Consider the following 88,290-nt stretch of genomic DNA (forward strand, 5'->3'; position numbering starts at 1 on the left):
TCTGTGCGTTGATCCATGACAGAAATCTCCCGCCAAGCCATCCCGACACTCCTCCGCCAAGCAGAAAAAGTGTCAGGGATGTCTCCGAACATCTGTCAACTATGTCTCCGGGCTGTACATCAAGCCCAGGGATGAGTGCGGAGGAAGGAGCGCATCAACAAAAACGCCGCGCATCCAGAGACACGCGGCGTCAAACCTAAAAATCGCGAAATGCCTTAAAGCGCGATATCCGGCACCTTCTTCACCGGCGCCCCCGCAGGCGCCGCACCGGCGCCCTTCAGCGCCTCAAGGTCGATCTGCGGCGGGGTCGGCAGCTGCAGGTGTTCGGCGGTGTAGGCCCATTCCTGCTGCACCTTTTCCGGATCGTCATTGAGCTTCGTGCCGTAGCTCGGCACGATCTGGCGAATCTTGGCCTGCCATTCAGGCGTCGCCACCTTGTCCTTGAACACCTTTTCCAGAACATTGAGCATGATCGGTGCTGCGGTGGAGGCGCCCGGCGAAGCGCCGAGCAGGCCGGCGATGCTGCCGTCCTTGGCGGCGACGACTTCGGTGCCGAGCCGCAGAACGCCGCCCTTTTCTTCGTCGCGCTTGATGATCTGCACGCGCTGGCCGGCCTGCCACAGGCGCCATTCGCCCTGCTTGGCATTCGGGAAATATTCCTTCAGCGCGGCAAAGCGGTCGTCATCCGACATCATCAGCTGGCCGGCGAGATATTCCACCAGCGGATATTCATCGATGCCCACCCGCACCATCGGCCAGGCATTGCTGGTGGTGACGGAGGAGACGAGATCGAAATAGGAGCCTTCCTTCAGGAACTTGGTGGAGAAGGTGGCGAAAGGTCCGAACAGGATGACACGCTTGCCGCCCAGCACGCGTGTATCGAGATGGGGAACCGACATGGGCGGCGAGCCGACCGAGGCCTTGCCATAGGCCTTGGCAAGATGCTGCATCGTCACGTCGGGGTTCTCGTTGATGAGGAACGAGCCGCCCACCGGGAAGCCGGCATAATCGTCCGCTTCCGGAATACTGGACATCTGCAACAGATGCAGCGCGCCGCCGCCAGCGCCGATGAACACGAATTTCGCATCCACCACCTGTTCGGCATCGGTCTTGGTGTTGGTATAGGTCACGCGCCAGCTGCCATCGGCATTGCGCTGGATGTCGGAGACTTCGCTATTGACCTGCAGGTCGAAATTCTGGTCGCCCTGCAAATGCGATACGAATTGCCGGGTGATTTCGCCGAATTCCATGTCGGTGCCGAGCGGCGACCATGTCGCGCCGATCTTCTGGGAAGGATCGCGGCCTTCCATCATCAACGGCACCCACTTCTTGATCTGCTCAGGATCGGTGGAATATTCCATGCCGGCGAAAAGCGGGCTGGCTTTGAGCGCCCGATAGCGCTTTTCCAGATAGGCGACGTTTTCATCACCCCAGACGAAGCTCATATGCGGCGTATGGTTGATGAAGGAGCGCGGGTTCTTCAAAACGCCGTTGCGCACCTGCCATGCCCAGAACTGCCGGGAAATCTGGAAGGATTCGTTGATGTTGACGGCCTGGCTGATCTTGATGTTGCCGTTGTCGTCTTCCGGCGTGTAGTTGAGCTCGGCAAGAGCGGAATGGCCGGTGCCGGCGTTGTTCCAGCCGTTCGAGCTTTCAAGCGCCACGCCATCCAGCCGCTCCAGCATCTGCATCGACCAGGTGGGCTCGAGTTCGCGCAGCCACACACCGAGCGTCGCGCTCATGATGCCGCCGCCGATCAAAAGCACGTCGACCTTCTTGGCAGCCGTATTGGCGAGAAGCGGGGAGGAGGGCAGCGCCGCTGCGGCAATGCCGGCGAGCGCACCGCCCAGAACCTGTCGGCGGTTCATCGGAAGCGCGCCGGGGGCAAATGCGTGGGAAAGGGTGGTTTCCTGGGAGAGATCAGTGAGCTGGGATTTGTCTTGATCGATGGGAGTCACGGCCATACCTGATTCTTGTTTTGTGTTAAAAACATTCCTCCCGTTCGCCCCGTTACAGCAAAGCGCAAACCGGCACAACCCGGACTCTTTCACTCCAGTTCAAGCGTTTTTGCAGGGATTTTGCAGGGACATATGGTCGCAACGGCCAATTTTGCGGTTTTGCCGATCGTCATTTTTATGACGGCGAAGATTAGCCGACGCTTTCAAACGGTTGAAAGGGTTCTGTGAGCGGGATATCGCGGAAAGGCGGATATGACGCTGTTTCCGGCGCGTCACGGGTCGCAGGGTGCGGCTATAGGCAAAATTTTTTTCAGCAAAATGACAATAATCCCGAAAAAGTGAAAAGGCCCGCCGGTTCGAGCGGGCCTTGCTGCGTCTGGTCTGTGACCGAAGATCAGTCTGCGGCGAGGAATTCCGCGCAATAGCTCGGGCCGTTGATGCCGGGGCGGTCGGAAACCGTGCGCACGGCGGTAATCTTGTAATCGCTGGAAACGACGAGCTGCACCGTGCAGGAGAGCGAGGCGGTGCGGGCGGGCGAGATCTGGCGACCCTTCTTGCCATCCTTGCCTTCTTCGAACCTGGCCGGAATGGTGGCCTTTCTGTAGCCGCCGCGCCAGTTATAGACGGTGGAGCTGCCGGTTTCCGTATCGCTGAGCGGCGGGCCGAATTTTGCGAAGAAAATACCTGCGGACTGGCCGACCCAGCGGGTCTCAACGGGGCTCTTCTGGGTGAAAGAGGGAGTGGAGCCGCCCGTGGAAGTGGTGCAGGCTGAGAGCGCAATGGCAAACGCTGCAAGCGTTACGCTGCGAGATAGCATGGTGAAATGTCCTTTGTGCCGTGTCCGGCTTCCCGCCGGTCATTCCGTTCCCCTAGCAGATTTGGAGACGGCGGGCAGGGGAGGTATGCGGCTCGATGAAAATTTCCTGCCACAATTGCTTTTTTGTAACGTTTTGAGGCCTTCCAGCCGGTGCCACAGGCTCCTGGCAGGGCTGTTTCAACAGATGGGAAAAACTTGTCACAAAAAATGCAATAAGCCGCTTGTCGAATGCCGGAGGCTGGTCTATAGAAGCGCCGCTGGTCACGGAGTGTAGCGCAGTCTGGTAGCGCACCACGTTCGGGACGTGGGGGTCGGAGGTTCGAATCCTCTCACTCCGACCAGCTTGAAGCCCAATAGTTACAGCGGCTTGCGACTCATCCCGAAAATTCCAATATCGAAATCTCGCACCGAAACCGGACCTGTGAAAACCTGTTCCGGCTGGACTGCATTCGCCGCTCGCGTCTGAAAATCAGGGCGCAGGTGCGAATAAGTGCGTTCAAATTGCCGTTCTTCAACCGGTATGCGCTTTGGGAGGGAGTGCTTCTTTCCACATCCGCTCACGAATGCGAATCGTCACCATCAACGCTTCGGCGGGCTTTTGTTGTCGCCACCCGGCGTCCCAGCAAAAGAGGCCCGTCGCTCCGCCAAGCGCCAGGCCTCAATGTCGCGGCCTGTTTCAGGGGACGCGCGACAGGAATCGTCTTAGAAGCCTCAATTCTTCTTCACAATCCAAGAAGTTATCCATCACCGTCATGGGCCCTGAATTTCAGGGGCATCGCCGCGATCAACTTATCGCGATCAAAAAAGAGGCCCGCTGCTTTTTCAAACAACGAGCCTCTGTTGGGCCGCTTGGCGGAGCGACCGCATGCAAATTCGCCTTTCGTGCATGAACGTCGAATGAACAAACAGCTTTTTATGCCGCCGAGAAACAACCCGTAAAAATCAGGAGAGCGGCATGGATCGGAAAGCCGCCTCAGCCGTTATTCAACCATACAACAATGGAGGATAGCATGCTGAAGGGTATCGCATTGTGGGCTATGGGTGTTCCGATCTTCGTGATCATTCTGCTTTATATGTTCGTGTTTTAGGCCATCCGCAGTCTCTGAGACGGAAAAGGCTCTGAAACGAAAAAGGCGACCGGTTTGACGGTCGCCTTTTGTTTGTTTGAGGGGGCGTGTCAGCCCAGATCGCCGATCAGCCGCGCGGCCGTTGCGCCGTCCGTGCGGCGGATGTCGATCTCGTCGCGGTGTTTGGCGAGCAGCTCGCCGGCCAGCAGCTTTTCCGCAAGATCGGCGGGCAGCGAGAGAATGACCCGGTCGCCCTTTTCTTCCGTCGCACCGACGCTGCGCTTGCCGGCGATCATGCCGCCCGCAACCGTGTTGTTGGTGTCGGGATCGATCAGGATGAAGGAACCGGTCGAGCGGTTCTGTTCATAGGGATCGAAGATCGCCGTCTCGTCGAAGGAAAGCCGCACCTTGCCGATGGCGTTCATTGGCAGCGAGGTTTCATGCGCCTGCCATTCGCCTTCCTTCAGGTTCAGCTGGCTGACGGGCTGCACGCTGACGCGCTGGCGGCGGCTGCCGCTTTTCAGCCAGTAGCGCTTGCCTGCCTCGATGCCGCCCGGCTGCAGCGCCACGATCTGGGCGTCGAAGGCAAGGCCCGTCTGCGGCTGCGCCTCGATGGAGACGATCATGTCGCCGCGCGACACATCCACCTGACGGTCGAGGACGAGCGTGACCGCATCGCCCGCGACGGCGGCGTTGCGCACCAGATCGAAGGTGACGATCTGCTTGACATTCGCGACCATGCCGGAAGGCAGGACAACGACGCTGTCGCCCGGCTTTACCGAACCGCCGGCAACCGTGCCCTGATAGCCACGGAAGCTTTCACCCGGCCGCGAGACGCGCTGCACCGGCAGGCGGAAGCCGCCGGATTGGGCGGAGCGCACTGTGGCAAGCTCCAGCGTTTCCACCAGCGTCGGGCCTTCATACCAGGGCATGGAGGCCTTGCCGGAGAGAACAACGTTTTCACCCTTCAGCGCCGACATCGGAATGGCAGTGATCTGCTTGATGCCGAGATTGGACGCGAAATCGCGGAATTCATGGGCGATCAGTTCGAAACCGGCCTTGTCGTAGTGCGTCAGGTCGATCTTGTTGACGGCCAGCACGAATTGCCGGATGCCCATCAGCGCCGCAATGGTGGCGTGGCGGCGTGTCTGTTCCAGAATGCCGGTGCGCGCATCGACGAGCAGCACGGCGAGATCGGCGGTGGAAGCGCCGGTCGCCATGTTGCGGGTATATTGCTCATGGCCGGGCGTGTCGGCCACGATGAAGGCGCGCCGGTCGGTGGCGAAATAACGATAGGCGACATCGATGGTGATGCCCTGTTCGCGCTCGGCCTGAAGACCGTCGAGCAGCAACGCGAAATCGGGCAGGCCGAGATCGTTCTGCTTGCCGCTGTCGCGGTGCAGGGTTGCGGCCTGGTCTTCCTTGACGGCCTTGGTGTCCCAGAGAAGACGGCCGATCAGGGTCGATTTGCCGTCATCCACGCTGCCGCAGGTGATGAGACGCAGCGGGCGCGTATCGCGCGCCGCCTTCGAATGCTCGGCAAAGGGCAGAATGGTTGCGGAAGAGGAGGGGGTATTGGCGGCGGCAGTGCTCATCAGAAATACCCCTCGCGCTTCTTCTTCTCCATCGAGCCGGACTGGTCGCGGTCAATCGCGCGGCCCTGCCGTTCGGAAACGGTGGCGATTTCGAGTTCCGCGATGACTTCCTGAAGCGTCGCCGCCTCGGACCGGATCGCGCCCGTCAGCGGGAAGCAGCCGAGCGTGCGGAAGCGGATCGAGCCATGCTTGATCTCTTCGCCGGGCAATAGCTCCAGCCGCTCGTCTTCGGCCAGAATCATCATGCCGTCGCGTTCGACATAGGGGCGCTCGGCGGCGTAATAGAGCGGCACCAGCGGAATGTTTTCCGCCTCGATGTAACGCCAGATATCCACTTCGGTCCAGTTGGAGAGCGGGAAGGCGCGCACGCTTTCGCCCTTGCGGACCATGCCGTTATAGATGTTCCACAGTTCCGGGCGCTGGTTGCGCGGGTCCCATTTATGATCGGGCGTGCGGAAGGAATAGATGCGTTCCTTGGCGCGGCTCGCCTCCTCGTCACGGCGCGCGCCGCCGAAGGCCGCATCGAACTGGCCGGCATCGAGCGCCTGGCGCAGCGCTTCGGTCTTCATGATGTCGGTGTAAAGCGCCGAACCGTGGGTGAAGGGCGTTACGTTTTCGCTCGCACCGCGCGGGTTGGTGTAGGAAATCAGGTCGAGATCGTATTCCTTGACGATATTGTCGCGGAATTCGATCATTTCCTTGAACTTCCAGCCGGTATTGACGTGCAGCAGCGGGAAGGGAATGCGGCCGGGGAAAAACGCCTTGCGTGCGAGATGCAGCAGCACGGACGAATCCTTGCCGATGGAATAGAGCATCACGGGCTTGTCGAATTCGGCGGCGACTTCGCGGAAGATGTGAATGGCTTCGTTTTCAAGCGCCTTCAGATGGGGATCGAGCGGCGGCTTGGATGCGACAGTATTCTTGCTGTCCGTCTCGTGGACTGCGTTGGACATTGTGAACTCCGGGAATGTACTGAATGATTATCGTTGCGGGATGGCGGAAACGGCGGATGTTTGCTCCGCACCGGCGACGTGAAGACCGCATTCGCGCTTCTCGTCGTTTTCCCACCACCATCGTCCGGCGCGCTCAGGCTCGCCGGGCTTGATGGCGCGCGTACACGGCTCGCAGCCGATGGAGGGGTAACCGCGCTGATGCAACGGATTGACGGGAATGTTCTCCTGGGCGACATGCGCCCGGATGAGGTCGATATCCCAGTCAGCCAGGGGATTGATCTTGATGAGATTGCGCTCGGCGTCGAACTCGGCGAAAGGCGTCGTGGCGCGATTGCCCGACTGGCCGCGTCTGAGGCCGGTGATCCAGAAGGCGGCGCCTTCCAGCGCCTTGCCGAGCGGGATCAGCTTTCTGACATGACAGCAGGCGTGACGGGCTTCGACGCTTTCGTAAAAACCGTTCAGGCCGTATTTTTCGGCATAGGCGTCGATATCGTCCTGCTCCGGGCGGAAGCGGCGGATTTCGATGCCGAAACGCTCTTCGGTTTCATCGATGAGATCGACGGTTTCCTTGAACAGGCGGCCGGTTTCAAGCGTCACGACGTCGATCGGCAGGCGATGCGTACCGATGGCGGCCGTAATGACCTGATCCTCGATGCCGAGGCTGGTGGTGAAGACCGCCCGCCCGCCGAGGCCGGCGATAAACGAAAGCCGACCCGCCAGATCGAGCCCGGCAAGCGTGGCGTCGAGGGAAGCGGCATCGGCAGAGGCATTTGCTGAATTGATCGTCATTGTCACGTCCGGGATTTCCATGGCCGATTATTGTTGAAATCCTTATCCGCGAACAGAAATGACAGTCTTTGTGCGCTGCACTTAAGAGCAAAAATGCCTCACGCGCGCAGGGTATGAGCAAAAGATACCCGTTCACCTTCTTCGCAGCTTGGATTTGAATTGTGACAACTTCTGCGCTAAGCCGGAATTGCCGGGTTTCCGGGCTTGTGGTCTACTGGTTTTACGATGATTTCGCAGAAGGCAAAATATGCGCTGAGGGCGCTCCTTTCGCTGGCCAAGGCCGACGGGGCCTGTCCTGTGCAGATTTCCGACATCGCCCGCGAACAGGCCATTCCGAAAAAGTTTCTGGAGCAGATCCTTCTCGAAATGAAGAAGGAACGCCTCGTCGAAAGCCGACGCGGCAAGCAGGGCGGTTATCTCTTGGCGCGCCCGGCTGCGGATATCACCTTCGGCGAGGTGCTGCGCCTCATCGACGGGCCGCTTGCTCCCTTGCCCTGCCTGTCGCAGACCGCCTATCGCCGCTGCGAGGATTGCGACGGCGAGAAGCAGTGCGAGATCCGCCACGTCTTTGCCCGCGTGGCCGATGCCACCCGCAACATCCTTTTCAACACCACCATCGCCGACGCCGTGGCCGGTGTCGAAGTGCCCGAGCTTTTGACAGCCTGACGAAAAAATCGTCTAAAACCCCGTAATATTTTTCGCCGCCAGCGCAAAAAATCGTCAAAAATGTGAAACGGTTTTGCATTCAGCAAAGTTTTACACGACGCTTGTTGCGCCTTTCGCTTATGCTGCGCTGTATTTGTTGCCCGGGAAAACGCTCTCGGGAAACACTTTTTCGATCGTATTCGGCCTCATTGACCAACTCTACTCAACCGGTAGAGTTAAGCCATCGCAATCAGGAGGGAATACCGATGTCCAAGCTTCTGTCCGGTTTGAGCGTTGTTGCGCTTAGCCTCTCACTGGCACTTGGCGGCGCTGGCTCGGCCGCCGCGCAGACCAAGCTGCTCAACGTGTCCTACGATCCGACCCGTGAACTCTACAAGGACTTCAACGAAGCCTTCGCCAAGAAGTGGAAGGCCGACACCGGCGAGGACGTCACGATCCAGCAGTCGCATGGCGGCTCCGGCAAGCAGGCGCGTTCGGTCATCGACGGTCTGGAAGCGGACGTCGTGACGCTGGCGCTGCAGAGCGATATCGATGCCATCGTCCAGAACTCCGGCAAGATCAACAACGACTGGCGCACCCGCCTGCCGCATAATTCCTCGCCTTACACCTCCACCATCGTCTTCCTGGTCCGCAAGGGTAACCCCAAGGGCATCCATAATTGGGGCGATCTGGTGAAGGGCGACGTGCAGATCGTGACGCCGAACCCGAAGACGTCTGGCGGCGCGCGCTGGAACTATCTCGCTGCCTGGGCCTGGGCGAATGAAGAATTCAAGGGCGATCAGGACAAGATCAAGGCCTATGTCGGCGAGCTCTACAAGCGCGCCCCGGTTCTCGACACCGGTGCCCGTGGTTCCACGGTGACCTTCGCCCAGCGCCAGATCGGCGATGTGCTGCTCGCCTGGGAAAACGAAGCCTATCTCGCCGGCCAGGAATTCGGCGCTGACGCCTTCGATATCGTCGTGCCGCCGATCTCGATCCTTGCCGAACCGCCGGTCGCCGTGGTTGACGCCAATGTCGACGCCAAGGGCACCCGCAAGGCGGCGGAAGCCTATCTGCAATATCTCTATTCCGACGAGGGCCAGAATATTGCGGCGAAGCACTTTTACCGCCCGTCGAACCCCGCCGTGGTCTCCAAGGATCTGCTCAAGCAGCTGCCGGACATCAAGCTCGTCACCATCGACGACCCGCAGTTTGGCGGTTGGGCCAAGGCGCAGCCTGAACATTTTGGTGACGGCGGCATCTTCGACCAGATTTACAAGCCCGCAAAGTAAGCGGATGATGGGCTGAAAAGAGATCGCCCGCGTCCGCACGGACAACAGAAAACAAAACCTGATCGACCGGACACCGTGCCGGTCGATACTTTATAATAAACGCCGGGGAACACCGGCTCCCAGAGAGCATTTCCAGGAAAAGCGGACCCCGGTTTCCTGTCCGGAAATGCGCCAAACTAAAGATTATCCGGAGCCTTGATGAGCAATAATACTTCCGGAAACAGGTGGAAATGGCGGCAGTCGAGCGTCATACCGGGCTTCGGCCTGACGCTTGGTTACACAGTGACCTATCTGTTTCTCATCATTCTTATTCCGCTTGGCGGCCTTGTCTGGTCCACGGCGAAACTGGGTTTTTCAGATTTCATTGCGATTGCCACGGATAGCCGCACGCTGAATGCGCTGCGTGTCAGTTTCGGAACGGCATTTCTTGCCGCGCTGGTCAATGCGGTCTTCGGCGTCATCGTCGCCTGGGTGCTGACGCGTTACCGTTTTCCCGGTCGCCGCTTCGTCGATGCCATCGTCGATCTGCCTTTTGCCCTGCCAACGGCGGTCGCCGGTATCGCGCTGACCACGCTTTACGCCAATCGCGGTTGGGTCGGTTCGCTGTTCGAACCCTTCGGCATCAAGATCGCCTTTACGCCGACCGGCATCGTCATCGCGCTGATCTTCATCGGCCTCCCGTTCGTGGTGCGCACCGTGCAGCCGGTCATGGAAGAAATCGACCGGCAGGTGGAGGAGGTGGCCGCCACGCTTGGCGCCAACCGTTTCCAGACCATCACCCGCGTTCTGCTGCCGAGCCTGACACCCGCGATCCTTACGGGTTTCGCGCTCGCCTTCGCACGCGGTGTCGGCGAATATGGTTCGGTCATCTTCATCGCCGGCAATATTCCTTACGTCTCGGAAATCGCGCCGCTTCTCATCGTCATCCGGCTGGAAGAATTCAATTATGCGGCCGCGACCGGCATCGCCACCATCATGCTGATCATCTCGTTCGCCATGCTGTTCCTCATCAATCTCATTCAGGCCTGGAGCCGCAAGAGGTACGGTTATGTCTGAGACCGCTTCCCGCACGTCCCCCCGGCCGTTCCGCGACCCCGCCAGCGAGAGCTTTCCCGCCCGGCTGGCGTTGATCGCGATTGCCTTCGTGTTCCTCGCTGCATTTCTGGTTCTGCCGCTGATATCGGTCTTCTTCGAAGCCTTCCGTAAGGGCACGGAAAGCTTCTGGGAGGCGATTGTCGAACCCGACGCGCTCTCCGCCATTCGCCTGACGCTGCTCGTCGCCGCCATTTCGGTGCCGCTCAATCTGGTCTTCGGGGTGATGGCCGCCTGGGCGATTGCGAAATTCGAGTTCAAGGGCAAGGCCTTCCTGATCACGCTCATCGACCTGCCGTTCTCGATCTCGCCGGTCATATCGGGCCTCGTCTATGTCATCCTGTTCTCATCCCATAGCGTTCTGGGGCCATGGCTGAAGAGCTACGGCATCGAAATCCTCTTTGCGGTTCCGGGCATCGTTCTGGCCACCATCTTCGTCACCTTTCCCTTCGTCGCGCGCGAGCTGATTCCGCTGATGCAGGATCAGGGCAATGGCGACGAGGAGGCGGCGATTTCGCTCGGTGCTTCCGGCTGGCAAACCTTCTGGTATGTCACGCTGCCGAATATCAAATGGGGCCTGCTTTACGGGGTGCTGCTCTGCAACGCCCGCGCCATGGGCGAGTTCGGCGCCGTCTCGGTTGTCTCGGGCCATATTCGCGGTGAGACCAACACCATGCCGCTGCATGTCGAGATACTCTATAATGAGTACAATATGGGCGCGGCCTTTGCGGTGGCGACGCTGCTCGCCGGTCTGGCGCTCGTGACGCTCATTCTCAAAACCATTCTCGAAATACGCTTTGGCGCGGGCAACGCAGCCGGCAAGCATTGAAAGGCATCTTCATGGAAGTGAAAGTTTCCGGCATCACCAAGCAGTTCGACCGCTTTCCGGCGCTGAACGATGTGTCGCTCGACATTCGTTCCGGCGAGCTGATCGCGCTGCTCGGTCCTTCCGGTTCCGGCAAGACGACGCTGCTGCGTCTCATCGCCGGTCTCGAGCAGCCGACAACCGGCCAGATTTTCTTCGGCAACGAGGACGCCTCGCACCGCACGGTGCAGGAGCGCAATGTCGGCTTCGTGTTTCAGCATTACGCCCTGTTCCGCCATATGACGGTGGCCGACAATATCGCTTTCGGCCTCAAGGTGCGCCCCTCCGCCAAGCGTCCGCCGAAGGCCGAAATCCGCAGGCGGGTCTCCGAGCTTCTCGACATGGTGCATCTCTCCGGTCTTGAGAAGCGTTACCCCTCGCAGCTTTCCGGCGGCCAGCGCCAGCGCGTGGCGCTTGCCCGCGCTGTCGCCATCGAGCCGAAGGTGCTGCTTCTCGATGAGCCCTTCGGCGCGCTGGACGCCAAGGTGCGCAAGGAGCTGCGCCGCTGGCTGCGCGAATTCCACGACCGCACCGGCCACACTACCGTCTTCGTTACCCACGATCAGGAAGAGGCGCTGGAACTGGCCGACCGCGTCGTCGTCATGAGCCAGGGCAAGATCGAACAGGTCGGCACGGCGGACGATGTCTACGACACGCCCAACTCGCCCTTCGTTTTCTCCTTCATCGGCGAATCCTCCAGCCTGCCGGTAACCATCCGCGACGGCCACGTGCTGTTCCAGGGCGAAAGCATCGGCATCGACGAGAACGGCTCTGGCGAGGGCGAGCTTTTCTTTCGCCCGGAAGATGTGGTGTTGACTGGGGAGAAGGACGCGCTTTACGGCAAGGTCACCACCTGTCGCCGCCTCGCAGGCACCCGCATCGCCGAAATCGACATCGCCAATAACGGCCATGAACCCTATCACCTCGAAATCGAGGTGCCGCTCAACGCCGCCGTGGCCGTGGGCGCGGAGCTGCGCTTCCGGCCGACACGGTGGAAGGTTTTCGGGAAGAAATAGGGAGAGGTGAGCGCAGTTGACGGTCGATGATTTGTCGCTCTCTAACGAGCGTCACGTTTAATCTGATTCCACAGTTCACCACAGTTGAAAATCATCGAGTGTGCTGGGTGTCGTTACCCCCCTCTGTCCTGCCGGACATCTCCCCCTCAAGGGGGGAGATCGTTCCGTGGCGAGGTCTCGCACCTCTCGACGGTCGAGGATGAAGTGGCGAGAAAGCCTCTTGCCGATCTCCCCCCTTGAGGGGGAGATGTCCGGCAGGACAGAGGGGGGTAACGACACCCAGCACACTCGATGATTTTCAACTGTGGTGAACTGTGATCTGATTCATGCGACGCGCTTCAGTTCTCCGTCATACCGACCTCGAGCCGGTATCCAGCCAGCCCAAGTCCTTGGGCTGAAAGGAGTTCTTTCCATCGTGGGAGAGCCGCCCCGGCATTCGAGGCGCAGATTTCCCCAATCGTCGAAGCAATAAGCAAAAACGGAAAAGGGCCGCCGAAGCGACCCTTCCATGAGTTTGGTCCTGTTTACAGACCCGGGACTGTTTCTCAACGTTCCGAAGGCAGGAGGTTTACAACGAGGGCTGCCCCGTCGAAAACACACCCTTTCCATTGCCTGCATCAGAGACCGAAATCTCACTAGACATTGGATCACCTCCTTCCGATACGTTGAACATAACTAGAAGGTAGTACGATTCGTCAGTAATGCAAGAGGGATTACTTCCAGGGGGCACGCCGGGCGTCACGACACCCGCATCACGATCTTGCCGATATGATTGCTGCTTTCCATCAGCCGGTGCGCTTCCACGACCTCATCCAGCGTGAAGACCCGGTTGATGACCGGTGCCAGCTGACCGCTTTCGATGAGCGGCCAGACCTCTGCGACAAGGTCGTCGCGGATGGCGCGTTTTTCGTCGGCCGTGCGGGGGCGCATGGTGGAGCCGGTGACGGTGAGGCGTTTGACCATGATGGGGGTAAGGTTGACCTTCTCGGCCACGGCGCCGCCCAGAAAGGCGATGATGGACAGGCAGCCGTCCTTGGCAAGTGCCGAAAGGTTCTTTTCGAAATAGGCCGCACCGATCATGTCGAGAACGACATCGACGCCCTTGCCGTCGGTTTCAGCCTTGATGACGGCGGCGAAATCCTCCTCGCGGTAGTTGATCGCCCGTCTGGCGCCGAGCTTCACGCAGGCTTCGCATTTTTCCGCTGAGCCTGCCGTGGCATAGACTTCCGCGCCGAAAGCCCTGGCGAGCTGGATCGCCGTCGTGCCGATGCCGCTGGTGCCGCCATGGATGAGGACGCTTTCCCCCTCGGTGAGGCCTGCCATCTGGAAGAGGTTGGCCCAGACGGTGAAGAAGGTTTCCGGCAATGCGGCCGCTTTGACGGCGTCGTAACCCTTGGGGAAGGGAAGGGCCTGCCCGGCCGGCACGGTGCAATATTGCGCATAACCGCCGCCATTGGCGAGCGCGCAGACCTTGTCGCCCAGCTTGAATTCGGTAACGCCTTCACCCAGCGCAACCACCTCGCCGGCGATTTCAAGGCCGAGGATCGGGCTTGCATCCTTCGGCGGTGGATAGATGCCCTGCCGCTGCGCCACATCCGGCCGGTTGACGCCCGCCGCCTCGACCTTCACCAGAACCTCGCCTTTTGCGGGCTTCGGCAAAGGCGTTTGCGAAAGCCGCATCACCTCCGGGCCGCCATGGGAGGGAAGGTCGATGAAGCGCATTGTTTCGGGCAGGGTTTTGGTGTCGGGCATGGCCAGGAGCAACTCCTCACGTGTCGGCGTCGCCTGAAGATGTAGGTCAGATGCACCGCTTAGGGAAGGAGGCCGTTTGTCACGAGTGTCAATTTGTCTCGCCGAAGACCCGGACGACGAGACCGCCTTCGTTTTCCTTCGCAGCCGCCTTCACGCCAGCGATCTCGCTGCCGATCCGCTCGGGATTGGCGATGATCAGCCCCTTCGGCAAAGTCAGCACGCCAATGGAGCAGCGCAGCAGCGCGAAGTCCCGCTCATTGCCGTGGCGGTCCTGGCCTTTCATGCAGCCGGCGGCGCGGTCCTCGTCCGAATAGAGTTCGGCGACGTCGTCGTGAAAATCGCTGAGCAGCCGCTCGAGGATTTCCGTCAGCTCCTCCACCGTCCAGTCGCGCACGCCGATGAAGAAATCGTCGCCGCCAATATGGCCGAGGAAACAATCGCCGGCAAAAAAGTAACGACGCATCAGCGCCGAAAACAGGGTGATGGCGTGGTCGCCGGCGTTGAAGCCGTATTTGTCGTTGAAGGGTTTGAAATTATCGAAGTCGCAATAGCAGAAGAAGCGCGCCTCGTCGCCGTCGCTGCAACGGTCGGCAATGAAGCCGCCAATCGCCCGGTTGCCGGGCAGCGCCGTCAGCGGGTTCTGGTCCTGCGCCATCTTCAGCTGTTTTTCGTTGATGACCTTGATGAGCGAAGCGGCGGAAACGATGCCGGCGTAACGCATGTTTTCGGTGAGGATGATGCAGGCGCTGCCGCCCATGCTGGCGAACATGTTCATCAATTGGTCGGCATCGGCATCGAGGCCGACAATCGGCGCGGGATCGACGAAATGGGAAATGGTGCGCTCGTAAATCTTGTTCTTGAGCAGGTCGCGGCCGAAGGGCCGGTAGATATATTCCTTGAGGTGATACTCGTTGATGACGCCGCGCGGCTCGCCATTGGCGTTGAGAACCGGGAAAAACGCCTGCTGCGGATTTCTGCGGAACAGTTCGAAGACGCTGTCGACGCTGTCATGCTCGAAGACGGTGGGAAGACGCTCTATTTCGCGGCGGATGAGAATCTCATCCAGCGTCTGGCTGCTGCGCCGCGCCACGCCGATGCGGTTGATGTGGGGAAAGCTCTCCGGCAGTTCGCTGGTGAAGACCGTGGGCCTCGCGATCAGCCAGCCCTGCACCAGATCGACGCCGAATTCGCGGCAGGTCAGAAATTCCGCTTCCGTTTCGATGCCTTCCGCAATAACCCTGACGCCAAGAACATGGGCGATGTTGACGATGTTGCGCACAAGGTGCTGCTTGCGCGGCAATTGGTCGACGCCGGTGATGAAATGCCGGTCGATCTTCAGGTAATCCAGCGGGAAGTCGCAGAGCAGCTTCATCTCGCCATGGCCGGCGCCGAAATCGTCGATGGCCAGCTTGAAGCCTTCCTTGCGCATGCGGGCGATCAGCGCCGTGAATTCCGGCACGCTGGTATTGTCGAAACGTTCGGAAAGCTCGAAGCAGATGGAGGAGGCGGGAATGCCCGCCCGCGCCAGATGGCCGACGAGCTTGTCGAGAATGGCGTCGCCATGCGGGATCAGCCGCACATCGAGATTGAGGAACAGGGTGGCGGAGGAAAAATCGGGCAGGGTGGAAAATTTCGCCAGCGCCCGGCTCGCCAGCATCTGCTCGAAGGCCTTCAGCTCGCCATCCGCGGCAGCCTGGTCGAGAAGCGCCAGCGGATTGGAAAACCCGAGCCGGTCATGGCCGCGCATCAGCGATTCATAACCGAAGATCGTGCCTGTCGTCGCCTCGACAATCGGCTGAAACGCCGTTTCAAGCACCAGTTTCGCCATGGGAAACATGTGCCCGGAGGCAAAACGCCTTATGACATCGTTCTCCAGCGTGACGGCCTGCATTTCTATTCTCCGCTATTGCCGGTCCCTTTGGTGGCGCGCCGTGTGGAATGCGCCATCGGGAACCCGTCTCTTTTGCGGCGAACAATCGCAGATTACAGGTCAACAAAAGCTTTCACGACTGTGAAGCTTTGATGAACGTTTTGTTACAACCCTTTCAATATGGAGGGTTGTTACGCCGGGCCTTATGCCCGGCGGATATGCCCGCTGTGTGCGGCATAAAGTTCCGCAACGTTCATGCGTTCCCGGTCCGCTTCGACAGGCTCCGTGGACTTTGCGCCCACGCCATGTTCGGCGGAGGCCGACCATAGTCTCAGCGCTGCCCTGACGACCTCGCTGCCGGATGCGTAAGCGCCGCAATTCACGGCCTCGCGCATTCTTGCTGCCTGTTCCGGGGAAATCGATACTGTCACCATTGGCATGATATCACTCCCTTCTTTCCATGGCCGCCACGCGAACCCTATAAATGCCCGTTTCACGGACGGGGCGGGGGCGGTCTTTTATGGGCGGTCGTTTTTAAGAGCTTTCGTCTGGACGCCGCATCCAGCGAAATTGGTATCATTGCTTATCTTACCACGAAACGCGTTCCATACCCAATTTGCAGTATATTGGGGTTTAGTTTTTCCCTGATCGGCATGGATCCGATACGGGGCCGCATACTACCTTAGTAACGCATGGCCATGGCCAGAGCGATGGTTGCAAAACCCTGCATGATAAGGTCTATCGCCAGAAACAGGCCCAGCACCCAGAGGCTGTTGACCGGCCAGCCGGCGGCGATCACCAGGCCCGCCAGCGCCGTCACCGCGCCCGCCGTGGCAACCCAGCCCCAGCCCGTCGCCGGTTTCAGCCGGAAGCCGACGACGAGGCGGAAAATGCCGGCGACAATGAGCGAAATCGCCATCAGCAAGGTCAGCACCGCCGCCGTCAGATCGGGGTTCTGGAAAGCGATGACGCCGGCAATGGCGTAGAGCAGGCCGCTCAGCGTCCAGAACAGCACGCTTTCCCATCCCTTCACCTGAAAGGCATGAAAAAGCTGCAGCACGCCGCCCATCAGCATCATGACCCCGACATAAAAGACGGAGGCGACTGTGGCGACCAGAAGATTGCCGAGCGCGATGATGCCGAAGGCCAGAAGAACGAGGCCAAGCGCCAGCAACCAGCCCCACTTTGCTTTCAGCGGTGAAAATCCAGATGCATTGAGACTCTGCGTCATGTCGCTGTCTCCCTGAATGGTCGGGGGTAACGCTATCACGATTGCACCGTAGCGCAATGCGCCTGTCGAAGATTTGATCCAGATCATGAGCCGGAAGACGGGAAAACCGCTTCGGTTTTCTCCCCTGCCGCGCAGACGCCAATCCGCGACATGAAATGGCGCGTTTTTTATTGATTGATCGATCAATCAAGAATATTTTGCCGCCATCAAGGAGACGCTTATGCCCAAGATCGGAATGGAGCCTCTGCGCCGCAAGGCGCTGGTGGACGCGGCGCTTCGCACCATAGGCCATCACGGTTCGCTGAATGTGACGATGTCGGATATCGCCCGGGAAGCGGGTGTGTCGGCGGCGCTCGCGCATCACTATTTCGGCAGCAAGCAGCAGCTTCTGCTGGAAACCATTCGCAGCCTGCTGCGCGATCTCCGGCGCGATGCGGTGGCGGCTTTGACCCGCGCTTCCGGCCCGCGCGAAAGGCTGAGCGCCATCGTGCATGTCTCCTTCCAGAGCGACCAGTTCACGCCCGAAACGGTTGCGGCGTGGCTTGCCTTCTATGTCGAGGCGCAGCGCTCGGAAGAAACCCGCCGCCTGCTGGCGCTTTATTCCCGCCGCCTCAGGTCCAACCTCATGGCGAGCCTCAACCGGCTCTGCCCGCCGGACGATGCCGCGCGCATCGCGGAAGGGGCGGCTGCTCTGATCGACGGGCTTTATATTCGCCACAGCCTGCGCTCGGCGCCACTCGGCCTTGCCTCCGCACCGGCGCTTGTCGAGGATTATTTCGACATGCAGCTCAAATCATTTCCCGATGGACAGCGCCAAAAGCCGTCCATCCGCGTTCTTTAAGGAGACTTCGACATGACCACGCTCAAGGCGCAGCCGAAAGCCTCGCATTTCATCGACGGGGTGTATGTCGAGGACACGGCCGGCACGCCGTTCGAGAGCATCTTCCCGGCCACCGGCGAGGTGATCGCGAAGCTGCATGCGGCAACGCCCGCCATCGTCGAGCGAGCCATCGCCTCGGCCAAACGTGCGCAGAAGGAATGGGCGGCGATGAGCCCGATGGCCCGCGGCCGCATCCTCAAACGCGCCGCCGATATCATGCGCGAGCGCAACGATGCGCTGTCGACGCTGGAGACGCTGGATACCGGCAAGCCCATTCAGGAAACCATCGTCGCCGACCCGACCTCCGGCGCGGATGCCTTCGAATTTTTTGGCGGCATTGCCCCTTCGGCGCTGAACGGCGATTACATCCCGCTCGGCGGCGATTTCGCCTATACCAAGCGTGTGCCGCTCGGCGTCTGCGTCGGCATCGGCGCGTGGAATTATCCGCAGCAGATCGCCTGCTGGAAGGCGTCACCTGCGCTGGTCGCCGGCAATGCCATGGTCTTCAAGCCCTCGGAAAATACCCCGCTCGGCGCCTTGAAGATCGCCGAAATCCTGATCGAAGCCGGTCTGCCAAAGGGCCTGTTCAACGTCATTCAGGGTGATCGCGATACCGGCCCGCTGCTGGTCAATCACCCGGATGTGGCGAAGGTCTCGCTTACCGGCTCAGTCCCGACCGGCCGCAAGGTGGCCGCTGCCGCTGCCGGGCATCTGAAGCACGTGACCATGGAACTCGGCGGCAAGTCGCCGCTGATCGTCTTCGACGACGCCGATATCGAAAGCGCTGTCGGCGGGGCCATGCTCGGCAATTTCTATTCCTCCGGCCAGGTCTGCTCCAACGGCACCCGCGTCTTCGTGCAGAAAAAGGCGAAGGAGCGTTTCCTCGACAATCTGAAGCGCCGCACCGAGGCGATGATCCTCGGCGATCCGCTCGATTATGCCACCCATCTCGGCCCACTGGTCTCCAAGGCCCAGCAGGAGAAGGTCCTTTCCTATATCGAAAAGGGCAGGGCGGAGGGCGCGACGCTCATTACCGGCGGCGGCATTCCGAACAATGTTTCAGGCGAGGGCGCCTATGTGCAGCCGACTGTCTTCGCCAATGTGACCGACGACATGACCATCGCCCGCGAGGAAATCTTCGGGCCCGTCATGTGCGTTCTGGATTTCGACGATGAGGACGAGGTTCTTACCCGCGCCAACGCCACCGAATTCGGCCTCGCCGGCGGCGTCTTCACCGCCGATCTCGCCCGCGCCCATCGCGTGGTCGACCGGCTGGAGGCGGGCACGCTTTGGATCAATACCTATAATCTCTGCCCGGTCGAAATCCCCTTCGGCGGCTCGAAACAATCCGGGTTTGGTCGCGAGAATTCGGCCGCCGCGCTGGAGCATTATAGTGAGCTGAAGACGGTTTATGTGAGCACTGGGAAGGTAGACGCGCCTTATTGAAGCGTGGCGGGTGGGGCTTACCCCCCTCTGTCCTGCCGGACATCTCCCCCTCAAGGGGGGAGATCGGCAAGCGGCGCCACCATCACTTCATTCGCTGACGTTGAGATGGGCGCGACCTCGCCGCAGATCGATCTCCCCCCTTGAGGGGGAGATGTCCGGCAGGGCAGAGGGGGGGGAGCCACAGGCGCAGATGTTCATTCTGGAGATATTTCGCAAATGCAAGCAGACTACGTCATCGTCGGTTCGGGTTCCGCAGGCTCCGCCATCGCCTATCGCCTGTCGGAAGACGGTCGTTATTCGGTGATCGTCATCGAGGCCGGCGGGTCGGATTTCGGCCCCTTCATCCAGATGCCGGCCGCACTCGCATGGCCGATGAGCATGAAGCGCTATAATTGGGGCTATCTCTCCGAGCCCGAGCCGAACCTCGACAACCGCAGGATTACGGCCCCGCGCGGAAAAGTCATCGGCGGTTCGTCCTCCATCAACGGCCTCGTTTACGTGCGCGGCCATGCGGAGGATTTCAACCGCTGGGAAGAGCTTGGCGCGCATGGCTGGGCCTATGCGGATGTGCTGCCTTACTTCAAGCGCATGGAACACAGCCATGGCGGCGAGGAGGGCTGGCGCGGCACGGATGGGCCGCTGCATGTGCAGCGCGGCCCGGTCAACAATCCGCTGTTCCACGCCTTCATTCAGGCCGGCGCACAGGCCGGTTTTGAACTGACCGACGATTATAACGGCTCCAAGCAGGAGGGTTTCGGCCTGATGGAGCAGACCATCCATAATGGCCGCCGCTGGTCCGCCGCCAATGCCTATCTGAAACCGGCGCTGAAGCGCGGCAATGTCACGCTGGTCAACGGTTTCGCCCGCAAGGTCGTCATCGAGAACGGTCGCGCGATCGGTGTCGAGATCGAGCGCAAGGGCGTGGTGGAAACCATCGCGGCCAATCGCGAGGTCATCGTCTCGGCATCCTCCTTCAATTCGCCGAAACTGTTGATGCTCTCAGGCATCGGCCCCGCCGCGCACCTGAAAGACATGGGTATCGAGGTGAAGGCGGATCGTCCGGGCGTGGGCGCAAATCTTCAGGACCATATGGAGTTTTATTTCCAGCAGGTCTCCACCAAGCCGGTCTCGCTTTATTCCTGGCTGCCATGGTTCTGGCAGGGCGTGGCTGGCGCGCAATGGCTGCTGTCGAAAGGCGGGCTTGGCGCTTCCAACCAGTTCGAGGCCTGCGCCTTCCTGCGCTCCGCGCCCGGTCTGAAACAGCCTGACATCCAGTATCATTTCCTGCCCGTCGCCATTTCCTATGATGGCAAGGCGGCGGCGAAAAGCCATGGTTTTCAGGTGCATGTGGGTTACAACCTGTCGAAATCGCGCGGCAATGTCACATTGCGCTCGGCCGATCCGCATGACGACCCGGTCATCCGCTTCAACTATATGAGCCACCCGGAAGACTGGGAAAAATTCCGCCATTGTGTGCGCCTGACGCGCGACATCTTCAGCCAGAAAGCCTTTGACGATTTTCGCGGGCCGGAAATCCAGCCCGGCGAAAGCGTGGAGACTGATGAGGAGATCGACGCCTTTTTGCGCGAGCATCTGGAAAGCGCCTATCACCCCTGCGGCACCTGCCGCATGGGCGACAGGGACGACCCGATGGCCGTCGTCGATCCCGAATGCCGAGTGATCGGGGTGGAGGGCTTAAGGGTGGCGGACAGCTCGATCTTCCCGCATGTGACCTATGGCAACCTCAACGGCCCGTCGATCATGACCGGCGAAAAAGCGGCGGACCACATTCTCGGCAAAACCCCGCTGCCACGTTCCAATCAGGAACCATGGGTAAACCCGCGCGCGGCCGTCAGCGACCGGTGAGGGTCAATGGTAATCGTCCTCGCGCTGGTGGCGGACGGCGGCAATGGTGACGGTTTCCGGGCCATCAATGCGGAACAGCACGATATAGCCGGAGGAACCGAAGGGCACGAGGAGCTCGCGTATGAGGCTGTTTTCGGCAGATGCCTTGCGGCAACTGAAGGGAAAATCGCCGAGAATCTCCAGTCCTGCTCTTATGGCGCGGATCGCTTTCTCAGCCACATCGATGTCGTAGGCGATCAGAAAATCATAGATGCGATCAAAATCGGCCAAGGCTTCTTCGGTATAGCGAAGCTCATACGTCATTTCCGCTTCGCGGCTTTCGCAGCATCAAGTTTTCTTTGCATCATCGAAAGAACATCGTCGGTGCTATAATAAATGCCGGTGCGCTCCGCTTGTTCGAGTGACGCCAGCCCGCGCGCAATGAATTCCGCCTGCGATTTACGGATTTGCACCTGCCTGCGCACGGACTCTTCAACGAAGGAAGAAAGCGTCTCGCCTTCCTTCAGCACGCTTTCAGCAGCCTCGCGAAAATCCGCCGTCACTCGCAGTGAAGGGATCGTTGCCGTTTTCATATTGGGTCTCCGTGCGTTGCAATTGCGATGCAGAGAATGCACCCATGGGATCAGCCTGTCAAATGCAAAACCTTGCAATCCCCGCCCGAGAGGCGGATAAACGGGCTTCCCGCCTGATGACGACCATCAAAATCACCGATCTGGACCGCCATGCCCGTCGACTACAAAAAGCTGAAGATGCTCCGCCGTTCCCGTGTCGTGTGGGGTTCGTGGCGGGTGTGGAGGCCGAGGGCGGTTTTCTGGATTGGCGCGATTGCGGTTGGCCTTATCAGCGTCGGCTTTGCATGGCTTGCGGATAAGGCCCAGCACCTTTTCTTTGCGGCAACCTCATCGGGCGAATGGGCCTTTTTGCTGCCGCTCATCATCACGCCGCTCGGCTTCACGCTCTGCGCCTGGCTCGCGATCACGGTTTTCCCCAATGCCGGCGGCAGCGGCATTCCGCAGGCGATTGCCGCGCGGCACCTGCGGGAAGATGCGGACCGTTCGCGGCTTCTGTCGCTGAAACTCGCCTTCGGCAAGGTGGTGCTGACGGTCGCCGGGCTTTTATCCGGTGCCTCCATCGGCCGTGAAGGCCCGACCGTTCAGGTTGGCGCCTCGATCATGCTGCAGGCCGCCCGCTGGGGCGGCATGGCGCAGGCGAAGGGCCTCATTCTCGCTGGCTCGGCGGCGGGCATCGCGGCTGCTTTCAACACGCCGCTCGCCGGCATCGTCTTCGCCATCGAAGAAATGAGCAAGACCTATGAATCCCGCGCCAATGGCCTCGTCCTCACTGCCGTCATCCTGTCGGGCCTCGCTTCGCTGGCGCTGGTCGGCAGCTATACCTATTTCGGCGCCAGTTCGGTGATGGCGAAAACGACCATGGACTGGCTGCTGGTTCTGGTCTGCGGCATTGGTGGCGGCGCGTTCGGTGCGCTGTTCAGCGCAGGCGCCTTGCGTCTTTCCGCCCGCATCCGGCGCTTCGCGCAGGCCATGCCGCTGAAGCGGATGCTGGCGATCGCCGCCGCCTGCGGCCTTGCTTCCGCCGTCCTCGGCATCGCAACGGGCGGCGCGACCTTCGGAACGGGTTACGAACAGGCGCGCGCGGCAATCGAGGGCGAGGCCGCGCCGGCATTCTTCTTCATCGAAAAACTGGCGGCGACGTTCCTTGCCATGATGTCGGGTATTCCGGGCGGCATTTTCGCACCGTCTTTGTCGGTGGGCGCGGGTTTCGGCAGTACCATGGCCGCCTTGCTTGGCACCAGCATCGGCCTTGGCGCCATCGTCGGCATGGCGGGTTATTTTGCCGGCGTGGTGCAGGCGCCGATGACAGCCTTTGTCATCATCCTTGAAATGACCGGAAATCATGAAGGCGTCATGCCCATCATGGCCGCATCGATGCTGGGATATCTGACGTCGCGGCTTTTCTCCCGCGAGCCGCTTTATCATGGGCTGTCGCGGGTCTTCATCGCCCAGAGCATCCGCGCCCGGCGCGCCGCTCAGGCCAGCGAAACGTAACCGCTTACGCGCGGATGCCCGCCACGCCGAAATAACCGAGCCCCGGTATCTTCACGCCGGGCCGGCTGAAATCGATGCCGGCGACAAGACCGAGAAAATTGATCTCGAAACCGCTGCGCGCACCCGCCGAAATGCCGAACAGGCCGCCGAGCGAAAAGCTTACATCCTTCCAGTCATCGGCGATGTGATAAAACGCGCCGTCCGGCAGATAATCGCGGCCCACGGCATCCGGCGGCAGCACGACGCCGAGTTCCGGCACGCTGCGCAGCACATGGGCGACGAAGGTGTTGGAGTTGGGGCCGGGATAGATGCGATAGCCGCCCGGCCGGCCATAGGGGTAATCGGCAATCGCCTTTTCGATCTTCGGGATCAGCTTTTCCGCCTCTGCGCCATGAATGGCCACCACCTGGCGCGGTGTGTTGGAATACCAGAAGGCATCCGCCGCATAGCCATTGCGGCGGATCGGCGTGCCCCAACCCACCTTGTCATAGCGGTCATAGGCTTTCGCGCCCGGCTTTTTCAGCACGATCCAGGCATGACTGGCGACAGAGCCCTTGAAGCCGCCCGTCATGGCGGAAAACACGTAGACCGCAGCCTGTTCATCGGCGTCCGCCTGGGGAAGGACGCCGGACGAAGACCAGCGGGCATCGCGCCAGCCCTGCGGATGGTCCCGCATGGCCCACAGCCCGGCCGATGCCAGTGCGGGAAGCAGATAGATAACGGCAATCGCCAGCAGCAGACGTTTTGCAAATTTCACTGATAGCCCCGTGCATCGAAAAATCAATTGCGGTATCAACCACATGAAATCAGAATTTTTTGAGGCTGCGAAAATGAACAATTCCGTTACCGTCGAAGTCACCCGCGGCAACCTCGTGGAAAGCCGCCATCAGGGCCTTGCCGTGGTGGTGGATGGCGATGGCGGCGTGCTGTTTTCGGCTGGCGATATCGAGCGCGGCATCTTCCCGCGTTCCGCCTGCAAGGCCATGCAGGCGCTGCCGCTGGTGGAAAGCGGTGCTGCGGATGCCTACGGCTTCGGCAACCGCGAACTGGCGCTTGCCTGTTCCTCGCATTCCGGTGAGGACGCGCATGTGGAGCTCGCCGCTTCGATGCTGGCGAAAGCGGGCAGGGATGTGGATACGCTGGAATGCGGCGCGCATTGGTCTTCCGACCAGAAAACCATCATCCATCAGGCCCGCACGCTGGAAAAGCCGACGGCGCTTCACAATAATTGCTCCGGCAAACATTCGGGCTTCATCTGCGCCTGCTGCCACACCGGCACCGACCCCAAGGGCTATGTCGGTTACGATCATCCGTTGCAGCAGGAAATCCGCGCCACGATGGCAAGCCTGACGGGTGCGACGCTCGGCCATGACAATTGCGGTGTGGATGGCTGCTCCATCCCCACCTATGCCGTCCCGCTCAAAGGGCTTGCGCATGGTTTCGCGAAGATGGCGACGGGCAGGGGGCTGGAAGCGGGCCGCGCGAAAGCCTCACAGCGTCTCATCGAGGCCTGCATGGCGGAGCCCTTTTACGTGGCGGGCACCGGCCGCGCCTGCACGAAACTGATGCAGATCGCGCCGGGAAAAATCTTCGCAAAGACCGGCGCGGAGGGCGTCTTCGTCGCCGCCCTGCCGGAAAAGGGCATTGCCATGGCGGTGAAATGCGAAGACGGCACGACGCGTGCGGCGGAAGCCATGGTTTCGGCACTGCTTGCGCGCTATTTCGATGAAGGCAGCGAAGAGCAGCAGGCTTTGCTTGGCATGGCGAACCGGCAGATGCGCAACTGGAACGGCATCCATGTCGGCGATGTCCGCGTCGTCGGGCTTTAAATAACCTTTGACGCGGCCGGTTGCGGGCACGATGATGACGTGCCCTGCGTGTGACGGCCATCCCATGGCCGCCGAGGGGCGGCGTCCGCATGAGGAAGAAACGGGCGCTTCATTGCTTTGGAGGTCGCATATCCATGTTCACACTGTTCTTCTCCCCCGGTTCCTGCTCCCGCGCCAGCCATATCGTGCTTGAGGAATCCGGCCTGCCTTACAAGGCCCACCGCGTCAATTTCGCGGAGGGCGAGCAACGCTCCGAGGCATTTTTAAAGATCAATCCGAAGGGCCGCGTGCCCGCGCTGGCCACGGCAAGCGGCGTGCTGACGGAGACGCCCGCCATCCTCGCCTTCATCGCGCAGATGGCGCCTGAAAAGAAGCTCACGCCGCTCGACGATCCCTTCGAATTCGCGCTGATGCAGTCCTTCAACGCCTTCATTTCCTCCACCGTGCATGTCGCCCACGCGCATGGCCGGCGCGGCAGCCGCTGGGCGAATGAGGATAGTTCGCTGGCCGATATGAAGGCGAAAGTGCCGCAGACCATGGGCGAGTGCTTCGAACTGATCGAGCACGGCATGCTGCACGGTCCCTGGGTTCTTGGTACGGCCTATTCGGTTGCCGATCCCTATCTCTTCGTCATGTCCGGCTGGCTGGAAAGCGATGGGGTGGATATTGCCCGCTTCCCGAAGGTGCACGACCACTTCCGCCGCATGAACGACCGCCCGGCGGTGCAGCGGGCGCTGGCGGGCGAGAGGGGCTGAGAGGCTCCAACTCGGTCTTGTGCTCCTCCCTCATCCCTGTGCTTGTCACAGGGATCCAGCCAGCCCAAGTCCTTGGGCTGAAAGAACTCTCCCCGCCGCGCAGACGCGCGTCGGCTGGATTCCTGTGACAAGCACAGGAATGAGGGTGGAGAAAGAAGGAGCGCGGAATGTTCTCCCGCTCAGGCCGCCTCGGCGGCCCGGCTGTCCCACATGGTCTTGAACGCCGTGCGGGCCTGGCAACGATCCAGCCAGGCCTTCAACGCCGGATGGGCATCGAACAGCGGCTTGTGGCCCTGCGCGTAACGAACGATTTCCGCCGCGTTGAGATCGGCCACGGTGAAACGGTCGCCCACCAGATAATCATGGCTGGAAAGATGCTGCTCCAGCACCCGGAAGGGGCGTTTCAGCAGGCGGGCGGCAACATCGATCACGGCCTTGCCGCTATCGCTTTCCGACAGGCCTTCGGCGATGGCGGAGGAAATCTTCAGCGAATTGGTCTCGATTTCAGTGGCGGCAAAGAAAGACCATTGCAGCATCGCCGCATCTTCCTTCAGGTCGATGGGGGCGAGCGGTCCGCCATATTTGCGGGCAAGGTAGAGATTGATGGCCATGGATTCGTAAAGCACCATGCCGTCATCCTCTATGCAGGGAATGGTGCCCATCGGGTTGACGGCGAGAAATGCGGGAGACAGCGTGTTGAGCGGCGCATCCGCAGCCAGCGGATCGGCAAGGCGGCGGGCCTGTATGACAGGCACATGCTTGAATTCTATGCCCAGTTCACCCGCAAGCCACAGCGTGCGCGTGGCACGGGAACGGTAGACACCGTAAATCGTCAACATCGAAATTACCCCTTGACCAGTTCGATGCGCGGCACGTTACGGTTTCGTCGTTTTAAAGTGAAGTTGCAGATCGTCGGGGCAGCTATGATTTTTTCTGATCCGTGAAGAAGTCCGTATCCGGCGACAGGCGATATTCGAAACGGTCGATGAAACGTTCGAACAGGCGTGCGAATGTCTCCACATCCTCCGCCGGCCATCCATCCATCACGTCCTCGATGACGCTCATCTTGGTCCGGCGCATTTCCTGCAAAAGACTGGTGCCGAGCGGCGTGATCTCGACAATGCTGCGGCGGCCGTCCTCCTGGGAAACGCCGCGTTTCAGCAGGCCGCGCCCGACCATGTCCGCCACCACCCGGCTGCCGCGGGAAGGGTCGATGCGCATGCCCTCGGCAATCGCACCCACGGTAACATCGCCTTCCGCGCGGCGCAGAATATCGAGAACGTCGATATGGGAGAGTTCGAGACCCGGAGCGAGCTTGGCAAGCGCCATGCGGCCGATGATGCGGCGGCCGATCATGATGCGCATGCGCGTCATCGTATTTCCGATCCGCTTGATGTCCTCGGGCAGATCCTCGTTCCAGTTTTCCTCAGTCGCCACGCTTCATCGTCCCTTTCGATGCTGTTTTCCGATCACATTTAGCGGCATTAACACAGATGTCAAAAACTTGCCATTGACATATATATGCTAATAGCACACAAATTGTCGCAGCAAAACTGCCGGAAGCCAACGAGATTTTTCATGGATATGTCCACCGCCCCCGTGGCGCCGCTTGTGTCGGATCATCGGCGCAGGCTCATCGTCTTTCTGTTCCTGATGCTGGCCATGTTCATGGCGACCCTCGATAACCAGATCGTATCGACAGCGTTGCCAACCATCGTCGGCGAATTCGGCGCGCTGGAACGTTTCGGCTGGATCGGCTCGGCCTATCTTCTGGCGACCAGCGCGGTCATGCCGGTTTATGGCAAGCTCGGCGATCTGTTCGGCCGCAAATATGTGATGATCGCGGCGGTCGTCATCTTCACGCTCGGCTCGCTCGCCTGCGGGCTGGCATGGTCGATGGATTCGCTGATTGCCGCCCGCGTTCTGCAGGGGCTTGGTGGCGGCGGCATCATGGTGTCGATCTTCTCCGTCAATGCGGATCTGTTCGAACCGCGCGAGCGCGCCCGCTACCAGAGCTATTCCAGCCTCACCATCATGGCATCCGGCAGCGTCGGCCCGATCCTCGGCGGCACGATGAGCGACCTGTTCGGCTGGCGGTCGATCTTCCTCATCAACCTGCCGCTTGGCATTATCGTCATTGCAGGGCTGGCGCTGATGCTGCCCTACCGTCGTCCGGCCCGCCAGCCGAAGATCGATTATCTCGGCGCGGTCCTCTTGGCAGCCACCATTGCCAGCGTGGTCTTCTGGGCAGACAGCAGCGAATTGTTCGGCTCGCTGATCGCAGGCCCCAGCCTCGGCATCATCGCTTTCGCCGTCATCGCCGCTTTCCTGTGGGTGCAGGTGGAGCGCCGCGCGCCGGAACCGGTCGTGCCGCTGCGTCTCTTCAAGGACAGCACCTTTCCGCTGTTGATGATCGTCTCGCTGACCAGCGGCGGCATCGGTATCGGCATGGTCAATTATTATGCCCTGTTTCTGCAGACCACGACCGGGCTTTCGCCCTCCCATGCCGGCCTGTTCTTCATCGCCGTCACCAGCGGCATCGTTATGGGCTCGCTTTCGGCGGGACGGCTGATTTCGATCACCGGCGTCTACAAGCCCTTCTCGGTGGCGGGCCTTTCCATCAACCTCGTCGCCATGTTGCTCTTCACGCAGATGCATGCCGGAACGCCGCTTTGGGTGATTGCGGTCCTCATGTTGGCACAAGGCTTTGCTGTCGGCCTCGGCCAGCAGGCACCGATCATCGGCGTGCAGAATTCCGCGCCCAAGGCGGATATCGGTGCAGCGAGCGGCGCGGTAACGCTGACCCGCATGGGTGGTGCAGCCATTGCCATTTCGGTCTATGGCGCCATCGTCTCATCGAGCCTCAAGGGCGTGGCGGTCGATATTCCCGGTGTCGGCAAGATCGAGGAACTGACGCCGAAAATGCTCTCCGAACTCCCGGCCGCCTCGCAAGCCGCCGTCGCCTCGCTCTATTCGGATGCGTTTACGCCGCTCTTCTTCGCCGCAGCCGCAACCGCCGCCATCGGCCTTGCGGCGGCGCTGATGCTGAAACCAGTGCGGCTGCCGGCGGCGGTGCAGGCAAAGCCGGCCGAAGGGGCGGGGGAGTAGGCAGGTAGGCAGTTGTGAACGCTGGTTTTGTGCTGAAACCTCTCCTCCGTCATACCGGCCTTGTGCCGGTATCCAGTCAGCCCAAGTCCTTGGGCTGAGAGAGCTCGTCCCGCCGCGCAGACGCGCGGCTGCTAGATTCCGGCTCAAGGCCGGAATGACGGGAGATGCTTACAAAACAAAAGCACCCCCACTGGAAATTTAACGCCCGTTCCGCGTTATGCTCGCAGCACTTTACATTCACGCGGGCGGCCCTATCTCAATGAATATGAAGCCGGAACAGCTCCTGAATTCCACGCCCAAGGGTCTCTATTGTCCGGCGGGCGATTTTTATATCGATCCCGTGTGCCCGGTGGCGCGGGCGCTCATCACCCATGGCCATTCCGATCACGCCCGCGCGGGCCATGGCGCGGTGCTGGCCACACGCCAGACGCTGGATATCATGCGTATCCGTTACGGTGAGGATTTCTGCGGCAGCGAGCAGGCGGTCGCATTCGGCGAGAGGGTGGAGGTGAATGGCGTCACCGTCGGTTTCCATCCCGCCGGCCATGTGCTGGGTTCGGCGCAAATCTCGGTGGAAATGAACGGCCTGCGCATCGTCGCGTCTGGCGATTACAAGCGCGGCGTCGACCCCACCTGCGCGCCCTTCGAGACCGTTCCCTGCGATGTCTTCATCACCGAGGCCACCTTCGGCCTACCGGTGTTTCACCATCCGCTGCCGCGCGTGGAAATCGGCAAGCTGCTCACCTCCATCAAACAGTTTCCCGAACGGACCCATCTTGTCGGGGCCTATTCGCTCGGCAAGGCGCAGCGCGTCATCCGCTTGCTCCGCGACAACGGTTATTCCGACCCCATCTATATTCACGGCGCGCTGGCGCGGCTTTGCGATTATTACGTCTCGCAGGGCATCGATCTCGGCAATCTGCGCCCGGCAACGCTCGAAAAAAGCGATCCTTCCGCCTTCAAGGGCGCGATTGTCGTCGGTCCGCCCTCGGCTTTTCAGGAACGCTGGGCGCGGCGCTTCAACGAACCGCTCATCGCTTTTGCTTCCGGCTGGATGATGGTGCGGCAACGCGCCAAACAGGGCGGCGTGGAGCTGCCGCTGGTCATATCAGATCATTGCGACTGGCCGGAACTTCTGGAGACGATCAGGGAAATTTCCCCGCAGGCCGTCTGGGTCACCCATGGCCGCGAGGAGGCGCTGGTGCGCTGGTGCGAATTGCAGGGCATTGCCGCCAAGCCGCTGCATCTTGTCGGTTACGAGGATGAGGGGGATTGAAATGAAAGCCTTCGCCACGCTGCTCGACCGTCTCGTTCTCACCCCCTCGCGCAACGGCAAGCTGAAGCTGCTGACCGATTATTTCCGCGATACGCCCGATCCCGACCGGGGTTACGGGCTTGCGGCGATCGCCGGCACGCTGGACTTGAAAAGCGTCAAACCCGCCCTGCTGCGCGAACTCGTGCTGGAGCGGATGGACGAGGTGCTGTTTCGCTATTCCTATGATTATGTCGGCGATCTGGCCGAGACCATATCGCTGGTCTGGGGCAATATCGGCGGCGCGGATGACGCCGAGGCACAGGACCCGCGCCTCGGCGACGTCGTCACATTGATGAACTCGCTCGGCCGCACGGAGGTGCGTGGCGCGGTGCGCGATCTTCTCGACCGGCTCGATACATCCTCGCGTTTCGCTTTCCTCAAACTCGCCACCGGCAGCCTGCGAATCGGCGTTTCGGCGCGGCTGGCCCGGCAGGCGCTGGCGGATTTCGCCGGGAAAGACATCACCGAAATCGAGACTCTCTGGCACGGGCTGACGCCGCCCTATACGCCGCTTTTCGCCTGGCTGGAGGGCAAGTCCGATCGTCCGGTACTGGCGACGCCCGCCATCTTCCATTCGGTCATGCTGGCGACACCGGTTTCCGATGGCGACCTCGATGCGCTGGACCCGGCCGACTACGCCGCCGAATGGAAATGGGACGGCATTCGCGTACAATTGTCCCGCGCCGGGAGCACGCGAAAACTCTATTCCCGCTCGGGCGACGATATTTCCGGCGCCTTTCCCGATGTTCTTGACGCGATTGACTTCGAAGGCGTGATGGATGGCGAGTTGCTGATTGGTGGCACAGCGCGCTCCAACAATCTCACCCGCACCTTCTCCGACCTGCAGCAGCGGCTGAACCGCAAGACGGTGACAGCGAAGATGCAGGATGATTATCCCGCTTTCATCCGCGCCTATGACCTGCTGTTTGATGGCGAGAGCGACATTCGCGCGCAGACCTATCTGCAACGCCGTGACCGCCTGTCGGATATCATCGAGTACGCACCGCATGACCGTTTCGACCTCTCGCCGCTGATCGGCTTTTCCAGCTGGCAGGAACTCGACACGCTGCGCGCCGCCCCGCCCGATCCGGTGATTGAGGGCGTGATGATCAAGCGCCGCGACAGCGCCTATCAGGCCGGCCGCGCCAAGGGGCCGTGGTTCAAGTGGAAACGCGATCCCTATAATATCGACGCCGTGATGATGTATGCGCAGCGCGGCCACGGCAAAAGGTCGAGCTATTATTCCGATTTCACCTTCGGTGTCTGGGCGGAAGGCGAGGATGGCGAACAGCTGGTGCCTGTCGGAAAGGCCTATTTCGGCTTCACCGATGCGGAGCTGGAGGTGCTGGACAAGTTCGTGCGTGACAATACGGTCGAGCGTTTCGGCCCGGTGCGGGCGGTGCGCGCCACGCCGGATTTCGGTTTCGTGCTGGAGGTGGCCTTCGAGGGCATCAACCGTTCCACCCGCCACAAATCCGGCGTCGCCATGCGCTTCCCGCGCATTGCGCGGCTGCGCGCCGACAAGCTGCCGGCGGAGGCGGACAGGCTCTCGACACTGGTGGCGATGATCGATGGCGTCGAGGGGTAGGTGCCTTGGCCGCCCCCTCATCCTCCGTGGCAGGCACGGGAACGGGGAAGACGCTGTCCAGAAATTGCCATGATGGCTGCGAATACATTGTTGTCATTCGCGAATCCGTGATTGGACAGCCTCCCGCCGCAGTGTTGAACTGCTGTTACAACCATCCCTTCAGGTGACCATATGGCAGACAAACGCTTTCTTTCCTCAGCCTTCGGACAGGAAGAGAGCGGCACCATCTTGCCGAGCCTGACGCGGCGAAGCCTGCTGGCCGGCGCCATGGGGCTGTCAGCGGCCGCATTTTTACCGCTGCGTGCGAAAGCGGGCGTTGCCGCGCCCGAGGTGTTGCCGCTGGAGCGGCAGGATTATGCGGAGGCGCGCAAACGGTTCCATACCCATCTCTTGCGAAAAATGGCTGCGCCGGAAAAATCCTCGGCGCTCGGCACGCCGCCCGGGGCGGAACGTGTCACCTATCCCGGCGGGCCGGATGGCTCCATCGAACTTGTCGCCTGGCTCTCCCACTACCAGCCGTCAAAAACGTTGAAACCCGCCGTACTTTTCCTCCACGGCGGCAACGCCACCGGAGACGGCCATTGGGCGCTGATGAAGCCCTATTGGGAAGCGGGCTATGTCGTGCTTCTGCCGTCCTTCCGTGGTGAAAACGGCCAAAGCGGCAATTATTCCGGTTTCTACGACGAAACGGCGGATGCGCTGGCGGCGGCCACTTATCTGGAAAACCTTCCCGGCATCGACAGAAACCGCTTCTTCATCGCCGGCCATTCCAATGGCGGCACGCTGACGCTTCTGGCCGCCATGAGCCGCAGGTTCCGCGCCGCAGCCCCCATCTCCGCCGGCGTCAATTCCTGGCGTTATTTCAACCGCTATAGCGACGAGATATGCTTCGACGAGACCGACGAGCGCGAATTCATCATGCGTTCCTCCGTCTGCTTCGGACCCAGCCTCAAATGTCCAGCGCTGCTTCTGCGCGGCACGGAGGAGCGGCCTTTCGATGCCGATCACCAGCTTTTCGTGGATCGCGCCCTGACATCCGGCTTCAAGGTCGACAAGAAGCTGTTGCCCGGCACCCATATTGGCGTGGTGCCGCATGCGGTCGAGGAAAGCATCCGCCTTTTCAACGCCTTCGTCTGAAATGCAAACTGTGCCGCTGTTTAGGAACGTCTGAGGTTCAGGAGCAGGTCCGGCCAAACCGCTTCGCACGTTTACCGGAGATGCCCTAGTTCTTGACGATGGACGTCTTGGCCTGCTCCGCCCACCATGCGCCGTCTTTTTTGTCGGCATATTGGGCGCGCTTGTTGGTGAACTGCCCCTGGGTGCACATCTCGCGGTAATTGCGGACCGGAAGCCCCAGTTCCTTGACGACGGCATGCACCACCGTCGGGCCGGTCATGTCGTAGACGCTGGCGAGCGTTCCGTCTTCGATATTCTGGGAAATACGGTCGGCCATCAGCCTGAGCGCCGGGTGGCCGGGCCTGGAGGCCATGAAGTAGTTCGTGATCTCGCCGCTTTTCATGGCGATGAAAACGGCCTCTTCCTGCGGGCCGATCACATCCTCGGGGCGGGCCGCAAAATTGGAATCGATATCGAGATAAATGCCGCCTTCCTGCAGCAGCACCAGAATACGCCAGAAATCCGCCTTGGCGGCGCCCACCTGCAGGCGACGGAAGGCGTCGGCGTAACGTCCGGGAAAATGCCGGTCGATATAGGTCTGGCACGCCTCGTCATCATGGTAACGATATTCGAATTCCGGCGTCAGCCAACGGTTGAACAGGAAATTCGCATAGATCGGCGTCGTTACCCGGTTGGAGTAATTCGTCTGCCAGATGATGCGGGGAATGGCCTTTTCCGATTTCGGGCTGCGTCTGGCAGGCTGAAACTGCGGAAGCGTCTTTCTTCTGCCGGGCCGGATGAACAAATCGATGGAAAAGATGACCTTGGCGATGTTTCCACCGATCTTGATCGCGCGGTACGCGATGCGGTTATAGCCATGCTTTGCCAAGTTCAGCGCTCCTGCGCGTGGAATCGATTGTCACGCGCGTGGAAACGGCGGTACGCGGTATTTATTGGACGCAATTAGTTTGTCAATATGCCGTAAATGAGACGGCCGGGCCTCGATTGACGAGACCCGGCCGTCTTGCACGCAAATGGAATGTCAGCCCTTGTTGCGGTTGAAATAGCCTAGCAGCCGCATGGCATTGGCGGTGACCAGAACCGTCGCACCGGTATCGGCGAAAACGGCGAGCCACAGGCCCGAAACGCCGGTTACAGTGGTGACAAGGAAGACCGCCTTCAGGCCGAGCGCGATGGTCACGTTCTGGCGGATATTCAGCATGGTGGCGCGCGACAGGCCGATCAAGCGGGCGGCGTCGCCGACATTGTTGCGCATCAGCGCCGCATCCGCCGCTTCCATCGCCACGTCTGTTCCGGAACCGATGGCGACGCCGACGCTGGCCGCTGCAAGGGCCGGCGCATCGTTGATGCCGTCGCCCACCATCACCACGGTCTTCTTTTCGGCAAGCTTGCGGATTTCCTCGACCTTGTTCTGCGGCAGCAATTCGCCGCGCGCCTCAAGGCCCAGCTTGTTGCCGATGGCACGCGCCGTGCGGGCATTGTCACCCGACAGCATCAGCGAGGAAATGCCCATCTCCTTCAGCGCTTTCACGCCTTCCGCCGCATCCTTGCGCGGCTCATCGCGCATGGCGAAAAGGCCGCTTGCCGCCCCGCCGACTATCACGACAGCCACCGTCTTGCCTTCGCTTTCCAGTGCGGAAATGCGATCGGCCAGTTCCTTCGAGAGGGTGCCGACTTCCGTTGCAAAGCGCGGTGCGCCGATGAACAGGTCTTTCCCACCGACATTGCCCTGCATGCCGCGACCGGAAATCGCCTTGATGTTGGAGCCGGGCAGGGGCTTCACGCCCAGCTTTTCGGCATGATTGACGATGGCGCGGGCGAGCGGATGGCTCGATTCGTGCTCGATGGTTGCGGCTTGCGCAATCAGCTCGGCCTCGTTGCCGTCCAGCGCCACCACATCGGTCACGACAGGTTCGCCGAGCGTCAGCGTGCCGGTCTTGTCGAAAGCGACGGTTTCGGTGCGCGCCAGCATTTCGATGACCGCGCCGCCCTTCACCAGCATGCCGTGGCGTGCCGCTGCCGAAAGGCTGGAGGCGATGGCCGCGGGAACCGAGATGACCAGTGCGCAGGGGCAACCGATCAGCAGCAGGGCGAGACCGCGATAAATCCAGGTATCCCAGTCGCCGAGGCCGACAAGCGGCGGCACGATGATGGTCAGCACCGAGATCGCCACGATCAGCGGCATGTAATAACGCGAGAAGCTCTGGATGAAGCGCTCGGTCGGCGCACGCGCATCCTGCGCTTCCTCGACAAGCGTGATGATGCGGGCAATGGTGTTGTCTTCCGGTGCGCGGTCGACGCGGATGCGCAGCGAGCCGTCATGGTTGATCGAGCCGGCAAAGACGCGTGCGCCCTTTTCCTTGGCGACGGGAATGCTCTCGCCGGTCATCGGCGATTCGTCGACGCTCGACTGGCCTTCCATGACAACGCCATCGGCGGCGATGCGGTCGCCGGGACGCGCCACGACCACCTGGCCGATGCGCACCTGATCGGCCGCGACCTGTCGCAGCGCGCCGTTTTCCTCCACCAGAGCCGTTTTCGGCAGCAGCGAACCGAGCGCCTTGATGCCCGAGCGGGCGCGGGCAGCCGCGAAACCTTCCAGCAATTCGCCGACGGAGAAGAGCAACACGACGATGGCCGCCTCTTCCGCCTCGCCGATGATGATCGCGCCGATGGCGGCAATCGTCATCAGCATTTCGATGGTGAAGATCGCGCCGAAACGGGCGGCGTTGAAGGCGTTCTTCGCGATGGGGAAGAGCGTGACCAGCGTGGCGATGATGAAGGCGTAACCGCCCCATGCCGGGAAGCTCAGTTCCGCCGCATAGGCGATGGCGACGAGAACGGTGCCGGTGAAGGTGTTGCGCGCCTTTGCGGTGCGCCACCACGCGCCTTTTTCATCCGCACCATGGGCATGTCCTACTTCCCCGCTCTGCACTGCAGCCGCCGGAGCGGAACCATGCGAATGGCCCGCATGGTCGTGGCCGGAATGATCATGACCAGAATGGTCATGCCCACCGCAGGACGCGTGATCGTGCGCGGAATGGTCATGCCCCGAATGGTCATGATCTGAATGATCGTGATCGTGGTGATGGCCGCCGCATGATCCGTGGTCATGATCGTGATTGTGATCTGCGGTCTTTTCCTGCGGCAGCAGGGCCGGTTTGAATCCGAGCTTACGCAGCGTGTCCTCGATTTTTTCGACCGGGGTTTTGCTCTCGGCCAGCGAAAGGTTCAGCCTTTCGCGCGCAACCGAAACCTTGACGTCGGCAACGCCCGGCAGGCGGGAGAGCGCGGTCTCGATCTTGGCCGCGCAACTACCGCAATCCATGCCGCCGACCGAAAAGGTCAGCGCATTGCTGTTGTCGGCGCTCGCTCCGGTATCGGCATGGTGGCCGCCGCAGGACGAGTGATCGTGGTCATCATGGTCGTGGCCGTGATGATCCGCCTCGACTTTTGCGCGGGAGACTTTTTCCTGCGGCAGCAAAGCGGGTTTGAAACCGAGCTTGCGCAGCGTGTCTTCGATTTTTTCGACCGAGGTTTTGCTTTCGGCCAGCGAAAGGTTCAGCCTTTCGCGCGCAACGGAAACCTTGACGTCGGCAACGCCCGGCAGGCGGGAAAGCGTGGTTTCGATTTTCGCCGCGCAGCTGCCGCAATCCATGCCGCCAACGGAGAAGGTCAGTTGCTCGCCGTCTTTGCCCTTGATGTTTATGCCTGTCGAAATATTCATGGTTTCCGCTCCTGAATTCCAGTCGACAGCCAATCTGGCACCTCTAGCAACTAGAGCTTCAAGAGCAAAAATGCAGTTTTTCGATTTTTTTTGAAAAACCGACGCCAGCTTCGCGCCAGCCGCACGGTTCATCATGCCGGCAGATTGGATTCCATGAAGCGGTTCAGATGATAGCACTCCTTTTGAAAAACGGTCGCCGGGCGGCCTCTCTGGTCGGGCTTGCCCTGCTGCCTCTCATGAGCGGCTGCCTTTTCGTGACGGATACGACCCGGATGGACCCGGATGTTTTCGTCAGGGAAACGGCGCCGGTATTCAATTTCAACTCCGTCAGCTCCAATCGCCAGCCGGAACTGCCGCCGCAGCCGGGCCAGCTTTCGACGCGCCCGCCGGATCTGTTCAGAACCCGCTTCCATCAGGAATACGGTCCGCCGGTGCGCGGGCAGGGGCTGCAAGCCCCGCAGGTGCAGGGTTTTAACGCGCAGCAGCCGCAGGGCCAGACGATGGCCTATGGCCTGCCGGTCTCCAATCCGCTGCACCGGGTCATGTATGGCCCGATCCGCGATGAGGACCGCTCGCTGCCGGCCATTCCCTATGGCCGCATCGATCCGCGTTATCTCAGGCAGGAAGTGAGCTACCAGACGGCGGAAGCCCCCGGCACCATTATCGTCGATACCAGACAGCATTTTCTCTATCTCGTGCAGTCCGGCGGCAAGGCGATCCGTTACGGCGTTGGGCTGGGGCGCGACGGTTATGCCTGGTCGGGCCGGGGCAAGATCCAGTGGAAGGCGAAATGGCCGCGCTGGACGCCGCCGGATGAAATGGTCAAGCGCCAGCCGGAACTCGCCTCCATCTCCGCCGCCAATGGCGGCATGACGCCCGGTCTCAACAATCCGCTCGGCGCGCGTGCGCTTTATATCTTCAAGGATGGCAAGGACACGCTTTACCGCGTGCATGGCACGCCGGACTGGCAATCCGTCGGCAAGGCGACGTCCTCCGGCTGCGTGCGCATGCTCAATCAGGATGTGATCGATCTCTACGAGCGTGTGCCGCAAGGGGCGCAGATTGTGGTTATCTGAACACGTTCTAAAAGAAAGAGATATTGGACCCATTCCGCCAGCGCCTTGTGACTGGCTTTTAGCGGTCGGTTAACTATTTTCGCAATACGCATGACACGGAACAAATGACGTACAACGGCGATATAGCCGTTCGAAATGTGGGACAAACCGGCCTTATGACAAGCACCGACACAGATCTTTCCAGACGCACCTTCCTTTCCCTTCTCGGCATCTCCTCCGCTTCGCTTCTCGCAGGCTGTGCCTCATCAGGTCCGGGAGGCGCCATTCGCCAGCAGGCAAGCGCCATCGGCAGCGATTTCCGGCAGATGTTCTCGCCGGGCGTCAGCGATGCGGAACTGGCCGTCATGTACGGCTCGGTTGAGGATGGCGGTTACGTCATTCCCGCTGTCCCCTATCAGAAAATCGACCGCCGTTATTACCGCCAGCGGGTTGTCGACCCGACCGGCGAACGCCCCGGCACCGTGGTTGTCGATACGCGCTCGCGCTTCCTTTATGTCGTGGAGCAGGGCGGCAGCGCCATGCGTTACGGCGTCGGCATCGGCCGCGAAGGTTTCGCCTGGTCGGGCGAGGGCGTCATCCAGTGGCGTCAGAAGTGGCCGAAATGGACCCCGCCGGACGAAATGGTCGCCCGCCAGCCGGAACTGGTCAAATATTCCTCCAAGAACGGCGGCATGCCGCCGGGCCTGAAGAACCCGCTCGGCGCACGCGCCCTTTATATCTTCCAGAACGGCAAGGATACGCTCTACCGCCTGCACGGTTCGCCGGAATGGAACTCCATCGGCAAGGCCGTCTCCTCCGGCTGCGTGCGCCTGATGAACCAGGACGTCATCGATCTTTACGACCGCGTGCCGCAGAAGGCGCGTGTCGTGGTCTGGCAGTAAGCCGAAAACGCTTCGAATAAAAAGGCGGCCCTGTGCCGCCTTTTTCTTTTTGGGGTTACGGACGGCTGAGACTGTCCTTAAGCGCATTCACCCGGTCGCGAATCTGCACCAGCTCTTCCAGCCCGCAGCCGGTGGCGCTGCCGATTGCCGCCATGATCTTCACGCCCTCTTTTTTGAGGTTTGCGCCCTTCGGCGTCAGGGCCACCAGCACCTGCCGCTCATCCACCGTGCCGCGCTTGCGGGTAATCAGCCCCGCATGTTCGAGCCTCTTCAGCAGCGGCGACAGCGTGCCCGAATCGAGGCCCAGCATTTCCCCGAGCGCCTTGACGGTGGATGTTTCCTTTTCCCATAGCGCCATCATCACCAGATATTGCGGATAGGTCAGCCCGATCGGGTCGAGCAGCGGCTTATAGGCGCGCGTGAAGGCGTGTGCCGCGCCATAAAGGGCAAAACATATCTGCTGGTCCAGCCTCAATAGGCTTTCCATTTTCTTTTCGTCGCCCTCTGCGTCCATTTTCCTGCTCCAAAATCAACCGGGAAGGGAACAATCAGCCCCCGCTTTCGGTTCCTGCCGCATGGATGCGCGGCGAAATTTCGTGAAAATTATCGCAAAAAACAAAATTTCATTCAATGCGCAAAACTATATTGCGAACAATTTAATTGTGCGTTATAAGATGCCCAACACCAACCCGAAGGAGTAAATGTCATGCCCATTCTCTACACGACCAAAGCATCCGCCACCGGTGGCCGCGCCGGCAACGCCAAGTCGGAAGACGGCGTTCTCGACGTGACGCTGACCGTTCCGAAGGAGCTGGGCGGCGATGGCGCCCGTGGCACCAATCCGGAGCAGCTTTTCGCAGCCGGTTATTCCGCCTGCTTCCTAGGCGCGCTGAAATTTGTCGCCGGCAAGGAAAAGGTAAAGATTCCTGAAGACACGACTGTGACGGCAACCGTCGGCATCGGCCCGCGCGAAGACGGCGGGGGCTTCGGCATCGAAGTGTCGCTGAAGGCCAATATTCCGGGCGTCGAGCGCGAAGTCGCCGAAAAGCTGGTTGCCGCCGCTCACATCGTCTGCCCGTACAGCCACGCCATGCGCACCTCCACGGAAGTGCCGGTCTCGGTGGCCTGATCCAATTCGCGTGAGTAAGCTATCTGAACAATGGGGCCGGGTTCATCCCGGCCTTCTTGTTTTCAGAAAGAAAAATGCTATATTCTTTCCAAGGAAAGGATATGCGCCATGAATATTCACGCCAAGAGCGCCATGGATCCCGCCTCGCAGGGCAGGGTCGTCACCAAGGCCGTTATCGCCGCCGCCGAGCGGCTGGGCCTGAATGCCGCGCGCACGGCCGATATTCTCGGCGTTTCCGCCCCCACCGTGTCGCGCATGAAACGGCTCGATTTCCTGCTGGAGCCGGGCGCCAAATCCTTCGAGCTTGCGGTGCTGCTAATCCGGGTTTTCCGCTCGCTGGATGCGATTGCCGGCGGCGATGAGGCCGTGGCGAAAAACTGGCTGCGCAATCACAATGTTGCGCTGAACGCCGTGCCTGCTGACAAACTGACCACCATTACCGGATTGATCGATGTCCTCTCCTATCTGGACGCCCGCCGCGCTCCTGTCTGAAAAACGCGCCGTATCGGGAAAATACTGGCGGCTGGTGGAAGCGCAGCATCAGGTATCCACCATGAAACTGGTGGATACGGTGGAGGAGCAATCGCTGCTGGAAGATATTCTGGAGACGAGCAAGCGGCCGTTTCCGCCGGAATGCGCCGGTTTCGATTATCTTCTCGCCACGCCCTTCCGGTATGGAGCCGCCTATCCGCATGGTTCGCGCTTCCGCCGCGCGGGCTATACCGAAGGCGTTTATTACGCCGCCCAGAAAGTGGAGACGGCGCTCGCCGAAATGGCCTTTTACCGGCTGCTGTTTTATGCCGAATCGCCGGGCACGCCGCTGCCCGCCAATCCCGCCGACTATTCCGCCTTCGCCGCCCGTATCGCCACCGATGCCGCACTCAACCTGACGAAACCGGAACTGAGCCGGGATGCTCGTCTGTGGACCGATCTGCAGAATTACGAGCCGTGCCAGGCGCTGGCCGATCAGGCGCGTCTGGCGAAGATCGAGGCTATCCTCTATCGCTCGGTCCGCGACCCCGCCGGCGGCCTCAACATCGCTGTTCTGTCGCCGAAGGCTTTTGCCGCGAAGACACCGGTGGAACGGATGAGCTGGCGTATCCACCTGTCGAAAACGGGGGTGCAGGCGCTCTGCGAATTTCCGATGCGCAGAACGGGTTTTGCGATTTTGGATTTCGCCGGCGATCCACGCCTCGCCAGCCTTTTGGGCTGACGGGCGTTTGCTTTTCAAGACCATCAGGCCGAGGCGAAAAACCCTTCGGGATCGTCGACTTCCACCAGCCTGCGCTTGTCGATCAGCCAGAAGCGGGTTCCGACAGCCCGCACGAAACTCCTGTCATGCGAGACGAAGACGCAGCTGGCCTCGCGGCCGATGATTTCCGCCTCCAGCGCTTCCTGCCCCTCAATATCCAGATGGTTGGTGGGCTCGTCCAGCAGGTAGAAATTCGGCTCCGCCAGCCGCAGCGCCAGCATGGCAAGCCGGGCCTTCTGCCCGCCGGAAAGGGCGGCGATGCGACGTTTCTGCATTTCCATATCGATCCCGGCGCCCGCGAGCAGGCCGTGGATGCGCTGGTCGCCAATATCGAAGCGGCGGGACAGCAGTGAAACGGGCGTGCTGTCGTCATCGATCTCGGCGAGCGATTGATCGACATATCCGGCTACCAGCGAGGGCGTGGCCTTGATGCCGTCTATCTGGCCTGCACCCGATACAGCCGCCTGCAGAAGCGACATCAGCCGTGTCTTGCCGACGCCGTTGCGGCCGAGAATGACGATGCGGTCTCCCTGACGGACAAATTGCCGGCCGGTGCGAAACAGCAATGTTCCGTCCGGCGTCGAGACCGGCACATCTTCCAGAGTGACCAGAACCCTGGCATGGGTGCCGCGATTGGCGAGCTGGATCTTGCCGGCGGATCGCTCGATATGGGCGGGCCGCGCCTTCTCCTCGATCTTTTCCGCACGCTCACGCAATTGCTTGGTCTTGACGGTCAGAAGATCGCTGCCGGAATTGATGCCGATATTGTTGAGCTTGGCGGCCTGCCGGCGCAATTGCTGGGCGGTTTTCATGTCGCGCTGGAAACGCCGCTCATCGGCGGCATCCTCTTCTTCCAGCACCGCCCGTGCGTGGCCATAGGGCAGCCGGAACAGCGCCGAATTTTCCGGCCGCAGGAACAGCGTGCTCCTGGTGACATTATCGAGAAAAGCGCGGTCATGGCTGACGATGATGACAGCCGTATCGCGCGGCAATTCACCGAGCCAGTTTTCCAGCACATTGATCTTTTCGAGGTCGAGATGGTTGGTCGGTTCGTCGAGCAACAGCACATCCGGCTCGGTGATCCATGCCCGCGCCAGCATGGCCAGCCTCTGCCAGCCGCCGCTCAGCTCTTTCAGGCGGCGCTCGCGGAACGGCTCCGGCACCAGCATGGCGTCGAAAATAATGTCGGCGCGCCAGCTCTCGCTGTCGATCGTGTCCGCCGGCAGGACGGAAAGCACGGCGTCCCGCATCGTCCGTTCCATAAGCGGCGAGGGCAGATGCTGGTGGACGATGGACTGCGTCAGCCCGCGCAGCCGGGTGATATCGCCGCTGGTGGGCTCCATGTCACCGGAAAGGCAATGGAGAAGGGTGGATTTGCCGCAGCCATTGGCGGCGACGATGCCGATGCGGTCTCCCGCATTCACCGTGAGGCTGAGATTTGAAAAAAGCGGCTTGCCCAGAATGATTCCGAGGTTTCGAAGCGTGACGATGGTCATGAAGTCGTCTCTGGCAAGACGGACCCGTGACGAACCGTGGTCTGCCACAGGCAGTACGGGGTTTCGGTTCGGGGTGATCCGTCGTGAAAACATGCGCAACGGCAGACAAGCTGCATTCTGCGCGGCCTTTTGGGCAAACCAGAGTGTTGGTGTTCCGGTCAGCCCTGCAAACGTGTCTGCAGGGCAAAAAGGTGGCAGAGCTGACGATTGCGCCAGAAGCAGGAAATATCCATGCGAAGCCTCCTTTCTTGAAACGGGTTGAACCGCTTCACCATTAGCAGCGGCGGTTGTTCGAGGCAACGGCTTTTGCAATGGCAGGCGGTGGGGGAGAATGCGGCAAGCCCGCACTCTCCCGTTTTAATCCGGCGCTCGCCTGAGCGGCCTTTATTGCTTGGCGACACGCGCGCGCAGTTCTTCCACATGCGCGGCGATTTCCGGCGTTACGGCGTCGCCGAAGTCTTCCATTTCGAACATCGGGCGAATTTCGATTTCGCTGCGCTCCAGCATCGGGTTCGGGCAGCGTTTCACCCAGGCCACGGCCTCGTCCATGTCCTTCACAGTCCAGATCCAGAAGCCGGCGACCAGCTCGTTGGTGTGCGGGAAGGGGCCGTCGATAACCGTACGGCTGTCACCGTCGAACACAACCCTCTTGCCCTTGGAGGAGGGGTGCAGGCCGTCGCCGGATTGCATGATGCCGGCATTGACCAGTTCCTCGTTGAATTTTCCCATCGCCTCGATCAGCTCGGTCGTGGGCATGACGCCGTCTTCGCTGCTTTTGGTGGCTTTTACAAAAACGATTGCACGCATGATCATTCCTCCTTGATTGCGCTTTCTTCGTAGTGTCGCTCCCCGGCACGACGGCCGGATGACATTGTCGCCGACAAAAGTGGCGTCATGCCGTCAATTCTCTCAGCCGAGGTCGATAAGGTCGCGGCGCAGCCGGTCGGGGTCGCCGCTGCCGATGCGGGCTTCGATTTCGGCATGGGTCTGTTCCCAGATGGGGAAGGCGGCGGCGAGCACGGCCATGCCGTCCGCCGTCAGCCGCAGCCGCTTGCCGCGCTTGTCCTTCGGGTCCTGCTCGATGCTGACCAGCCCGCGCCGCTCCAGCGGCTTCAGCGCCGCCGTCAGCGTCGTGCGGTCCATGGCCAGAAGATTGGCGACCGGTCCCATCGGTGGCGGCTCGGGTCGGTTGAGCGACATCAGCAGCGAAAATTGTCCATTGGTGATGCCCACCGGCTTCAGCGCATTGTCGAACAACCGCGCCAATGCCCGTGCGGCGCGCTGCGCATGCAGGCACAGACAGGCATCCCGCACGAAAAGAGTTGTCGAAAAAGGAATCACGCTGGCGTTTGACATGGGATAAATATGTTGATATCAACCTAATTAGTCAAGCGGAACTTGATGCCCCGCAGACTGTTTATTGACTTTCAGCACAGAAATAGCCGGCGCCCACCGTTAAAGCGGGGCGGTGCCGTGGTGAAAGACGGATCCAAGGAGGAAAGATCATGTCTCATCCCGTCGTTTCGAAAGAGGAGTGGCTTGCGGCCCGCCGCGATCTGCTGGTGAAGGAAAAGGAAATGACCCGCGCCCGCGACAGGCTGAACGAGGCCCGGCGTGCGCTGCCCTGGGAAGAGGTGACGAAGGATTATATCTTCGATGCCCCTTCCGGCCCCAAATCGCTGAAGGAACTGTTCGGCGCCTGCAGCCAGCTCATTGTCTATCACTTCATGCTGGCGCCCGACTGGGAGGAGGGCTGCGTCGGTTGCTCCTTCTTCGCCGATCATGTCGATGGCGCTTTGATCCACCTCAAGCATGGCGATGCGGGTTTCGTTGCCGTGTCGCGCGCGCCGCTTGAGAAGATCGAAAGCTACAGGAACCGCATGGGCTGGAAATTCCCGTGGGTTTCGGCCGAAAGCAGCGATTTCAACTACGATTATCAGGCCTCGTTCCGTGACGAGGACATGGCCAAAGGTGAAATCACCTATAATTACCGTGACATGGCGCCCTATGGCGACCTGAAGGACCTGCACGGCATCAGCGTTTTCGCCAGGGGCGATGACGGCAAGATCTACCACACCTATTCCACTTACGCCCGCGGCGCGGAGCAGACGCTCGGCACGCTGATGCTGCTCGATCTGGTGCCAAAAGGCCGTAACGAGGAGGAGGTAATGGATTGGGTGCGCCGCCACGACCAGTATGAGGACGCGCTGAAGGCGGCAGCCTGCTGCCACTGAAAACGGACGGACGAAGAGGAAACAACAATGGAAATGGAAATCGCCAAGCCGCAGAAGGAACATGAGTTCCTGAAGAGGATCGTCGGAGACTGGGTCATGACCTCCAGTTCCGGCCATGAGGGCTACGATGCCGACGACCCGTCGCAGCAATTCACCGAGACCGTCCGCTCCGTCGGCGGCTTGTGGATCATCGGCAACGGCACCGGCAAGATGCCTGACGGCACGGATATGACGGCTGTGATCACGGTCGGTTTCGACCCGGCCAAGGGCAATTTCGTCGGCACCTGGGTGGGGTCGATGATGACCAATCTCTGGGTCTACAAGGGCTGGCTGGAAGAGGACGGCAAGACCCTGACGCTGGAAGCGGAAGGCCCGGCCTTCGACGGTTCCGGCCGCACCGATACCTATCACGACGTGCTGGTGCTGCATGACGACAATCACCGCAGCTTCTCCGGCAGCGTCAGGCAGCCGGACGGCACATTCAAGACTTTCATGACATCGGAATTCCGCCGCAAGGCTTGAAGCCCTGCGAAAATTTCACCCGAACCACCGGCGCCGCCGCATCCTGCGGCGGGCGCTTGCCGAAACACACCCGCCAAACCCTCCATAGGAGACGACAATGTCCGATACGCATGGAAAATTCATCTGGGTCGAGCTGATGACGCCCGACATGGAAGCGGCAGCCCGCTTTTATGGTCATGTCGTCGGCTGGCAGACCAAGGATTTCGGCTCGCCGGAAATGCCCTATCTGGTGCTGGAGGCCGATGGCAAGGGCATGGGCGGCGTCATGGAGCTGACCGACGAGCACAAGGGCCAGGGCATTCCCCCGAACTGGACCGCCTATGTCGATGTCGACGACGTGGACGCCACGGCGAAACAATTCGCCGAAAAGGGCGGCGCGATCAGACGTCCGCCGCAGGACATTCCCGAAATCGGCCGCTTCGCCGTGGTCGCCGATCCCTTCGGTGCGGTGCTCTGCATCATGACGCCGCTGCCGATGGAAACCGGCGGCTTCCCCGAGGATATGCAGGAAAAGCAGGGCCATGTCGGCTGGCATGAACTCTTCACCGATAATGTCGATGAGGCCATGGCCTTTTACGGCGATGTGTTCGGCTGGACCAAGGACCATGATTTCGACATGGGCGACATGGGCCCGTACCGCATCTTCGCCTACAGGGGCAAGGCCGTCGGCGGCATGATGAAACGCATGCCGCAGGTCCCCGTCTGTCACTGGGGGTATTACTTCAATGTGGACGGTATCGATGACGCCATCACCCGCGTCAGCACCGGCGGCGGCAAGGTCGTCAACGGTCCGATGGAGGTTCCCGGCGAAAGCTGGATCGTCAATTGCGTCGATCCGCAGGGCGCTTATTTCTCGCTGGTTTCGCAGAGGAAATAGCCCTGTTTTCTAACAATCTGCCGGGGCTTGCTCCGGCAGATTACCGCTCTCTCGACAGGCGGACGTGATCGATGAAGGCGCGCAGCTTCGGCGCAAGATTGCGGCGGCTGGGGTAATAGAGATAAAATCCCGCAAAGCTCGGGGAGTGGTCTTCCAGCATGGAAACGAGCTGCCCGCTTTCCAGATGGGGGCGGAATGTCTCTTCCATACCGAATGTGATGCCCGCACCGGCGCAGGCCAGCTTGATCATCAACTGCATGTCGTTGGTGGTGAAGGCCGGCTCCACCGCCACCGCGAATTCGCGGCCGTTTTCCGCAAATTCCCACCTGTATGGCGCAACACCCGGACGGGGTCGCCAGCCGATACACCTGTGCCCTATCAATTCGCGGGGCTGCGCCGGCAGGCCGAAGCGGTCCCGATAGTGCGGCGAGCAGACGGCGAGCTGCCGCTGCGGAGCGGAAACCGGAACCGCAATCATGTCCTGCGCGATCAGTTCGCCAAGACGCACGCCGGCATCGTAGTGCTCGGCGACGATATCGAATTCCTCGTCCGTCACGACGATATCGAGCTGCACTTCGGGATGTATTTCCGCAAAACGCGCAAGCAATGGCCCGGATAAAAAACGCTCGGCTATCGAGGAAACCGCAAGCCGCAACTGCCCGCGCACGGCGTCGCTCAGGGACGACGCGGCATTGGCAGCCTCGACGAGATTGCCGATGGATGGCGACACATCCGCATAAAGCTGCTGTCCCGCTTCCGTCAGGCTGACGCTGCGCGTCGTGCGTTGCACCAGCGCTATTCCCATCGTTTCTTCAAGCTTGCGGATGGTCTGGCTGACGGCGGAGCGGGTTACGCCGAGCCTGTCCGCAACGGCCCGGAAGTTGCGCTCTTCGGCAACCATGCAGAATGTCGAAAGCGCGTTGAGATCGATGTTCATTGGTTAGAAATTCTACCCATTGAGGTTATGATTGAGGCGGTTATCACGACAATGCCCAAGCTTTATCTTCTCCGCAATGGCCGCTTCCAGAAAAGCCGGCCGTAACACCAAGGAGAAAGCCATGACATTGAACAAAGTCGTTCTCATCACAGGTGCATCGAGTGGGATCGGTGAGGGTATCGCAAGGGAACTGGCCGCCGCCGGGGCGAAGCTGGTGTTGGGTGCACGCCGTATGGACCGCTTGCAGGCGCTTGCCGAAGAATTGCGCGGGAAGGGCGCCGAGGTCGTCATCCAGCCGCTGAACGTGACGGACAGACAGAGCGTCGAGGCCTTTGCGGAGGCGGGGCGCAAGGCGTTCGGGCAGGTCGACGTCATCGTCAACAATGCCGGCATCATGCCGCTGTCGCTGATGTCGTCCCTGAAGGTCGACGAATGGGACCGCATGATCGACGTCAACATCAAGGGCGTGCTTTATGGCGTCGCCGCCGTTCTGCCCGAGATGACCGCCCGCGCTTCCGGCCACATCATCAACATCGCCTCCATCGGTGCGCTCGCCGTTTCGCCCACGGCTGCCGTTTATTGCGCGACGAAATTTGCGGTGCGGGCGATTTCGGACGGGCTGCGGCAGGAAAACCGCGACCTGCGGGTCACCTGCATTCACCCCGGCGTGGTGGAAAGCGAACTTGCCCACACCATCACCGATCCCGCCGCTGCGGAATTGATGCAGACCTATCGGGCCATCGCCCTGAAGCCCGAAGCCATCGGCCGCGCGGTGCGTTACGCCATCGAGCAGCCCGACGATGTGGACGTCAATGAGATCGTCGTCCGTCCGACCGCCGCCTGAGGAGGATTGGCAATGAACATTGTTTCGACATCCGTTGCGCTTCTGCTCGCAACGGCTTCCGCCGATACGGGTTCTCGCAAAGCGAGCAACGCCATGGACGTGAATATGACCGAAACGGCTCAAACCCGGGACCACCCCTATATCGGCATGTGGGTCACCGGCGATGGCCACATTCGTCAGGAGCTTCTGCCCAATGGCCGGTATGACGAGGCGCGGGGCAACCGCAAAAGCGCCTATCGGGGGCGCTATGAGGTGAAGGGAAACCATATCGACTATTGGGACGATACCGGCTTCACCGCCGACGGCGAATTCGTCGACGATGTGCTTTATCACGGCGGCATGATCTTCTATCGCCAGAAGTAACGTCCCGCCAATCAAGCGCCGCCCGCCCCATCGAGAGCGGGCGGCGTATCTGTTTTATCGCTTCAAACTACCCAGGATCCCGCGCACGATGGCGCGGCCGACCGAAGTGGCAACCGAGCGGGCAGCGCTTTTCATTGCCGCCTCGATCACCGTTTCGCGCTGGTATCCGGTCTTGCGTGCGCCGCCATTGCGCGAGCCGGTGGAGGCCGGTGCGGGTTCTTCATCGCCGAAGCCGGGCAGGCGCCAGCGGCCGGAAGCACTCTCGGACTGGCTGGCGGCGTTTTCTTCTTCCGCACGTCTGGCGGCTTCTGCATCGGCAGCCTTCTGGGCGCGGGCGGCGAGGATTTCGAAGGCCGATTCCCGGTCGATATCCTTGTCATATTGCCCGGCGACGGGGCTCACATCGATCAGGGACTTGCGTTCCGCATCGGTCAGCGGCCCGACACGGCCCGATGGCGGGCGTACCAGCGTGCGCTCGACGATAGAGGGAGCGCCCTTGTCGTGCAGGGTGGAAATCAGCGCCTCACCGGTGCCGAGCGTGGTGATGGTGTCGGCGGTGTTGAAGGCCGGGTTCTGGCGGAAAGTGTCGGCCGCGGTGCGCACCGCCTTCTGCTCGCGCGGCGTATAGGCGCGAAGCGCGTGCTGCACGCGGTTGCCGAGCTGGGCGAGAACGGTTTCCGGCACGTCGAGCGGGTTCTGCGTCACGAAATAGACGCCCACGCCCTTGGAGCGGATGAGCCGCACAACCTGTTCCACGCGTTCCACCAGCACCCGCGGCGCGTCGTTGAAGAGCAGATGCGCCTCGTCGAAGAAGAACACCAGACGCGGTTTTTCCGGGTCGCCCACTTCCGGCAGCTCTTCGAACAGTTCCGAAAGCATCCAGAGCAGGAAGGTGGCGTAAAGGCGCGGGTTCATCATCAGACGGTCGGCGGCGAGAACCGAAATCGTGCCCACCCCATCCGTGCCCACACGCATGATGTCGGCGATTTTCAGCGCCGGTTCGCCGAAGAAATTCGCCGCACCCTGCTGTTCCAGAACCAGCAGCCCGCGCTGCAACGAACCGACCGAGGCCTTGGAAATCAGGCCGAACTGGTTGGAAAGCTCGGTCGCATTTTCACCCATATAGTTCAGGAGCGATTGCAGGTCCTTGAGATCGAGCAGCGGCAGCCCGCCCTGATCGGCGATCTTGAAGGCGATGTTGAGCACGCCTTCCTGCGCTTCCGAGGCATCCATCAGCCGGGCAAGCAGCAGCGGCCCCATCTCGGCGATGGTGGCGCGGACGCGATGGCCTTTTTCACCGTAGAGATCCCAGAAGATCACCGGCGATTTGCCATAGGCAAAATCGGTGAAGCCGATCTGTTCGGCGCGTTTCTGCACCCAGTCCTTGGCTTCGCCCTGCGCGGCGATGCCGGAAAGGTCGCCCTTGATATCGGCGCAGAAAACCGGCACGCCGGCCTTGGAAAAACCTTCGGCCAGCACCTGCAACGTCACGGTCTTGCCCGTTCCCGTCGCGCCGGTGATGAGGCCGTGGCGGTTGCCGAATTTCAGTTCCAGATATTCGCCCTTGTTCAGGCTGTCGTCCGGATTGCGGCTGGTCCCGATATAGAGCTGTCCGTCCTGCAACATCGACCATTTTCTCCTGCGGCTGGTGCATGACCCTTAAAATCGCGGTGGATTTTGCAAAAGTCATGTCCGAATTTAAAGCGTCACTACCATGTTGTGGCCACTTCTGACGATAGCGGCCTTTTCATAGTTTGGTTGTGATGATCTTATAAGGACAGTTTCAAGGCGCAACAACTGCTTGATGGCGATGAAGAAAAACCGCTTGATGAAAGTTGCCGCACCTGACCCTGGCCGCTTGAATGCGGCATGATATTGTTTTACGTTGACGTTAACGTCAGTTATTCGATGTTGGCGTCGTTTTTCAACAGGAGGCAAGAATGAACGAAGTCGTGAGCCAGATCGCCGAGAAGGCGGGAATCAGCCCCGAACTGGCCGAAAAGGCCATTGGCATGATTCTCGGTTTTCTTCAGCGTGAGGCGGAAGACGGCCCGATCGCCCGCATGATCGAAGCCATTCCCGGCGCCAGCGAACTGGTGGCGCAGTATAATGGCGAAGGTGCCGGCGGCGGCGGTCTGCTCGGCGGCCTGATGAGCGCGATCGGCGGCGGCGGCATCATGGGGCTGGGCCAGCAGCTGATGAGCCAGGGCCTCGGCATGAGCGAGATTTCCACGCTCGCCAAGGAAACCATCTCCGTTGCCCGCCAGCATGCGGGCGATGAGGTTGTCGATCAGGTGATCGCCTCGGTTCCGGGCCTCAGCCAGTTCGCCTGAGGCGAAACTACTCCATAGCGGGGCGCGGCGGCTGTTCATTGAACAGGCGCCGCGCCTCTTCTATTTCGGCATGGTGCGTTTCCGCCCATATCCACACGCCGCAAAAGGCGCTGCCCAGCGTGCGGCCGAGGTTCGTCAGGCCGTAATCCACATGCGGCGGGATGACGGGATGCACGGTGCGGCGCACCAGCCCGTCGCTTTCCATCTGCCGCAGCGTTTTCGTCAGCATCTTCTGGCTGATATTGCCGACCAGCCTGCCGATCTGCGTGAAGCGCAGCGTGCCATGCTCTTCCAGCACTTCCAGAATGAGCATCGTCCATTTGTCGGCCACCTTGGCAATGATGTCCTGAACCAGCGCCTCTATTGCCGGATCGGTATCCGTGGGCGGCGGAACCTTGCGCCGGCTTTCGATGGCCGGGTCGGCGGCGTGCCGTTTCATCTTACACTCTCCTTTGGGTAAGTATAAATCTTTTGGGTGCCTACTTTCGATTGGAGAGTATCATAGCTAACTTCCTTTCAGCCAACAAGCAAAGGATGTTCCAATGAAAATCGCTGATAACACCATTCTCATCACCGGCGGCGGTTCCGGCATCGGCCGGGCGCTGGCGGAAGCGTTTCACAAGGCCGGCAACCGGGTCATCATTTCCGGCCGCCGCAAGGCCGTGCTCGATGAGGTGACGGCCGCCAATCCCGGCATGGCCTCGATGGTGATGGACGCGACGGACGCCGCAGGCATTCGCGCGTTTGCCGAAGCTCTGGTGAAGGCCCATCCGACCCTCAACGCCGTCATCAACAATGCCGGCATCATGCGGCCGGAAGACATCGCCGCAGCACCGGATTATCTCGACACGGCGGAAGAAACCATCGCCACCAATCTTCTCGCACCCATTCGCCTGACGGCGGCGCTTTTGCCGCATTTCCTCAAGCAACCTGCGGCCACGGTTCTGACGGTCTCTTCCGGCCTCGCCTTCGTGCCCATGGTGCTGACCCCCACCTACAGCGCCACCAAATCGGCCATCCATGCCTATTCGGTCGCGCTGCGCGAGCAGCTGAAGGAAACGCCGGTGGAGGTCATCGAAATCGTGCCGCCCTATGTGCAGACGACGTTGATGGGCGAGGGGCAGGCGAGCGACGAAAGGGCCATGCCGCTCGACGTCTTCATTTCCGAGGTGATGGATATTCTTGAAAATCGCCCGGACGAGAAGGAAGTGGTGGTGGAACGCTGCAAGCCGCTGCGTTTCGCCGCGCAGAACGGCAATTTCGATCAGGTCTTCGCCATGATCAACCATATGCATCCGTAAACGGCCGCATCTGTCGCGACTGGGCATCCTGTGATAGCGTCGCGCTCTTATCTGCGGAGCGCGCGCTTTCATGGCCCAAGGCCGGTTCCTGATGCCGAAAACCATTCTGCCCGGCGTCGTCGCCGTGGCGGCGGATAGCGACCGTTCCTTTCCGCGCCACATGCACGATCAGTTCGGCATCGGTCTCATCGAACGCGGGGCGCAGAAATCGCTCTCCGGTCGCGGCATGGTGGAAGCGGGCGCCGGCCATCTCATCACCGTCAATCCGGGCGAGGTGCATGACGGTATTCCGCTCGGGGAGGGCGGCCGCGCCTGGCGGATGCTCTATCTCGACATCGATATCGTCCGCGACGCCATTGCCGATATCGGCGAGACGGATCGCGGCGCGTTCGAATTCGCCTATCCCGTCGATATCAGGCCGCTGGCGAAGCGATTCAACGCTGTCTTTGCAGCCATGACGGCAAGGGAACGGCCGGGCGAAACCCTTCGTGGCGACGAGACCCTGCTGACGCTTCTGGCGGGCGCGATGGAGACGGCGGCGAAGCCGGGCGAAATCGCCGCACCCGAGAATATAAGGCGGGCGAAAAGCCGTATCGATGACGAGCCCTCCCGGCCGTTCCGCCTTGCCGATCTCGCCGCAGAAGCCGGCATGAGCCAGTTCCGCTTCCTGCGCGCTTTCGCCAGGGCCACCGGGCTGACGCCGCACAGCTATCTTCTCCAGCGGCGTGTCCATGTGGCACGCCATGCACTGGCCAGAGGCACGCGGCCCGCCGAAGCGGCCTTTGCCGCCGGTTTTGTCGACCAGAGCCATCTGAACCGGTTCTTCGTGCGGCAATTCGGGGTTACGCCGGCGGTTTACCGGGTGGCGCTTTCGTAGCTGCTTTCTCCGCCCTCATTCCTGTGCTTGTCACAGGAATCCAGCCAGCCCAAGTCCTTGGGCTGAAAAGAGTCCTCCCGCCGCGCAGACGCGCGTCGACTGGATTCCTGTGACAAGCACAGGAATGAGGACGGAGTGGGCTGGCCGATACTCTGACCCGCCACTTCGGCGCGCCGGCGAGCGTCTGCACTGCAATTTCATCCAAGACACCCACCCCACGCACCCTCATGCTCCTGTCCTCCACCCCAAGAGGACACACCCGCACCATGACACCCGAATTCCTCATCACATCCTTCATCGTCGCCGCCTCTCCCGGAACCGGCGTGGTCTATACGCTCGCCGCCGGTCTTTCGCAGGGGGCGAGGGCGAGCGTCATCGCGGCCTTCGGCTGCACGCTTGGCATCGTGCCGCATCTGCTCGCCGCCATCACCGGCCTTGCCGCCATCCTGCACACCAGCGCGCTCGCCTTCGGCATCGTCAAATATCTGGGGGTCGCCTACCTCCTCTACATGGCGTGGAACACGCTGCGGGAGGACGGTGGGCTGAAGATCGACGATACGAGGGAGCCCCGCAAGGCCGCCCGCATCATCGGAGAGGCGATCCTCATCAATCTGCTGAACCCGAAATTGTCGATCTTCTTTTTCGCCTTCCTGCCGCAGTTCATCGCGCAGGATGAGGCTTTGCCGACATGGCGCATGATCGATCTCGGGCTGATCTTCATGGCCATGACGCTTCTGGTATTTGCGCTTTATGGCTGTTTCGCCGCCTCGGTCCGGCGGCAGGTGGTGTCGCGCCCGGCGGTCCTCGCCTGGCTGAGGCGCAGCTTCGCGGCCGCTTTCGTGGCGCTGGGTGCGAAGCTGGCCCTGACCGAGCGGTGAGACCAGAGCGGAGGGAAGGCCGCCTCAGTCGTCCCAATCCGGCGCGAGGTGGCCGGGATTGACGATGCGGCCATTCGGCTTTGCAAGCGCGTGGATCGCCCGCATTTCCTCTTCCGTCAGCGCAAAATCGAAAACATCGAAATTCTCTTTCAGGCGGCTTTCCGTCGCCGTCTTGGAGAGCGCCACGATATCCGGCTGCTGCACCGCCCAGCGAAGGGTTACCTGCGCGGCGGTCTTGCCGTGTTTTGCGCCGATATCCTTCAGCACGGGATCGTTCGGCACCTTGCCGTCGGCCATCAGATAATAGGCCGTCACCGACATCCCGTGCTTGCGCGCCGCCGAAATCACCTTGGTCTGGTCGAGATAGGGGTGATATTCGATCTGGTTGGTGGCAAGCGGCGTGTCGGACAGTTTCACCGCCTCCTCGGTCAGCGCCACATTGAAGTTGGAAATGCCGATATTGCGCGTCTTGCCGGCCTTGCGCACCGCGTTCAGCGCGCCGATGCGCTCGGCAAGCGGCACATCGCTCTTCGGCCAGTGCAGCAGCAACAGATCGACATAGTCGGTCTTCAGCTTCGCAAGGCTTTCATCGACGGAAGCGAGAAAATCGTCGTGGCGGAAGCGGTCCACCCAGACCTTGGTGGTGAGAAATATATCGTGCCGGGAAATGCCCGATTGCGCGATGACCTCGCCGACGGCGCCTTCGTTTTTGTAGATCTGCGCGGTATCGACATGGCGGAAGCCGAGTTTCAGCGCTTCCGGCAGAATGCGCCTGACATCGTCTTCCGGAATGCGGAAGGTGCCGAAACCGAGGGCGGGAATATTCGCGCCATTCGCGCTGACGTCATACATGGGATGTCTCTCCTGTTTGCTGAAAACATGGCCGGCGCGGGGTGCCGGGCGGGGGAAGCCGTCTTTCATTAACTGGTGTCCGCGCGATCGGTTTCAACCCGGCGGGACGATATCACATCAGCACGTAATCCACCGGGCGCGGATCGGCCGGCAGATCGGTCTCGCCCATCGCCTCGCGCAGATTGATCTCGATGGTGGTGGCGAGCGAATTGATCGGCAGCGCATTGAGGCCGGTGCCGAAGGGGTCCTCCAGCTCGTCGGACAGCGCATCGAGACCGAAGAACGTATAGGCGATGAGCGTGGCGGTAAACGGCGTGGCCCAGCCGAGCAGATCGGTGAAACCGAACGGCAGCAGCAGGCAGAACAGATGCGCGGTGCGGTGAAGCAGCAGCGAATAACCGAAGGGAACCGGCGTCTGGCGGATGCGCTCGCACGAAGCCTGCGCGGCCCCCATCTGCTGCACGGTGGCATCCAGCATCTGCAGCTGAATATCGCTGATCTGCCCCTTGCCATGGGCGGAGACGATGGCGCCGGATATTTCGCGCAGCAGCATGTCCGGCCGGTTGCGGCTGCGGTCGAAAATATCCCTGAGATCATCGGGAACGAGGCTGGCCGCAGTGGCGGTCGCATCGCCGGGGCGCAGATGCGAAACCAGCGCGTGGCAGAAGGCGATGGTAAGATCGGTGATCCGCCGACGGGTGACGGGATCGGCGACATCCTGCCGGCTATCGAGCATGAGGCTCTGGCGTGAAAGCGCGCGGGCAACGGTAATCAGCGCACCCCATTGCTTGCGGGCTTCCCACCAGCGGTCGTAACAGGCATTGGCGCGAAAACCGAGAAACACCGAAAGCGCGATGCCGAGCAGCGAAAAGGGCGCGCCGTTCAGCGCCTGCACCAGATCCGGCCTGTCCTTGTGCGCCCAGACAACCAGCGTCGACAGCAGGAAAACCGCAAGCACCTGCGGAAAGATGCGGACGATGATGGAGCCGCGCACGATGAGGAAAAGCTGCAGCAGGTTCGGTTTTGGACGAACGATCATGGCGGAAACTCGAAATGCCTGTGGCGGATGGGAGGGGCGTGAAAGAGCCTGACCCTATCTACATGCTGGCGACGCGGCCTTGTCCACCCTTTTTTGCATGGTTGCACTCGGCGGCTGGCGGCGCTACGCGTCTATCGCCGGGATCGTCAACGCTACGGTCTGGCTATGCGGTGGAAGGAAATATCGCGTGTCACGCTCACAACGGCTTCTCGATCTGTTGCAGATCCTGCGCTCCCACCGCACGCCGGTCAGCGGCGCGGCCCTTGCCGCGCAAACCGGCGTCAGCCTGCGCACGCTCTACCGCGATATAGCGACGCTTCAGGCACAGGGCGCGGATATCGAGGGCGAGGCGGGCGTGGGTTATGTGCTGCGCCCCGGTTTCCTGTTGCCGCCGCTGATGTTTTCGCAGCAGGAAATCGAGGCGCTGGTGCTCGGCTCGCGCTGGGTGGCGGGCCGTGCCGATGCGGGATTGGCGGAGGCCGCCCGCGCCGCTCTCGTCAAGATCGGCGCCGTGCTTCCCGATGCCCTGCGCGAGGAACTCGATCATTCCACCCTGCTCGTCGGGCCGGGGCAGGGCCTTGCCGCCATCCATGTCGATCTGGCTGCCATTCGCGATACGATCCGTAAGGAAAGCCGGGTCGTCATCACCTATCGCGATGAAAAGGGAGAGGTGACGGAACGGGTGATCTGGCCCTTCGCGCTCGCTTTTTTCGATCTGGTGCGGGTGGTGCTGGGCTGGTGCGAGACACGGCAGGACTACCGCAGTTTCCGGGCCGACCGCATCGAAGATTTCCGCCCTCTCGACAGCCGTTATCCGCGCCGCCGCCAGGCGCTGCTGAAAGAATGGCGCGAAAGGGAAAAACAGCGGCGGCGGCATCATGCTGACAAAAACTGACAGCAGCAGGGTCTAGACATCGTTCATCCGCAACACAGGAGAACGACCATGACCCACCCCGATTTCACCATCCTTTACGTCGACAACCCGCCGGCCAGCACCGAATTTTACAAGGCCCTGCTGGGCGCGGAACCGGTCGAAGCCTCGCCGACATTCTCGCTCTTCGTGCTTCAGAACGGCATGAAGCTCGGCCTCTGGTCGCGGCACACCGTGGAGCCGAAAGCATCGGTCACGGGCGGCGGCGGCGAGCTTGCCTTCCGCGTTGAAAACGATGCGCGGGTGGACGAGATTTTTGCGGATTGGAAGGCGAAGGGCATCGACATGCTGCAGCAGCCCGCGGGCATGGAATTCGGCTACACCTTTACCGCCGCCGACCCCGATAATCACCGTCTCCGGGTCTATGCTTTCGCGGGCTGAAGCTACTTCTTCACCGCCACCACAAACAGCCGTGGAAAGCGCAGAAGCAGGCGGCCGTCCGCCATCGGCGGATAGGCCGCCTCGATGCGCCGCGTATAGTCGGCGAGGAAGGCTTCGCGGTTTTCCTCGCCGGCGGCGGTGAGATAGGGGCGTAGCCCCGTGCCCTTGACCCATTCGACGATGCTTTCCGCATCCTTCATCGGATGATTATAGATGGTGTGCCACACATCCACCCGCGCGGATTTCGGCGTCAGCGCATCGAAATAATCCGAAGGTGCGGGCAGGGGTTTGCGGCGCATCCTGCCATCTGCAAACGTGTCCTTCCAGGAACCGTTCGCTCCGGTTTCCTCCATGGCGCGATGCGTCGGCTCCTGCAGATTGTCGGGCATCTGCACGGCCAGAACGCCGCCGCTTTCCAGCTGGTCCATCAGTTGCGAAAGAACGGTGAGATGATCCGGCACCCATTGGAACACGGCATTGGCGTAAAGCAGGTCCGCCTTCTGCGCCGGCTTCCACTGGGAAAGATCGGCTTTGCCGAAGCGCGTGGTCGGCAGCCGGTCCGCCGCCTTTTCCAGCATGTCGTCATCGCTGTCGATGCCGGTAATGACATTGACGCCGTAACGGTCGGTCAGAAGCTCGGTGGAATTGCCGGGGCCGCAGCCGAGGTCATAGCCGTTCAGCACCCGCTCCAGCGGCACCTGCGCCAGAAGATCCCGTGCGGGACGCGTCCGCTCGTCTTCGAATTTCAGATATTGGTGGGCGGACCATGCCATGATTTTCCTCCTGCAAAATGCCGTCAGATCGCCAGCATCGCATGCGGAAAATCGCGCCGCTATCGTCCGATGCATGAATTATTGTGATGAATCTATTCATCAACCTTTTGTTTCGCCTCATAAAACGTGCTTGCGGGGCCGTCGCTTTGTTATTTTCCATCAAAATCAGAAATCGCTGCAATTAAAACTTGACCTCGTCCGGGGAGAGGCATTCACTCCGGCCGATTTCCAGCACATGCCCCGTTGAGAGCGCGTAGCGCTCTTCATCCGGCAATGCATCAGAACAAAAAAGACGGAGCGTTTTTACCCAACGAAAACGCTTGAGACAGGAGACCATCATGAGCGTCGATACCGCACCCCGATCAACCACCTGGACCTATGTTGACGGTCAATGGCTGCCCGGCAATCCGCCGCTCATCGGCCCGACCTCGCATGCCATGTGGCTGGCCTCCACGGTGTTCGACGGTGCGCGCTGGTTCGATGGCGTGGCGCCCGATCTCGATCTGCACTGCCAGCGTATCAATCGCTCCGCCGTCAATATGGGCATGAAGCCGACCATGACGGCCGAGGAGATCGAGTCCCTGGCGCTCGAAGGCGTCAAGAAATTCGACGGCAAGATGGCGATCTACATCAAGCCGATGTATTGGGCCGAACACGGCATGCCCGGCAGCGTCGTGGCGCCCGATGCCGGCTCCACCCGGTTTGCGCTTTGCCTTTTCGAAGCGCCGATGGATGCCGGCAAGCCGCTGACGCTCACCGTTTCGCCGCTGCGCCGCCCTTCGCCGGAAACCGCCATGACCGACGCCAAGGCCGGCAGCCTCTATCCCAATAGCGGTCGCGCCATTCTGGAAGCGCGCTCGCGCGGTTTCGACAATGCCCTGATGCGCGACATGAACGGCAATGTCGCCGAATCCGCCTCCGCCAACATCTTCATGGTCAAGGACGGCGTTGTCCTTACCCCGGTTCCGAACCGCACTTTCCTTGCCGGCATCACCCGTTCGCGCGTGATCGGCCTTCTGCGCCAGGCCGGTTTCGACGTGCGGGAAGCGACGCTTTCGGTCGAGGATTTCCGCGAGGCCGATGAAATCTTCTGCTCCGGCAATTATTCCAAGGTTTCGCCCGTCGTGAAGCTCGACGATCGCGAATTGCAGGCAGGCCCCGTCGCCCGCAAGGCGCTCGATCTCTACATGGACTGGGCGCGTCTCGGCGCGGATGTTTAAGGCCGGGTAAACCCCATAGTTTCAAAAGGCCGCGGCAGGCTCATCCCTGCCGCGGCCTTTTGTTTTGAGCCGCATTATTTCCCATAAAAATTCAGGGGGAATTTAATCCAATTTTAGAGGACCACAGGCTAGCTTGCGACATTACCGATCCGGGCTAGTGGGGGCCGCCAAATGTCTTTCAGCATACGCAATATACTTGTGGGATTTTTTCTGCTCGTCGGCATCGCGCTGGCAGGCTTCGTGGGCAACGGCATGTTGCAGTCCGTGCAGCGTGCCCGCAGCTTTTCGGAGGTGGCGCAGCTCGTTTCGCTGGACAGGCTGCTTTTCAACGCCTTGCTGAACTTTCGCAGTGAACGCGGCAACAGCGCCTCGGCGCTGACGGTCGATCCGGCGAAGACGGCCAACACCATCGCCAGCGTGCAGGCGTCGCGCCAGAAGGTGGATGCCGCCATGGGCGCCTTTCTCGAACAGTCCGCCGCGCTCGATCAGGCTGGCCTCAAGGCCCCGCTTGCCCGCGTGAAGGATATCTACACGCAATTCCTGGAGCTGCGCAAAAAGGTTGACGCCAACGTCACCCTGCCGCTCGACCGTCGTGAAAACGGGCTGGACAAGACCGTGCTGGCGCTCGGTCAGGATTTCCTGACGGCGCTTGAAGCGGGCTCGACGGCGGTGGAAGGTGAGGTTCGCTCGCTGGACCAGAGCCTGACCGGCCTCATCCAGTTGCGGTCCTATGGCTGGTCGGCGCGTGCGCTGGGCGGCAGCGCCACCGTTGTCATCAATGCGGTCGTGGCCCAGCAGCGGCCGCTGACCCCGCAGGAAACCCAGCAGCTTGGCAATTTCGATGCCGGCGCGGCATTTGCCTGGAAAGCCACCGGCGACCTCGTCGCGCACGAATCGACGCCGCAGGCGCTCAAAGATATCTATGCCGTTGCCGACAGGACCTATTTCAAGGGTGATTTCGTCGCGCAGCGCGCAAAGCTGATCGACGATCTGAACAACGGCCGCACGCCTGCCTTCACCATCGATACATGGCGCAATACGGTCACCGAAAGCCTCGATACGGTCGCGAAAATCGCCTCCGAAGCGATGGATGTTCTCAACGCCAATGCCGAAAAGGCCAGACAGGACGCCTTTATCGGCGCGATGATCTATCTCGCTGCGTTCATCCTCACACTTGGCGTCTGCATTCTCTGCCTTGCCGTCATCGTCGGCCGCGTCACCCGCCCCATCAGCCGCCTGACAAAGGCGATGATGGAATTGTCCACCGGCAACCTGACCATCGATGTGCCCGGCGCAAAACGCGGCGACGAGATCGGCGAGATGGCCCGCGCCGTGGAAATCTTCCGCGAAGCGGCCATCCGCAACCGGCAGCTTGAGGACGAAGCCGTCGGCAACCGCGAGCAGGCCGAGCGTGACCGTATCGAGCTGCAGCAGCGCGCCGAGGCCGAGGCCGCAGAGCGTCTCAATCAGGCCACGGGGTCGCTGGCTGGCGGTCTTCGCCGGCTTGCCTCCGGTGATATGGTCTGCGAGATCGCCACGCCGTTTTCGCCGCAATTCGAGACGCTGCGGCACGATTTCAACAGCTCTGTGCATCAGCTGCGCGAAGCGCTCACCAGCGTCGGCCAGTCCGTGCAGACCGTGAATGGCGGCGCCCACGAGGTATCCTCCGCATCCGACGATCTTTCCCGCCGCACCGAACAGCAGGCCGCTTCTCTCGAAGAAACCGCCGCAGCGCTGGAAGAGATCACCGCCAATGTTTCCGCCACCTCCAAACGGGCGAGCGATGCGCGCGACACGGTGCGTGAGGCAAGGACAAAGGCCGATCTTTCCGGCAAGGTGGTGCGCGATGCCGTCGCCGCCATGGAACGCATCGAGCATTCCTCGCGCCAGATCGGCCAGATCATCGGCGTCATCGACGAAATCGCCTTCCAGACCAACCTTCTGGCGCTGAATGCCGGCGTCGAGGCGGCAAGGGCGGGCGATGCGGGCAAGGGCTTCGCCGTCGTCGCACAGGAAGTGCGCGAACTGGCGCAGCGCTCCGCCAACGCCGCCAAGGAAATCAAGCAACTCATCACCGCATCAGCCGTTGCGGTGGGTGAAGGCGTGAAGCTGGTGGCCGATACCGGCGTCGGGCTTTCCGAGATCGAGCAGCTGGTGCTTTCCGTCAACACCCATATGGATGCCATCGCCACGGCGGCGCAGGAACAGTCGGCCGGTCTTTCCGAGGTCAACACCGCCGTCAACCACATGGATCAGGCCACGCAGCAGAATGCCGCCATGGTCGAGGAAATGAATGCGGCGGGTGCGGGTCTTGCACAGGAATGCACCAACCTCCACGCCCTGCTTGCGCAATTCCAGCTCGGCCAGCAAAGCTCCGCATTGCGGGAGACGGCACGGCATATGCAGCGCGCCGCAAGCCCGGTCCACGCGCCCGCCGCACCGGTCGCACCGGCACCGAAGGCCCGCCCCGTCGCCGCACGCGGCAATGCGGCGCTGGCCGTGAAGGGGGATGAGTGGACGGAGTTTTGAAGACAAATCCAGCGTTGGATGTGGCGAGGAACTAGCATCCGCACTTCGTCACCCCGGACTAGATCCGGGGTCCAGCGCGATCAAGTCCTTGATCGCGAAAGACTCTTCTCACGGCGCAGACGTGCCGTGGCTGGATGCCGGATCATCCTCGGGCTTGTTCCGGGGACCGGCATGACGGAGGAGAGAGTACAGTTCCTTCTCTTCAACAAGTCTAGGCCCGCACCTGAAACCGGCGCGGGCTTCACCGTTTCCGCACATCCGGCAGCGCAGCGGCAAGCGCCCGCAGCGGCGCGGTCATATGTTTGTCGCGTCGCATCGCCAGCGCGATCCGCCGTTCGAGCGGCGGTTCGAGCGAGCGCCATTCGAGTCCGGATGCCGCCCCTTCATGCTCCATCGCCATGCGCGGCACGATGGCAATGCCAAGGCCCGCACCTGCGAGCTTCTTGATCGCCTCGACGCTGCCCAGTTCCATGGCGGGCTGCACGGTGCGGCCGCTTGCCGAAAACCATTGATCCACCAGCCGGCGCGTATTGCCGCCCTCGTAAAGCAGCAGCGGCCGCGCCGAAAGCGTCTCGGCGTTGAGCGCCGTTGCGTCAGAGACGGAGCCTTGCGGGAAAACCGCGACCAGCTCGTCGAGATGGATATCGCTGATATCGAGGCTGCGGCCGCTGGCGGGCAGGGCCACCACCGCCGCATCGATGGTATTGGCCTCCAGAAGCCGGAGGATATCGTGGGTATTGCCGGTCTGCACGACGATTTCGATGCCGGGCATGGCCTGCCGGATCTTACCCAGCACCGGCGGCAGCAGATAGATGCAGGCGGTGGCGCCGGTGCCGATGCGAAGGCGTCCCGTCACCCCGCTGCGATGCGGCGCAACGGTATCGATGGCATGCGCCACTTCTTCCGCAATCCGTCTTGCATGGATGAGAAAGTCGCGCCCCGCCGCCGTCGGCTGCGCACGCCTGCCCACCCTTTCGATCAGCCGCACACCGAGCTGTTTTTCGAGCAGCCTTATATGCAGGCTGATGGCCGGCTGCGTCAGCCCCGCCTTGTCGGCGGCGGCGGAAAAACTGCCAAGATCGGCCACATCCATGAAGCTGCGAAGCTGCCGCAGATCGAGGTCCAGCATCAAAGAAAACCTTATCGTTTGTATAAGACAGATAATCTTTATTTTGGCTGCGCCGCAATGCACAATGACGGCGTGAATGATCCGCAGGACAAGAGAATGACCCTTTCCACCGTTTCCAGCCTTACGATCCGCCCCTGCGAAGAGGCGGATATTCCAGCCATTGCCGAAATCTACCGGGACGCCGTGCTGCACGGCCGCGCGAGCTTCGAGATCGATCCGCCAAGCGCGGAGACGATGCTGGAGCGCCGCCGCCTTCTGGTGGAGGGCAATTACCCCTATCTCGTCGCCGAATGCGATGGAAAGATAGCCGGATATGCCTATGCCGGCGCCTATCGCCCGCGCCCGGCCTATGGCGCGGCGGTGGAAAATTCCGTTTATATCGATCCGGCCATGAAGGGCATGGGCATCGGCCGCAAGCTGCTCGATGCGTTGATCGAGGCGGCGACGGCACGCGGCTTCCGGCAGATGATCGCCGTCATCGGCGATTCGTCCAACGCCGCCTCGATCGGCGTGCACCGCGCCGCCGGTTTCGAACATGTCGGCACCTTCAAATCCATCGGCTGGAAACATGGCCAATGGCTGGATACGGTGCTGATGCAGCGCGCGCTGGGCGAAGGCGACACCACGCCGCGCTTTTGAACGATCAGGGCTTGGTGGAGCCGGGGATTTCCACCTTCAGCGTATCGCCGGAAAGCTCACTGCCCAGCTCCACGGCCTTGGTTTTCTTGTCGTAGACGCAGATATGGCTGACGGTCGCATCCGCGCCCCCACTCTTCCCGGTGAGTTTGGCTTTGCCGGTGAGAATGGCGAGGCCGTAATTCTCGCTGCCGACCGGATCGACCAAGGCCTTCGCGTCCTCGATCATGTCTTTGGCGCCGGCAAGGCAGGCCGTCTGCACATCCGCCACGAACTCCTTCCAGGCGTCATCCGACGATGCGGCGGCGGGGAGAGTAAGCGACGAGAAGGCCGCAAGGAGGAGGATGGTGCGGGGGGATCGGACGGGTCATGGAATTTCCTTCCTGCAATCTCGGCAAAAGCGAACCGATAGGGTGGAAAACGGTACGCCAAAGGTGTGAAACAAATGTGGTGGTGGCCGCGCGGAGAGGAATTTTCTCTTTTGTCGGAACATTTTGATATTTCGCAGGTTGCCCAAATTGAGGTTCGCTCCTATGGTCCGCTCACACGGTTTCTAGGAGCGGTAACCCGCTGCAAAAAGGAGTAAAAACCATGGCCTTCGAACTTCCCGAACTCCCCTACGACTACGACGCGCTTGCACCCTACATGTCGCGCGAGACGCTCGAGTTCCATCACGACAAGCACCACAAGGCATATGTCGACAACGGCAACAAGCTGGCGGCCGAAGCAGGTCTTTCCGACCTGTCGCTCGAAGAAGTCGTGAAGAAGTCCTTTGGCACCAATGCCGGTCTCTTCAACAATGCGGCCCAGCATTACAACCACGTCCATTTCTGGAAGTGGATGAAGAAGGGCGGCGGCGGCGGCAAGCTGCCGGGCAAGCTCGAGCAGGCATTCGCCTCCGATCTCGGCGGTTACGACAAGTTCAAGGCCGATTTCATCGCTGCCGGCACCACGCAGTTCGGCTCCGGCTGGGCATGGCTCTCCGTCAAGAACGGCAAGCTTGAAATCTCCAAGACCCCGAACGGCGAAAACCCGCTGGTTCATGGCGCCGATCCCATCCTCGGCGTCGATGTTTGGGAACACTCCTACTACATCGACTACCGCAACCTGCGTCCGAAGTACCTCGAAGCCTTCGTCGACAACCTCATCAACTGGGACTACGTCCTGGAGCGTTACGAAGCCGCCGCCAAGTAAGGCTTGCGGAATGCGTGGTTGCTGATCGAAGCAGCCTCCTCCCGCGCGACGTCATCCTCGGCCTTGTGCCGAGGATCTGCTCTCTCTCAAAACGCGACGTGGCAGATGCTCGGGACAGGCCCGAGCATGACGACAGTGGAAATATCCACACACTTGAGACGCCCGGCTTCAAGCCGGGTGTTTTGCATTTGTGATATGGAGATACGGCCTGTCGGATTTTATTGTCACAAGCCTGTCATCCGCCGGGTTTATCGCGGCGCATCATGACTGAAAAAACCACGCCTCTCTTCTCCTTCGGCATCGTCGCCGATCCCCAATATGCCGATGCCGCTCCCCGTCCGGAAATGGGCCGTTATTACGCCGAGAGCCCGAAAAAGCTCGCAGACGCGATCGACGCCTTCAACCGCGAGGAGCTGGCCTTCGTGGTGACGCTCGGCGATATCATCGACCGCGGTTTCGACAATTTCGATGCGATCCTTGCCGTTTACGACGGGCTTCGCCACCGCTCGGTCCTGTTGCCGGGCAATCACGATTTCGCCGTCGCCGCCGAGCATTTGCCGGCTATCCACGCCCGCCTCGGCATGTCCGCCCCCTGGCATGATTTTTCCATCGGCGACATCCGCTTCGTCGTGCTTGACGGCAACGAGGTCAGCCTTTTCGCCCCGCCGCCCGGCGATCCGCGTCGGGCGCTTGCCGCAGACCGGCTGAAGCGCCTGGCGGATGCCGGCGCAATCAATGCGCAGGGCTGGAACGCCTCGCTCAGCGACGAGCAGTTCGAATGGCTGCGGGCCGTTCTGCAAAAGGCGGATGCGGCGGGCGAAAAAGTGATCGTTCTCTGCCACTATCCTGTCTACCCGGAAAACGCCCACAACATGTGGGACGCGCCGCGTATCCTTGAGCTTCTCGGCTCCCACTCCTCGGTCGTCGCGTGGTTCAATGGCCATAATCACGAGGGCAATTACGGCCTATTGGGCAATACCCACTTCGTGAATTTCAAGGGCATGGTCGATACGCCCGACCAGAACACCTTCGCCATCGCCGATGTCTTTGCCGACCGGATCGTCATTCGCGGTTTCGGGCGCGAGGAGGATCGGCTGCTGGAGTATTTCCTGTAGGAAATAATGCCTTGCTGTGATGCCGGACCTCTCTCGAAGCTCTCATTCCTGTGCTCGTCACAGGAATCCAGCCAGCCCAAGTCCTTGGGCTGAAAAGAGTCCTCTCGCCGCGCAGACGCGCGTCGACTGGATTCCTGTGACAAGCACAGGAATGAGGGCGGAGAGGGGTGCTCCGACACATAACAGAGGCTGCGAGCCGCACTAAATTCTGTTTCCCAACTGGTTGCTCTGCCAGCCGCTCATCCATAATTGCCGCAGCTTCTCGCCTTCCAGCTTGAAGAAGCTGCCGGTCGTCTCGCAGCTCAGCACCCGGTCCGAGCGGAAATTGCGAATCGCCTGCCGCAATTCGCACCAGGCGACGATATTCACCGTCTCCGAATAATAGATCACCGCAATCGGCCGAACCCGCCGCTGCGTTTGCGCGCCGGCTTCATCGCGATAGGTGATCTCCAGCTTCTCCTCGTCGCGCACCGCCCGCCGGACTGTCGCAAGATCGACGCCGGCGGGGGAGGGCGCGATACTGCCCCAGGCGTGCAGGGCATTGGCGGAGAGGGTTTTCGACAGGGGTTCGGGCAGGGAGGCGGCGATCTTGTCGCTGACCTGCCTTGCCGCCTGCCGCAACTCGCTATCGCCGGTGCGGGCGACCATGGCGAGCGCCAGCACGATCGCCTCCGTCTCTTCGATGGAAAACATCAGCGGCGGCAGGTTGAAGCCGGGGCGCAGGATATAACCGACGCCGCGTTCCCCTTCGATGGGCACGCGCATGGTCTGAAGCGCTGCTATGTCGCGATAGACCGAGCGCACCGTCACTTCCAGCGCCTCGGCAATCGTCTGCGCGGTGACAGGCCTGCGCGCCACCCGCAGGATCTGGATGATCTCGAACAGTCTCGACGCCTTGCGCATTGCCGTTTTCCCGGTGGATTTCCCCACGCAACTGACACAACGCTGTCAGTTGGCTTTTCTTATAAACGGAGAAACACATTGAGAAACATGGGATTTCCCGAATGTGTCGTGAAATGTTTTGGGAGATACTGACATGAGTTATGCCGAAAATCTCTGGCTTTTCTTTCTGGTCCTGTTCGGCATCATCATCCTGCCGGGCATGGATATGCTGTTCGTGCTGGCAAGCGCGCTGACGGGGGGAAAGAGAACCGGCCTTTCCGCCGCAAGCGGCATGAGCGCCGGCGGCATCGTGCATTCGCTTTACGGCGCCCTGGGCGTCGGCATGTTGGCCGCCTGGATGCCCTCGCTGTTCCTGCCGCTTCTGGTTTTCGGGGCCGCCTATATGATCTGGATCGGCATCGGCCTGATGCGCAGCGCGATTGTCGTGAACGGCGATGAGGCGCAGGCGAGCGCTTCGGTCAGAAAAGCCTTCTGGCGGGCGGTGCTGACCTGCCTTTCCAATCCGAAGGCCTATCTGTTCATGATGGCAATCTATCCGCAATTCCTCAAACCGGCCTATGGTCCGATCTGGATGCAGGGGCTGGTGATGGGCGCGATGGTGGCGGTCACGCAGTTCACGGTCTATGGCGCGCTGGCGCTGACGGCGGATAAAAGCCGGGCATGGCTGGTTTCTTCGCCCGCCGCCACGATCTTCATCGGCCGCGCCGCCGGTTTCATGCTGATTGCCGCAGCGCTGCTGACACTGTGGGAGGCCCTGTCTTAGGCTTCTGTTTTCACGATGGAATTCACCGCAATGTGACTTCTTTTCGCCATCCGGAAAGGGCATCCTCGCGCCGTTCCATCTAGCGCCCGGTGTCCCGGCCGGAATCAAGGAGAGTTGCATGAAACTGAAAACCATCACCGCGGCCATGCTGTTCGGCTGTCTTTGCGCCGGAGCGGTCTACGCTGCCGGCGAAGTCGAAAAACGTGAAGGCATGATGAAGCAGATCGGTGGGGCGATGGGTTCGCTCGCCGCCATCTCCAAGGGCGAAAAGCCCTTTGACGCCGATACCGTCAAGACTGCCGTAACCACCATCGGCACCAATGCGAAGGCTTTTCCGGACCAGTTCCCCGCCGGCACCGAGACCGGCAGTGCGGCGGCCCCCGCCATCTGGGAAAATTTCGACGACTTCAAGGCCAAGGCCGCCAAGCTCGGCACGGATGCGGACATGGTTCTCGCCAATCTCCCCACCGATCAGGCGGGCGTCGCCACCGCCATGAAGACGCTCGGCGCCGATTGCGGCACCTGCCACCAGACCTATCGTCTGAAGAAATAATCGCAGCACTTTGGAAACGCCGCTTCCCGGCGGCGTTTTCTCAGGCACGAAAGACATCTGACCGGGTCAGGTGAGAATGGGGAGAGGGGCATGTCCTCCATCTGGACGAAACTCGCGGGCGGGGCCGTCGTCGCGGCCATTGCGGGCTACGGCATATTCGCCTGGGTTACGGCGCCTCAGCGGCAGGCGCCCAGCCACTGGGTCAGCCTGGGCGAACCGGATCTGGCCAATGGCGAAACGCTGTTGTGGGCGGGCGGCTGCGCAAGCTGCCATGCCGCACCCGATGCGAAAGGCGAGGCGCTGTTGACGCTTTCGGGCGGGCAGGCGCTGAAAAGCCCCTTCGGCACCTTCCATGTCCCCAATATTTCCTCCGATCCGCAGCATGGCATCGGCGGCTGGACGCTGGCGGAATTCGGCGATGCGATGACGCGCGGTGTGGGCAGGAACGGCGAACATCTCTACCCGTCCTTTCCCTATGCCTCCTATGCCCGTATGACGCAGAAGGACATCAACGATCTCTTCGGTTATCTGAAAGCCCTGCCGGCCAGCCAGAACGATGCGCCGGATCACGAATTGCCGTTCCCCTTCAATCTGCGCATGGCGCTGGGCGGCTGGAAATTCCTTTATTTCGACCCCTCGGCGCGGCCCCGCGTCGAGCTTGCCAATGCCAATGCTGAATTGCTGCGCGGCCAATATCTGGTGGAAGGGCCGGGCCATTGCGGCGAATGCCACACGCCGCGCAACGCGCTTGGCGGTTTCGTAAAAGACAAGTGGCTGGCCGGCGGGCCCAACCCGGAAGGCGAGGGCCGCATTCCCGACATTACCCCCGGCTCGCAAAGCATCGGCAGCTGGGCCGAGGCGGATATTGCCAGCTATCTGGAAAACGGCTTCACCCCGGAATTCGACAGCGTCGGCGGCTCCATGGTCAAGGTGCAGCAGAACATGGCGCATCTGACGCCCGAAGACCGCGATGCGATTGCCGCCTATCTGAAGGCCATACCGTCGCGGTAACCCTCAGCCGTCATGCCGGACTAGATCCGGCATCCAGCCACGGCGCGTCTGCGCCGTGAGAAGAGTCTCTTGCGATCAAGGATTTGATCGCGCTGGACCCCGGATCTAGTCCGGGGTGACGGAGGTGCAGGCGACGGCGTGCGGTTGGAAAGCAGGCCCACCATTGACTCCCGACCCCTCCCATCGGATAACAATCCTGTGATGGTTCCTTCCGGGCGTTCCGGAAGGTGAAAAGGGAACACGATAGGGAGAAATCCTCATTCGTGGCTGCCCCCGCAACTGTGAGCGGAGAGCCTGAAACGAAATGCCACTGGCAAGCCATCTCGCCGGGAACCGAAGGTTTCCAGAGAGGGTGACGCCGGGAAGGTGTTTCAGGTTTTGACCCGTAAGCCAGGAGACCTGCCATCGCGGAAATATCCATGCCGGCGGGGTGTCCGGAAGAGCGGAATTTCAGGGTGGTGGGATCAACGCCTCCCTGTGTCAGTCTCGTATCCCCGTGGTGAAGTGTATTATAGCGGCTCGACGGCCCTTTGCCGTGCGGCCGCGTCCAAAGGCGCGGGGTCGCGCCGGAGAGGGGTCACCATGTCCATCAACCAGAATACGGCTAACGCCGCCGTTTCCGCAAAAACAACCAGCTTCGCGCAATCGCTGACGGCGATCGTGCTTGGCCTGTTCGTTGTCGGTTTTGTCGGCTTTTCCCATGTGGAAGCCGTTCACAACGCTGCGCATGACACGCGTCATGCCAATGCCTTCCCCTGCCATTGAGGGGAAACCGCATGTCGTCTTTTCGCAATATCGTCTTTACCGCCGTTCTCGTCGGCATTCTCGGCGGTTTCGCCGTTTCGGCCATGCAGGCTTTCGGCACGACGCCGCTCATCCTTCAGGCGGAAACCTATGAAAGCGCCGGCGAAGCGCCCCACAGCCATGATGCGCCGGCCCCCGGTGCTGCCGTTCCCGCCCATGAGCACAATGACGAGGCCTGGGCTCCGGCCGATGGCTTCGAGCGCACCGCCTATACCGTCGCCGCTAATGTGCTGACCGCTATCGGTTATGCGCTGGTGCTGACCGGCCTGATTTCGCTGCGTGGCACGAATGGCGGCTGGCGCGAAGGCCTTCTCTGGGGCGTTGCCGGTTTTGCCGCCGTCATGCTGGCCCCGATGATCGGCCTTCCGCCGGAACTGCCGGGCAGCCCGGCTGCCGCACTTGAGGCGCGGCAGATCTGGTGGCTTGCGACGGTTGCCGCAACCGCGGGCGGGATTGCGCTGATCGCGTTCCGCCGCGAACCCTGGGCCATCGTATTGGCGCTGGTGCTGATCGTCGCACCGCATGTGGTCGGCGCACCCTTGCCGCCGGAAGGCGAACATGCGCTGGCGCCGCTGCCGCTGGAGCGTCAGTTCATCGTCGCCGCCACCGTGACCAGCTTCGTTTTCTGGGCTTTGCTTGGAACATTGAGCGCGTTTTTCCTGAAGCGCTTCCAGTCGGCTTGAGACTATGCAGGACGCAGCGGAATGGAGTGAGGAACTCGATGCGCTGCGTTTTGCCGTTCCCGGTCACGGCGCTTTCTGCGCCGTGCACCGCCTTGCCTTCAAGGCAGTGCTGGGGCCGAATCCCGAACGCGAGGCGGCTCTTGCCTTTTTCCACGACCACGAGGCCGCCTTTGTGGCGGCGGCACTTGCCAAGATCAAACGTGCAAATTTACCCGCCGACCGCAGCCTGCATCTGAACAGCCGCGATATTCGCCGGGCGATTGCCGGGGAGGGTGAGGAGCCAGCGGCGCGCGTGTGCCGGGTGCTGGATCGGGGGTGATGAGTGAGGGTGCCTAGACGCTTGTATTTTGCACCACCTCATTCCTGTGCTTGTCACAGGAATCCAGCCGCCGCGCGTCTGCGCGACGAATAGAGTCGTTTCAGCCCAAGGACTTGGGCTGGCTAGATTCCTGTGACAAGCACAGGAATGAGGGCGGGCGGGCTTACGTGACCCATAATATCAGCGTCCGCCTCACCGATGCTCCGCCGCAAAAACCTGAAGTTCCGCCTCGGCTTCCGGACCAAAGAGGCCGAGGTGTTTCAGGATTTCCACAGCGAAACTGACCGGCGCGCTGCCGGCGGCCGTGATGATGCCGCGATCGCTAACCGCTTTCGGCTGGTCGCGATAAAGCGCCTCGCCGCTATAGACGGCATAAGCCTTGTGGAACGCCAGCGAATTGCCGGTATGGGCGACATCGTTCAGAACGCCCGTGCCGCCGAGCGCGCTCGCCGCCGCGCAGATGCCGGCCACCAGCCGGTCCCTGTCGCGAAACCGGTGCACCAGCCCGCCAAGATCGACAGCCGTTCCCTTTTCCCAGCTTAAGCCGCCGGGAATGACAAGCGCATCGATGCCAACAGGATCAAGCGCGTCATAGGATGTGTCAGGCGTCACATTCAGCCCGCCCATGGACGTCACCGGCCTGCCATCGGGGGTGGCGTAGACGATATCGACGCCCAGATAACTATGCGCTGCGGCAGCAAGCAGCGCCGGTTCCCAGTCCGCAAAATCCTGCGCCAGCGCAATGGCGATCCGTGTCATGGCCGTCTCCGTGGTTTTTTATCAGGCGATGGACTGCATGTAGCGCATGCCGGTGACCGGACGGGGCGCGAAATCCATGTTTTCGTAGAAACGATGCGCCGCGACATTGCCGGTCGTGGCGCTGACGGAAAGATAGTCGCAGCCGAGGCGCTTGGCGATATCGCGGGCGCGGGAAACCAGATGCTGGCCGGTGCCATGGCCGCGATGCCCGTCACGCACGAAGAGATGATGCAGCTCAAGCCCGCGCCGGCCTTCCTGCGCCCTGTAAAGCGGCAGAAGCAGGGCGTAACCGATCAGCGCGCCATCGGCTTCGGCCACGAGGCCATGCACCCAGGGCAGCGGGCCGAACAGGTCGCGTTCCAGTTTCGCCGGCGTGATCGCCGCCGCATCGCCGTGGTAGGAGGCAAGCAGCGTGATCATCTCGTTGAGCTCGGGCAAATCCGTCTTGCGTGCGCCACGAATGATGACGACGGGCGGTCTTTCCAGTGTAAGGGAGCTATCTTCGGTCATTTTTTCGGTCCTTTGGTCTTATCGGTGCCGTCAGGACGCTTGAGAAACAACAAAGCCGCCTGACGGCGGCTTGTTGACAATATGATCTGTCGAGCCGCCCTTAGAGGTAGGCCCAAAAGTACGAGCAGGAGATGGGTGCGCGTTCGTTGATCATGGGACATGCAATGCGCCCGAATCCGCAATCTGTCAAGCCCGGTTTTCCGATCAATGTTCACCCTCACACATGCCGTGATTGGAAAGCGCGCGGATGACGTAGCAATCCTCTATGGAATGGCCGTGGCAATGGGAGACGATGCGCTCCAGCTCGTGTTCCAGCTTCTTCAGGCTGGCGATCTTCTCGCGCACATGGGCGAGGTGTTCGGCGGCGATGCGGTCCGCACCCTCGCAGGGCATCTGCCGGTGCTGGCTAAGCGCGATCAGTTCGCGGATGGCGTCGATGTTCAGCCCGAGATCGCGCGCATGGCGGATGAAGGCCAGCCTTTCAAGGTCGGTCTTTTCGTAACGGCGCTGGTTGCCGTCCGAACGGTCGGCCTCGCGGATGAGGCCCATCTGCTCGTAATAACGGATAGTCGGCACCTTGACGCCGGTGCGTTTGGACAGTTCACCGATGGACAGCATCTTGTTCTCCATATCTAGGGCGCAGCGACGGCGGAACGGGTCGTTCCACCGTTCCGGGTGCGATGCTCTAGTCTCTAGAGATATGGCTTTTCAGCCTGCCGTTCAATGGGTCTCAGGCGGCTTCATCCACACCGAGCGCCTGGGCGAGCGCCTTGAGGACATCGTTCTCGATGCTGGATGCGGTTTCCGGCTGTGCCGACGCGGCCATGTCGCCCATGTCCAGAGCGGGCGCGGTCGTCGTGGAAGCGCCGCTGTCGAGGTTCCAGAGCGCTGCGGCAAGGCCGGTGGAAACGCTGGCGGCGGCAGGCGCGACGGCCGTGGCGATGCTTTCGACGCTCGAAATGGTGCGATGCGCGGCGCGCGTCAGCTCCAGCAGGGCTTCGGTGGTGGAGTGGGTTTCCTTGCCCTTTGCCGGCTCAAGGCTCCGGATCGGAGTGGGATGATAGCTGCTGATGGTTGCTGCAATAGTCGTCATGACTGAGTCCCCTAAGTTTCATGGGGTATTTTTAACGGCCGAAACATTCGCGAGGATTGCGTCGCACGGGGCTTGAACGGAAAAACCCGCTCATATAGTATACCCCCCTATAGTATATGAGGTGCCCATGTCCCATACGATCCGCAACAAGGAGAAGCTTCTGGCCCGCATCCGCCGCCTGAAAGGGCAGATGGAGGCGGTGGAGCGCGCACTGGATGATGCCAAGCCCTGCGGCGAGGTGCTGCAATTGCTCGCTTCGGTGCGCGGCGCGCTTTCCGGCCTGACCGGGGAGGTGATGCAGGAGCATCTGCACGAGCATGTGGTGCATGCCGAAAACGAAGACGAGCGGGCGCGGGCGGCCGAAGAGCTGGCCCAGGTGCTGAAGACCTATATCCGGTAAAATCGAACAGGATTAGCGACATGACGACGACATCCGAACACCGTGCAGCAGCCGGTCACGACCATGTTTTCCTTGGCCAGAACCATGAGCGCAATGAAAGGCGCGTCTGGATGGTCATTGCGCTGACCGCGGCCATGATGATGGCGGAAATCGTTGCCGGCCACTGGTATGGCTCCATGGCGCTGACGGCGGATGGCTGGCACATGTCCACCCATGCGGGTGCGATGCTGATTTCAGCGCTCGCCTATCTTTATGCCCGCCGCGAGGCGCGTAATCCGCGCTTCACTTTCGGCACCGGCAAGTTCGGCGATCTGGCGGGTTTTGCCAGCGCCATCGTACTGGCGGTGGTGGCGCTGCTGATTGCCGTCGAAAGCGCGATGCGCCTCATCAATCCCGTCGAAATCGATTTCAACCAGGCGATCCTCGTCGCCATCATCGGCCTTGCCGTCAATCTTCTCAGCGCCGTGCTTTTGAAGGATGACCACCACCACGATCATGGTCACGGCCACGGCTCGCATGCCCATCATGGGCATGGCAGCCACGCCCATCACGACCACGGCTCCCATGCCGGTCACCATGCGGACCACGGCGCAAAGGGCGGCCGGGACAATAATCTGCGTGCGGCCTATCTGCATGTGCTGGCGGATGCGCTGACTTCGGTTCTCGCCATCGTCGCGCTGCTGCTCGGCAAGTGGAACGGCTGGTCGTTCCTCGATCCGTTGATGGGTATCGTTGGCGGTCTGGTCATCGCCCGCTGGTCATGGGGCCTGATCCGCTCCACGGCGACGACACTGCTCGATGCGCTGCCGCCGGCGGAGGATTTGCCGCAGGAAATCCGTGAAAGCGTGGAGACGGAAGAGGATCGCATCACCGACCTGCATGTCTGGCAGGTAGGGCCGGGGCATCACGCCGCCATCGTGGCGATCCATTCGCAGGCGCCGAAAGCGCCGGCTTTCTACAAGCAGAAACTTGCCGCCATACATGAACTCTCGCATGTGACGGTGGAAGTGAGCCCGGCAAGGGCCTGATTGGAATCGCCTATTCGGTATATTCCGAATAGGCGCTGCGCACCCATTCCACCTCGGCTTCCGCCTTGTCCTCGGGGGAAGCCGCAGCCGTATCCTGATAAGCGGGCGCGCTGCCATTGCCGACGGCCCACAGAACATTGGCCAGCGACTGGGAAAGAATGGTGCTGGAAACGGTGGGATTGCCGGGGCCGCGTTTTACCGCCTGCTCCTCCGGCGCGCTTTGAGCGCTGCCAGCTTTTTCAATGTCGCGGATGCGACCCTGATAGTTATATCCGCCAATATTGCTTTCGATCTGCATGTCGGTGATTCCGCGTTCAAAAGTTAACGAATGGTTAACGGCGGCGACTTGTCCGAAACTTGCGCTTGCTGCGCTGCAGCGACTGCCGAGGGTTGACAGCCGGCGAAGTAGTGCTTCGTTTTTGCATGGATGGGGCGGGGCAGGAGGCGATTGCCAGCTTTGTCCCTCGCGGCATTGCAGTCCGGTTTAAATTTCTGGCGCCGTGAACACCTCACTCCCGTCATTCCGGCCTTGAGCCGGAATCCAGCCGACGCGCGTCTGCGCGGCGAGAGAGTCCTTTCAGCCCAAGGACTTGGGCTGGCTGGATACCGGCTCAAGGCCGGTATGACGGAAAGAGGAAATCTCGCGGACGCGGCCAATCCGTCCGGTGCCGGATTACGCCGTTTCTTTCTCCACAGGCATAACCGTTTCCTGGAGCTTCTCCGGCTCCTCCGCCGCTTCCGCCTCCGCCTCAACCTCCTGCGGCGCGGGCGTCACCATCGCAGCCACCAGCGTGTCCAGCCCGATGCTGCCGACCGGCTTGCCGTCCTCGTCCACCACATGAGCGGTCGTCTCGTTGGCTTCCGACATGTCGCGGGCGATTGTTTCCAGCGTCGCGTTTTCCGGCACGGGCATGCCCTCGGGGCGGCTTTCCAGCGGCTCCATCACCGTGGTCGCCTGCAGCACGCGGCCGCGATTGACGTCGCGCACGAACTCGGTGACGTAACCATCCGCCGGGGAGAGGATGATGCTCTGGCCGTCGCCCTGCTGCACCACTTCGCCGTCTTTGAGAATGGCGATGTGGTCGCCGAGCCTGAGCGCCTCGTCCAGATCGTGGGTGATGAACACCACGGTTTTCTTCAGCTCCTGCTGCAGATCGAGCAGCATGGTCTGCATATCGACGCGGATCAGCGGATCGAGCGCCGAATAGGCTTCGTCCATCAGCAGAATATCGGCGTCATTGGCAAGCGCCCGGGCAAGGCCGACACGCTGCTGCATGCCGCCGGAAAGCTGGTTCGGATAATAATCCTCGTAACCGGCAAGGCCGACACGCTCCAGCCAGTAGCGGCCCTTTTCCTCGCTTTTGCTGCGCGGCACGCCCTGAATGTCGAGGCCGTAGACGCTGTTTTCCAGCACGGTGCGGTGCGGCAGAAGGCCGAATTTCTGGAACACCATCGCCGTCTTGTGGCGGCGGAATTGCCTGAGCGCCGAAGCGCTCATGCCGCAAATGTCCTCGCCGTCGTAAAGAACCTCGCCGGCGGTCGGGTCGATCAGCCGGTTGATATGGCGGATCAGCGTCGACTTGCCGGAGCCGGAAAGCCCCATGACGACGGTGATCTTGCCGCCCGGCATGGTGATGTTGATGTTGTTGAGACCGAGAACGTGGTTGTGTTTGTCGTTCAGTTCGGCCTTGTCCATGCCGGATCGCACCGCTTCGAGGTACTTCTCGGGATGCTTGCCGAAGATCTTGTAAAGGTGGCGGATTTCGATGCTTTTAGCCATGGGAGACCTCGCGGTATTTCTGCAGGCGCTTGCCGAAAGCCTGGCTCGCCCGGTCGAACATGATGGCGATGACGACCAGAGCGAAACCGTTCAGGAAGCCCACCGTGAAGAACTGGTTGTTGATGGCCTGCAGCACGTTCTTGCCGAGCCCGCCGACACCGACCATGGAGGCGACGACGACCATGGCGAGCGCCATCATGATGGTCTGGTTGATGCCGGTCATGATGGTGGGCAGCGCCAGCGGCAGCTGCACGTTGAACAGCTTCTGGCCATTAGACGAACCGAAGGCGTCTGCCGCTTCCAGCACTTCGCGGTCCACCAGGCGGATGCCGAGGCTGGTCAGCCGGATGACGGGCGGGATGGCATAGATCACCACTGCGATCAGGCCCGGAACCTTGCCGATGCCGAAAATCACCACCACGGGGATGAGATAAACGAAGCTGGGCAGTGTCTGCATCACGTCGAGCACGGGATTGATGAGGCGTTGCAGGCGTTCCGAACGACCCATCAGGATGCCGAGCGGCAGGCCGATGACGATGGCGATCAGGGTGGCGATGGCGACGATGGACAGTGTCGTCATGGCGTCGCGCCAGAGGCCGACGGCGCCGATCATCAGCAGGGCGAGCGCCGTGCCGCCGGTAATCCTGAAGCTGCGACCGGCCAGATGCACGATGGCGAGAATGATGAGGAGCGTGACGATCCACGGTGTCTGGATGAACAGCCGCTCCGAGGAATTGAGGAAGAGCTGCAACGGATGCACGATCACGTCGATCGCATCGCCGTAGTTGCGCACGATATCGCGAAAACCGTCATCGATGGTCTTGCGTGCCACACGCATCGTAGAATTGTCGATGGCCGGGAACTTGCAGAGCATGTCCGGTAGGTAAGTGCAGAGGGCCATTATTGTTGTTTTCCCTTTGGGTTTTGGGTGGTGAGCGGTTGAGGCTGGAGCGCGCGTGGCACCCCCCTCTGTCCTGCCGGACATCTCCCCCACAAGGGGGGAGATCGACCTGCGGCAAGGTCTCGCCCATCAAACAGGTTGCGGATTTGTGAGAAGGGTGCGCCCAGCCGATCTCCCTCCTTGTGGGGGAGATGCCCGGCAGGGCAGAGGGGGGTAAGCCACGGATGCCAACCGAAGCTTCCCACTCTCATCAGCTCATCACATCGAAGCCTTGATCTTCTCCGCCACCTCGGCCGGAACCCACTTCGTCCAGATGTCCTCATGGTTCTCGAGGAAATATTCCGCGCCATCCTCGTTGGTGCCCTGGTTCTCATCCATCCAGGCGAGGATTTCGGCGACCGTCTTGTTGTCCCAGTTGCGGGCCTTGATGTAGTCCAGCGTCACGCCGGCCTTGCTTTCGAAGTCCTTGGTGATGACGGTATAGACATCGGCCACCGGATAGGCATTGACCTTCGGCGCTGCGCAATCGACCTTCGCCGTGCACTCGTCGAAATGGGCGCGGTCGAGTTCGACGCCGTCGTCCAGCTTCACCATCTCGTATTTGCCGAGAATGGCGGTGGGCGACCAGTAATAGCCGAGCCAGCCCTGCTTCTTTTCAAACGCATTGGCGATGGAGCCGTCTAGGCCGGCGGCCGAGCCGGTGTCGACCAGGGTAAAACCCTTTTTGTCGCCCTCGCGCGCCTTGTAGAGATTGGCGGTGGTCACCTGGCAGTTCCAGCCGGACGGGCAATTATGCACGGCGCCCTTGCTGGCGTCTTCCGGGGCGGGGAAAAGTTCGGGATGTTTCAGCGCATCCTCGACGGTCTTGATGTCGGGGTGGGCGTCGGCGATGAATTTCGGGATCCACCAGCCTTCGATACCGCCTTCGCTCAAAATCTTGGAAGCCTCGATCATGCGGCCTTCCTTGACGGCGGCGTCGAGCGGCTCGCGCACGGCGTTCACCCACAATTCGGGCGCCATGTCCGGCTGGCCCTTTTCGTTCATGGAGGCGAAGGTCGGCATGGTATCGCCGCTGACGACATTGACCGTGCAGTCATAGCCGTTTTCCATGATGAACTTGTCGACGTAAGCCGCGACACCGGCGGATGCCCAGTTCATTTCGGCGATGGAGATGCTGCCGCACTCTTCGGCGGCATTGGCGGAATTTGCTGCACCGGCAGCGATGATAAAGCCCGTTACGAGAATGGTCGAGGCGAGGAGTTTCTTCATGTGTAAGACCCCCAAGTCTGATGCAGTGTTTTCAATTGGCAAAGCGGGAGCACTGCAAAGCCCGGATTGCCAAGGGCGAACTGACATGGCGCGTGGAAAAGCCGAAAAATGACGGCAAGAAGAATATCCGCAGAACACGCTGCGGCATTGCCGCGGGAGACGCGGAGAAAAGGCGCATGAATATGTCAACGACCGGCATAATACGGCCAAAAAGTGATATTGCAACGCGAAATGGCGCATCGCAGCCATGCGTTCGATTCCCGGAACATTTTCCGGTCTGGCGTAATACTGAAAATATATTTGTAATTTACTGAGGTATATTTTGAATTTCAGTACTTTGAAATAAAAATCCGTTATGTCGTTAAGTGGTATTTAAAGAAAAAATACCGGCGCGATTTTGTGGAAAAAATATTCAGAAACGGGTTTTAGAAGGGTATTTTTATACTGTTTTCGAAGCGGGCGACGTTATCCGCCGCCCGTTCCGCCATCAGCGGGTCACGCCGCGTCCTTGCCGGCCACCTTCAGCGCAAACGCATATTCGAAGGCGATTTCTTCCAGCCGCTGGAAACGGCCCGACTTCCCGCCATGGCCGGCCGCCATGTTGGTTTTCAGCAGGATGGGCGCTTCTCCCGTGGTCTTCTCACGCAGCTTCGCCACCCATTTGGTCGGCTCCCAATAGGTCACGCGCGGATCGGTGAGGCCGGAAAGCGCGAGAATCGGCGGGTAAGGCTTCGCACCCACATTGTCATAGGGGCTGTAGGCGGCGATCCAGCCATATTCCTCTGCCGATTCCAGCGGATTGCCCCATTCCGGCCATTCCGGCGGGGTGAGCGGCAGGGTGTCATCGAGCATGGTGGTCAGCACATCCACGAAGGGAACGGCGGCGATGATGCCGGCGAATTTCTCCGGCGCCATATTGGCAACGGCTCCCATCAGCATGCCGCCGGCCGAGCCGCCTTCGGCGATGATGCCCCCATAGGAGGTGAAACCTTCCTGAACCAGATGATCGGCAGCGGCGATGAAGTCCTTGAAGGTGTTCTGCTTGGCTTCCATCTTGCCGGTTTCGTACCATTCGAAACCCTTGTCCTTGCCGCCGCGAATATGGGCGATGGCATAGATGAAACCACGGTCGGCGAGCGACAGCGTGGTGGTGGAGAAGGAGGCGGGAATGGTGATACCGTAAGCGCCATAACCATAAAGCAGGCAGGGGGCGGAACCGTCAAGCGCCACATCCTTGCGATAGAGCAGCGAGACCGGCACCAGCTCACCATCATGGGCAGGGGCCATGATGCGGCGGGTGATGTAATCGTCCGGATTATGGCCGGAGGGCACTTCCTGCGTCTTCAGCAGCGTGCGCTCGCGCGTCACCATGTCGTAATCGAACAGCTGGCTCGGCGTCGTCATCGAGGAATAGGAAAAGCGGATGACGTCGGTGTCATATTCCGCCGCGCCATGCAGGCCGAGAGAATAGGCCTCTTCGGCAAAGGCGATGGAATGTTCCTCGCCGGTGCGGCGGTCGCGTATGACGATGCGCGGCAGGCCGTCGCGGCGTTCCAGCCAGATCAGGTGGCGGGCATAGGCATCGACGGAGAGAATAAGGCGGCCCGGCTCATGCGGAACCACCTCCTTCCAGTTCTCCTTGCCGGGTGCGGTGACCGGTGCTTCCACGATGCGGAAATCCTTGGCGTCGCCGTCATTGGTGAGGATGAAGAAGACATCGCCGCCTTCGCACATCGAATATTCGATGCCCTCTTCGCGCTCCGCCACGATAGCAGGCTCGGCGGTCAGGTTTTTGGTGGAGAGAATGCGATATTCGCTGGTCTCATGGTCGTGAATGTCGATGAAGATGAAATCGTCGAGCACCGACGCGCCGACGCCCATGAAGAAGCCGGGGTCCTTTTCCTCATAGACCAGCCGGTCGGCCGATTGCGGCTCGCCGATGATATGATGGAAGACCTTGGAGGGGCGGTGGTTCTCGTCCTGCAGCGTATAAAAGAAGCTCTTGCCATCGGGCGCCCATGCGCCGCCACCGCCGGTGTTTTCCACGACATCGGCAAGGTCTTCGCCGGTCTCGAGGTTACGGATGCGCAGGGTGAAATATTCCGAACCCTTGTCGTCATAACCCCAGATGCCGTGACTGTGATCGGAGGACTGGTCGAGGCCGGCAAGACGGAAATAATCCTTGCCCTCGGCCTCTTTGTCGCCGTTCAGCAGCACGTGTTTTTCGCCGCCGCCGCGCGGGGTGCGGAAATAATGCGGCTGCTCGCCGCCGGTCACGAACAGCGTGCCATAGGCATAAGGCCCGTCATTGACCGGTACGGAGGAATCATCCTGCTTGATGCGGCCCTTCATTTCCTCGAACAGCTTTTCCTGAAGCGCCTTGGTGTCACCCATGGCCGCTTCCATATAGGCGTTCTCCGCCTCCAGATGGGCGCGGATCGACGGGTCGAGCAGGGTTGGGTCCTTGAACATGGCCTGCCAGTTATCGGCCCGGAACCATGCGTAATCGTCGGTGCGGGTAATGCCGTGATGCGTATCCTGAACGGGCCGTTTTTCGGCGGTCGGGGCGGCGGGCAGGTTCTTGAAAATCGGCAAGGGAAACTCGCTTTCGTATGAAGAATTCTTGGGCGGCACCAAGATGTAGAGCGGGCCTTGCGGCCGATCAAGTTTCAAATCTCCACAGGCGGAATGCGGCTTGGGCACAATTTCGTCAGCTTTCGATCACATTTTGGCAATATCCGGCAAATCAGCGATGATGGATGCAGGCCGCCCGGCCTGCCGCCCACCACAAGAACAAACGAAAAAACTGACAGGATCCCATGCGAAAGCTTTTTCCCGCTGCCCTTTCTGCCTTTTTCCTTGGCTTGCAGACCTTCACGCCTGCTTTCGCGATCGATGCCAGCGTCATGCGGCAGTTGAACGCGCTTGCCCCCGAAGAGCGGCTGGAACAGCGCTGCGATATCGAGGCGATGGAAAGGATAGCGACCGAGCAGAAGGGCATGCGGCCGGACAAGGTCATCGCCTATACTTTCGGTGATCCGGAAGTGGGGAAGAACTCTATCAAGGCGCCGGGCGCAGTCTTCAGGAGCGCGGGCGAATGGTACAAGCTCAAATACAAGTGCCAGCTGAAGAGCGACAGCCTCAGCATCCAGTCCTTCGATTATCGTGTGGGCGATAAAATTCCCGAGGAGCAGTGGAAGAAGTTGTATCTTTATGACTAACCAAGGATTTTTTCGGTTGCGGGCAGGCGTTTAGCCTCCGCTTTTCTTGCCGCTCCGCCACCGGCTCTGTAACCCTGCTTGCCGATCGAAGCGAGGGAGACGGGCATGGCGACACGATTCAAGGGACTTTCGGCTTTTCCGATCACGCCGGCCGACGAGGCCGGGCAGGTCGACACACAGGCCTTTTCCGCCCTCATTGAGCGGCTTGATGCGGCCGAGGTGGATTCCGTCGGCATTCTCGGCAGCACCGGCATCTATATGTATTTGTCGCGCGCGGAGAGACGTCGGGCCATCGAAGCTGCCGCGGCGGTCCTCAAGGGCAGGCGCACACTCATGGCCGGCGTCGGCGCCCTGCGCACCGATGACGCCGTGGCCTTGGCAAAGGACGCCGAAGCTGCCGGTGCGGATGCATTGCTGTTGGCTCCCGTCTCCTACACGCCGCTGACGCAGGAAGAGGCCTATCACCATTTCGCCGCCGTGGCCGGCGCAACGGGCCTGCCGCTCGCCATCTACAACAACCCGACGACGACGCGATTTTCCTTCAGCGACGAGCTTCTGGTGCGGCTTGCCTATATCCCCAATATCCGCGCCATCAAGATGCCGCTGCCGGCCGATTCCGATTATGCCGGCGAGCTCGCGCGGCTGAGGCCGAAGCTGGGGCAAGATTTCGCCATCGGTTACAGCGGCGACTGGGGCTGCGCCGACGCCACGCTTGCCGGCGGCGACACCTGGTACAGCGTTGTCGCCGGTCTGCTGCCGATTCCGGCCCTGCGGCTGATGCGGGCGGCTCAGGCCGGCAATGCGGAAGAGGCGAAGAGGATCGATGCGGCCTTCCAGCCGCTCTGGGCGCTGTTCAAGGAATTCGGCAGCATCCGCGTGGTTTATGCCGCCGCCAACCTTCTGTCGCTGACGGTCAGCGAACCGCCCCGGCCGATCCTGCCACTCACCAGCGCCGAACGCCAGCGGGTGGAAGAGGCGCTGGAGGGCCTGTCCGGGCTGGAAACCGCGCCTTAATTCGGGCGCTTTGCGGGCGGATTGCCACCGAATGAGACTGCATTCACTGCGGAAAATGAAAATGATACGTCGCTTCCTCCTTGCTGCCCTGTTCGCTTCAGCCGCGTCCGCCGCCTTAGCGGGGACCGGCCTTGTCGAACCGACGCTGAAAATGTCGCCGCAGCATGACGGCAAGGTGCGGGTGGCGATGACGCTTGACGCCTGCATGGGCAAGACCGACCACCGCATTCTCGATACGTTGGTGAAAGAGCGCATTCCGGCGACGATCTTCGTCACCGCCCGCTGGCTGAAACACAATAGCGAGGCGCTGGCCACGCTCATGGCGCATCCGGACCTGTTCGAAATCGAAAACCATGGCGAAAACCATGTGCCGGCGGTGGATAAGCCGGTTTCCATCTACGGCATCGCCGCGGCCGGCTCTGAAGCGGCGGTCGAGCAGGAGGTGGAGGGCGGCCGTCAGGCCATTGTCGCCGCCACTGGCCTCCAGCCGCAATGGTTCCGCGGTGCGACGGCCAAATATACCAGGTCTTCCATGACCACCATCAACCGGCTCGGCATGCGGGTGGCCGGTTATTCCGTCAATGGCGATGGAGGCTCGCTGCTGGGTGCGGCCGCGACGGCGAAACACATCGCTTCCGCCCGAGATGGCGATGTCATCATCTCCCACATCAACCAGCCCACCCATGAAGCGGGCGAGGGCGTGGTGAAGGGCCTTCTGGCGCTGAAGGCGCGCGGCGTGATTTTCACGCGGCTGGATGACCCGTCCTTCGCACCGCCGGGGAATTGAAGGGGAAGCTCTTTCCTCATTCCTGTGCTTGTCACAGGAATCCAGCCAGCCCAAGTCCTTGGGCTGAAAAGACTCTTCCCGCCGCGCAGACGCACGCCGACTGGATTCCTGTGACAAGCACAGGAATGAGCCACATCAACGCCCGTTTTTCGGCGGCGCGGGCAAAAAAATTGCGCTAGCATCCTCCCCATGATGCTGTTCAAACGCCCCGACACCGAAACGCTCTACTCCGCCCTTGTGAACAAGGACCCCGCCTATGAGGGCGTGGCCTATGTGTGTGTGACGTCGACGAAGATTTTCTGCCGCTTCACCTGCACGGCGCGAAAGCCGAAGATCGAAAACTGCCGGTTCCGCGAGACCATCGCCGAATGTCTGGAAGCCGGTTTCCGTCCCTGCAAGCGCTGCAAGCCGATGCTCGCCTATGGCTCCGCCGATGAGACCGTGACGTCGCTGCTGACGGCGCTGGAAAATGAACCGGCGCGGCGCTGGCGCGAGGAGGATGTGGTGGCGATGGGCCATGATCCGTCCACCGTGCGCCGAACCTTCAAGCGCCGTTTCGGCATGAGCTTTCTGGAAATCGCCAGATTGCGGCGGGTAGGCGGTGCGGCGGAAAGCATCGCTTCCGGCGAAGCGGTGATCGGCGCGCAGATCGATGCCGGTTACGAATCCGGCAGCGGTTTCCGCTCTGCCATCAATCAGTTCTTCGGCTCTTCGCCCGCCGCCATGAAGGGCAAGGGGTTTTTGAAGGGTGACTGGATCGATACGCCGATCGGCCCGATGCTGGCGGTCGCAGACGATCACGCTTTGCATCTTCTCGAATTCGCCGACCGGCCGGCGCTTCCGGCCGAGTTGAAGCGGCTGAAGACGCGCACCGGCGCGGATATGGTGCTCGGCCGGACGGCTGTGACCGGCCAGATCGAAGCGGAACTCAAGGCCTATTTCGCCGGGCATCCGGCCGCCTTTGAAACCCGGCTTGCCGGCCATGGCACACCCTTCGAGCGCGACGTCTGGCGCAGCCTGCGGGAAATACCGGCGGGGGAGATCGTCAGCTATTCCTCGCTCGCAACCGCCATGGACAGGTCATCCGCCGTGCGTGCGGTCGCGCGTGCCAATGGCGCGAACCAGATCGCCATCGTCGTGCCGTGCCACCGTGTGCTGGGCGCGGATGGCAGCCTGACCGGCTATGGCGGCGGGCTGTGGCGCAAGAAATGGCTGATCGAGCACGAGCGCCGCATGGCGAGCGCGCAGGGGGAGGCGCAGGGAATGCCGCTCGCTTCCTGAGCGGCCTGGCTGCTGGTTTTCAGGAGGTTGTCGATTGACGGTCGGCGCGTGGGGTTTACCCCCCTCTGCCCTGCCGGGCATCTCCCCCTCAAGGGGGGAGATCGGCAGGAGGCGCTACCGCCATTTCATTCTCAACGTTGAGATGGGCGAAACCTCGCCGCAGATCGATCTCCCCCCTTGAGGGGGAGATGCCCGGCAGGGCAGAGGGGGGTAAGCCCCACGCGCCCGCGCCTGCCGTTGAAGCCGTGCTTAATCCGGCAGTTTGGGCACCACCCGGCGTGAGGGGAAGAGTTCCCGCGTCACCGTCATGGCGATCAGCGACAGCGGCAGCGCCAGCATGGCCCCGGCCGCCCCCCACATCCACGTCCAGAAGATGATCATCACGAAGACGAGGAAGGGGTTTATCTCCATGTTGCGGCCTACCACCGCCGGAAAGGCGAGGTTTTCCATCAACAGGTGAATGGTGAAGAAGATTGCCGCCGGCAGAAGCGCCAGAATGATGTTGTCATGGGTGATGATGCCCGCCACCGTCAGCGAAATCGTCATGGCGGTGATGCCGAGAAACGGCACGAAGCTGGAGAGGAAGGCGAACAGCCCCCACAGAAGCGGCATGGCCAGTCCGCCGAAATAGGCGATGACCACCATCGTCACGCCAAGCCCGGCATAGATCAGCGCCGCCGTGGCGAAATAGGTGCCGAGCACCTCTTCCACCGAACCGATGATGCGGATGGTACGAAGCCGCTGGTGGCGGGCCGGAAAGGCCATGATGATCGCCTTGCGCAGCCGCAGCCGGCTATAGAGAAACATCAGCAGCGCGGCGAGGAAGATCAGGCCCTGAATGACGGCCGGGGTGACGTTGGAGCCGAGCACGGAAATGATTTCGCCGCTGCGCGAAATCAAAGATTCCATCGACATCGAGCCCAGACTGAAGCTCGCAGCCGAAATATTCAGCCATCTGAGGCTTTGCAGATAGGGCAGGAAACGGTCGATGCTGCGCTCCACCAGCGCCGGCCCTTCCGAAGCGAGAAGCGAGAGCGGCTCGGTCAGCGAATTGACCACGAAGAACATCACCGCCGCCACGAGGCTCGATAGAATGAGCGCGACGCCGAAGCCGGGAATGCCGTAGGAACCGAGCTTTTCGGCGGCGATGCCGAGGATCATGCCCACCACGATGGCCATCACCACCGGAATGAGGATGAGCGACAATTCGTGAATGACCGCCATGAGCATGATGAGGAAGATGCCGATCACCGACCAGGCGACGACCACATCCAGCGCTTCGCGGCCAAGCGGCTGCTGGCTGCGCGCATCGTCGCGGCGCGACGTGGATGGCGGGGCCTCCAGCGGGTCCGCCCTCGTGATCGGAACGGTTCCGGCTGTGGCGCCGGCTGCGACCGAATTGCCGGTCTTGTCCGGTCTGGCATTTTCATTCATCGAACGGTCCCCCAATCAGGTGACAAACGTTCGAAAAATGTGGCGGTTCCGGGGCGGCGCAAATTTCCGCCGCCCCTTTTTACAGTTGGAGCATGTCGAGCAAAAATGGAGCCCGGTTTCCCGGCCGCAAATGCGACGATGCTTTAGGCGGAAAGCTTTAGCCCGATGCCCCACGGATCTTTGAGGACAATGCCGTCACTTCGCCTTTCGGTGGCGATTTCCAGCCGGTCGAGTGCGGCAATCGCCGTCTCAAGCGCGGCCGGCTCGTTGAAGGTCAGCGAATAGCCGGAAAGGCCGGTCATATTGTCCTTGCGGGCCGCAGCACCCCGGCTGTTCCAGATATTGGCGGCGACGTGGTGGTGATAGGCCCCGGAACCGAAGAAGCTCGCGCCGGGATAACGCGCCATGATCTTCAGCCCCAGCACATCCTGATAAAATTCATCCGCCTGCGGAATATTGCCCACCTGCAGATGGATATGGCCGATGGCTGTTCCTTCCGCCGCCCCGGTAAAGGCCGTCTTCGGCGCGCTGTCGTAAAGCGCCTGAAGGTTGAGGCCGAGGGTGGCCATCTCCACCGTGCCGTCCTGCTGGTAGGTCCATTCATCCGGCGAACGGTCGCGATAGACTTCGATGCCGTTGCCTTCCGGGTCGGCAAGATAGATCGCCTCACTGACCAGATGGTCGGACGCGCCCTGAAGCTGGACATTGTTATGGGCGGCATGCGCCAGCCAATGGGCCAGATCGTTCCGGCTCGGCATCAGGAAGGCGGTGTGGAACAGGCCTGCGGCGTTGCGCGGCGCGCGTTCCGCCGTGCCGGAGGTGGAAAGTGTGAGCAGCGGTTGGCCGCCCACACCCAGCACTTCACCGCTCGGGTTCTTTTCGAGAACGGAAAGACCGATGATCTTCTGGTAGAAATCCGAAACGCGCGGCAGATCGTGAACGACGAGATGCGCCTGGCCGACATAGGCCGGCCGCGTCAGGGCGAATTGTTTGATTTCACTCATCATGATCTCCATATTGAATCCGAAGCGCCCTGGGGCGGATCGGTCGCCGAAACCATCGGCCGACGCCGCTTTGCGGCGTTTGTCGAAGGCGAATATGGGCTGGTTTCGTCGTTCAGCAAAGATCGTCGTCTGGCGATTGACCGTCCACTATTCGTTGACAATGCCCCGTTCCGGCCCGGCTCCGGCTTTGACTTCGATCAAGGTGAAGGCCGTGCCGAAGGGGAAATATAAGCCTAGCCCGACACGCTAAACGGCGGATCAAGCCAAAGGAGACAGCCATGTACAAGAAGATCATCGTACCGGTAGACCTCAGCGCCACCGACAAGGGGGAAAAGATTCTCGAAAAGGCCAAGGCGCTTCTGGATCCTGATGGCGAGATCGTTCTCATCAATGTTGTCGAGGAACTGCCGGGCTATATGGCGATCGACCTGCCTGTCGACCTGATCGAAAACGCCATCAAGGACGCCAAGACCAAGCTTTCGGACATCAAGACCCGGGCCGGTTTCAAGGGCAGCCAGGAAATCAGAAGCGGCGCGCCCGCGCGTGAAATCATCGCCGCCGCCGAGGAACACAAGGCCGACCTCATCATCATCGCGTCGCATACGCCGGATTTCAGCAATTATTTCATCGGCGCCACTGCCGACCGCGTGGTGCGCCACGCCAAATGCTCGGTGCTGGTGGACCGATAAAAGCCTGACGTTTCAGGGTTGCGGGCGGGTTTTCCGCCCCCAAGCATTCCCAGGAAAAGTGGAATCCGGTTTTCCGTCTGGGAATGCGGCGATACAAGAAGATGGGCTGGAGGAAAAAACATGAATGTCGAAAGTTACGAGAAAATCCTGCGTGACCGCCAGCGCGAGCTTTATCGCCGCCTGCACAAAATCGAAGCCGATTTCGAAGAGCCTCGCAATCCCGATGACGAGGATCGCGCCACCGAACGCAGCAATGACGAGGTGCTGGACGAGCTGGGGCAGGTGGGTCAGGACGAGCTACGCGCCATCGACGCAGCCCTCGACCGTATCGCCAACGGCACCTTCGGCACCTGCGTCAAATGCGGCAAGCGGATTTCGGAGGATCGATTGAAGGCGGTGCCCTATACGCCGTTTTGCCAGGAATGCGCTGCGGCGTTGTGAAATAATCTCGTGGTGACGCGTTGCGCTCGCCTTTTTCCACCCTCATCCCTGTGCTTGTTGTACAGCCCGGAGACATAGTTGACAGATGTTCGGAGACATCCCTGACACTTTTTCTGCTTGGCGGAGGAGTGTCGGGATGGCTTGGCGGGAGATTTCTGTCATGGATCAACGCACAGAGTTTGTGA

General features: G+C 61.1%; 91 protein-coding genes, 1 tRNA gene and 1 riboswitch. Of the genes, 52 read left to right on the forward strand and 40 right to left on the reverse strand.

Going from position 1 to position 88,290, the window contains the following annotated elements:
- Window positions 1-215 precede the first annotated feature (215 nt).
- Together mqo and I3J13_RS21825 are read right to left on the reverse strand one after the other, a co-directional pair.
- Window positions 216-1,964, reverse strand: coding sequence for a malate dehydrogenase (quinone) (mqo, locus tag I3J13_RS21820; protein ID WP_196380209.1), 1,749 nt, complete (start codon window positions 1,962-1,964; stop codon window positions 216-218).
- 388 nt (window positions 1,965-2,352) lie between these two features.
- Window positions 2,353-2,775, reverse strand: a complete 423-nt coding sequence (locus I3J13_RS21825; protein WP_003520473.1) for a hypothetical protein — start codon at window positions 2,773-2,775, stop codon at window positions 2,353-2,355.
- A 264-nt stretch (window positions 2,776-3,039) separates the two neighbouring features.
- On the opposite strand from I3J13_RS21825, the gene I3J13_RS21830 reads away from it, so the two are divergent.
- Window positions 3,040-3,116, forward strand: a tRNA-Pro gene (locus tag I3J13_RS21830).
- Window positions 3,117-3,952: 836 nt separating this feature from the next.
- On the opposite strand, the gene cysN is transcribed toward I3J13_RS21830, so the two are convergent.
- From cysN to I3J13_RS21845, 3 genes are read right to left on the reverse strand one after another with little or no spacing between them, the layout of a single operon-like run.
- A complete protein-coding gene (gene cysN / locus I3J13_RS21835; RefSeq protein ID WP_196380210.1) occupies window positions 3,953-5,437 on the reverse strand; it encodes a sulfate adenylyltransferase subunit CysN in 1,485 nt (494 codons plus the stop codon).
- A complete protein-coding gene (gene cysD / locus I3J13_RS21840) occupies window positions 5,437-6,390 on the reverse strand; it encodes a sulfate adenylyltransferase subunit CysD (protein WP_003520470.1) in 954 nt (317 codons plus the stop codon). Before cysD ends, cysN begins: the two co-directional genes overlap by 1 nt.
- Before the next feature lie 27 nt (window positions 6,391-6,417).
- Complete coding sequence (locus I3J13_RS21845; protein WP_161987652.1) at window positions 6,418-7,200, reverse strand: phosphoadenylyl-sulfate reductase; 783 nt, start codon at window positions 7,198-7,200, stop codon at window positions 6,418-6,420.
- Window positions 7,201-7,404: 204 nt separating this feature from the next.
- On the opposite strand from I3J13_RS21845, the gene I3J13_RS21850 reads away from it, so the two are divergent.
- The 5 genes from I3J13_RS21850 (at window position 7,405) to I3J13_RS21870 (ending at window position 12,089) form a co-directional block, all read left to right on the forward strand.
- Window positions 7,405-7,845 carry an RrF2 family transcriptional regulator gene (locus I3J13_RS21850; RefSeq protein ID WP_003520468.1) on the forward strand — a complete coding sequence of 147 codons (441 nt, stop codon included), beginning with the start codon at window positions 7,405-7,407 and terminating at the stop codon, window positions 7,843-7,845.
- Between the two features lie 245 nt (window positions 7,846-8,090).
- Entirely contained in the window at window positions 8,091-9,116 is a 1,026-nt protein-coding gene (locus I3J13_RS21855; RefSeq protein ID WP_196380211.1) for a sulfate ABC transporter substrate-binding protein, read from the forward strand.
- Between the two features lie 198 nt (window positions 9,117-9,314).
- Window positions 9,315-10,172 carry a sulfate ABC transporter permease subunit CysT gene (gene cysT / locus I3J13_RS21860; RefSeq protein WP_003494311.1) on the forward strand — a complete coding sequence of 286 codons (858 nt, stop codon included), beginning with the start codon at window positions 9,315-9,317 and terminating at the stop codon, window positions 10,170-10,172.
- Window positions 10,165-11,037 carry a sulfate ABC transporter permease subunit CysW gene (gene cysW, locus I3J13_RS21865; protein WP_196380212.1) on the forward strand — a complete coding sequence of 291 codons (873 nt, stop codon included), beginning with the start codon at window positions 10,165-10,167 and terminating at the stop codon, window positions 11,035-11,037. The genes cysT and cysW overlap by 8 nt, the downstream gene beginning before the upstream one ends.
- Before the next feature lie 11 nt (window positions 11,038-11,048).
- A complete protein-coding gene (locus tag I3J13_RS21870) occupies window positions 11,049-12,089 on the forward strand; it encodes a sulfate/molybdate ABC transporter ATP-binding protein (protein WP_196380213.1) in 1,041 nt (346 codons plus the stop codon).
- 738 nt (window positions 12,090-12,827) lie between these two features.
- Here the strand turns inward: I3J13_RS21870 and I3J13_RS21875 are convergent.
- The 4 genes from I3J13_RS21875 to I3J13_RS21890 form a co-directional block, all read right to left on the reverse strand.
- The gene (locus I3J13_RS21875; protein ID WP_196380214.1) at window positions 12,828-13,841 is read right to left on the reverse strand and encodes an NAD(P)H-quinone oxidoreductase; all 1,014 of its coding nucleotides are present in this window, start codon (window positions 13,839-13,841) and stop codon (window positions 12,828-12,830) included.
- Between the two features lie 88 nt (window positions 13,842-13,929).
- Window positions 13,930-15,732 carry a GGDEF domain-containing protein gene (locus I3J13_RS21880; protein WP_020812512.1) on the reverse strand — a complete coding sequence of 601 codons (1,803 nt, stop codon included), beginning with the start codon at window positions 15,730-15,732 and terminating at the stop codon, window positions 13,930-13,932.
- 182 nt (window positions 15,733-15,914) lie between these two features.
- On the reverse strand, window positions 15,915-16,151 hold the full coding sequence (locus I3J13_RS21885; RefSeq protein ID WP_196380215.1) for a ribbon-helix-helix domain-containing protein: 237 nt from the start codon (window positions 16,149-16,151) through the stop codon (window positions 15,915-15,917).
- A gap of 242 nt (window positions 16,152-16,393) precedes the next feature.
- Window positions 16,394-16,942: an HdeD family acid-resistance protein gene (locus I3J13_RS21890; RefSeq protein WP_196380216.1), complete on the reverse strand. Its 549-nt coding sequence runs from the start codon at window positions 16,940-16,942 to the stop codon at window positions 16,394-16,396.
- Window positions 16,943-17,162: 220 nt separating this feature from the next.
- Here I3J13_RS21890 and betI point away from each other — a divergent pair, with 220 nt between their 5' ends.
- The 3 genes from betI (at window position 17,163) to betA (ending at window position 21,134) form a co-directional block, all read left to right on the forward strand.
- Complete coding sequence (betI, locus tag I3J13_RS21895) at window positions 17,163-17,783, forward strand: choline-binding transcriptional repressor BetI (protein WP_196380217.1); 621 nt, start codon at window positions 17,163-17,165, stop codon at window positions 17,781-17,783.
- Window positions 17,784-17,795: 12 nt separating this feature from the next.
- Window positions 17,796-19,268 (forward strand): betaine-aldehyde dehydrogenase, encoded by a 1,473-nt coding sequence (gene betB, locus I3J13_RS21900; protein WP_196380218.1) that lies wholly within the window; start codon window positions 17,796-17,798, stop codon window positions 19,266-19,268.
- Window positions 19,269-19,484: 216 nt separating this feature from the next.
- Complete coding sequence (gene betA, locus I3J13_RS21905; protein WP_196380219.1) at window positions 19,485-21,134, forward strand: choline dehydrogenase; 1,650 nt, start codon at window positions 19,485-19,487, stop codon at window positions 21,132-21,134.
- Window positions 21,135-21,137: 3 nt separating this feature from the next.
- Here the strand turns inward: betA and I3J13_RS21910 are convergent, their stop codons facing one another.
- Window positions 21,138-21,437, reverse strand: coding sequence for a type II toxin-antitoxin system RelE/ParE family toxin (locus I3J13_RS21910; protein WP_003522214.1), 300 nt, complete (start codon window positions 21,435-21,437; stop codon window positions 21,138-21,140).
- Window positions 21,434-21,706 (reverse strand): YlcI/YnfO family protein, encoded by a 273-nt coding sequence (locus tag I3J13_RS21915; RefSeq protein WP_142778850.1) that lies wholly within the window; start codon window positions 21,704-21,706, stop codon window positions 21,434-21,436. Before I3J13_RS21915 ends, I3J13_RS21910 begins: the two co-directional genes overlap by 4 nt.
- A gap of 150 nt (window positions 21,707-21,856) precedes the next feature.
- Between I3J13_RS21915 and I3J13_RS21920 the strand changes: the two genes are divergently transcribed.
- Window positions 21,857-23,200: a chloride channel protein gene (locus tag I3J13_RS21920; protein ID WP_196380220.1), complete on the forward strand. Its 1,344-nt coding sequence runs from the start codon at window positions 21,857-21,859 to the stop codon at window positions 23,198-23,200.
- Between the two features lie 4 nt (window positions 23,201-23,204).
- Here I3J13_RS21920 and I3J13_RS21925 read toward each other — a convergent pair whose 3' ends face one another.
- Window positions 23,205-23,957, reverse strand: a complete 753-nt coding sequence (locus I3J13_RS21925; RefSeq protein WP_196380221.1) for a DUF3750 domain-containing protein — start codon at window positions 23,955-23,957, stop codon at window positions 23,205-23,207.
- A 73-nt stretch (window positions 23,958-24,030) separates the two neighbouring features.
- Between I3J13_RS21925 and I3J13_RS21930 the strand changes: the two genes are divergently transcribed.
- Window positions 24,031-25,029, forward strand: coding sequence for an asparaginase (locus I3J13_RS21930; protein WP_196380222.1), 999 nt, complete (start codon window positions 24,031-24,033; stop codon window positions 25,027-25,029).
- A gap of 134 nt (window positions 25,030-25,163) precedes the next feature.
- Window positions 25,164-25,784 carry a glutathione S-transferase family protein gene (locus I3J13_RS21935; protein ID WP_196380223.1) on the forward strand — a complete coding sequence of 207 codons (621 nt, stop codon included), beginning with the start codon at window positions 25,164-25,166 and terminating at the stop codon, window positions 25,782-25,784.
- A gap of 179 nt (window positions 25,785-25,963) precedes the next feature.
- On the opposite strand, the gene I3J13_RS21940 is transcribed toward I3J13_RS21935, so the two are convergent.
- A complete protein-coding gene (locus tag I3J13_RS21940; protein WP_059754022.1) occupies window positions 25,964-26,623 on the reverse strand; it encodes a glutathione S-transferase family protein in 660 nt (219 codons plus the stop codon).
- Window positions 26,624-26,705: 82 nt separating this feature from the next.
- Entirely contained in the window at window positions 26,706-27,221 is a 516-nt protein-coding gene (locus I3J13_RS21945) for a MarR family winged helix-turn-helix transcriptional regulator (RefSeq protein ID WP_003522221.1), read from the reverse strand.
- Window positions 27,222-27,362: 141 nt separating this feature from the next.
- Here I3J13_RS21945 and I3J13_RS21950 point away from each other — a divergent pair, with 141 nt between their 5' ends.
- The 4 genes from I3J13_RS21950 to I3J13_RS21965 all read left to right on the forward strand — a co-directional run bounded on the left by I3J13_RS21950 (window position 27,363) and on the right by I3J13_RS21965 (window position 32,932).
- On the forward strand, window positions 27,363-28,892 hold the full coding sequence (locus tag I3J13_RS21950) for an MDR family MFS transporter (RefSeq protein WP_031234360.1): 1,530 nt from the start codon (window positions 27,363-27,365) through the stop codon (window positions 28,890-28,892).
- A gap of 265 nt (window positions 28,893-29,157) precedes the next feature.
- Window positions 29,158-30,168, forward strand: a complete 1,011-nt coding sequence (locus I3J13_RS21955) for a ligase-associated DNA damage response exonuclease (protein ID WP_196380262.1) — start codon at window positions 29,158-29,160, stop codon at window positions 30,166-30,168.
- Window position 30,169: 1 nt separating this feature from the next.
- The gene (locus tag I3J13_RS21960; RefSeq protein ID WP_196380224.1) at window positions 30,170-31,795 is read left to right on the forward strand and encodes a cisplatin damage response ATP-dependent DNA ligase; all 1,626 of its coding nucleotides are present in this window, start codon (window positions 30,170-30,172) and stop codon (window positions 31,793-31,795) included.
- Window positions 31,796-31,966: 171 nt separating this feature from the next.
- Window positions 31,967-32,932 carry an alpha/beta hydrolase family protein gene (locus tag I3J13_RS21965; RefSeq protein WP_059754015.1) on the forward strand — a complete coding sequence of 322 codons (966 nt, stop codon included), beginning with the start codon at window positions 31,967-31,969 and terminating at the stop codon, window positions 32,930-32,932.
- Window positions 32,933-33,017: 85 nt separating this feature from the next.
- Here the strand turns inward: I3J13_RS21965 and I3J13_RS21970 are convergent, their stop codons facing one another.
- Together I3J13_RS21970 and I3J13_RS21975 are read right to left on the reverse strand one after the other, a co-directional pair.
- A complete protein-coding gene (locus I3J13_RS21970) occupies window positions 33,018-33,800 on the reverse strand; it encodes a glycosyltransferase family 32 protein (protein WP_196380225.1) in 783 nt (260 codons plus the stop codon).
- Window positions 33,801-33,953: 153 nt separating this feature from the next.
- Entirely contained in the window at window positions 33,954-36,659 is a 2,706-nt protein-coding gene (locus I3J13_RS21975) for a heavy metal translocating P-type ATPase (protein ID WP_196380226.1), read from the reverse strand.
- Window positions 36,660-36,826: 167 nt separating this feature from the next.
- Between I3J13_RS21975 and I3J13_RS21980 the strand changes: the two genes are divergently transcribed.
- Window positions 36,827-37,735: a L,D-transpeptidase gene (locus I3J13_RS21980; protein WP_196380227.1), complete on the forward strand. Its 909-nt coding sequence runs from the start codon at window positions 36,827-36,829 to the stop codon at window positions 37,733-37,735.
- Between the two features lie 155 nt (window positions 37,736-37,890).
- Complete coding sequence (locus tag I3J13_RS21985; protein ID WP_003522229.1) at window positions 37,891-38,616, forward strand: L,D-transpeptidase; 726 nt, start codon at window positions 37,891-37,893, stop codon at window positions 38,614-38,616.
- 55 nt (window positions 38,617-38,671) lie between these two features.
- Here the strand turns inward: I3J13_RS21985 and I3J13_RS21990 are convergent, their stop codons facing one another.
- Entirely contained in the window at window positions 38,672-39,130 is a 459-nt protein-coding gene (locus I3J13_RS21990) for a MarR family winged helix-turn-helix transcriptional regulator (RefSeq protein WP_020009598.1), read from the reverse strand.
- A 192-nt stretch (window positions 39,131-39,322) separates the two neighbouring features.
- Here I3J13_RS21990 and I3J13_RS21995 point away from each other — a divergent pair, with 192 nt between their 5' ends.
- From I3J13_RS21995 to I3J13_RS22005, 3 genes are all read left to right on the forward strand, one after another.
- Window positions 39,323-39,745, forward strand: a complete 423-nt coding sequence (locus I3J13_RS21995) for an organic hydroperoxide resistance protein (RefSeq protein ID WP_003509379.1) — start codon at window positions 39,323-39,325, stop codon at window positions 39,743-39,745.
- A 108-nt stretch (window positions 39,746-39,853) separates the two neighbouring features.
- Window positions 39,854-40,237 carry an MbcA/ParS/Xre antitoxin family protein gene (locus I3J13_RS22000; protein ID WP_020813119.1) on the forward strand — a complete coding sequence of 128 codons (384 nt, stop codon included), beginning with the start codon at window positions 39,854-39,856 and terminating at the stop codon, window positions 40,235-40,237.
- Complete coding sequence (locus tag I3J13_RS22005; RefSeq protein ID WP_196380228.1) at window positions 40,197-40,958, forward strand: RES family NAD+ phosphorylase; 762 nt, start codon at window positions 40,197-40,199, stop codon at window positions 40,956-40,958. Before I3J13_RS22000 ends, I3J13_RS22005 begins: the two co-directional genes overlap by 41 nt.
- Before the next feature lie 23 nt (window positions 40,959-40,981).
- Here I3J13_RS22005 and I3J13_RS22010 read toward each other — a convergent pair whose 3' ends face one another.
- The 3 genes from I3J13_RS22010 to I3J13_RS22020 form a co-directional block, all read right to left on the reverse strand.
- Window positions 40,982-42,493 (reverse strand): ABC-F family ATP-binding cassette domain-containing protein, encoded by a 1,512-nt coding sequence (locus I3J13_RS22010; protein ID WP_196380229.1) that lies wholly within the window; start codon window positions 42,491-42,493, stop codon window positions 40,982-40,984.
- Between the two features lie 384 nt (window positions 42,494-42,877).
- Window positions 42,878-43,300 (reverse strand): YciI family protein, encoded by a 423-nt coding sequence (locus tag I3J13_RS22015; RefSeq protein ID WP_003522234.1) that lies wholly within the window; start codon window positions 43,298-43,300, stop codon window positions 42,878-42,880.
- 102 nt (window positions 43,301-43,402) lie between these two features.
- Window positions 43,403-43,849 carry a MarR family winged helix-turn-helix transcriptional regulator gene (locus I3J13_RS22020; protein ID WP_003522235.1) on the reverse strand — a complete coding sequence of 149 codons (447 nt, stop codon included), beginning with the start codon at window positions 43,847-43,849 and terminating at the stop codon, window positions 43,403-43,405.
- Window positions 43,850-43,998: 149 nt separating this feature from the next.
- Here I3J13_RS22020 and I3J13_RS22025 point away from each other — a divergent pair, with 149 nt between their 5' ends.
- From I3J13_RS22025 to I3J13_RS22035, 3 genes are all read left to right on the forward strand, one after another.
- Entirely contained in the window at window positions 43,999-44,727 is a 729-nt protein-coding gene (locus I3J13_RS22025; RefSeq protein ID WP_196380230.1) for a DUF899 domain-containing protein, read from the forward strand.
- 27 nt (window positions 44,728-44,754) lie between these two features.
- Entirely contained in the window at window positions 44,755-45,249 is a 495-nt protein-coding gene (locus I3J13_RS22030; RefSeq protein WP_020813114.1) for a DUF1579 domain-containing protein, read from the forward strand.
- Window positions 45,250-45,346: 97 nt separating this feature from the next.
- Complete coding sequence (locus I3J13_RS22035) at window positions 45,347-46,126, forward strand: VOC family protein (RefSeq protein WP_196380231.1); 780 nt, start codon at window positions 45,347-45,349, stop codon at window positions 46,124-46,126.
- A 40-nt stretch (window positions 46,127-46,166) separates the two neighbouring features.
- Here the strand turns inward: I3J13_RS22035 and I3J13_RS22040 are convergent, their stop codons facing one another.
- Entirely contained in the window at window positions 46,167-47,063 is an 897-nt protein-coding gene (locus tag I3J13_RS22040) for a LysR family transcriptional regulator (protein ID WP_196380232.1), read from the reverse strand.
- Between the two features lie 121 nt (window positions 47,064-47,184).
- On the opposite strand from I3J13_RS22040, the gene I3J13_RS22045 reads away from it, so the two are divergent.
- A complete protein-coding gene (locus I3J13_RS22045; protein ID WP_196380233.1) occupies window positions 47,185-47,907 on the forward strand; it encodes an SDR family oxidoreductase in 723 nt (240 codons plus the stop codon).
- Between the two features lie 12 nt (window positions 47,908-47,919).
- On the forward strand, window positions 47,920-48,270 hold the full coding sequence (locus tag I3J13_RS22050; RefSeq protein ID WP_196380234.1) for an Atu4866 domain-containing protein: 351 nt from the start codon (window positions 47,920-47,922) through the stop codon (window positions 48,268-48,270).
- 54 nt (window positions 48,271-48,324) lie between these two features.
- Here I3J13_RS22050 and I3J13_RS22055 read toward each other — a convergent pair whose 3' ends face one another.
- On the reverse strand, window positions 48,325-49,896 hold the full coding sequence (locus I3J13_RS22055) for a helicase HerA-like C-terminal domain-containing protein (protein WP_003522243.1): 1,572 nt from the start codon (window positions 49,894-49,896) through the stop codon (window positions 48,325-48,327).
- A gap of 314 nt (window positions 49,897-50,210) precedes the next feature.
- Between I3J13_RS22055 and I3J13_RS22060 the strand changes: the two genes are divergently transcribed.
- Entirely contained in the window at window positions 50,211-50,603 is a 393-nt protein-coding gene (locus I3J13_RS22060; protein WP_020813108.1) for a hypothetical protein, read from the forward strand.
- Window positions 50,604-50,610: 7 nt separating this feature from the next.
- Here the strand turns inward: I3J13_RS22060 and I3J13_RS22065 are convergent, their stop codons facing one another.
- Window positions 50,611-51,042 (reverse strand): winged helix-turn-helix transcriptional regulator, encoded by a 432-nt coding sequence (locus tag I3J13_RS22065; RefSeq protein WP_137003042.1) that lies wholly within the window; start codon window positions 51,040-51,042, stop codon window positions 50,611-50,613.
- A gap of 103 nt (window positions 51,043-51,145) precedes the next feature.
- Here I3J13_RS22065 and I3J13_RS22070 point away from each other — a divergent pair, with 103 nt between their 5' ends.
- The 3 genes from I3J13_RS22070 (at window position 51,146) to I3J13_RS22080 (ending at window position 53,659) form a co-directional block, all read left to right on the forward strand.
- Window positions 51,146-51,904 carry an SDR family oxidoreductase gene (locus tag I3J13_RS22070; RefSeq protein WP_196380235.1) on the forward strand — a complete coding sequence of 253 codons (759 nt, stop codon included), beginning with the start codon at window positions 51,146-51,148 and terminating at the stop codon, window positions 51,902-51,904.
- Between the two features lie 70 nt (window positions 51,905-51,974).
- Entirely contained in the window at window positions 51,975-52,781 is an 807-nt protein-coding gene (locus tag I3J13_RS22075) for an AraC family transcriptional regulator (RefSeq protein WP_196380236.1), read from the forward strand.
- A 266-nt stretch (window positions 52,782-53,047) separates the two neighbouring features.
- Window positions 53,048-53,659 carry a LysE family translocator gene (locus I3J13_RS22080; protein ID WP_196380237.1) on the forward strand — a complete coding sequence of 204 codons (612 nt, stop codon included), beginning with the start codon at window positions 53,048-53,050 and terminating at the stop codon, window positions 53,657-53,659.
- Window positions 53,660-53,683: 24 nt separating this feature from the next.
- Here the strand turns inward: I3J13_RS22080 and I3J13_RS22085 are convergent, their stop codons facing one another.
- Together I3J13_RS22085 and I3J13_RS22090 are read right to left on the reverse strand one after the other, a co-directional pair.
- Complete coding sequence (locus I3J13_RS22085; RefSeq protein WP_196380238.1) at window positions 53,684-54,511, reverse strand: aldo/keto reductase; 828 nt, start codon at window positions 54,509-54,511, stop codon at window positions 53,684-53,686.
- 112 nt (window positions 54,512-54,623) lie between these two features.
- A complete protein-coding gene (locus I3J13_RS22090; RefSeq protein ID WP_196380239.1) occupies window positions 54,624-55,550 on the reverse strand; it encodes a bestrophin family protein in 927 nt (308 codons plus the stop codon).
- Between the two features lie 187 nt (window positions 55,551-55,737).
- Between I3J13_RS22090 and I3J13_RS22095 the strand changes: the two genes are divergently transcribed.
- Window positions 55,738-56,445 carry an HTH domain-containing protein gene (locus tag I3J13_RS22095; RefSeq protein WP_196380240.1) on the forward strand — a complete coding sequence of 236 codons (708 nt, stop codon included), beginning with the start codon at window positions 55,738-55,740 and terminating at the stop codon, window positions 56,443-56,445.
- Between the two features lie 48 nt (window positions 56,446-56,493).
- Window positions 56,494-56,862, forward strand: a complete 369-nt coding sequence (locus I3J13_RS22100; RefSeq protein ID WP_020813099.1) for a VOC family protein — start codon at window positions 56,494-56,496, stop codon at window positions 56,860-56,862.
- A 2-nt stretch (window positions 56,863-56,864) separates the two neighbouring features.
- Here the strand turns inward: I3J13_RS22100 and tam are convergent, their stop codons facing one another.
- Window positions 56,865-57,635, reverse strand: coding sequence for a trans-aconitate 2-methyltransferase (gene tam / locus I3J13_RS22105; protein WP_196380241.1), 771 nt, complete (start codon window positions 57,633-57,635; stop codon window positions 56,865-56,867).
- Between the two features lie 338 nt (window positions 57,636-57,973).
- Between tam and I3J13_RS22110 the strand changes: the two genes are divergently transcribed.
- Window positions 57,974-58,855 (forward strand): branched-chain amino acid aminotransferase, encoded by an 882-nt coding sequence (locus tag I3J13_RS22110; protein ID WP_080856081.1) that lies wholly within the window; start codon window positions 57,974-57,976, stop codon window positions 58,853-58,855.
- A gap of 171 nt (window positions 58,856-59,026) precedes the next feature.
- Window positions 59,027-61,384: a methyl-accepting chemotaxis protein gene (locus I3J13_RS22115; RefSeq protein WP_196380242.1), complete on the forward strand. Its 2,358-nt coding sequence runs from the start codon at window positions 59,027-59,029 to the stop codon at window positions 61,382-61,384.
- Window positions 61,385-61,625: 241 nt separating this feature from the next.
- On the opposite strand, the gene I3J13_RS22120 is transcribed toward I3J13_RS22115, so the two are convergent.
- On the reverse strand, window positions 61,626-62,513 hold the full coding sequence (locus tag I3J13_RS22120) for a LysR family transcriptional regulator (RefSeq protein WP_196380243.1): 888 nt from the start codon (window positions 62,511-62,513) through the stop codon (window positions 61,626-61,628).
- A gap of 96 nt (window positions 62,514-62,609) precedes the next feature.
- On the opposite strand from I3J13_RS22120, the gene I3J13_RS22125 reads away from it, so the two are divergent.
- Window positions 62,610-63,152, forward strand: coding sequence for a GNAT family N-acetyltransferase (locus I3J13_RS22125; protein WP_196380244.1), 543 nt, complete (start codon window positions 62,610-62,612; stop codon window positions 63,150-63,152).
- A 4-nt stretch (window positions 63,153-63,156) separates the two neighbouring features.
- On the opposite strand, the gene I3J13_RS22130 is transcribed toward I3J13_RS22125, so the two are convergent.
- Window positions 63,157-63,495, reverse strand: a complete 339-nt coding sequence (locus I3J13_RS22130; protein WP_196380263.1) for a hypothetical protein — start codon at window positions 63,493-63,495, stop codon at window positions 63,157-63,159.
- Between the two features lie 245 nt (window positions 63,496-63,740).
- Here I3J13_RS22130 and I3J13_RS22135 point away from each other — a divergent pair, with 245 nt between their 5' ends.
- Both I3J13_RS22135 and I3J13_RS22140 read left to right on the forward strand, forming a co-directional pair.
- Window positions 63,741-64,343 carry a superoxide dismutase gene (locus I3J13_RS22135; RefSeq protein WP_196380245.1) on the forward strand — a complete coding sequence of 201 codons (603 nt, stop codon included), beginning with the start codon at window positions 63,741-63,743 and terminating at the stop codon, window positions 64,341-64,343.
- 263 nt (window positions 64,344-64,606) lie between these two features.
- Window positions 64,607-65,458 (forward strand): metallophosphoesterase, encoded by an 852-nt coding sequence (locus tag I3J13_RS22140; RefSeq protein ID WP_196380246.1) that lies wholly within the window; start codon window positions 64,607-64,609, stop codon window positions 65,456-65,458.
- Window positions 65,459-65,659: 201 nt separating this feature from the next.
- On the opposite strand, the gene I3J13_RS22145 is transcribed toward I3J13_RS22140, so the two are convergent.
- Entirely contained in the window at window positions 65,660-66,361 is a 702-nt protein-coding gene (locus I3J13_RS22145; protein WP_020810772.1) for a helix-turn-helix transcriptional regulator, read from the reverse strand.
- A gap of 133 nt (window positions 66,362-66,494) precedes the next feature.
- Between I3J13_RS22145 and I3J13_RS22150 the strand changes: the two genes are divergently transcribed.
- The 6 genes from I3J13_RS22150 to I3J13_RS22175 all read left to right on the forward strand — a co-directional run bounded on the left by I3J13_RS22150 (window position 66,495) and on the right by I3J13_RS22175 (window position 70,494).
- On the forward strand, window positions 66,495-67,124 hold the full coding sequence (locus I3J13_RS22150) for a LysE family translocator (protein WP_003522261.1): 630 nt from the start codon (window positions 66,495-66,497) through the stop codon (window positions 67,122-67,124).
- A 118-nt stretch (window positions 67,125-67,242) separates the two neighbouring features.
- Window positions 67,243-67,677 carry a c-type cytochrome gene (locus I3J13_RS22155; protein ID WP_003522262.1) on the forward strand — a complete coding sequence of 145 codons (435 nt, stop codon included), beginning with the start codon at window positions 67,243-67,245 and terminating at the stop codon, window positions 67,675-67,677.
- 90 nt (window positions 67,678-67,767) lie between these two features.
- Complete coding sequence (locus I3J13_RS22160) at window positions 67,768-68,688, forward strand: c-type cytochrome (protein WP_196380247.1); 921 nt, start codon at window positions 67,768-67,770, stop codon at window positions 68,686-68,688.
- A gap of 185 nt (window positions 68,689-68,873) precedes the next feature.
- Window positions 68,874-69,109, forward strand: a riboswitch (cobalamin riboswitch).
- 161 nt (window positions 69,110-69,270) lie between these two features.
- On the forward strand, window positions 69,271-69,453 hold the full coding sequence (locus I3J13_RS22165; protein ID WP_003522264.1) for a CbtB domain-containing protein: 183 nt from the start codon (window positions 69,271-69,273) through the stop codon (window positions 69,451-69,453).
- 11 nt (window positions 69,454-69,464) lie between these two features.
- Window positions 69,465-70,175 carry a CbtA family protein gene (locus tag I3J13_RS22170; protein WP_196380248.1) on the forward strand — a complete coding sequence of 237 codons (711 nt, stop codon included), beginning with the start codon at window positions 69,465-69,467 and terminating at the stop codon, window positions 70,173-70,175.
- A 4-nt stretch (window positions 70,176-70,179) separates the two neighbouring features.
- On the forward strand, window positions 70,180-70,494 hold the full coding sequence (locus I3J13_RS22175; protein ID WP_196380249.1) for a hypothetical protein: 315 nt from the start codon (window positions 70,180-70,182) through the stop codon (window positions 70,492-70,494).
- Window positions 70,495-70,686: 192 nt separating this feature from the next.
- Here I3J13_RS22175 and I3J13_RS22180 read toward each other — a convergent pair whose 3' ends face one another.
- The 4 genes from I3J13_RS22180 to I3J13_RS22195 form a co-directional block, all read right to left on the reverse strand.
- Complete coding sequence (locus I3J13_RS22180) at window positions 70,687-71,253, reverse strand: type 1 glutamine amidotransferase family protein (protein WP_196380250.1); 567 nt, start codon at window positions 71,251-71,253, stop codon at window positions 70,687-70,689.
- A gap of 21 nt (window positions 71,254-71,274) precedes the next feature.
- On the reverse strand, window positions 71,275-71,763 hold the full coding sequence (locus tag I3J13_RS22185; RefSeq protein WP_003509304.1) for a GNAT family N-acetyltransferase: 489 nt from the start codon (window positions 71,761-71,763) through the stop codon (window positions 71,275-71,277).
- A 204-nt stretch (window positions 71,764-71,967) separates the two neighbouring features.
- Window positions 71,968-72,381 carry a MerR family transcriptional regulator gene (locus I3J13_RS22190; RefSeq protein ID WP_003522268.1) on the reverse strand — a complete coding sequence of 138 codons (414 nt, stop codon included), beginning with the start codon at window positions 72,379-72,381 and terminating at the stop codon, window positions 71,968-71,970.
- Window positions 72,382-72,493: 112 nt separating this feature from the next.
- Window positions 72,494-72,856 carry a hypothetical protein gene (locus I3J13_RS22195; protein ID WP_196380251.1) on the reverse strand — a complete coding sequence of 121 codons (363 nt, stop codon included), beginning with the start codon at window positions 72,854-72,856 and terminating at the stop codon, window positions 72,494-72,496.
- 127 nt (window positions 72,857-72,983) lie between these two features.
- On the opposite strand from I3J13_RS22195, the gene dmeR reads away from it, so the two are divergent.
- Window positions 72,984-73,256, forward strand: coding sequence for a Ni(II)/Co(II)-sensing transcriptional repressor DmeR (gene dmeR / locus I3J13_RS22200; protein ID WP_003509296.1), 273 nt, complete (start codon window positions 72,984-72,986; stop codon window positions 73,254-73,256).
- Between the two features lie 20 nt (window positions 73,257-73,276).
- Complete coding sequence (gene dmeF, locus I3J13_RS22205) at window positions 73,277-74,284, forward strand: CDF family Co(II)/Ni(II) efflux transporter DmeF (protein ID WP_196380252.1); 1,008 nt, start codon at window positions 73,277-73,279, stop codon at window positions 74,282-74,284.
- 10 nt (window positions 74,285-74,294) lie between these two features.
- On the opposite strand, the gene I3J13_RS22210 is transcribed toward dmeF, so the two are convergent.
- The 5 genes from I3J13_RS22210 to I3J13_RS22230 all read right to left on the reverse strand — a co-directional run bounded on the left by I3J13_RS22210 (window position 74,295) and on the right by I3J13_RS22230 (window position 80,829).
- On the reverse strand, window positions 74,295-74,582 hold the full coding sequence (locus I3J13_RS22210) for a hypothetical protein (protein ID WP_003522271.1): 288 nt from the start codon (window positions 74,580-74,582) through the stop codon (window positions 74,295-74,297).
- A 375-nt stretch (window positions 74,583-74,957) separates the two neighbouring features.
- Complete coding sequence (locus tag I3J13_RS22215; protein ID WP_196380253.1) at window positions 74,958-76,064, reverse strand: quaternary amine ABC transporter ATP-binding protein; 1,107 nt, start codon at window positions 76,062-76,064, stop codon at window positions 74,958-74,960.
- Window positions 76,057-76,965, reverse strand: coding sequence for an ABC transporter permease (locus I3J13_RS22220; protein ID WP_196380254.1), 909 nt, complete (start codon window positions 76,963-76,965; stop codon window positions 76,057-76,059). Before I3J13_RS22220 ends, I3J13_RS22215 begins: the two co-directional genes overlap by 8 nt.
- A gap of 258 nt (window positions 76,966-77,223) precedes the next feature.
- Window positions 77,224-78,234 (reverse strand): ABC transporter substrate-binding protein, encoded by a 1,011-nt coding sequence (locus I3J13_RS22225; protein ID WP_196380255.1) that lies wholly within the window; start codon window positions 78,232-78,234, stop codon window positions 77,224-77,226.
- A gap of 495 nt (window positions 78,235-78,729) precedes the next feature.
- Window positions 78,730-80,829 carry a S9 family peptidase gene (locus I3J13_RS22230; protein WP_196380256.1) on the reverse strand — a complete coding sequence of 700 codons (2,100 nt, stop codon included), beginning with the start codon at window positions 80,827-80,829 and terminating at the stop codon, window positions 78,730-78,732.
- 224 nt (window positions 80,830-81,053) lie between these two features.
- Between I3J13_RS22230 and I3J13_RS22235 the strand changes: the two genes are divergently transcribed.
- From I3J13_RS22235 to I3J13_RS22250, 4 genes are all read left to right on the forward strand, one after another.
- Window positions 81,054-81,455, forward strand: a complete 402-nt coding sequence (locus I3J13_RS22235; RefSeq protein ID WP_142778887.1) for a DUF930 domain-containing protein — start codon at window positions 81,054-81,056, stop codon at window positions 81,453-81,455.
- A gap of 105 nt (window positions 81,456-81,560) precedes the next feature.
- A complete protein-coding gene (locus I3J13_RS22240) occupies window positions 81,561-82,469 on the forward strand; it encodes a dihydrodipicolinate synthase family protein (protein WP_196380257.1) in 909 nt (302 codons plus the stop codon).
- 61 nt (window positions 82,470-82,530) lie between these two features.
- Window positions 82,531-83,256 (forward strand): polysaccharide deacetylase family protein, encoded by a 726-nt coding sequence (locus tag I3J13_RS22245; RefSeq protein WP_196380258.1) that lies wholly within the window; start codon window positions 82,531-82,533, stop codon window positions 83,254-83,256.
- Between the two features lie 189 nt (window positions 83,257-83,445).
- A complete protein-coding gene (locus tag I3J13_RS22250) occupies window positions 83,446-84,537 on the forward strand; it encodes a bifunctional transcriptional activator/DNA repair enzyme AdaA (RefSeq protein WP_196380259.1) in 1,092 nt (363 codons plus the stop codon).
- A 249-nt stretch (window positions 84,538-84,786) separates the two neighbouring features.
- Here I3J13_RS22250 and I3J13_RS22255 read toward each other — a convergent pair whose 3' ends face one another.
- Together I3J13_RS22255 and I3J13_RS22260 are read right to left on the reverse strand one after the other, a co-directional pair.
- Window positions 84,787-85,971: an AI-2E family transporter gene (locus I3J13_RS22255; protein WP_020813172.1), complete on the reverse strand. Its 1,185-nt coding sequence runs from the start codon at window positions 85,969-85,971 to the stop codon at window positions 84,787-84,789.
- Between the two features lie 143 nt (window positions 85,972-86,114).
- Window positions 86,115-86,975, reverse strand: coding sequence for a VOC family protein (locus I3J13_RS22260; RefSeq protein WP_196380260.1), 861 nt, complete (start codon window positions 86,973-86,975; stop codon window positions 86,115-86,117).
- Between I3J13_RS22260 and I3J13_RS22265 the strand changes: the two genes are divergently transcribed.
- From I3J13_RS22265 to I3J13_RS22275, 3 genes are all read left to right on the forward strand, one after another.
- The gene (locus I3J13_RS22265; protein ID WP_059753907.1) at window positions 86,958-87,206 is read left to right on the forward strand and encodes a hypothetical protein; all 249 of its coding nucleotides are present in this window, start codon (window positions 86,958-86,960) and stop codon (window positions 87,204-87,206) included. The two genes, I3J13_RS22260 and I3J13_RS22265, sit on opposite strands and share 18 nt — an antisense overlap.
- Window positions 87,207-87,253: 47 nt before the next feature.
- Window positions 87,254-87,664, forward strand: a complete 411-nt coding sequence (locus tag I3J13_RS22270) for a universal stress protein (protein ID WP_003522284.1) — start codon at window positions 87,254-87,256, stop codon at window positions 87,662-87,664.
- A 120-nt stretch (window positions 87,665-87,784) separates the two neighbouring features.
- Complete coding sequence (locus I3J13_RS22275; RefSeq protein WP_196380261.1) at window positions 87,785-88,105, forward strand: TraR/DksA family transcriptional regulator; 321 nt, start codon at window positions 87,785-87,787, stop codon at window positions 88,103-88,105.
- Window positions 88,106-88,290: the final 185 nt, after the last annotated feature.

The organism is Agrobacterium leguminum, assembly GCF_015704895.1.
Taxonomy (GTDB): Bacteria; Pseudomonadota; Alphaproteobacteria; order Rhizobiales; family Rhizobiaceae; genus Agrobacterium; species Agrobacterium leguminum.

Bases quoted from the DNA above. Each gene is read 5' to 3' on its own strand.
- I3J13_RS22260 (WP_196380260.1), bottom strand. From the start codon at position 86,975: ATGAGTGAAATCAAACAATTCGCCCTGACGCGGCCGGCCTATGTCGGC.
- I3J13_RS21855 (WP_196380211.1), top strand. From the start codon at position 8,091: ATGTCCAAGCTTCTGTCCGGTTTGAGCGTTGTTGCGCTTAGCCTCTCA.
- betI (WP_196380217.1), top strand. From the start codon at position 17,163: ATGCCCAAGATCGGAATGGAGCCTCTGCGCCGCAAGGCGCTGGTGGAC.
- I3J13_RS22015 (WP_003522234.1), bottom strand. From the start codon at position 43,300: ATGCGTGCAATCGTTTTTGTAAAAGCCACCAAAAGCAGCGAAGACGGC.
- I3J13_RS22065 (WP_137003042.1), bottom strand. From the start codon at position 51,042: ATGAAACGGCACGCCGCCGACCCGGCCATCGAAAGCCGGCGCAAGGTT.
- I3J13_RS22155 (WP_003522262.1), top strand. From the start codon at position 67,243: ATGAAACTGAAAACCATCACCGCGGCCATGCTGTTCGGCTGTCTTTGC.
- I3J13_RS21890 (WP_196380216.1), bottom strand. From the start codon at position 16,942: ATGACGCAGAGTCTCAATGCATCTGGATTTTCACCGCTGAAAGCAAAG.
- I3J13_RS22100 (WP_020813099.1), top strand. From the start codon at position 56,494: ATGACCCACCCCGATTTCACCATCCTTTACGTCGACAACCCGCCGGCC.
- betA (WP_196380219.1), top strand. From the start codon at position 19,485: ATGCAAGCAGACTACGTCATCGTCGGTTCGGGTTCCGCAGGCTCCGCC.
- I3J13_RS22240 (WP_196380257.1), top strand. From the start codon at position 81,561: ATGGCGACACGATTCAAGGGACTTTCGGCTTTTCCGATCACGCCGGCC.
- I3J13_RS21910 (WP_003522214.1), bottom strand. From the start codon at position 21,437: ATGACGTATGAGCTTCGCTATACCGAAGAAGCCTTGGCCGATTTTGAT.
- betB (WP_196380218.1), top strand. From the start codon at position 17,796: ATGACCACGCTCAAGGCGCAGCCGAAAGCCTCGCATTTCATCGACGGG.
- I3J13_RS21850 (WP_003520468.1), top strand. From the start codon at position 7,405: ATGATTTCGCAGAAGGCAAAATATGCGCTGAGGGCGCTCCTTTCGCTG.
- I3J13_RS22075 (WP_196380236.1), top strand. From the start codon at position 51,975: ATGGCCCAAGGCCGGTTCCTGATGCCGAAAACCATTCTGCCCGGCGTC.
- I3J13_RS22120 (WP_196380243.1), bottom strand. From the start codon at position 62,513: ATGCTGGACCTCGATCTGCGGCAGCTTCGCAGCTTCATGGATGTGGCC.
- I3J13_RS22040 (WP_196380232.1), bottom strand. From the start codon at position 47,063: ATGAACATCGATCTCAACGCGCTTTCGACATTCTGCATGGTTGCCGAA.
- I3J13_RS21960 (WP_196380224.1), top strand. From the start codon at position 30,170: ATGAAAGCCTTCGCCACGCTGCTCGACCGTCTCGTTCTCACCCCCTCG.
- I3J13_RS22060 (WP_020813108.1), top strand. From the start codon at position 50,211: ATGAACGAAGTCGTGAGCCAGATCGCCGAGAAGGCGGGAATCAGCCCC.
- cysN (WP_196380210.1), bottom strand. From the start codon at position 5,437: ATGAGCACTGCCGCCGCCAATACCCCCTCCTCTTCCGCAACCATTCTG.
- I3J13_RS21920 (WP_196380220.1), top strand. From the start codon at position 21,857: ATGCCCGTCGACTACAAAAAGCTGAAGATGCTCCGCCGTTCCCGTGTC.
- tam (WP_196380241.1), bottom strand. From the start codon at position 57,635: ATGGCATGGTCCGCCCACCAATATCTGAAATTCGAAGACGAGCGGACG.
- I3J13_RS22175 (WP_196380249.1), top strand. From the start codon at position 70,180: ATGCAGGACGCAGCGGAATGGAGTGAGGAACTCGATGCGCTGCGTTTT.
- I3J13_RS22185 (WP_003509304.1), bottom strand. From the start codon at position 71,763: ATGACCGAAGATAGCTCCCTTACACTGGAAAGACCGCCCGTCGTCATC.
- I3J13_RS22025 (WP_196380230.1), top strand. From the start codon at position 43,999: ATGTCTCATCCCGTCGTTTCGAAAGAGGAGTGGCTTGCGGCCCGCCGC.
- I3J13_RS22045 (WP_196380233.1), top strand. From the start codon at position 47,185: ATGACATTGAACAAAGTCGTTCTCATCACAGGTGCATCGAGTGGGATC.
- I3J13_RS22180 (WP_196380250.1), bottom strand. From the start codon at position 71,253: ATGACACGGATCGCCATTGCGCTGGCGCAGGATTTTGCGGACTGGGAA.
- I3J13_RS22190 (WP_003522268.1), bottom strand. From the start codon at position 72,381: ATGCTGTCCATCGGTGAACTGTCCAAACGCACCGGCGTCAAGGTGCCG.
- I3J13_RS22080 (WP_196380237.1), top strand. From the start codon at position 53,048: ATGACACCCGAATTCCTCATCACATCCTTCATCGTCGCCGCCTCTCCC.
- cysT (WP_003494311.1), top strand. From the start codon at position 9,315: ATGAGCAATAATACTTCCGGAAACAGGTGGAAATGGCGGCAGTCGAGC.
- I3J13_RS21880 (WP_020812512.1), bottom strand. From the start codon at position 15,732: ATGCAGGCCGTCACGCTGGAGAACGATGTCATAAGGCGTTTTGCCTCC.
- I3J13_RS21985 (WP_003522229.1), top strand. From the start codon at position 37,891: ATGACAAGCACCGACACAGATCTTTCCAGACGCACCTTCCTTTCCCTT.
- I3J13_RS22050 (WP_196380234.1), top strand. From the start codon at position 47,920: ATGAACATTGTTTCGACATCCGTTGCGCTTCTGCTCGCAACGGCTTCC.
- I3J13_RS22250 (WP_196380259.1), top strand. From the start codon at position 83,446: ATGATGCTGTTCAAACGCCCCGACACCGAAACGCTCTACTCCGCCCTT.
- I3J13_RS21990 (WP_020009598.1), bottom strand. From the start codon at position 39,130: ATGGACGCAGAGGGCGACGAAAAGAAAATGGAAAGCCTATTGAGGCTG.
- mqo (WP_196380209.1), bottom strand. From the start codon at position 1,964: ATGGCCGTGACTCCCATCGATCAAGACAAATCCCAGCTCACTGATCTC.
- I3J13_RS21915 (WP_142778850.1), bottom strand. From the start codon at position 21,706: ATGAAAACGGCAACGATCCCTTCACTGCGAGTGACGGCGGATTTTCGC.
- I3J13_RS21870 (WP_196380213.1), top strand. From the start codon at position 11,049: ATGGAAGTGAAAGTTTCCGGCATCACCAAGCAGTTCGACCGCTTTCCG.
- I3J13_RS22215 (WP_196380253.1), bottom strand. From the start codon at position 76,064: ATGGCTAAAAGCATCGAAATCCGCCACCTTTACAAGATCTTCGGCAAG.
- I3J13_RS21885 (WP_196380215.1), bottom strand. From the start codon at position 16,151: ATGCCAATGGTGACAGTATCGATTTCCCCGGAACAGGCAGCAAGAATG.
- I3J13_RS21955 (WP_196380262.1), top strand. From the start codon at position 29,158: ATGAAGCCGGAACAGCTCCTGAATTCCACGCCCAAGGGTCTCTATTGT.
- I3J13_RS22195 (WP_196380251.1), bottom strand. From the start codon at position 72,856: ATGACGACTATTGCAGCAACCATCAGCAGCTATCATCCCACTCCGATC.
- I3J13_RS21995 (WP_003509379.1), top strand. From the start codon at position 39,323: ATGCCCATTCTCTACACGACCAAAGCATCCGCCACCGGTGGCCGCGCC.
- I3J13_RS21930 (WP_196380222.1), top strand. From the start codon at position 24,031: ATGAACAATTCCGTTACCGTCGAAGTCACCCGCGGCAACCTCGTGGAA.
- I3J13_RS22135 (WP_196380245.1), top strand. From the start codon at position 63,741: ATGGCCTTCGAACTTCCCGAACTCCCCTACGACTACGACGCGCTTGCA.
- I3J13_RS22170 (WP_196380248.1), top strand. From the start codon at position 69,465: ATGTCGTCTTTTCGCAATATCGTCTTTACCGCCGTTCTCGTCGGCATT.
- I3J13_RS21845 (WP_161987652.1), bottom strand. From the start codon at position 7,200: ATGGAAATCCCGGACGTGACAATGACGATCAATTCAGCAAATGCCTCT.
- dmeF (WP_196380252.1), top strand. From the start codon at position 73,277: ATGACGACGACATCCGAACACCGTGCAGCAGCCGGTCACGACCATGTT.
- I3J13_RS22210 (WP_003522271.1), bottom strand. From the start codon at position 74,582: ATGCAGATCGAAAGCAATATTGGCGGATATAACTATCAGGGTCGCATC.
- I3J13_RS22245 (WP_196380258.1), top strand. From the start codon at position 82,531: ATGATACGTCGCTTCCTCCTTGCTGCCCTGTTCGCTTCAGCCGCGTCC.
- I3J13_RS22115 (WP_196380242.1), top strand. From the start codon at position 59,027: ATGTCTTTCAGCATACGCAATATACTTGTGGGATTTTTTCTGCTCGTC.
- I3J13_RS22000 (WP_020813119.1), top strand. From the start codon at position 39,854: ATGAATATTCACGCCAAGAGCGCCATGGATCCCGCCTCGCAGGGCAGG.
- I3J13_RS22125 (WP_196380244.1), top strand. From the start codon at position 62,610: ATGACCCTTTCCACCGTTTCCAGCCTTACGATCCGCCCCTGCGAAGAG.
- I3J13_RS22160 (WP_196380247.1), top strand. From the start codon at position 67,768: ATGTCCTCCATCTGGACGAAACTCGCGGGCGGGGCCGTCGTCGCGGCC.
- I3J13_RS22165 (WP_003522264.1), top strand. From the start codon at position 69,271: ATGTCCATCAACCAGAATACGGCTAACGCCGCCGTTTCCGCAAAAACA.
- I3J13_RS22225 (WP_196380255.1), bottom strand. From the start codon at position 78,234: ATGAAGAAACTCCTCGCCTCGACCATTCTCGTAACGGGCTTTATCATC.
- I3J13_RS21940 (WP_059754022.1), bottom strand. From the start codon at position 26,623: ATGTTGACGATTTACGGTGTCTACCGTTCCCGTGCCACGCGCACGCTG.
- I3J13_RS22085 (WP_196380238.1), bottom strand. From the start codon at position 54,511: ATGTATGACGTCAGCGCGAATGGCGCGAATATTCCCGCCCTCGGTTTC.
- I3J13_RS21980 (WP_196380227.1), top strand. From the start codon at position 36,827: ATGATAGCACTCCTTTTGAAAAACGGTCGCCGGGCGGCCTCTCTGGTC.
- I3J13_RS22070 (WP_196380235.1), top strand. From the start codon at position 51,146: ATGAAAATCGCTGATAACACCATTCTCATCACCGGCGGCGGTTCCGGC.
- I3J13_RS22270 (WP_003522284.1), top strand. From the start codon at position 87,254: ATGTACAAGAAGATCATCGTACCGGTAGACCTCAGCGCCACCGACAAG.
- I3J13_RS22220 (WP_196380254.1), bottom strand. From the start codon at position 76,965: ATGGCCCTCTGCACTTACCTACCGGACATGCTCTGCAAGTTCCCGGCC.
- I3J13_RS21825 (WP_003520473.1), bottom strand. From the start codon at position 2,775: ATGCTATCTCGCAGCGTAACGCTTGCAGCGTTTGCCATTGCGCTCTCA.
- I3J13_RS21965 (WP_059754015.1), top strand. From the start codon at position 31,967: ATGGCAGACAAACGCTTTCTTTCCTCAGCCTTCGGACAGGAAGAGAGC.
- I3J13_RS22035 (WP_196380231.1), top strand. From the start codon at position 45,347: ATGTCCGATACGCATGGAAAATTCATCTGGGTCGAGCTGATGACGCCC.
- I3J13_RS21950 (WP_031234360.1), top strand. From the start codon at position 27,363: ATGGATATGTCCACCGCCCCCGTGGCGCCGCTTGTGTCGGATCATCGG.
- dmeR (WP_003509296.1), top strand. From the start codon at position 72,984: ATGTCCCATACGATCCGCAACAAGGAGAAGCTTCTGGCCCGCATCCGC.
- I3J13_RS22110 (WP_080856081.1), top strand. From the start codon at position 57,974: ATGAGCGTCGATACCGCACCCCGATCAACCACCTGGACCTATGTTGAC.
- I3J13_RS21875 (WP_196380214.1), bottom strand. From the start codon at position 13,841: ATGCCCGACACCAAAACCCTGCCCGAAACAATGCGCTTCATCGACCTT.
- I3J13_RS22145 (WP_020810772.1), bottom strand. From the start codon at position 66,361: ATGCGCAAGGCGTCGAGACTGTTCGAGATCATCCAGATCCTGCGGGTG.
- I3J13_RS22055 (WP_003522243.1), bottom strand. From the start codon at position 49,896: ATGTTGCAGGACGGACAGCTCTATATCGGGACCAGCCGCAATCCGGAC.
- I3J13_RS22090 (WP_196380239.1), bottom strand. From the start codon at position 55,550: ATGATCGTTCGTCCAAAACCGAACCTGCTGCAGCTTTTCCTCATCGTG.
- cysW (WP_196380212.1), top strand. From the start codon at position 10,165: ATGTCTGAGACCGCTTCCCGCACGTCCCCCCGGCCGTTCCGCGACCCC.
- I3J13_RS22005 (WP_196380228.1), top strand. From the start codon at position 40,197: ATGTCCTCTCCTATCTGGACGCCCGCCGCGCTCCTGTCTGAAAAACGC.
- I3J13_RS22275 (WP_196380261.1), top strand. From the start codon at position 87,785: ATGAATGTCGAAAGTTACGAGAAAATCCTGCGTGACCGCCAGCGCGAG.
- I3J13_RS22255 (WP_020813172.1), bottom strand. From the start codon at position 85,971: ATGAATGAAAATGCCAGACCGGACAAGACCGGCAATTCGGTCGCAGCC.
- I3J13_RS21935 (WP_196380223.1), top strand. From the start codon at position 25,164: ATGTTCACACTGTTCTTCTCCCCCGGTTCCTGCTCCCGCGCCAGCCAT.
- I3J13_RS22150 (WP_003522261.1), top strand. From the start codon at position 66,495: ATGAGTTATGCCGAAAATCTCTGGCTTTTCTTTCTGGTCCTGTTCGGC.
- I3J13_RS22030 (WP_020813114.1), top strand. From the start codon at position 44,755: ATGGAAATGGAAATCGCCAAGCCGCAGAAGGAACATGAGTTCCTGAAG.
- I3J13_RS22020 (WP_003522235.1), bottom strand. From the start codon at position 43,849: ATGTCAAACGCCAGCGTGATTCCTTTTTCGACAACTCTTTTCGTGCGG.
- I3J13_RS22235 (WP_142778887.1), top strand. From the start codon at position 81,054: ATGCGAAAGCTTTTTCCCGCTGCCCTTTCTGCCTTTTTCCTTGGCTTG.
- I3J13_RS21975 (WP_196380226.1), bottom strand. From the start codon at position 36,659: ATGAATATTTCGACAGGCATAAACATCAAGGGCAAAGACGGCGAGCAA.
- cysD (WP_003520470.1), bottom strand. From the start codon at position 6,390: ATGTCCAACGCAGTCCACGAGACGGACAGCAAGAATACTGTCGCATCC.
- I3J13_RS22140 (WP_196380246.1), top strand. From the start codon at position 64,607: ATGACTGAAAAAACCACGCCTCTCTTCTCCTTCGGCATCGTCGCCGAT.
- I3J13_RS22010 (WP_196380229.1), bottom strand. From the start codon at position 42,493: ATGACCATCGTCACGCTTCGAAACCTCGGAATCATTCTGGGCAAGCCG.